Source organism: Spirosoma oryzicola (assembly GCF_021233055.1).
GTDB lineage: Bacteria > Bacteroidota > Bacteroidia > Cytophagales > Spirosomataceae > Spirosoma > Spirosoma oryzicola.
In genome coordinates, this window is the sequence record NZ_CP089538.1 from 4,129,545 (window position 1) to 4,244,887 (window position 115,343).

At 49.1% G+C, this 115,343-nt stretch carries 111 protein-coding genes, 1 tRNA gene and 1 pseudogene (2 of these 113 cut by a window edge); 71 read left to right on the forward strand and 42 right to left on the reverse strand.

What is annotated here, in order from left to right; all coding sequences use genetic code 11:
* Both LQ777_RS17460 and LQ777_RS17465 read right to left on the reverse strand, forming a co-directional pair.
* Window positions 1-456, reverse strand: the beginning of a protein-coding gene (locus LQ777_RS17460) for a M20/M25/M40 family metallo-hydrolase (RefSeq protein ID WP_232559220.1). It extends 1,137 nt beyond the left edge of the window; 456 of the gene's 1,593 nt are visible here — the first part of the coding sequence; the start codon lies at window positions 454-456; its stop codon lies beyond the left edge, outside the window.
* A 203-nt stretch (window positions 457-659) separates the two neighbouring features.
* The gene (locus LQ777_RS17465) at window positions 660-3,155 is read right to left on the reverse strand and encodes a ribonucleoside-diphosphate reductase subunit alpha (protein ID WP_232559221.1); all 2,496 of its coding nucleotides are present in this window, start codon (window positions 3,153-3,155) and stop codon (window positions 660-662) included.
* A gap of 599 nt (window positions 3,156-3,754) precedes the next feature.
* On the opposite strand from LQ777_RS17465, the gene LQ777_RS17470 reads away from it, so the two are divergent.
* Both LQ777_RS17470 and LQ777_RS17475 read left to right on the forward strand, forming a co-directional pair.
* Complete coding sequence (locus LQ777_RS17470; protein WP_232559222.1) at window positions 3,755-3,997, forward strand: type B 50S ribosomal protein L31; 243 nt, start codon at window positions 3,755-3,757, stop codon at window positions 3,995-3,997.
* Window positions 3,998-4,339: 342 nt separating this feature from the next.
* Window positions 4,340-4,612 (forward strand): hypothetical protein, encoded by a 273-nt coding sequence (locus LQ777_RS17475; RefSeq protein WP_232559223.1) that lies wholly within the window; start codon window positions 4,340-4,342, stop codon window positions 4,610-4,612.
* 22 nt (window positions 4,613-4,634) lie between these two features.
* Here the strand turns inward: LQ777_RS17475 and LQ777_RS17480 are convergent, their stop codons facing one another.
* The gene (locus tag LQ777_RS17480; protein ID WP_232559224.1) at window positions 4,635-4,877 is read right to left on the reverse strand and encodes a hypothetical protein; all 243 of its coding nucleotides are present in this window, start codon (window positions 4,875-4,877) and stop codon (window positions 4,635-4,637) included.
* A 174-nt stretch (window positions 4,878-5,051) separates the two neighbouring features.
* Window positions 5,052-5,300 carry a hypothetical protein gene (locus tag LQ777_RS17485; RefSeq protein WP_232559225.1) on the reverse strand — a complete coding sequence of 83 codons (249 nt, stop codon included), beginning with the start codon at window positions 5,298-5,300 and terminating at the stop codon, window positions 5,052-5,054.
* 503 nt (window positions 5,301-5,803) lie between these two features.
* On the opposite strand from LQ777_RS17485, the gene LQ777_RS17490 reads away from it, so the two are divergent.
* Window positions 5,804-6,046, forward strand: coding sequence for a hypothetical protein (locus LQ777_RS17490; RefSeq protein ID WP_232559226.1), 243 nt, complete (start codon window positions 5,804-5,806; stop codon window positions 6,044-6,046).
* Between the two features lie 77 nt (window positions 6,047-6,123).
* Here the strand turns inward: LQ777_RS17490 and LQ777_RS17495 are convergent, their stop codons facing one another.
* Window positions 6,124-7,131, reverse strand: a complete 1,008-nt coding sequence (locus LQ777_RS17495) for a glycosyltransferase family 9 protein (protein ID WP_232559227.1) — start codon at window positions 7,129-7,131, stop codon at window positions 6,124-6,126.
* 30 nt (window positions 7,132-7,161) lie between these two features.
* Between LQ777_RS17495 and LQ777_RS17500 the strand changes: the two genes are divergently transcribed.
* Together LQ777_RS17500 and LQ777_RS17505 are read left to right on the forward strand one after the other, a co-directional pair.
* A complete protein-coding gene (locus LQ777_RS17500; RefSeq protein WP_232559228.1) occupies window positions 7,162-8,397 on the forward strand; it encodes a M16 family metallopeptidase in 1,236 nt (411 codons plus the stop codon).
* 116 nt (window positions 8,398-8,513) lie between these two features.
* The gene (locus LQ777_RS17505; protein WP_232559229.1) at window positions 8,514-9,575 is read left to right on the forward strand and encodes a M28 family metallopeptidase; all 1,062 of its coding nucleotides are present in this window, start codon (window positions 8,514-8,516) and stop codon (window positions 9,573-9,575) included.
* A gap of 64 nt (window positions 9,576-9,639) precedes the next feature.
* Here LQ777_RS17505 and LQ777_RS17510 read toward each other — a convergent pair whose 3' ends face one another.
* From LQ777_RS17510 to LQ777_RS17545, 8 genes are all read right to left on the reverse strand, one after another.
* Window positions 9,640-11,694, reverse strand: a complete 2,055-nt coding sequence (locus LQ777_RS17510) for an alpha-1,4-glucan--maltose-1-phosphate maltosyltransferase (RefSeq protein ID WP_232562867.1) — start codon at window positions 11,692-11,694, stop codon at window positions 9,640-9,642.
* Between the two features lie 382 nt (window positions 11,695-12,076).
* On the reverse strand, window positions 12,077-13,561 hold the full coding sequence (locus LQ777_RS17515) for a phosphatase PAP2 family protein (protein WP_232559230.1): 1,485 nt from the start codon (window positions 13,559-13,561) through the stop codon (window positions 12,077-12,079).
* 54 nt (window positions 13,562-13,615) lie between these two features.
* Entirely contained in the window at window positions 13,616-14,536 is a 921-nt protein-coding gene (locus LQ777_RS17520) for a hypothetical protein (protein WP_232559231.1), read from the reverse strand.
* Between the two features lie 187 nt (window positions 14,537-14,723).
* Complete coding sequence (locus LQ777_RS17525) at window positions 14,724-16,271, reverse strand: vanadium-dependent haloperoxidase (protein WP_232559232.1); 1,548 nt, start codon at window positions 16,269-16,271, stop codon at window positions 14,724-14,726.
* A 16-nt stretch (window positions 16,272-16,287) separates the two neighbouring features.
* Entirely contained in the window at window positions 16,288-17,184 is an 897-nt protein-coding gene (locus LQ777_RS17530; RefSeq protein WP_232559233.1) for a hypothetical protein, read from the reverse strand.
* Window positions 17,185-17,275: 91 nt separating this feature from the next.
* The gene (locus tag LQ777_RS17535) at window positions 17,276-19,504 is read right to left on the reverse strand and encodes a TonB-dependent receptor family protein (RefSeq protein ID WP_232559234.1); all 2,229 of its coding nucleotides are present in this window, start codon (window positions 19,502-19,504) and stop codon (window positions 17,276-17,278) included.
* Window positions 19,505-19,714: 210 nt separating this feature from the next.
* The gene (locus LQ777_RS17540; protein ID WP_232559235.1) at window positions 19,715-20,836 is read right to left on the reverse strand and encodes a hypothetical protein; all 1,122 of its coding nucleotides are present in this window, start codon (window positions 20,834-20,836) and stop codon (window positions 19,715-19,717) included.
* A gap of 282 nt (window positions 20,837-21,118) precedes the next feature.
* Window positions 21,119-21,658, reverse strand: coding sequence for a hypothetical protein (locus LQ777_RS17545; RefSeq protein ID WP_232559236.1), 540 nt, complete (start codon window positions 21,656-21,658; stop codon window positions 21,119-21,121).
* A gap of 246 nt (window positions 21,659-21,904) precedes the next feature.
* Between LQ777_RS17545 and moaA the strand changes: the two genes are divergently transcribed.
* Window positions 21,905-22,885, forward strand: coding sequence for a GTP 3',8-cyclase MoaA (gene moaA / locus LQ777_RS17550; protein WP_232562868.1), 981 nt, complete (start codon window positions 21,905-21,907; stop codon window positions 22,883-22,885).
* Window positions 22,886-22,910: 25 nt separating this feature from the next.
* On the opposite strand, the gene LQ777_RS17555 is transcribed toward moaA, so the two are convergent.
* On the reverse strand, window positions 22,911-23,870 hold the full coding sequence (locus LQ777_RS17555) for an ABC transporter substrate-binding protein (protein WP_232559237.1): 960 nt from the start codon (window positions 23,868-23,870) through the stop codon (window positions 22,911-22,913).
* A gap of 101 nt (window positions 23,871-23,971) precedes the next feature.
* On the reverse strand, window positions 23,972-24,748 hold the full coding sequence (locus tag LQ777_RS17560) for an NrtR DNA-binding winged helix domain-containing protein (protein WP_232559238.1): 777 nt from the start codon (window positions 24,746-24,748) through the stop codon (window positions 23,972-23,974).
* Between the two features lie 82 nt (window positions 24,749-24,830).
* On the opposite strand from LQ777_RS17560, the gene LQ777_RS17565 reads away from it, so the two are divergent.
* From LQ777_RS17565 to LQ777_RS17575, 3 genes are read left to right on the forward strand one after another with little or no spacing between them, the layout of a single operon-like run.
* On the forward strand, window positions 24,831-27,608 hold the full coding sequence (locus tag LQ777_RS17565; protein WP_232559239.1) for a PQQ-dependent sugar dehydrogenase: 2,778 nt from the start codon (window positions 24,831-24,833) through the stop codon (window positions 27,606-27,608).
* Between the two features lie 19 nt (window positions 27,609-27,627).
* Window positions 27,628-28,653, forward strand: coding sequence for a sugar phosphate isomerase/epimerase family protein (locus tag LQ777_RS17570; protein ID WP_232559240.1), 1,026 nt, complete (start codon window positions 27,628-27,630; stop codon window positions 28,651-28,653).
* Between the two features lie 3 nt (window positions 28,654-28,656).
* A complete protein-coding gene (locus LQ777_RS17575; RefSeq protein ID WP_232559241.1) occupies window positions 28,657-29,496 on the forward strand; it encodes a ThuA domain-containing protein in 840 nt (279 codons plus the stop codon).
* An 83-nt stretch (window positions 29,497-29,579) separates the two neighbouring features.
* Here the strand turns inward: LQ777_RS17575 and LQ777_RS17580 are convergent, their stop codons facing one another.
* Window positions 29,580-30,515: a polysaccharide deacetylase family protein gene (locus LQ777_RS17580; protein ID WP_232559242.1), complete on the reverse strand. Its 936-nt coding sequence runs from the start codon at window positions 30,513-30,515 to the stop codon at window positions 29,580-29,582.
* 211 nt (window positions 30,516-30,726) lie between these two features.
* Complete coding sequence (locus tag LQ777_RS17585) at window positions 30,727-31,038, reverse strand: hypothetical protein (RefSeq protein ID WP_232559243.1); 312 nt, start codon at window positions 31,036-31,038, stop codon at window positions 30,727-30,729.
* A 235-nt stretch (window positions 31,039-31,273) separates the two neighbouring features.
* Between LQ777_RS17585 and LQ777_RS17590 the strand changes: the two genes are divergently transcribed.
* Window positions 31,274-33,706, forward strand: coding sequence for an endonuclease MutS2 (locus LQ777_RS17590; RefSeq protein ID WP_232559244.1), 2,433 nt, complete (start codon window positions 31,274-31,276; stop codon window positions 33,704-33,706).
* A gap of 52 nt (window positions 33,707-33,758) precedes the next feature.
* Here the strand turns inward: LQ777_RS17590 and LQ777_RS17595 are convergent, their stop codons facing one another.
* The 5 genes from LQ777_RS17595 to LQ777_RS17615 all read right to left on the reverse strand — a co-directional run bounded on the left by LQ777_RS17595 (window position 33,759) and on the right by LQ777_RS17615 (window position 38,614).
* Window positions 33,759-34,631: a YDG/SRA domain-containing protein gene (locus LQ777_RS17595; protein WP_232559245.1), complete on the reverse strand. Its 873-nt coding sequence runs from the start codon at window positions 34,629-34,631 to the stop codon at window positions 33,759-33,761.
* Between the two features lie 95 nt (window positions 34,632-34,726).
* The gene (locus LQ777_RS17600) at window positions 34,727-35,779 is read right to left on the reverse strand and encodes a sugar phosphate isomerase/epimerase family protein (RefSeq protein WP_232559246.1); all 1,053 of its coding nucleotides are present in this window, start codon (window positions 35,777-35,779) and stop codon (window positions 34,727-34,729) included.
* Between the two features lie 44 nt (window positions 35,780-35,823).
* Window positions 35,824-36,201 (reverse strand): four helix bundle protein, encoded by a 378-nt coding sequence (locus LQ777_RS17605; RefSeq protein WP_232559247.1) that lies wholly within the window; start codon window positions 36,199-36,201, stop codon window positions 35,824-35,826.
* 35 nt (window positions 36,202-36,236) lie between these two features.
* Complete coding sequence (locus LQ777_RS17610; protein ID WP_232559248.1) at window positions 36,237-37,385, reverse strand: Gfo/Idh/MocA family protein; 1,149 nt, start codon at window positions 37,383-37,385, stop codon at window positions 36,237-36,239.
* A 95-nt stretch (window positions 37,386-37,480) separates the two neighbouring features.
* Window positions 37,481-38,614 (reverse strand): Gfo/Idh/MocA family protein, encoded by a 1,134-nt coding sequence (locus tag LQ777_RS17615; RefSeq protein WP_232562869.1) that lies wholly within the window; start codon window positions 38,612-38,614, stop codon window positions 37,481-37,483.
* A 431-nt stretch (window positions 38,615-39,045) separates the two neighbouring features.
* Here LQ777_RS17615 and LQ777_RS17620 point away from each other — a divergent pair, with 431 nt between their 5' ends.
* The 3 genes from LQ777_RS17620 to LQ777_RS17630 all read left to right on the forward strand — a co-directional run bounded on the left by LQ777_RS17620 (window position 39,046) and on the right by LQ777_RS17630 (window position 43,747).
* A complete protein-coding gene (locus LQ777_RS17620; protein WP_232559249.1) occupies window positions 39,046-40,296 on the forward strand; it encodes an MFS transporter in 1,251 nt (416 codons plus the stop codon).
* Between the two features lie 262 nt (window positions 40,297-40,558).
* A complete protein-coding gene (locus tag LQ777_RS17625; RefSeq protein WP_232559250.1) occupies window positions 40,559-42,109 on the forward strand; it encodes a DUF1800 domain-containing protein in 1,551 nt (516 codons plus the stop codon).
* A 72-nt stretch (window positions 42,110-42,181) separates the two neighbouring features.
* On the forward strand, window positions 42,182-43,747 hold the full coding sequence (locus LQ777_RS17630) for a DUF1501 domain-containing protein (RefSeq protein ID WP_232559251.1): 1,566 nt from the start codon (window positions 42,182-42,184) through the stop codon (window positions 43,745-43,747).
* Window positions 43,748-43,814: 67 nt separating this feature from the next.
* On the opposite strand, the gene LQ777_RS17635 is transcribed toward LQ777_RS17630, so the two are convergent.
* Entirely contained in the window at window positions 43,815-44,726 is a 912-nt protein-coding gene (locus LQ777_RS17635; protein ID WP_232559252.1) for an LEA/WHy family protein, read from the reverse strand.
* A 189-nt stretch (window positions 44,727-44,915) separates the two neighbouring features.
* Between LQ777_RS17635 and LQ777_RS17640 the strand changes: the two genes are divergently transcribed.
* From LQ777_RS17640 to meaB, 5 genes are all read left to right on the forward strand, one after another.
* Window positions 44,916-45,554 (forward strand): 3-keto-disaccharide hydrolase, encoded by a 639-nt coding sequence (locus LQ777_RS17640; protein WP_425276911.1) that lies wholly within the window; start codon window positions 44,916-44,918, stop codon window positions 45,552-45,554.
* A gap of 331 nt (window positions 45,555-45,885) precedes the next feature.
* Entirely contained in the window at window positions 45,886-46,248 is a 363-nt protein-coding gene (locus tag LQ777_RS17645) for a hypothetical protein (RefSeq protein ID WP_232559253.1), read from the forward strand.
* Between the two features lie 116 nt (window positions 46,249-46,364).
* The gene (queA, locus tag LQ777_RS17650; RefSeq protein WP_232559254.1) at window positions 46,365-47,408 is read left to right on the forward strand and encodes a tRNA preQ1(34) S-adenosylmethionine ribosyltransferase-isomerase QueA; all 1,044 of its coding nucleotides are present in this window, start codon (window positions 46,365-46,367) and stop codon (window positions 47,406-47,408) included.
* A 67-nt stretch (window positions 47,409-47,475) separates the two neighbouring features.
* Window positions 47,476-48,147: a 2-C-methyl-D-erythritol 4-phosphate cytidylyltransferase gene (locus LQ777_RS17655; protein ID WP_232559255.1), complete on the forward strand. Its 672-nt coding sequence runs from the start codon at window positions 47,476-47,478 to the stop codon at window positions 48,145-48,147.
* A 30-nt stretch (window positions 48,148-48,177) separates the two neighbouring features.
* The gene (gene meaB / locus LQ777_RS17660; RefSeq protein WP_232559256.1) at window positions 48,178-49,164 is read left to right on the forward strand and encodes a methylmalonyl Co-A mutase-associated GTPase MeaB; all 987 of its coding nucleotides are present in this window, start codon (window positions 48,178-48,180) and stop codon (window positions 49,162-49,164) included.
* Here meaB and LQ777_RS17665 read toward each other — a convergent pair.
* The 11 genes from LQ777_RS17665 to LQ777_RS17715 form a co-directional block, all read right to left on the reverse strand.
* Entirely contained in the window at window positions 49,161-50,804 is a 1,644-nt protein-coding gene (locus LQ777_RS17665) for an ArnT family glycosyltransferase (RefSeq protein WP_232559257.1), read from the reverse strand. The genes meaB and LQ777_RS17665 overlap by 4 nt on opposite strands.
* Before the next feature lie 78 nt (window positions 50,805-50,882).
* A complete protein-coding gene (locus LQ777_RS17670) occupies window positions 50,883-51,341 on the reverse strand; it encodes a hypothetical protein (protein ID WP_232559258.1) in 459 nt (152 codons plus the stop codon).
* Between the two features lie 80 nt (window positions 51,342-51,421).
* The gene (locus tag LQ777_RS17675; RefSeq protein WP_232559259.1) at window positions 51,422-51,940 is read right to left on the reverse strand and encodes a hypothetical protein; all 519 of its coding nucleotides are present in this window, start codon (window positions 51,938-51,940) and stop codon (window positions 51,422-51,424) included.
* Window positions 51,941-52,451: 511 nt separating this feature from the next.
* Window positions 52,452-53,936, reverse strand: a complete 1,485-nt coding sequence (locus LQ777_RS17680; protein WP_232559260.1) for a SusD/RagB family nutrient-binding outer membrane lipoprotein — start codon at window positions 53,934-53,936, stop codon at window positions 52,452-52,454.
* A gap of 51 nt (window positions 53,937-53,987) precedes the next feature.
* Window positions 53,988-57,248 (reverse strand): SusC/RagA family TonB-linked outer membrane protein, encoded by a 3,261-nt coding sequence (locus LQ777_RS17685; protein ID WP_232559261.1) that lies wholly within the window; start codon window positions 57,246-57,248, stop codon window positions 53,988-53,990.
* Between the two features lie 498 nt (window positions 57,249-57,746).
* Entirely contained in the window at window positions 57,747-59,240 is a 1,494-nt protein-coding gene (locus LQ777_RS17690) for a glycoside hydrolase family 130 protein (protein WP_232559262.1), read from the reverse strand.
* Between the two features lie 93 nt (window positions 59,241-59,333).
* Entirely contained in the window at window positions 59,334-61,655 is a 2,322-nt protein-coding gene (locus LQ777_RS17695; protein ID WP_232559263.1) for a glycosyltransferase family 4 protein, read from the reverse strand.
* A gap of 347 nt (window positions 61,656-62,002) precedes the next feature.
* Window positions 62,003-62,338 (reverse strand): hypothetical protein, encoded by a 336-nt coding sequence (locus LQ777_RS17700; protein WP_232559264.1) that lies wholly within the window; start codon window positions 62,336-62,338, stop codon window positions 62,003-62,005.
* A 657-nt stretch (window positions 62,339-62,995) separates the two neighbouring features.
* Window positions 62,996-63,439, reverse strand: coding sequence for a response regulator (locus LQ777_RS17705; RefSeq protein ID WP_232559265.1), 444 nt, complete (start codon window positions 63,437-63,439; stop codon window positions 62,996-62,998).
* Between the two features lie 9 nt (window positions 63,440-63,448).
* A complete protein-coding gene (locus tag LQ777_RS17710; RefSeq protein ID WP_232559266.1) occupies window positions 63,449-64,555 on the reverse strand; it encodes a sensor histidine kinase in 1,107 nt (368 codons plus the stop codon).
* A gap of 1,318 nt (window positions 64,556-65,873) precedes the next feature.
* The gene (locus tag LQ777_RS17715; RefSeq protein ID WP_232559267.1) at window positions 65,874-66,236 is read right to left on the reverse strand and encodes a hypothetical protein; all 363 of its coding nucleotides are present in this window, start codon (window positions 66,234-66,236) and stop codon (window positions 65,874-65,876) included.
* 1,055 nt (window positions 66,237-67,291) lie between these two features.
* On the opposite strand from LQ777_RS17715, the gene LQ777_RS17720 reads away from it, so the two are divergent.
* Window positions 67,292-67,681, forward strand: a complete 390-nt coding sequence (locus LQ777_RS17720) for a LytR/AlgR family response regulator transcription factor (protein ID WP_232559268.1) — start codon at window positions 67,292-67,294, stop codon at window positions 67,679-67,681.
* A gap of 523 nt (window positions 67,682-68,204) precedes the next feature.
* Here LQ777_RS17720 and LQ777_RS17725 read toward each other — a convergent pair.
* The 3 genes from LQ777_RS17725 to LQ777_RS17735 form a co-directional block, all read right to left on the reverse strand.
* Complete coding sequence (locus tag LQ777_RS17725) at window positions 68,205-68,603, reverse strand: T9SS type A sorting domain-containing protein (RefSeq protein ID WP_232559269.1); 399 nt, start codon at window positions 68,601-68,603, stop codon at window positions 68,205-68,207.
* A 999-nt stretch (window positions 68,604-69,602) separates the two neighbouring features.
* Window positions 69,603-70,127, reverse strand: a complete 525-nt coding sequence (locus LQ777_RS17730) for a helix-turn-helix domain-containing protein (RefSeq protein ID WP_232559270.1) — start codon at window positions 70,125-70,127, stop codon at window positions 69,603-69,605.
* Entirely contained in the window at window positions 70,117-70,551 is a 435-nt protein-coding gene (locus LQ777_RS17735) for a hypothetical protein (protein ID WP_232559271.1), read from the reverse strand. The genes LQ777_RS17730 and LQ777_RS17735 overlap by 11 nt, the downstream gene beginning before the upstream one ends.
* Before the next feature lie 174 nt (window positions 70,552-70,725).
* On the opposite strand from LQ777_RS17735, the gene LQ777_RS17740 reads away from it, so the two are divergent.
* The 10 genes and pseudogenes from LQ777_RS17740 (at window position 70,726) to LQ777_RS17785 (ending at window position 74,840) form a co-directional block, all read left to right on the forward strand.
* Window positions 70,726-70,971, forward strand: coding sequence for a hypothetical protein (locus tag LQ777_RS17740; RefSeq protein WP_232559272.1), 246 nt, complete (start codon window positions 70,726-70,728; stop codon window positions 70,969-70,971).
* A 73-nt stretch (window positions 70,972-71,044) separates the two neighbouring features.
* The gene (locus LQ777_RS17745) at window positions 71,045-71,437 is read left to right on the forward strand and encodes a hypothetical protein (protein WP_232559273.1); all 393 of its coding nucleotides are present in this window, start codon (window positions 71,045-71,047) and stop codon (window positions 71,435-71,437) included.
* The gene (locus tag LQ777_RS17750) at window positions 71,434-71,775 is read left to right on the forward strand and encodes a hypothetical protein (protein ID WP_232559274.1); all 342 of its coding nucleotides are present in this window, start codon (window positions 71,434-71,436) and stop codon (window positions 71,773-71,775) included. The genes LQ777_RS17745 and LQ777_RS17750 overlap by 4 nt, the downstream gene beginning before the upstream one ends.
* Window positions 71,776-71,817: 42 nt before the next feature.
* Window positions 71,818-71,918 (forward strand): annotated as a pseudogene (locus LQ777_RS17755).
* 397 nt (window positions 71,919-72,315) lie between these two features.
* Window positions 72,316-73,116, forward strand: coding sequence for a hypothetical protein (locus tag LQ777_RS17760; RefSeq protein ID WP_232559275.1), 801 nt, complete (start codon window positions 72,316-72,318; stop codon window positions 73,114-73,116).
* Window positions 73,117-73,124: 8 nt separating this feature from the next.
* Entirely contained in the window at window positions 73,125-73,577 is a 453-nt protein-coding gene (locus LQ777_RS17765; RefSeq protein WP_232559276.1) for a hypothetical protein, read from the forward strand.
* Window positions 73,565-73,915, forward strand: coding sequence for a hypothetical protein (locus tag LQ777_RS17770; protein ID WP_232559277.1), 351 nt, complete (start codon window positions 73,565-73,567; stop codon window positions 73,913-73,915). The genes LQ777_RS17765 and LQ777_RS17770 overlap by 13 nt, the downstream gene beginning before the upstream one ends.
* Complete coding sequence (locus tag LQ777_RS17775) at window positions 73,908-74,066, forward strand: hypothetical protein (protein WP_232559278.1); 159 nt, start codon at window positions 73,908-73,910, stop codon at window positions 74,064-74,066. Before LQ777_RS17770 ends, LQ777_RS17775 begins: the two co-directional genes overlap by 8 nt.
* Window positions 74,047-74,535, forward strand: a complete 489-nt coding sequence (locus tag LQ777_RS17780; RefSeq protein ID WP_232559279.1) for a hypothetical protein — start codon at window positions 74,047-74,049, stop codon at window positions 74,533-74,535. Before LQ777_RS17775 ends, LQ777_RS17780 begins: the two co-directional genes overlap by 20 nt.
* A gap of 2 nt (window positions 74,536-74,537) precedes the next feature.
* Window positions 74,538-74,840: a hypothetical protein gene (locus LQ777_RS17785; RefSeq protein ID WP_232559280.1), complete on the forward strand. Its 303-nt coding sequence runs from the start codon at window positions 74,538-74,540 to the stop codon at window positions 74,838-74,840.
* A gap of 35 nt (window positions 74,841-74,875) precedes the next feature.
* Here the strand turns inward: LQ777_RS17785 and LQ777_RS17790 are convergent, their stop codons facing one another.
* Window positions 74,876-75,952, reverse strand: a complete 1,077-nt coding sequence (locus tag LQ777_RS17790) for an AlbA family DNA-binding domain-containing protein (RefSeq protein ID WP_232559281.1) — start codon at window positions 75,950-75,952, stop codon at window positions 74,876-74,878.
* A gap of 99 nt (window positions 75,953-76,051) precedes the next feature.
* Between LQ777_RS17790 and LQ777_RS17795 the strand changes: the two genes are divergently transcribed.
* The 42 genes from LQ777_RS17795 (at window position 76,052) to LQ777_RS18000 (ending at window position 111,670) form a co-directional block, all read left to right on the forward strand.
* Window positions 76,052-76,498, forward strand: coding sequence for a M15 family metallopeptidase (locus LQ777_RS17795; RefSeq protein WP_232559282.1), 447 nt, complete (start codon window positions 76,052-76,054; stop codon window positions 76,496-76,498).
* Between the two features lie 52 nt (window positions 76,499-76,550).
* Window positions 76,551-76,949 carry a hypothetical protein gene (locus tag LQ777_RS17800; RefSeq protein ID WP_232559283.1) on the forward strand — a complete coding sequence of 133 codons (399 nt, stop codon included), beginning with the start codon at window positions 76,551-76,553 and terminating at the stop codon, window positions 76,947-76,949.
* Window positions 76,840-77,256 carry a hypothetical protein gene (locus tag LQ777_RS17805; protein WP_232559284.1) on the forward strand — a complete coding sequence of 139 codons (417 nt, stop codon included), beginning with the start codon at window positions 76,840-76,842 and terminating at the stop codon, window positions 77,254-77,256. The genes LQ777_RS17800 and LQ777_RS17805 overlap by 110 nt, the downstream gene beginning before the upstream one ends.
* A gap of 129 nt (window positions 77,257-77,385) precedes the next feature.
* Window positions 77,386-77,688, forward strand: coding sequence for a hypothetical protein (locus LQ777_RS17810; RefSeq protein ID WP_232559285.1), 303 nt, complete (start codon window positions 77,386-77,388; stop codon window positions 77,686-77,688).
* On the forward strand, window positions 77,688-78,962 hold the full coding sequence (locus LQ777_RS17815) for a hypothetical protein (RefSeq protein ID WP_232559286.1): 1,275 nt from the start codon (window positions 77,688-77,690) through the stop codon (window positions 78,960-78,962). The genes LQ777_RS17810 and LQ777_RS17815 overlap by 1 nt, the downstream gene beginning before the upstream one ends.
* Before the next feature lie 2 nt (window positions 78,963-78,964).
* On the forward strand, window positions 78,965-79,927 hold the full coding sequence (locus LQ777_RS17820; RefSeq protein WP_232559287.1) for a DUF6712 family protein: 963 nt from the start codon (window positions 78,965-78,967) through the stop codon (window positions 79,925-79,927).
* 14 nt (window positions 79,928-79,941) lie between these two features.
* Complete coding sequence (locus LQ777_RS17825; RefSeq protein WP_232559288.1) at window positions 79,942-80,136, forward strand: hypothetical protein; 195 nt, start codon at window positions 79,942-79,944, stop codon at window positions 80,134-80,136.
* A gap of 3 nt (window positions 80,137-80,139) precedes the next feature.
* Complete coding sequence (locus LQ777_RS17830) at window positions 80,140-80,856, forward strand: hypothetical protein (RefSeq protein WP_232559289.1); 717 nt, start codon at window positions 80,140-80,142, stop codon at window positions 80,854-80,856.
* Between the two features lie 41 nt (window positions 80,857-80,897).
* Window positions 80,898-81,326, forward strand: a complete 429-nt coding sequence (locus LQ777_RS17835) for a C40 family peptidase (protein WP_232559290.1) — start codon at window positions 80,898-80,900, stop codon at window positions 81,324-81,326.
* 10 nt (window positions 81,327-81,336) lie between these two features.
* Window positions 81,337-81,771: a hypothetical protein gene (locus LQ777_RS17840; RefSeq protein WP_232559291.1), complete on the forward strand. Its 435-nt coding sequence runs from the start codon at window positions 81,337-81,339 to the stop codon at window positions 81,769-81,771.
* Window positions 81,772-81,833: 62 nt separating this feature from the next.
* Window positions 81,834-82,181, forward strand: coding sequence for a glucosaminidase domain-containing protein (locus LQ777_RS17845; protein ID WP_232559292.1), 348 nt, complete (start codon window positions 81,834-81,836; stop codon window positions 82,179-82,181).
* 81 nt (window positions 82,182-82,262) lie between these two features.
* Entirely contained in the window at window positions 82,263-82,532 is a 270-nt protein-coding gene (locus LQ777_RS17850) for a hypothetical protein (RefSeq protein ID WP_232559293.1), read from the forward strand.
* Window positions 82,532-83,401, forward strand: coding sequence for a hypothetical protein (locus LQ777_RS17855; RefSeq protein WP_232559294.1), 870 nt, complete (start codon window positions 82,532-82,534; stop codon window positions 83,399-83,401). The genes LQ777_RS17850 and LQ777_RS17855 overlap by 1 nt, the downstream gene beginning before the upstream one ends.
* Window positions 83,379-83,861, forward strand: coding sequence for a hypothetical protein (locus LQ777_RS17860; protein WP_232559295.1), 483 nt, complete (start codon window positions 83,379-83,381; stop codon window positions 83,859-83,861). Before LQ777_RS17855 ends, LQ777_RS17860 begins: the two co-directional genes overlap by 23 nt.
* 5 nt (window positions 83,862-83,866) lie before the next feature.
* Complete coding sequence (locus tag LQ777_RS17865) at window positions 83,867-84,082, forward strand: hypothetical protein (protein ID WP_232559296.1); 216 nt, start codon at window positions 83,867-83,869, stop codon at window positions 84,080-84,082.
* Between the two features lie 54 nt (window positions 84,083-84,136).
* Window positions 84,137-86,182 carry a DUF5977 domain-containing protein gene (locus tag LQ777_RS17870; protein WP_232559297.1) on the forward strand — a complete coding sequence of 682 codons (2,046 nt, stop codon included), beginning with the start codon at window positions 84,137-84,139 and terminating at the stop codon, window positions 86,180-86,182.
* Window positions 86,179-87,567, forward strand: coding sequence for a hypothetical protein (locus tag LQ777_RS17875; RefSeq protein ID WP_232559298.1), 1,389 nt, complete (start codon window positions 86,179-86,181; stop codon window positions 87,565-87,567). Before LQ777_RS17870 ends, LQ777_RS17875 begins: the two co-directional genes overlap by 4 nt.
* 82 nt (window positions 87,568-87,649) lie before the next feature.
* Window positions 87,650-88,264: a hypothetical protein gene (locus tag LQ777_RS17880; RefSeq protein ID WP_232559299.1), complete on the forward strand. Its 615-nt coding sequence runs from the start codon at window positions 87,650-87,652 to the stop codon at window positions 88,262-88,264.
* Window positions 88,265-88,352: 88 nt separating this feature from the next.
* Window positions 88,353-88,934: a hypothetical protein gene (locus LQ777_RS17885; RefSeq protein ID WP_232559300.1), complete on the forward strand. Its 582-nt coding sequence runs from the start codon at window positions 88,353-88,355 to the stop codon at window positions 88,932-88,934.
* Between the two features lies 1 nt (window position 88,935).
* Window positions 88,936-94,500 carry a hypothetical protein gene (locus LQ777_RS17890; protein ID WP_232559301.1) on the forward strand — a complete coding sequence of 1,855 codons (5,565 nt, stop codon included), beginning with the start codon at window positions 88,936-88,938 and terminating at the stop codon, window positions 94,498-94,500.
* A gap of 138 nt (window positions 94,501-94,638) precedes the next feature.
* Entirely contained in the window at window positions 94,639-95,121 is a 483-nt protein-coding gene (locus LQ777_RS17895) for a hypothetical protein (RefSeq protein WP_232559302.1), read from the forward strand.
* Window positions 95,122-95,270: 149 nt separating this feature from the next.
* The gene (locus tag LQ777_RS17900) at window positions 95,271-95,837 is read left to right on the forward strand and encodes a hypothetical protein (protein WP_232559303.1); all 567 of its coding nucleotides are present in this window, start codon (window positions 95,271-95,273) and stop codon (window positions 95,835-95,837) included.
* A 2-nt stretch (window positions 95,838-95,839) separates the two neighbouring features.
* Window positions 95,840-97,021 carry a hypothetical protein gene (locus LQ777_RS17905; RefSeq protein WP_232559304.1) on the forward strand — a complete coding sequence of 394 codons (1,182 nt, stop codon included), beginning with the start codon at window positions 95,840-95,842 and terminating at the stop codon, window positions 97,019-97,021.
* Between the two features lie 39 nt (window positions 97,022-97,060).
* Window positions 97,061-97,507 (forward strand): hypothetical protein, encoded by a 447-nt coding sequence (locus LQ777_RS17910; protein WP_232559305.1) that lies wholly within the window; start codon window positions 97,061-97,063, stop codon window positions 97,505-97,507.
* Window positions 97,504-97,887, forward strand: a complete 384-nt coding sequence (locus LQ777_RS17915; RefSeq protein ID WP_232559306.1) for a DUF1353 domain-containing protein — start codon at window positions 97,504-97,506, stop codon at window positions 97,885-97,887. The genes LQ777_RS17910 and LQ777_RS17915 overlap by 4 nt, the downstream gene beginning before the upstream one ends.
* Before the next feature lie 90 nt (window positions 97,888-97,977).
* Window positions 97,978-98,325: a hypothetical protein gene (locus tag LQ777_RS17920; protein ID WP_232559307.1), complete on the forward strand. Its 348-nt coding sequence runs from the start codon at window positions 97,978-97,980 to the stop codon at window positions 98,323-98,325.
* Window positions 98,322-98,537, forward strand: coding sequence for a hypothetical protein (locus LQ777_RS17925; RefSeq protein ID WP_232559308.1), 216 nt, complete (start codon window positions 98,322-98,324; stop codon window positions 98,535-98,537). Before LQ777_RS17920 ends, LQ777_RS17925 begins: the two co-directional genes overlap by 4 nt.
* 12 nt (window positions 98,538-98,549) lie before the next feature.
* Window positions 98,550-99,044 carry a hypothetical protein gene (locus tag LQ777_RS17930; RefSeq protein WP_232559309.1) on the forward strand — a complete coding sequence of 165 codons (495 nt, stop codon included), beginning with the start codon at window positions 98,550-98,552 and terminating at the stop codon, window positions 99,042-99,044.
* Window positions 99,044-99,820 (forward strand): discoidin domain-containing protein, encoded by a 777-nt coding sequence (locus LQ777_RS17935; RefSeq protein WP_232559310.1) that lies wholly within the window; start codon window positions 99,044-99,046, stop codon window positions 99,818-99,820. The genes LQ777_RS17930 and LQ777_RS17935 overlap by 1 nt, the downstream gene beginning before the upstream one ends.
* A gap of 100 nt (window positions 99,821-99,920) precedes the next feature.
* Window positions 99,921-100,787, forward strand: coding sequence for a S49 family peptidase (locus tag LQ777_RS17940; protein WP_232559311.1), 867 nt, complete (start codon window positions 99,921-99,923; stop codon window positions 100,785-100,787).
* A complete protein-coding gene (locus LQ777_RS17945) occupies window positions 100,780-101,343 on the forward strand; it encodes a hypothetical protein (protein WP_232559312.1) in 564 nt (187 codons plus the stop codon). Before LQ777_RS17940 ends, LQ777_RS17945 begins: the two co-directional genes overlap by 8 nt.
* A 78-nt stretch (window positions 101,344-101,421) precedes the next feature.
* Window positions 101,422-102,405, forward strand: a complete 984-nt coding sequence (locus LQ777_RS17950) for a hypothetical protein (RefSeq protein WP_232559313.1) — start codon at window positions 101,422-101,424, stop codon at window positions 102,403-102,405.
* An 89-nt stretch (window positions 102,406-102,494) separates the two neighbouring features.
* On the forward strand, window positions 102,495-103,196 hold the full coding sequence (locus LQ777_RS17955) for a hypothetical protein (RefSeq protein WP_232559314.1): 702 nt from the start codon (window positions 102,495-102,497) through the stop codon (window positions 103,194-103,196).
* Between the two features lie 83 nt (window positions 103,197-103,279).
* Window positions 103,280-103,465: a hypothetical protein gene (locus LQ777_RS17960; protein WP_232559315.1), complete on the forward strand. Its 186-nt coding sequence runs from the start codon at window positions 103,280-103,282 to the stop codon at window positions 103,463-103,465.
* A 9-nt stretch (window positions 103,466-103,474) separates the two neighbouring features.
* On the forward strand, window positions 103,475-104,017 hold the full coding sequence (locus LQ777_RS17965; RefSeq protein ID WP_232559316.1) for a hypothetical protein: 543 nt from the start codon (window positions 103,475-103,477) through the stop codon (window positions 104,015-104,017).
* A gap of 17 nt (window positions 104,018-104,034) precedes the next feature.
* Entirely contained in the window at window positions 104,035-104,469 is a 435-nt protein-coding gene (locus LQ777_RS17970; protein WP_232559317.1) for a hypothetical protein, read from the forward strand.
* Window positions 104,470-104,521: 52 nt separating this feature from the next.
* Window positions 104,522-105,055, forward strand: a complete 534-nt coding sequence (locus LQ777_RS17975) for a hypothetical protein (protein WP_232559318.1) — start codon at window positions 104,522-104,524, stop codon at window positions 105,053-105,055.
* The gene (locus tag LQ777_RS17980; protein WP_232559319.1) at window positions 105,039-106,538 is read left to right on the forward strand and encodes a hypothetical protein; all 1,500 of its coding nucleotides are present in this window, start codon (window positions 105,039-105,041) and stop codon (window positions 106,536-106,538) included. The genes LQ777_RS17975 and LQ777_RS17980 overlap by 17 nt, the downstream gene beginning before the upstream one ends.
* Window positions 106,539-107,061: 523 nt before the next feature.
* On the forward strand, window positions 107,062-108,291 hold the full coding sequence (locus tag LQ777_RS17985) for an AAA family ATPase (protein ID WP_232559320.1): 1,230 nt from the start codon (window positions 107,062-107,064) through the stop codon (window positions 108,289-108,291).
* Complete coding sequence (locus tag LQ777_RS17990) at window positions 108,288-109,028, forward strand: HNH endonuclease family protein (RefSeq protein ID WP_232559321.1); 741 nt, start codon at window positions 108,288-108,290, stop codon at window positions 109,026-109,028. The genes LQ777_RS17985 and LQ777_RS17990 overlap by 4 nt, the downstream gene beginning before the upstream one ends.
* A 217-nt stretch (window positions 109,029-109,245) precedes the next feature.
* The gene (locus tag LQ777_RS17995) at window positions 109,246-109,914 is read left to right on the forward strand and encodes a recombinase family protein (protein WP_232559322.1); all 669 of its coding nucleotides are present in this window, start codon (window positions 109,246-109,248) and stop codon (window positions 109,912-109,914) included.
* 58 nt (window positions 109,915-109,972) lie between these two features.
* Window positions 109,973-111,670 (forward strand): hypothetical protein, encoded by a 1,698-nt coding sequence (locus LQ777_RS18000; protein WP_232559323.1) that lies wholly within the window; start codon window positions 109,973-109,975, stop codon window positions 111,668-111,670.
* A gap of 159 nt (window positions 111,671-111,829) precedes the next feature.
* Here LQ777_RS18000 and LQ777_RS18005 read toward each other — a convergent pair whose 3' ends face one another.
* From LQ777_RS18005 to LQ777_RS18020, 4 genes are all read right to left on the reverse strand, one after another.
* Window positions 111,830-113,059: a phage integrase SAM-like domain-containing protein gene (locus LQ777_RS18005; protein ID WP_232559324.1), complete on the reverse strand. Its 1,230-nt coding sequence runs from the start codon at window positions 113,057-113,059 to the stop codon at window positions 111,830-111,832.
* 250 nt (window positions 113,060-113,309) lie between these two features.
* Window positions 113,310-113,396, reverse strand: a tRNA-Ser gene (locus tag LQ777_RS18010).
* Between the two features lie 763 nt (window positions 113,397-114,159).
* On the reverse strand, window positions 114,160-114,918 hold the full coding sequence (locus LQ777_RS18015) for a response regulator (RefSeq protein ID WP_232559325.1): 759 nt from the start codon (window positions 114,916-114,918) through the stop codon (window positions 114,160-114,162).
* A 33-nt stretch (window positions 114,919-114,951) separates the two neighbouring features.
* A protein-coding gene (locus LQ777_RS18020; RefSeq protein WP_232559326.1) for a sensor histidine kinase crosses the window boundary here: on the reverse strand, window positions 114,952-115,343 show its 3' portion. 1,276 nt of this gene lie beyond the right edge of the window; the window shows 392 of its 1,668 coding nt (coding positions 1,277-1,668); its start codon lies off the right edge, out of view — the gene reads right to left on this strand; it ends in the stop codon at window positions 114,952-114,954.

A 115,343-nucleotide genomic window follows, 5' to 3' on the forward strand; every position in this document is an offset into this window, starting at 1 on the left:
ACCGGCGCCCGTTTTCTCCTTCAGTACGGTCACAAACGGATCTTTCTGATTCCATTCATTAGCCCGTACCGGTTGACCGTCCAGGTGAAAGTAAAACAGAACCGTTTGGGTAGCTTTAGGAAATGTTTTCTCGGCCAGAACCAGCGGCAGATTAGCGGTTTTGAGTACGGTTGTCTGGAATCCTCGTTTCGCCAACGCTTTTTCGGTCCACGCAATGTTGTTGAGAATATCCGATGCATTGACCGCGTCATTGGGTAAGGCCACATACGCGCTAAGCTCATCGATGGCAGGCCATAGCTGCTTGTCAACCAACGCGTCTATCTGCTTAGAACTCGGACTCTGCGCTAAAACACTACCTGGATAACTAACGACAAGCCAAAAAGCAATCCAGACAAGGCACTGACAGCGGAGTTTGACAAAAGGATAGTAGTATTGATTCGTTTGCTGAAAAGTCATTTTGACATGCTATGATAAGACCTGTAGCGAATTAAAACACACAACCGTTCATAAAAAATAATCTACCGGATAAATGGCTAATTTCAATAGATAGTAGATAAATATCTTAAAATAAGCACAAGTCTGTTCTTTCTAATAGACAAAAAAAAATCCCGGCCAGATTTAGTCTGGCCGGGAGTCAACAGATAAGGAAAGCTTATTGCTTACGATCCGCACATTTCGCAACCTTCGGGATCGTCGAGCGAGCAGGTCATAGCAGCGTATTGCTGTTCGAGGTCGGTTACCATCGGCACCGGCGTTGGTACAGCGTTGGTAGCGTGCTCTTTTGCGTACTGCGCGTAATCGAGTGGCTTCTCGATGGGTGCGGTTTCGGCCATAGCGGGCTCCAGCTGTGGTTCGGCTTGTGGCTGAACAACGGTAAACTTAACGGCATCGGCAGCAGCTTTGGTACGCAGGTAGTACATACCCGTTTTCAGACCTGCCTTCCACGCGTAGAAGTGCATCGATGTTAGTTTACCAAAGTTCGAATCCTGAATGTGAATGTTCAACGACTGCGACTGACAGATGTACGCACCCCGGTCGGCGGCCATGTCGATGATATTTTTCTGCTTGATCTCCCAAACCGTTTTGTACAGCTCTTTGATATTCTGCGGAATACCGGGAATCGCCTGAATCGACCCGTTGGCCAGGATCAGGTTGTTCTTCATGGTATCGTTCCACAAGCCTAGTTTTACGAGATCTTTAAGCAGGTGCTTGTTAACCACGACAAACTCACCCGACAACACACGACGCGTGTAGATGTTGCTTGTATACGGCTCGAAGCATTCGTTGTTACCCAGAATTTGCGAGGTCGAAGCGGTTGGCATCGGTGCCAGCAATAGCGAGTTCCGAACGCCGTGTTCAACAACCTCTTTACGCAGGCTTTCCCAATCCCAACGGCCCGACTTTGGTTTCACCGGTTCGCCGTCACGGTCCCACATATCGAACTGGAAAATACCCTGCGAGATAGGTGAGCCTTTCCAGGTTTCGTAAGGGCCTTGTACTTTCGACAGTTCCATCGAAGCGGTCATGGCTCCGAAATAGATAGTTTCGAAAATATCTTCGTTCAGGCGACGCGCTTCATCCGACTCAAACGGCATCCGCAGCAGGATAAAGGCATCCGCCAAGCCCTGCACGCCCAAGCCAATTGGCCGGTGGCGCATGTTGCTCCGACGCGCTTCATCAACTGGGTAATAGTTGATGTCGATGATTTTGTTCAGGTTACGCGTAGCCGTTTTGGTAACCTCGTATAACTTATCGTGGTCGAACCGCAACATACCATCGTTACCGCGTGTGATGAACTTCGGCAATGCTATCGACGCCAGGTTACAAACCGCTACCTCGTCGGGAGCCGTATATTCAATGATCTCCGTGCACAGGTTCGACGACTTGATCGTACCCAGGTTTTTCTGGTTCGACTTTTTGTTGGCCGCATCTTTGTACAGCATGTACGGCGTACCCGTTTCGGTTTGCGATTCCAGAATCTTGAACCACAAATCCTGCGCTTTTACCGTCCGGCGGGCACGGCCTTCGCGTTCGTAGCGGGTGTACAGTGCTTCGAATTCTTCACCGTAGCAATCCGCCATACCGGGGCATTCGTGGGGGCAGAACAGCGACCAGACATCATTGTCCTCAACCCGCTTCATGAACAGATCGGGCGTCCAGAGCGCGTAGAACAAATCACGGGCACGGTTTTCTTCTTTTCCGGAGTTCTTTTTCAGATCCAGGAAGTCATAGATATCCGCGTGCCAGGGTTCCAGGTAAATAGCGAACGACCCTTTGCGCTTACCACCGCCCTGATCGACGTAGCGCGCCGTATCGTTAAACACGCGCAGCATCGGGATGATCCCGTTACTGGTTCCGTTGGTACCTTTGATGTAGGTTCCGGTTGCGCGAATGTTGTGAATGCTCAGACCGATACCACCCGCTGATTGCGAGATCTTGGCGGTTTGTTTCAGCGTATCGTAAATACCTTCGATGGAGTCGTCCTGCATCGTCAGCAGGAAGCAGCTCGACATCTGTGGCTTAGGTGTTCCGGCGTTGAACAGCGTTGGCGTTGCATGAGTGAACCACTTCTCACTGAGCAGGTTATAGGTTTCGATAGCCGCGTCGATGTCGTCCATGTGAATACCTACAGCCACGCGCATCAGCATATGCTGGGGCCGTTCGGCAATCCGTCCGTTGATCTTCAACAGATACGACTTTTCGAGGGTTTTGTAGCCGAAATAGTCGTACCCATAATCCCGATCGTAAATGATGGTAGAATCCAGCAAAGCCGCGTTCTGGCGAACTACCTCGTAGACCTCTTTCGAAATCAGTGCTGCGTTCTCCCCGGTCTTAGGATCTTCGTACGTATACAGCCGTTTGATGGTACCGGAAAACGATTTGTTCGTCTCTTTGTGCAGGTTCGAAATAGCAATCCGAGCGGCCAGGATGGCGTAATCGGGGTGCTTGGTGGTCATTGAAGCGGCTGTTTCAGCGGCCAGATTGTCGAGCTCAGTGGTTTTCACACCGTCATAGAGGCCGTTAACCACTTTCATGGCAACCTCCACGGGCTGAACATAAGCCGGATCTAGGCCGTAGCACAGTTTTTCGATCCTGGCGGTAATCTTGTCGAACTTAACCGACTCCCGGCGTCCGTCACGTTTGATTACGTACATGAGCGTTATGATTATATTTTAATATATGGAATAAATATTGAATTCAAGAAATTGAAGTTTCCAGGAGAAACGCCGACAGGCTTGCTCGCATCATTTCAGTTGGCAGTCATGTGTAAGTAACTAAAGAAACAAAGTTGGCCTAGTTAGCCGCTGCCAGACTAAAATCGAATTTTAAAGTTCTATTGAAATAGACGGAAAAGCAACCCCGAAGGTTCGGGTGTTCTTGCAATTCGTTAAAACGTTCAACTCTGCCGGAAGGTTAAGAAATTGTTAAGCCGTAATCCTTAGCGACTTATCAAATACCCAAGTGGAGAGCTATGCTAAGAAAAATAAAAATTGATTTTACTGACTGGTTACGGTGCACAAGCAGGTTTGACGGAGGGCACTCATGCCGTACTGAGGCTTCTAAAGATATAGAAAATAGCTAGTAGTAACACCTAATTCGCCGTCCAATGTTAGCAAACGGACATGAGTATTCGCTTGATAATCATCTACGCAAAGAACCCTAGAAACTGCTTGTCAATCCGCACAAAACCACGTACCTTTGCGTTCCTTTTCGGTCGGAAACCGAGAAGATGACAAGAAACTGAGATTAGATTATGAAAAAGGGCATTCACCCGGACTACCGCGCAGTGGTATTCCACGACCTGTCGAGCGATTACAAGTTCCTGACGCGTTCGACGGTTCAAACAAAAGACACGATCGAGTTTGAAGGCCAAACCTACCCGCTCGTTAAGATCGAAGTTAGCTCGCAGTCGCACCCATTCTACACCGGTAAAAACGTGTTGCTGGATACGGCGGGCCGTGTGGACAAGTTCCGCAAGCGTTACGGCACAAAATAAGCCTAAGAAGAGCTCAACTCTTTTTAGTATACCATCAAAAAAACCTGCTTGGTCTAGACCGGGCAGGTTTTTCTTTTTACAGTCGGTTTAGCTGGATGTATAAGCGTACCAATCAGGAGCAGAAACCTTATTTGATCGATTGCCAACAGAGCGTCATTTATGTTTACGATAGTCGGTTATCAATGACAGCTATTCTTATAAAACTTCTCAAATAATAGTATTTAACCGTAAATTTTCGTGTAACCAGTCACACTTTGGCCTGTAATTTGTCAAGTTAATCTATGGATCTATTCTATACCTCTTCTTGCTCAATCATTAATCAGGCTATGCCTGCCCTCTGCTATGACACTCACGTTTGGCCACTATACCCTTCTGATGGCTACCCGCCACGGGGTGACCTTACACCAGCTTGCAGAACAAACTAACTTCGACCCGAAACTCATCTTTTATCTCCTCGAAGAGTTGGTTAACCATGACCTATTGAGAACCAGCCAGCAGGCCAACGAAGAGCAGGACTACTACGAATTAACCGATATAAGTTTTTCCTATATCCAAGAGTACGAGCGGCAAAATCCTGATTTGATTATCAGTGGCTCCATTGATTCGAACCGATAAGCGAACGATTGTTTCGCTATGTTCAGGCTACGCGCTCAAGATGTTTCTTGGCCAGACGAGCAATCATCCTTTCCTCCATATTTAGTAGCGAATACTCTTCGCCTTTGTACGGAATAACGACGCCCATGACGGCATCATAAATGCCAAGCGGAGCTATGTCCTGATCGTTGTCAGCTTTACTTAAATAATCAGTTGCTTGCTGTAGCGACGGAAACCCTTTTGCTACCGGGAAAGCAAATAGTGTAAATACGGATATGTATTGCATAGGTTTCGGTTAGTCTACCTATATATACGAATGAAGCTTGCCTATAGTTTTACTTTGAACTACAAATTGTTAACATTTTTTTATAAAGGTAACAAAATTAGAATTAATAACGCAACAAACAACAAAAGCCAGATCCTAAGATCTGGCTTTTGTACGATGACTTATCTTGCTAAACTAGTTGTCGCTGGGCTCTATGACGCAGCCTAACTGTTGCTGTACGGCTTTGGCGAAAGCAACCTTGTCCGATTTCCGGTACTTCTCAATTTGTTGTGTTTTAGACGGTGGACAGAAATCCTGCTGTATGTGCTGGCAGGCACCCCACATGGCAGGATTCAGTTTAATTTTGTATTGCCGAATCGGCGTATCTTCGCTAAACCAAAGATTAATTATATTACTGACGGTTGGTTTAAGAACAACACTCATGATCTGTTTGACTAACAGGATTTAAAATTGCGGCCCAAAAATAAAGAATAAAACAATCGTAGCCCATAAAATATGAGTTAACGGCTGGAGAACTGAACCGAATGGTAACCGCATCTTACCAACTCTTCAAAACCCGGCTCTATCCTCCCAAAATTCCATACCAACAACAGTAAGGCCCCCTTTTCGGTATTACCACTCCAACGACAATTCCGGGTAAGTTATTAGCTGTAACTGCCAAATAAGCCTAAATTTCTTGCGACAGAGACGATTTGTGAAACGGCAACTCGTCACTAAGCTGGGGAAGGTAGTACGATGCTCTCTACTAACAAAAGCAGAATTATCCGGCATGTAGTTAAAAATCGAATTAGTAACGCCTACTCCGCCAGTGATGCATTTTGCACAAATAGTAACTAACTAAATCCAAGCTGTAGCGTTACTACGTTAATATACAACGAGTAAAGCCGCTGCTTCACACAAGTACCATCTTCTAATCCTATGCAGTTATGGACACCAATACCACCGTATCCTATACCCTGCGTCAGCGGACGGTACAAGATCACAAGCGACGTGAAAGAGAAATTTATCTGGAATTGTGGAATGCCTTGTCCGACCTGCTCGCTATTCCCGCTACCGAGCTGACTCACGAACAAACAATTCAAATGGATAAGATCGCTAACCTGCTGTATGAATACGAAAATAAATTATACCCACTCCCAAAAGATACTGTATCGTTCACAGCAGGTTAAATTATGAGTCGTCTACTTTGCAGCCACATTTGTGCTATCCGTCAACGGTCTGGATCGCAGTAGATTCAGCATCCCGTTTAAAACGTTGCCAGTTCATCCACGGAGATTCCCCAGGCACAGGCGTAATGACCCAGCGGGCACGCCGATTTACCGTGCAAGGTGCAGGGTTTACACTCCAGTTCTTCGCGCGTCTGTACCACTCTTGACTGATCCGCTAGTGGTCCAAAACCAAATTCCGGCACTGTCGAACAGAAGATGGCCGTAGTGGGCGCGTTCATCGCTGAACACAGGTGCATCGGGGCGGAATCGTTCACGTAATTCATTCTGGCCCCTTGCTGCAAAGCGGCAGACTGCAACAAGCTTAGTTTACCAGCCAGATTAATGACTGCTCCCGCTGGTCGACCGACTTGCGCAAGGATGGTATCGCAGACCGGCGCGTCGGTGGGTGCACCCAGTAAATAAATCGTCGAGTCGGAAGGTAGTTTCTGGATTAGCTCAACCCAACGCTCGGCGGGATACTGCTTGGTAAACCACACCGATGTTGGTGCCATGCAGATGTAGGGACGAGTCTGGTAAGGGCGGACGGTTTCGTAATCAGCGCCAGACGGATACAGCTTAGGCTGCGCAACAGGAGCCTGCAACCGAAGCGGTTTTAGAAACTGGGCGTTTCGCTGGACCTCGTGTACACCGGGTTCGATGTGGTGCTCGATACGGTACGTAAAGAACCGAGAAAAGGGATTATTCGCAAAGCCAATCGTTATCCCTGCTTTCGACAAAGCCGTCAGCAACCCCGTTGTACCAAACCGCTGAAGGTTTAGCATAACGTCATAGTTGCGGGAGCGGATAAGGCCAAGTAATCGCCAGAGGCTGCGATATTTACCGTCTTTTTTTTCCCAGATCAATACCTCATTAATAAACGGATGATTTGCCAGCAGACTCTCGTTACCTTTGCGAACCAGTACGTCCAGTACGGCATCGGGCCGGGCCAGACGAAGCTGTTCCAACAGAGCCGTAGCCAAAATCACATCGCCAATGAAGGCAGTTTGACAGATCAGGAACCGGGGCGAATTGGTTACGGTTATCATTAGCGCGCTTACAGCGTCAATTGCTTAAGAATGGAAGATTACGAAGTATATACCCTGCCCAATGGCATCCGAATTGCTCATAAACAGATTCCGCATACCCAGATCGCTCACTGCGGGATCATGCTCGATATCGGAAGCCGCGATGAACAACCCCACCAGCAGGGATTAGCCCATTTCTGGGAACATATGGCCTTCAAAGGTACAGAGAAACGAAAATCGTACCACATTATCACACGACTAGAAACGGTTGGTGGTGAATTAAACGCGTATACAACGAAAGAAAAAGTTTGTTTTCACGCGTCGGTGCTGGGTGTTCACTTCGAGAAGGCAGCCGAACTGCTGGCCGACATTACGTTTCACTCGATCTTCCCCGAAAAACAGATCGAGCGCGAACGGGGTGTTGTTCTGGAAGAAATGGCCATGTATTACGACTCGCCGGAAGATGCGATTCAGGACGATTTCGATGAGCTGGTGTTTCCAAATCATGCGTTAGGGGGCAATATTCTTGGTACCAATGAAACGGTTAGTTCATTCCGGCGCGAAGACCTGCAACGGTTCATCGCAGAAAACTATGATACGAGCCGGATTGTATTTGCTTCAGTGAGCAACCTGCCGTTCAAGCAAGTTATTAAAATAGCCGAAAAATACCTTCGCGATGTACCGACGCAGCATTCGTCCCGTCAGCGTAAGACGCCCACGGATTATATTCCCCGGCATACGCGGGTAGAGCGTCCCATCACACAGGCTCAGTGCGCGCTTGGCCGGCCCGCCTATGGCTTGACCGATCCGCGCCGACTACCGTTTTTCATGCTTGTCAACCTGCTGGGCGGACCGGGTATGAATTCTCGACTTAACCTCAACTTACGTGAGAAATACGGCTTGGTTTATTCCATCGACGCCAGCTACACGCCTTATCTCGACACAGGTTTTCTGGGTATTTATTTTGGCACCGACCCGAAGAAAGTAGACCGGGCGCATAGCTTGATCAACAAAGAGCTGAAACGTCTTCGTGAAGAACCGCTTACTACCTTGCAGCTTCACCAGACCAAGGAGCAGCTCATTGGACAGTTGGCGATGGCCGAAGAAAGCAACAATAGCTTTATGCTGATGATGGCCAAGAGCCTGCTCGACATCGACCGGGTAGAAGCGCTGAACGACATCTTCAATGACATCAAAGCTGTTACGGCGGATGAACTGCAAACGCTGGCCCAGGAAGTTTTCGAAGAAAGCCAGTTCAGTTCATTGACGTTCGTACCGGAGAAATAAGTTACTTACAACACAACGCATGTTTTGGGGGAGTCGGTTTTCAGAAGCCGACTCCTTTGTATGTTTACGGGTATTGATACTGTTTTCACACCACATGGCCCTATTCCTCCCCGTTTATGCCTGGAATTGCTTTACGTTTCTTACTTTTTTTGATACTGATTACTCGTCAAACTCACGCGCAACCGGCTCTTTCCCGGCTTGTGGTGTCGGATTCGTTACTCAAAAACCATGTTTATGCCCTAGCCGATAAGCGTTTCGAAGGTCGTCAAACGGGTACAAAGGGGCAACAGGAAGCGTCTCTGTATTGTGTCCGCTCCTTTCGCCAAAGCCATTTGTCCGCCGTGTTTAGCCTCGATTCGCTTAGAGGTTCTTTACGCCAACCGTTTTTCTATTCACGGAGCCGTATCAAGCCATTCGGTGCCCGATCAGGGCTTGCCGCCAGTTCATACGAACAGTACGAGTTGATTTCTCCTCCGTTGACCACCGACGATAGCAGTCAAGTCATTATGGGACACAACGTAGCTGGTCTTCTTATCGGTACTGATTTGAAAAAAGAGATACTGGTGCTGTCTGCCCACTACGATCATCTGGGTCAGAATGGGGACGAGATTTACCACGGGGCCGATGATAATGCCTCGGGCACAGCGGCCCTGTTGAGTATCGCTTCTTTATTCGACAGCTTAGCGCAAAAGGGTATTCGAAGCCGCCGGAGCTTACTGTTTGTGCTCTTTTCGGGCGAAGAACAAGGATTGCTTGGGTCGAAACACTTTGTCAACAATAGCCCTATTCCCTTACAGCAATTTATTGCTGATCTGAATATAGACATGGTAGGACGAACGGACTTCAAACACCGGAAAAATCATAACTATTGCTATTTGATCGCGGGAAAAAACGACGACATGCTGCGTAAAACCGCCGATGCGGCCAACAAACAATCCGTCGCCATTGACCTGGATTATGCACACGATAGCGAGAATGATCCAAATCAATATTTCTACCGATCTGACCACTACAACTTTGCCCGGTTCGGTATACCCGTGATGTTCTTTTCGGACGGTGAACACCCCGATTACCACCGCCCCTGGGATACAGCGGACAAGATAAATTACGGTGTCTTGCAAAAACGGGCTACGTTGGTCTTTCAGACAGCCTGGCTATTAGCCAACCCACCTCAATAAACGGTGTGGATATGTGGTGTCGGGTTCTCAGACCGCACGGGCGGCCCCGCCGACACCACATACCTTACAGCTCGATTCTGAACAGGTGCATTGGCAGCGCGTAGGGGTCCAGCTCAACGTAGTTCCATTCGCCACGCCAGGTGTAATAGGCCTGCGTTAGCAGGTCGTGTACCGTGTATTCCTGATCGGGTGCAATACCCAGTTGCCAGATGGGTACTTGGATGGTAGCGGCCCGCCGGTTGTAGGCATCGGTATTGACAACGATCAGCAGTCGGTTATCACCCGACGTTTTCAGATACGCCATAATAGCATCGTCACTCGCGTTGCAGAACGTCAGGTTGTTTGTTTTTTGCAACGCTGTGTTCTCATGGCGAATCCGGTTGACAAGCGTGATCAGGTACGTAAGCTTGTTTGTTTTGTTCCAGTCCCACCGCCGAATTTCGTACTTCTCGGAATTCAGGTACTCTTCCTTATTTGGGAACGGCACGTGTTCCATCAGTTCGAAAGATGGACCATAGATGCCATAATTACTGGATAGCGTTGCCGCCATAAAATAGCGAATCAGGAATTGCGGCTCATGGCCTGATTGCAGACTATACGGGTTGATATCGTGCGTCGTCGGCCAGAAGTTGGGGCGAAAATAATGCTTCATTTCGCTCTGCGTCAACTCGGTCAGGTACTCCTGCAACTCCGCTTTTGTGTTGCGCCAGGTGTAGTAGGTGTACGAATGCGCAAACCCCCGTTTGGCTAACTCCTGCATCACTTTCGGTTTTGTGAACGCTTCCGAAAGAAAGATCATGTCCGGAAACTCGCGCTTCACCTCCGCGATAACCCACTCCCAGAAACTAAATGGTTTGGTATGTGGATTATCGACCCGCACGATGCGCACCCCCCACGAAGCCCATACCAACAGAACGCGCTTTAGCTCATTCCACAGGTTTTGCCAATCTTCGGTTTCGAAGTAAACCGGATAAATATCCTGGTATTTTTTGGGTGGGTTTTCGGCGTACTGGATCGTACCGTCGGGACGTTTTTTGAACCACTCTGGATGTTCTTTGGCCCAAGGGTGATCGGGTGAACACTGAATGGCAAGGTCCATAGCGACCTCCATCCCGTAGTTGGCCGAAATAGCAATGAGGTGCTTAAACTCATCAACAGTACCTAGATCAGGGTGGATCGCGTCGTGTCCACCCTCAGACGAACCAATCCCATACGGAACACCCGGTTCGCCCGGCTGACAAATAACCGAGTTGTTTTTCCCTTTCCGGTGAGCCATCCCAATCGGGTGAATGGGCGGCAGATACAACACATCAAAACCCATCTGTGAAATGCGGGGCAACAACGCTTCCACATCCCGGAATGTCCCATGGACAGGCTCGCCACCGGGTCCTTCTGCCTGCGATGCCGAGCGCGGAAACAAACAATACCAAGTGCTGAATCCGGCCCTTGCCCGGTCCACTTCGATTCCGAGTTCATGACTGTAGCGCGTAGGATGCTGACGTTCGGGGTAGCGATTCGCGAAGAACGTGAACTGATCGCTTTCAGCAACGGAAACAGCTTCGTCGTAGCGATTTTCGTCGCGAAACAAAGCGGCCATATCGCGGAGAGACTTAACATCGGCTGACTCCTCGACGGTCGAGACCGATGTTTTCTTTTTTTCTTTGCCCGGCAGTTTGCCACCCGCTCGCTGAATCATTCCATCCAGATACTGTGCGCCCGCCAATAGCTCACTGGTAATCCGCTGACCATCGGCTACTTTCAAGTGAATTTCGTGCTGCCACGAGGCCGGGTGATCGACCCACCCTTCAATGGTATATGCATAGCGTCCTTGCTTTTCCACGACGAATGACGCGCCCCAGCGGTCATTGACAAGCAAAGTCATCGCGGTTTCAGTCCAATCGGCATCGGTCGCGTGCTTATAAAGCAACTTGGCCGTTAGATAATCGTGTCCGTCCGCAAAAATGTCGGCTTCGACGGCAATTACATCGCCCGGTACTGCTTTTATGGGAAAACGCCCACCGTCAATTTCGGGGGACACATGCTCAATGACCACTCGCGACTGACCGGAACGAAACGAATCTGCGGCCGATAAAGAAGTGGATTCGGTTGCTGCTGGCATTGGCACAGCGACGATTGCACTGGCCGTACGTGAAGAAGAAACTTTCGCGCTTTTTTTGGATGATTCCATTCGTAGTCTATCTAGGTTAATACCTCCTCTATGAAATAATCCCGAACGGTAAAGAATGTTGCAAAAAAACGTGCATTCGTCGTCTATTGCTTCTTATACCGAAACATCATGTTCGTAAAACTACGCGTCGATAGAACTACAGCAAACGATCTATGCGTAAGATAGAATCCCGCTTATGAGCGGAATAGAGCCCGTTCTCCACTAAAAAGGCGCTCAGAGTCTTCGATTTATTACCTGCTTAGCAGTACGTCTACCAGGCTCATCAGGTTTTCAATGAGGAACCGGGTAGGCGGATTGCTGCCCTAGCGCTGTTTTACTTCGCGCCATCGCCTTTTGCCGACTCGACCGCAAGTTTACCAACAGCCGTACCGAGTCTAGATCCTTCTTCGTTGGCGAACCGATACGCAGTACCGCTATACAGCTCTGCCTGCGTCGCTTCGGTAACCTGGGCGTTCAGTTCAGTCGCTTCGTCGGGAAACAGATAAAGCAGAACGGCTGTAGCAGCGGATGCGAACGTGGCCTGTTCAGACGGGTAAGCGGGCGTGTTGGGAATGATCGTTGCGGTTCTGATCGTCGGGTCGATCTGCGAAGGACGCGGTACAAAGTAAGTATACTTGGCTGCCCAGCAAGCCGTACCGCCATCCTGCAAAGCGCGGTTCACCAGCGCGTAAGTTCGGGCGGCCCGCAGTTCGTTCTGCCGGTACTGCTGGATGTATTCTTCGGCGATCAGGTTCCAATGGCCGGGAATGGTGTACGTCCCAACACCGTCGTCCCATTTTCCCGCAATACGCGACTGTTCGCGGGTGCGCACGCTGGCAATTGTACGCACTTCGTTTAAATCATTCTGAAATGTGGCTGACGTGGTAGCTGGCGGTACAGATGTAAGACTCTTTCTAACAGCCGTTGAGTCAAGCCAGGTTTTTACGTTTCCGGCCAGCGGGGCTACCGGAGTCCGGGCAGGAATAAACAGGCTGCTCCATTTTACGTCATAAGGCGCTTTCGCCAGTACATTCGTCCACGTGTTGTTCGGGTCGTTGGCGACGCTGAACCGATCATTTTTGACCCGATCAATTACTTTTGCGGTTACGGCGGCTCCCAGATCCTCCCCTCCTTTTATGTCGCTCGGTACGTTGGCTCCGTTCCAAATTCGGCTTTGTTTGTGTTCGGTAGCTTTTGTTTTAAGCCAGGCGGTTTCGTTCGGAAAGAAATAGGCCAGCATCTGGCAGGACACTTCGGCGATGGCAGCATCTTCCGAGGGGTACGAAGGAACGTTGGCGATGGGCAAGCGCGTGGTTACCCCCTGATCCAGCAGCGATGGCCGGTTATACTGGTACTTAGCCCGCCAGGCGACAACCATCGCATCGTACTGTGCTACGCTGAGGGCGGCATAAAGTCGGGCGGCAAATGGCGCGCTAACAGGCGAATTCGTTGCCTCCTGCGGATTACCTGACTCTACACTGTACTTAGCCACCAGCAGCCGCGCAATCTGATTCCAGCGCTTGACACCCCCAACAGCCCAGTAATTGATGGCCGTGATTTTCTCTGGCTCCAGTCTGGCCACACCGTTCCTAACCTGGGCAAATTCACTTTTATACGCATCGGATGTAACGGCATCCGGTTGCGGAACATTGATAGCAGCCGCTGATGGCAGGACAATCGTACGCCAGTTACCACCGTCGGCATCTACGGTAGCGGGTTCACTGAACGGCAAAATGCCCTCGTCAATTATCGGTTCTTTACAACCCGATACCCACACAAGGACCGCACTCAGAAACATTATGGACAAAGACTTATTCATTCTCGAAAAGATTCGAACGCAAAAGCGGTGAACCGTTGCGTTCATAGATAGTAATTACCGGGCAATCCGTCCAATGACCAAGCCTCCGGTAACGCGGCTCGACTTACCAATATTACGTCCATCAATGGTTGCTCCGTAGCCAGCCGTCAGACCAAGTTGTCCTACCAGCTTCAGGTAGACCGTAGCGCCTACACGGCTAAAGCCGACCGCATTTGACGGAAACGGAATACCGGGCGCGATATTCGTTCCTTCGATGTACTTTTTGTACGGTGTCTGCTGCTGATACCACACGTCGATGTAGAGCGGTTTGGTTACAATGCCGGTTCTGACAATAAGCTCCGTCACGTCGGGTACGTTGATCTTGGCACTGGTGTTGGGATTGACCTGTCCGGGTTCGTAATAATTCACAACCCGATCAAGCGTGACCTGCCCCCGGCGAATATAACCGTACTGCCCAGTCAGGAAAAAGGTACCCGCTTTCAAATGAAGCATGGTACGTCCGTCGAGATTTCGAGAACCTCGACCAATCGCAATCAGATCGTCGTTGACGTAGTTCTGCAACGGCATCGAATACCCCAGAGCAAACAGCCAGGAAAGCCGCGCCTTACCGATTTTGTAATCGTAGGCTTCCCACCGCAACGCAGCCGACACATCCTGAAACCCTTCCTGCTTTTGTCGATACCCCGCGCTGGACTCCGACCGAATGTAAGGGGCCGACACGATCAGATCAAGATCGTAGCCCAACCCGAAACTACCGTACACGTTCAGCGCCTGCGTCGTCACTGTTCCCAAATTTGGGTCCCGCGTTTCGGTTTTGTTGATGTAATAAGAATCGTACGTTTCCTGCGAATAGGTCAGGGCTAGGTTTGCTTTTCGGTCTCCCCGCATAAAGCCGTCGATCAAGCCTTGAGCGTGGGTTGGCCGGGCAAAACACAGCCAGACAAGCGCAATAACAGGGACTGGTAAAAATCGCATAGTTCTGCTTTAGGCGGGTAAAGGTAGCCGTTCGCTAGCATCCTTCCCATTAAAGTTGGTGATTCTGTGTCTGCGGTCTTCGTTAGTAACGCCAGGAATAGACAAGTCGTGTACGGCCTAAAACAATAGTTCCCGGCCGCAACGCAACCGGGAACTACGATTAACCTATGATAAACTCTTTAAACTCTTACAATCCTGATCCGTCAGCTTTGCCACGAGCGATGGCATAAGCGCCAATCGCATTGCCGTGGTCTACCCCTTTTTCGGAATCGAACCGATAGTGAATCAAGCCATATATCCGCGACAAAGATGCCTCGTTGGCCTGTGCCTTAAATTCATCGGCCTTATCAGGAAAAATATAGGCTAACACCGTAGCGGCTGCGCCCGAGAAGGTCGAGTGACCGGATGGGTACGAAGGAAAGTTGGGCAGCCCGACCGATGTTTTCATACCGAATTGTTGCGGACGAGGATAATAGTAGTAGTACTTTGCTTCCCAGCAACCGATGGCAGCGTCCATTTCGGTCGTACCCAGCAACGCCAGCATACGCGCCATGCGGACTTCGCTGTATTTTGCATCATGGCCTGCGTTGGCCGCCGTACGGTGCCAGTGACCGGGAGGGGTGTAACTGCCCGGACCATCAGACCAGAAGTTCGCAACACGAGCCTGTTCGCGGGTTTGGCTTTTGTTGATCTTACTCAACTCCGAAAAATCAGTGTTGTATTCGGCACTGTTCAGCTCCGGTGGTGCGGGTGGGCGCATGCTGACCAAGGTTTTCTTGTCAAAATTCCAGGTCTGAACCGAGCCGTAATTGGGCAACATCGGTGGACGCGCCGGACTCTCCTGACTTACCCAGACATCTTTGAGTCCACGCTCTTTGGCCGCCTGAATCATCCCCGCCGTCACGGTCTGGTTGTTCGACGTGCTCATCCCATCGGCTTTGGCCCGACCCATTATTTTTGCCGCTACAGCCGTACCGAGTGCCTCACCGGCGGTCAGATCACTCTCGACGTTCACACCCGCCCACAGACGGCTGTTGCGATGCTCGGCCAGTTTAGCATCCAGATAGGCTACTTCGCCGGGAAACATAGCTTTCAGAATAACCACCGAAGCCGTAGCCACAACCGCATCTTCGGATGGGTACGATGGGAGAGCCGACGTAGCCAGCAACGGTTTGATGGAAGCATCCGCTTTATCGGGCGAAATCCGGTTGTACTTGTATTTGTAATACCAGGTCGATACCAGGGCGTCGTACTGCGCTACGCTCAAATAAGCCAGAGCACGAGCCGAATACGGTGGATTCGCAAACGGAAACCTTGGGTCCGCCAGCGGGTTGGCCGCGTCCGGTACGGGGTATTTTCCATCGGCTGTCGAAGCAGGTGGAATATTGTAACGAGCGCACAATTCACGCCCGATTTCGTTCCAGCGATACACGGCACCGGCTCCCCAGTAGGTTACGGCATCCTGCTGGCTGGCTGTCAGGTTGGTCGTTTTTTGTTTTAAACTGGCCAGTTCAGCCTGATATTCAGTAGACCCCACCGCTTTGGGTGCGTCCACAACTATATCAGCGGGTGATGCCAGTACGTATGTTTTCCAGTTACTTGCTTTTTCGTCAAGATTAGCGGGTGTGTAAGCCTGAACCTGTGGCTCATCGATGCCTTTGTCGCACGACAAAAATGCTGTCGACAAACCAGCGGCAACACTCGTAATTAGTAAAAATTGACTTAACTTTTTCATGGTTTGTACGGCTGAATTATTTCCTAAAATTGATTTGATACAGTAGCCCAACGGTATAGCTGGTGCTCTGTCCTACGTTCAGTCCATCGACGACGTAACCGACCCGGGCGTTAACCCCAACATTCCGGGGTTGAAACTTACCGTACCAGCCCACCGATGTAGCCTGCATGTTGTTTGTTGGGAAAGGCATATCGTTCCGACGAATGTTGTCGCCACTCAGGCAGGCGGTACGCTCCGCCCATACTTCGGTTTGCCACCCTTTCCGCAGGACACCCAGGCGAACCGCTGCATCGTAAACGTTAGGCATTTTCACCTGATTGGTGTTGTAAAGACGTTCGTCGGCGAGGTAGGAATCGCGGTCGAGCTTAATGTTACTCCGCCATCCGTAGCTGCCGTGCGCCGTCAGATACAGGCCCGTCGATGGGTGTTTGTAGTTGGCTAGTAAGCGCGCGGTAGCGGTACGGCATTGCAACCCAATCGACATGGGCATGAAATCAGGAACATAGCCACCCAGTGGAACGGATGCGCCGACAATACCATGCAGCGAAAACCCACCGGCAACAAACGCTTTTACTTTTAACCAGGCCGATATATCCTGAATACCCCGCTGCCCCATCAGATTACCCGCGCTGGCGCTCGTCCAGACGTAGGGTAAGCTCAAAATCACATTTACCCGCTTGCTAATTCCGATAGCGGGCATGATCATGGCACTTTGGGTTGTATGGGTGCCAATATTGAAGTTTTCGCGTTTGAGTGTATTCTCCCAGTAGTTATTCCAGGAGCTATGTCCGTACATGGCAGCCACACAAACCGAGTTCTTCCCCATGTAGATAGCGTCGTGTGGCATCTGCGCCCGAACGGCGAAAGGCATGAGCAGCAATGCCAGCGCCAGGTACTGTAGATTCTTTTTCATAGTCATCGGTTAACAAAGGAGCTGTTCAGGACTCATCGATTTGGTCGGTGGATACGTTGGAATAAGATCCTGAACAGCTGGTTTTAAAACATTAGATGGTAAGGCCAACCGTCAACACCGCACTCCGACCGTCGGAAGGCCATACGCCCGGTCCAGGGTAAAATGTAGGACGTTTGGTAAAGTATTGCTTGTTTAAGAGGTTGTTAACACTGCCACGCAGGGTGAGTTGACGACCGATGCGCCAGGTGCCGTTCAAATCGACCAGCGCATACGAGGGCACGGGTCCAACAGCTCCGTTCGCTGATGCGGTTGGCGTATTCAGCGCGTCGGAGAACGTTTCACTCACGTAACTGTATTGCAGGGTTAGACTGGCGGAACCGTAACGCGCTGTGACGCCATTGCGGCTGGTCCAACGCGGTGCCGACTCTACCTGATTCCCTTTAACCGTCCGGTTCTCTGTACCCGCCGACACCTGACCGTTCAGATAGCGGGCGTTGTTATAAGCCGTTGACGTGAAACCACTGATCAGTATCTTCTCCGTGCGGAGCAGCTGGGCTTCGATAAGCGCTTCGACACCTGTGCTGCGGCTGTCACCAATGTTTGTACGGAAAATATAGTTCGTACCGTCCGTGTTGGTCAGCAACAGCGTTCCTAGACGGTTGCGGTACAACAGATCAAAAACCGTCAGATTCAGGTGTAACCCTTGCCAACGGCCTTCGATACCGACTTCCGCATTGTAGCCATACGCGTCTTTCAGATTCTTGTCAATCCGTTCGTAAACCGATGTAGGAATAATGTCTTTGAAGATAACAGGACGGTAAGCCTGCGCCCAGCCACCGTACACTTTCACGGCATCGTTGATACGGTACTGAGCGTTGACGCCCAACAAAGCAAATTTGTGGCTGATGTCGGTCGGCAGATTTTCGGGCTGGTAGTACGTAATCGTACCGCGCATTTCGGTCTGGCCGTTTTCGATCCGAATACCCGGTGAAACCGTTAACCGATTCGTCAGGTGAAACTGGCTTTCGGCAAATGCCGCCAGGTTTTTGGTCCGGAAATGCAGGTCACGACGAAACGGACTGGTCAGCGTCAAATCGAAATCACTGGCTGTCGTTCCTGCGCCCTGCTGACGTCGATGTAAATCCGTGCTAATCAGCTGAACGCCCGCAGCCGCGGTTGCATTGACGTTACCAAGTTGGTACTGATGCATCAGGCGTACTTCGGTTGTGTAGCTGTGAAAATTGTCGATATCAACCTGACGGGCTCTGTATTGTCCCGTAGCGCGGTTAATGGTGTCGGGTACGGTCGCAAATGCATCCAGTTGTACGCTGTTACGAGCGCCCAGCACCGCCGAAGTCGTCCAGAGCAACCGGGTCCGATCCGATAGCTGCCAGTCTACTTTGATCGACGGTACGTAAATATCCGGGTTAAAATAATTCCGGCTTCGGGTCGACTGGCGCGGGTCCTGCGCAAACATGGCATCGGTTAGCGGCCCCGGAATCTGGTAGGTGTAGGTAGAGCGTCCCACCTCCGCCGTTATTCCCAACCGCTCATTAGCCTGGTAATGCAACCGCCCTAATTGCGCTTCGGCATCCGACCGGCTATTTTGCCGGTATCCATCCGAATGACGACGGTAGTAGTACGCGTAGTAAGTCCATTTCCCGACCCGACCACCGATGGCGTTATACGTGCTCAACAAGCCATACGACCCAACAGAGTTAACCGTTTCAAAACCAAAACGCCGTGTACTATCGGCTCGTTTGGTTACGTAGTTTAGCATCCCTCCAAATTGGGCTCCGTACTGTAGCGAAGCGGTTCCACGCACGAATTCAACCCGTTCGATGCTTTCCATCGGGGCGGAGTAATGACTGGCTGGGTAACCGTACATATCCGAATTGGTGATTACTCCATTCTGCCGAATGTTATTCTCCCAGGAACGGTGTGGGTCCAGTCCACGAGTCGCTATATTGATTTGATTTCCTGTTCCATCCATATCGTACACAAACACACCCGGAATCCGGGCAAATACCTGCCGGGGCGTCTTCTCAGCTACGTTTGCGTCCACATCAGCCAGCTTGATCACTTCGCTCCGCTTACCACCCATCAGATACGTGCCGTAGACTTCGGGCAGTGATTCTACGACAACTGGCTTTACTCCCTTAACCGTCACCTGACTCAGGGTACGGGTGGGCAACGAATCAGAAACGGGCTTGTTGCCAGCTTCCCCTTTGTTAGTCATTTTCTGCGCGTATAGCTGCCCTGCCAGAGCGACCATCGCTATTATCAATGCGTAATCAATTCTTATTTGTGATTTCTTCATTTTAGGCTGTACTGTTAAAAGAAGCTATTCAATCATCCGATCACTGAGATCCTACGGGGCAATATGCCAAAGGATGCCAAAGATGAAGTCACGTCATGTCGCTCAATAAAGCAATCATGGATGTAAGAGTGGAAGATCGAACACAGCGGTGTCCGATCTTCGTCCTCCCGAACAGCGTGAATAGAAAAAGTAAACTCTTGTATATTGTACTTAAAACCAACGTGATACGTTGATCGATACCAGGTAATCAGCGAAGGCGGCATCGCCGTGCTTCTGTCCCAGTGGATCTAACCGATCAGCATAACTCTTGATCCGGTTCCGGTAAATAGCGATAGGCACTGTAGCCGCTACCGATGTTTTGTGACGCATATAAGCCAGTCCTGGCTCAACGGAAACGATATAACCGGGCCGCCGGAAACCAGAACTTCCACCGATGGCGTCCATTGCCGGAACGCCTTCTACCCGACCGCCCAGCATGACGGACAATCCGGGAACAAAACCCAGCGATTGACTCAAGCCAAGACGAGCGGCAAACTGGTCGGCCACCGAGAATGTTCCAACCACCGGATCAACGGGTGTTACTTCGGGACTACGGATAACGCCATTGGTTTCGCGCGGGTTAAACAGGTAAAAACCGTTTGCGTAAGCGGTCAGCGTTTTTGTTAGCTGCGCATACCCCTGAAGCTCAACACTCGCTCCAACTCCCCCATCGCCAAGCTGAATCGATTGGTCAACTGGTTTATTGATGGTGTAGTCGGTGCCTTCTTTCGTCAGCTTGTGAAAATCATCGGTCGCCTGATAATTTCCCGTTGGCAGCTTAATGCCAAGGCCCACAGCAAGATTCGCTTTGGGTAACTTGGCCGGATTAATCACCCAGTAGCTTCCGGAAATCCGCAGGTCGCCGATCCCCTGGGAACCCGTATGAAACCGCTTTTGCTCAGGATTCTGGGCTACTGCGTTCCCATAATGTTCATAAAGCGACGAACGATCGTTGTACTGAATCGGCAGATTCGCCGAAAAGGACAGCCGATGGTTGACCAGATACGTTATGCCCAGGTCAAGGGCATGCGACACGTTGATTACCTGTGTCCCTTGCTCGACACGATGTTTCTGCTCGACATCACCGACGAAGTGTTTGTACGAGCGGAAGAAACGGTAACCGGCTGATACTTGCCAGTGTCCATTACGTTGTTTGAAAAAGTCGGCTGAGTTCATTCCTGCCGGAGCCGCGCAACTCATATGCCGCACGGCGACGCAACCCTGCGCCCGGCTGGATTCAGTCGAAAATAGTGTATAGGCTACCGCTAGAACGATAGTAGAAATCGTTTTCATTGAGAAAGATCTAGGTTGATCCTGTGTGAATAAGTTGATTGACAATTGCCGACAAGCAATGCATCAACTGGACGCACAAAAGCGCGTACACCTGTGACACAAGGCATTACCAGCAATGACAAAAATGGATAGATTACAGTGTGCGAGGATTCGTACCAGCGATTTAGAGGCCAACAAACCGACGGGCAGAACCTACGACCGCTGTTCAGATGCCACAGATGTAGGCATAGCCAACGGATCAGTAGAATGTACTGAAAACACACTGTAAAATCATTCAGGAACCTAGATTTCTGGCGGGGGTGAGTGAACGGGCAGCGCACGAGCCGCAAACACAAATAATGTGTCGGGAATGCGAACAGCCTCGCGCCATATAGGAGAAAGGAAACTAAAAATGGCTCGCGGATTGGGCGAGTATTCTTTCAACAAGAATTTGAGCAGCTGATTAGCTTTATGATTAGAATCTGTCGTACCCGAAATATGGTCGTTCAGAAACGAAAGCAAGTCGCTTTGCCAGAAGGAGCGCCCTTCCGCTTCCAGACCAGCAATGTGCAGGGTGTCGCCCCGGATTTCCAGACTCACCACACTATAATAATGCCCCCGGTACGTAAATCCATCCGATGTGGTATTCGCCAGCGTGCTTTCGTCGGGTTTGTCTTTGAGCGGAATCTGGAATTCAACGATACTATCAACCGATCGATAAACCAGTAGTCGTTCGGATAAGTCGTGCTCAGCCTGCCACCACGTACCGATGCACACAAGCACATAAGCCAGTGTGTGGTACAGTAGTAAAACGAAGAGACCGATTGAGACGACTTTCTTCACCTGCTAGAAAGTAAATTTATCTCAAAAATAATACTAAATTTTAAATAACAAATATGTTCCGCCTGCCAACGTATTTTTACTTACTATTTTAGTTACCCGTATACGAAGTCCATTTAGTAAATGGTGTTACCCATCGTCTAATCAGGGGAGCGACTTACTGCACAAAATAACTTTTACTGGTGCAGAAGCTATATATACGCTTCCGTGCAATCAAAATCCGTATTTTCGTGTTGGGTCAATACGCTCATGATCTACGACAATCACAATCGCCCTATCTCTTACCTTCGGCTAGCCGTAACCGACCGTTGCAATTTGCGGTGCTTTTACTGCATGCCCGAAGAAGGGATCAAGTACCTGCCCAAGCACCAGCTGCTTTCATACGAAGAAATGGAGCGAGTTGTGCGTGTACTAGCTCGGCTTGAGGTGTCGAAAGTACGAATAACGGGTGGAGAGCCGTTTGTCCGAACGGGACTAATGGACTTCCTGCATCGGCTGGCCGAAGTTGATGGGCTCAAGGATATTTCACTAACAACCAACGGTGTTTTGACGGCACCTCACGTTGCTGATCTGGCGGCACTCGGCGTTCGGGCGGTCAACCTGAGTCTGGACACACTTGATCGGGAACGATTTCATAAAATCACCCGACGCGACGAATTACCCGCCGTTCTGAAAACCCTCGATGCTCTGCTGGAAGCGGGTATTCAGACGAAAATCAACGCGGTTGTGATGGACGGACAAAATACGCAGGACTTGATTCCACTTACGGAGATGACCCGCCTATTACCCGTCGATGTCCGGTTTATTGAAGAAATGCCGTTCAACGGGGAAGGTAGTCATTACCCCGTATTGCACTGGACTCACCGACGCATCATCGAAGAGATAAGAGCCCAGTACCCGACCCTGCAAAAGCTGACCGACCCGCCGTTTTCTACGTCGGCCAACTACCAGATTCCAGGTCATCAGGGAACAATTGGTGTGATTGCCGCTTTCAGTCGCACGTTCTGCGGTACCTGCAATCGGATTCGTCTGACGGCGCAGGGAACCCTTAAGACCTGCCTTTATGACAACGGTGTACTTGACATCCGCGCGCTGATCCGGGCGGGCGCATCCGACGACGAATTGATTACAGCTTTCCTGAAAGCCTTTGCTCACCGCCCGGCCAACGGCTTTGAAGCCGAACAGGGCCGGGATGTTGTTACGGAGTCGATGTCGACAATTGGTGGTTAATTTCTTATAGCACGAAAGTCTCGGCTTACAACCGAATCGGGACGGGCGTATTCTCCAGAAATTCGTTCGTGAAGAGACGGTCGATGTCGAGTTGCTGAATGAGTTCACCGTCACGATCTGTCAGCATCCGGTTGCGAATCATCCAGTTAACGAACGATGTCCAGACGCTTCGGTGCATAAAGCCCCAGTTGCCTTCACCATCCAGGTAATAGCAGGAAACCATTTGCTGGCTCTGGTCTACAAAATTCCGGTCGGCCAATGCCGGATGCTTTACTGTTTTTCTTAAGATACGAGCAGCTTCATCGGAATTCTTAGCTGCATACCGAAACCCGGCAGCCGTTGCTTCCAGAAATTGCCGTAATGCCTCCGGATTCTGTTCAACCCAGCTTCGCTGTGCGGTTAGTAAGGGATTGTATCCGTAGGGAATCGCGTAATCGTCGAATAGAAATTGATTCAACTCGACCCCATCAATATCGGCCCGAACGCCCTCCCAGGTCAGCCAGAACCAGGCAGCATCGACCTCTCTGGTTAACAAAGATTTCCAGATTTCCGACCACCCTAGTTTGTGCGAGAGGACCTGACCGCGTCCTTCGTCGTTCTGGATAAGCTGTCGAATAATATCCTCTTCGTAGCGGGCGCCATACGACGCGTAGACTTTACCATCTAGTTTCTGCGGTCGATCAATACCGCTTTCACCAAGCGTTACAATAGCGCTTATGTCGCGGGCGAGCACGGTAGCGACAGCCACCAGATCAGTACCGTTGGTTTGGTAGCTGATCACACTTTCGGAAGGCGTAATGGCCAGTTCACACTTACCCTGCGCTAAGCGCCGGGCGGGCATCATCTGGTAGTCATCCTGATCGGGAGAAATAAATTCAACATCAAGACCGGCCTCCTGATAAGATCCTTTTGCCAGAGCGACGTAAAATCCGGTGTGGTTAGTGTTTGGCGTCCGGTCGAGCGCTACACGAATTTTTGTAGTCATGGTAGTCCGTACTATTACGGCTTGTTTAACCATCCAAAAGTAGGAAGGTTTTTTGCAAACGCACGCAAAACGTGTCTAGTATACGTGCTGCCGAAAAACGCTTAGCCGACAAAAAGGGTTTCATCAGCCAATGCCTGCTGGTATTTTTCCTTATCGAACCGGTATAAATACGGTGCTTTATGAGCGCCCCCCGTCTTACGTTCTTCCAGCCGCTCCAAAATGCCGTACCCCAGCATACGTTTCTGAAAGTTCCGGCGATCCAGCGACTGCCCAAGAATCGTTTCGTAGAGTTGCTGTAGGTCGGGCATGGTAAATTTATCGGGCAGCAACTTATAGCCAATGGGCTGGTAACTGAGTTGCCGGCGTAACGTCTTCAAGGCTAATGCAACCATGCTGTTGTGGTCGAAAAGCAAGGGCGGAATCTGGTCAATGTCCCACCAGCGACATTCTTCCGTGAAGAAATCGGGGGTTGGAATCACATTCGCGAATTCGACCAGCGCGTAATAACCGACCGACACATCACGACCCATCACTTCACTAGCCAGATCTTCGGGCAAACCTAACTTGGCTAATGTCTCCTGCTGGCTAAAATTGATGTAACGTACCACATCACCGAATGTATGAAATTGCTGAAGGAAAATTTCGCTTAAGCCAGTCCGCTCGTTTAGGCTTCGATAAGCCGCAGCCTGAAGATCTTCTTCGTGACGAATCCGTCCACCCGGTAAGCTCCACTCGTCCGTTCCTTTCCAGCGTAACAACAGCACTTTTAACTGTCCGTCGTGAAAGCCGAAAATGACGAAGTCGATTGAGACAGAGGGAATGTAATTAGTCTTTAGATCTAAAATAAGCTGCTGAAACTGGTTTTTGTACTCGGCCATGTAAATTTTAAAATATTTATAGTGTGTTTTTCATACACAATGGCAAATAAAGCTATTATTGTGTTGAAAATACGCATTGTTAATGAAACAACATTCTTTTACGCTACAACCTTTCCGGACCCTGGCTACCTTGTGTGTAGGCGCTATCGGTCTGTGGGCTTACTCGGTCAGGCCCTTCGTCGATCCCGGCGATTTACCCGATGAGAACCGCTTCACAAAAGTAGTCTTGGCCGAAAAGCTTAATGAGCCGCTCGAAATGGCCGTTCTACCCGATGAACGTGTATTGTTTATCGAACGGCATGGCGAGGTCAGACTTTATTCGCCGGCGACCAAGCAACTCAAAACGATCGCTACCATTCCGGTTAGCACCAAATACAAAGACAAAGAAGGCCACGAAACCGAAGCGGAAGATGGTCTGCTCGGTGTTAACATCGACCCTGATTTTACTAAAAACCACTGGGTATACCTCTACTACTCACCCGCTGGCGACGAGCCCAAGAATATTCTGACCCGCTACGAATTACAGGGCGATGAGTTGGTTCTTTCGTCAAAAAAGGTGTTGCTGGAAGTTCCGGTGCAACGCGAGCAATGCTGTCATACCGGCGGCTCAATCGACTGGGACCGCGACGGCAACCTGTACCTATCGACCGGTGATAACACCAGCCCCCGCGCGACGCTCTACGCGCCCATCGATGAGCGGCCCGACCGCAGTCCGTGGGATGCTCAGAAATCGTCGGCTAACACCAACGATCTGCGGGGAAAAATTCTTCGTATTCACCCCGAAGCGGACGGAACATACACGATTCCGGAAGGCAACCTGTTCGCAAAAGGAACGCCCAAAACACGGCCTGAGATTTACACGATGGGTCATCGCAATCCGTACCGCATTTCGGTCGATAAACGAACAAACTACGTATACTGGGGAGACGTTGGTCCCGACGCAGGAACCGATTCCGTTGGTGTTGGCCCGACCGCTGAAGATGAGTACAATCAGGCAAAAAAGCCCGGTAATTTTGGCTGGCCTTATTTTGTGGGCGACAACAAAGCCTACAACGACCTCGATTTTGTGACCAACAAATCAGGCGCTAAATTCGATCCGGCACACCCGTTCAACGATTCGCCGAACAGTACCGGTCTTCGCGATCTCCCGCCCGCTCAGCCCGCTTTGATTTCGTACCCAGCGGCTGAAAGCAAGAAGTTTCCGCTCATGGGCAGTGGTGGCCGCAGCGCGATGGCTGGTCCTGCTTACTACAAAGACGATTTCAAAGGCGCTAAGCGTCCTTTTCCAGAGTACTACAACGGAAAACTCTTTCTGTACGAATGGATGCGCGATATGATTCTGGCGGTCAGCTTCGATGGCAAGGGCGACATGACCAAGATGGAGCGGTTCCTGCCTAATATGCCGTTGAGCCACCCGATTGACATGGCGTTTGGGCCAAATGGTGATCTGTACGTACTCGAATATGGTACGGGCTGGTTCCTCAAAAATGATGACTCGCGGTTGGTACGCATTGAATTTAACGGAGGCAACCGTAAACCCAACGTACAGCTAGCGGCCAGTCAGAAAGCGGGTGCGGTACCCCTGAAAGTAAATCTATCATCGGCAGGTACTACCGATTTCGACGGCGATGCGTTAACCTACCAATGGAAAATTGTAAGCCGGACGGGCGGACAGCCAACGGTTTTGACCGAGCCGAATCCAACCTTCACGTTTCAGAAACCCGGTCAATACAAAGCTATTCTGACCGTAACCGACGCCCACGGACTCGCCAGTACCCGCGAGGTAGACATTACAGCGGGAAACCAGCCACCCCAGGTGACGCTGGACATCACGAATGGAAACAAAAGCTTTTATTTTCCCGGTCAGCCGATTGCGTATCAGGTAAGCGTAACCGACAAGGAAGACGGAAGTCTGGCGAGTGGTCGCATTCCAGCGAAACAGGTTTTAGTGCGGGCGAACTACATAAACGAAGCAAATGCGAAGGAAACAGGTAGCAGCGAAGGGCATAAGTTTTCGGAAGCGGCTTATCTGGGTACTGGCAAAACGCTTATGGACAAAAGCGATTGTAAAGCCTGTCATTTTACGGATAAAAAATCGGTCGGTCCCTCGTTTATCGACGTTGCGAAACGCTACAAAGGCGACGCAAATGCCGTAGCCAGCCTGTCGAACAAGATCATCAAAGGCGGTGGTGGCGTGTGGGGCGACGCCATTATGACGGCTCACCCTCAGTTGAATCAAGCTGACGCGGGCGAGATTGTCAGATACATTCTTACGCTGTCGGATCAGAAAGTTGCTAACCCCCTGTTGCCTGCCAAAGGAACGTACACACCGGCTCAGAACGAAAAAGGGAATCTGGTGTTTCAGGCATCTTACAAAGACAAAGGCGCGAACAATTTGCCCGCGCAGACCGCCGAACAAACGCTTATTCTGCGCAATCCGGTGATGGCGATGGGATCAAGCGACCGCCAGTCGAAAGGGATAAACCTCTTCAAAATGGGTACACAACCGTACCCGCTAGTGATCGTCATGGGGGCGGATACGTACGTTCAATTCAATCAGCTCGATCTGACGGGAATCAAGGCAATGGAATTTGCGGTAGCTGTTCCCAAAGCGCAGTTGAGCGCCGTGGGCGGTCGCATTGAAGTGCGGATCGATTCGCCAACCGGCAAACTACTGGGTCAGACTGAAGACATTTTGCCCAGCGAAAGCAAAGACCCCGCCGAGATGTTTAAGCCAAGCATGGCGAAGGTAAGCGTTACGCCTACTATGGGTACGCACGATTTATATTTTGTCTTTAAAAACGAGAAAGCGGGTAAAGCTCCGCTCTTCGTCCCCGCTACCGTTCAATTTTCCAACTAATCCCTTTTTCTGCTGAACCATGAGCCAATCTCGTCGTGAATTCCTTAACCAACTTGGCCTGACAGCCGCCGGAATCGGCCTATCGTCCATTTTGCCAACCCAATCCTTTGCCCATATGCCCGCTAAAAAATTCAATTTCGACATCTCACTCGCTGAGTTTTCGTTCGCGGGCGATCTGTTCTCCGGCAAAATGACCAACATGGATTTTCCGGCGCGTGCCAAAAACGATTTCGGTATCAACGTACTGGAGTATGTTTCCATGTTTTTCAACGACAAACATACCGATCAGGCTTATTTGAAAGAGCTTAAGCAGCGCTGCGACGACCTGGGCATGAAAAACAACCTCATCATGGTTGATGGCGCTAACATTGCCGATCTGGATGCGACGAAACGCCAGCAAGCCGTTGAAGCGCATCGTCCCTGGGTCGAAGCCGCCAAATTTCTGGGATGTAGTGCTATTCGGGTCAACCTGGGCGATTCGTCAAAAGCGTTATCGGGAACGCCCGATGATCCCGCTGACGAAGCGGCCAAAGCCGCTGCCGATGGCTACCATAAACTGCTGGAATACGCTGCCAAATCGAACATCAACGTAATTGTCGAAAATCACTTTGGTAATTCGACCAATATCGACTGGTTGGTGGGTATCCTGAAGCAGGTCAACATGCCCAACGCGGGTCTCCTCCCCGATTTCGGCAACTTCTGTATGCAGCGCAGCAAGCCGGAAACCAACGATATAAAGGGGGTCATGGGCACCAAATGCATCAAAGAATATGATCGGTACGAAGGGGTCAAAAAAATGATGCCTTACGCCAAAGGAATCAGTGCCAAAACGCATAAGTTCGACGCCAAGGGCAACGAGACCGAGACCGATTTCCGGCGGATGTTCCAGATCATCAAGGATGCAGGTTTCAGCGGTTATGTGGGCGTTGAGTACGAAGGTGGCATCATGAGCATGTACAATCCGACGGGTGGTTATCTATCTACCGCCGACGGCATCAAAGCCACGAAAAGTCTGCTCGAACGAGTACGAACTGAACTGGCCTAAGCCATGCGCAAACCCCTAAAAATCGTACTGGGTCTAGTTCTGTTCCTAGCGCTACTGGTGGGTGGCGCCGTCCTGTTCGGCATGTACGTAACCAGACAACTTCCCGGACAAGAACCGGTCTTTGACACCGTTCGTCCGGCAGATCCGGGTCAGGTTGGCGAGAAAGGCGTTTTGATCTTCTCAAAGACGAACGGTTTCCGGCATGAGTCAATTGAACCCGGTATTGATGCGCTGCAAAAGGCCGGGAAGGAAAGAGGCTGGGATGTTCGTACGACCGAGAACGGTGCGTTCTTTAACGATGATTACCTACGTCGCTTTAAGGTCGTTGTGTTTCTGTCAACAACCGGCGATATTCTGACCGCAGATCAGGAAAAAGCCTTCGAACGATTTGTCGAAAATGGTGGCGGTTACATGGGTATTCACGCGGCCTCGGATACGGAATACAGCTGGGACTGGTACGATCATTTGCTGGGTACGCACTTCCGCGATCATCCGCTTTTTCCCGAACACACGCCCGAAGCCGAGATCATTACGGACACGCGTACGCATCCAACGACGAAGCATCTGCCTGCCAAATGGCGAAAGGTCGATGAATGGTACAACTTTAAACAAAGCGTACGGGGTAAAGACAGCATTCAGGTGTTGTTGACTCTCAACGAAGCGTCGTACAAAGCCACCTTACCCAAAGCGATGGGCGGAGATCATCCGATTTCGTGGACAAATACTGTTCGCAAAGGCCGCGTTTTTTACACCGGCATGGGGCACACAAATGAAACATTTACCGATCCAAACGCAATGCCTCATATTGTAGCGGGAATCGACTGGGCCGGACGGTTTGAGTAGCGCTTGGCAACCACTTCGCTTAGGTCAGTAGAAAACAGAAAAAGCGGCTCCGGAGCCGCTTTTTCTGTTGGGTTTAACCTCAATTATTTGTTATCGAAGCTTTGAATCATGTTCCGATACATGGTCTTTGCTTTCCACTGCCCACCCGCAATAATCCGCCGGACGGTATAGAGCGGCATCTGATCATCGCGTTTGTCAGCCAGCGTGAACGCAGCTGCATAACCCCGTTTCTGTAGTTCAGGCAGAGCAGGCTTATTCCACAGACCGAATGGATAAGCAAAATACCGAACGGGTTTACCGGTAATCGCTTCCAGCTTGGCTTTAGGCTCTTCCAGTTGTATTTTCCAATCTTCGCCCTGGTATTTCTTCACGTTGTGGTGATCCCAGGTATGCGCGCCAATGGTATGCCCCCGATCAGACAAATCCTTGATCTGGGCCTTATCCATGTACGGCTGCTTACCCCGACGACCGATGGCGACGGTCATGATAAAAAATGACCCTTTGAAGCCATGCTTTTCGAGTTCAGGCGCTGCCACTTCGTACTGGTCCAGATCGCCATCATCGAACGTGAGCATGAATGGCTTAGGCGGCAGAGGTGCGCCAGTCGTCAGATACGCGTAAAGCTGATCGGGCAAAATAGTGTGGTAACCACTATCGGCCAGCATCTGCATCTGTTCTTTGAAAGCGGCCACCGGAATGATGTAATCTTTCGCCGATTTGGAGTCACTCGCTCGCCAATCCCGAATCTGGTGATAACACAGAATGGGTACCTGAGGACGAGACAAAATAGTAGCCGCATCCGCTATCTTGCTGGCAGGAATACTTGTCGGATCAACGGAGGGTGCTGTTTCGGCGTTAGCTTTAGCGGGTTTATCCGCGTTGGATGCTTCGGTCGCCGTAGTCGTTTTTGTCGATTCGGCAGTGTCGGAGCCTTTTGATTGGCAACCAGTTAATGTAGCACTAAGGGAAGCAGATAAACAAACAGCCGTTAGAAAGGGAACGATTGTACGGGTAAGCATAGTAAATAAGTATGTCCCCAAACATACTGAAAAGACTTCGGCTCAGCGTATAGTTTTTAGTCAGGAAGCTAAAATTTAATGCTACGGTACTTAACGACAGCTGACATTTCATAAACAATCCTGTATTTCGCGAGCCAATTTTCAGCCCCAGCACCGAAATAAAGAACCTTAAAATCAGCAAGATAACTTTCTAGCTACCGTTCAACCCGGACTAATTACTTGGCTTTGCCAACCGCATACCAAGTCCCATCCAGTTCATAAGTAAGCGAACCCAGGAATAAGCAGCAAGCTTGTTTTTTATGGTTGGGCGGGTCTTAGCCTTTAGTTTATTGACTATGTTTTCCCCCTGACTATAAAAAACGATTTTATCAGTAGACACCTCAATAATTGACAACGTATCCTCTTTGTCGTTTTTTTGACTAGTCGTTATTGATACGGCATACGAAAGAGCAGCTTCGACGGTTTCGGTGTAGGCAAAGGTGGGCTCATTGCCTTTATAGTACACCACAAGATAATTATCCATGTATGATATGTAGTTTCGATAAACCAGTGATTGATAACATTACCTTGTTTCTTTACGCTTATTAATTTCTAAGTAAACGTAAGTATAATACAAAGTATTTTCAAAAACTTTAACCGGATTTATGACGCGCTCTATTACCAGCTGGTCACATATATAAAGGAATTTCTGTAGCGAACCTCCCCAGGCCAATAAACGTTATCTAAGTGGCTATTTATAACGCCTTTTCACCCATTAAATGCTTTACCCAAATACACTAGAACAAAAACTCGGGTTTGACACCATTCGTCAACATCTCAAAGACGCCTGCGTCAGTCAGTTAGGCCAGGATTACGTTGAGAAAATTCGATTTACGGACAACGCTCAACTGATTGATAAACTGCTACGACAAACCGATGAGTTTAAGCAGATTGTCCAGTACGAACCTGAATTTCCAAGCAGTAATTATATTGACGTTCGGCCCCACCTGAACCGCGCCCGCGTTGAAGGTCTCGCCTTGACGGAAGCCGAATTTTTCGATCTAAAACTGGCGCTGCGGACCATTCAGGACTGTCTGAAATTTCTCGCCAAACGCGAAGAAAACAACGCCCATGCTGACCGTAGCTTTCCGTTCCTGCGTGAATTGGCCGGTCCGATAGGTGTCGATAAAAATTTAACGAACGCCCTGGAACGGGTCATCGATGATCGGGGTCTTGTCCGCGACTCGGCTTCGCCCGAACTGGCCAGCATCCGTCGCCGTATTATTAGTGAGCAGGCCAACCTGCGCAAACGGCTCGACAGCATTTTGCGGCAAGCCCGCCAGAACGGCTGGATCCCGGACGATCTAAGCTTAACCATTCGGGGTGGACGGTTGGTGATTCCGATTGCCGCTGAACACAAGCGCAAGATCAAGGGATTTGTGCACGATGAGTCGCAAACGGGACAAACCGTGTTTCTCGAACCGGCTGAAGTTTTCGACGCGAACAACGAAATCCGGGAACTTGAGTACGAAGAACGGCGCGAAATCCACCGGATTCTGCTCGCATTAACGGATCAGATTCGTCCGCATCTGGACGAACTCAGGAAAGCCGTAAACTTTCTGGCCCAGATTGACTTCATCCGGGCGAAGGCAAAGCTGGCGGTTCAACTGGATGCTATCATGCCAAAGCTTATCGAGCGACCATTCGTGAACTGGATTGACGCCCGGCATCCGCTGTTGCACTTATCCTTCCAGAAGCAGGGAAAAACGGTCATACCGTTAAGCGTTCGCCTTGAGGAAAAAACACGAATTCTGATCATTTCCGGTCCCAACGCGGGTGGTAAGTCGGTAGCGCTGAAAACCATTGGCCTGGTACAGTACATGCTCCAGTGCGGATTGCTGGTTCCGATGGCGGACTACTCCGAGATGGGCGTTTTTCAGAACCTATTCATTGACATTGGCGACGAACAATCGCTCGAAAATGACCTGAGTACCTATTCGTCGCACCTGACGGCGATGAAGCAGTTTGTGATTGGGTCCAACAAACGGACTTTGTTTCTGATTGACGAGTTTGGGACGGGTACGGAGCCGGGTTTGGGCGGAGCAATTGCGGAGTCGATCCTGGAAGAATTAAATAAGTCGGGGGCTTACGGAGTCATCAATACGCACTACACCAACCTGAAAGTCTTTGCCGACAAAACGTCGGGATTGATCAACGGAGCGATGCGCTTCGATGGCGAAAATCTGGAACCGCTCTACCAGCTGGAAATTGGTCGTCCGGGTAGTTCGTTTGCCTTCGAAATTGCGCAGAAGATCGGCTTACCCAAAGGCGTAATCGACCGGGCAAAAGAGAAGCTGGGCAATCAGCAGGTAAACTTCGAGAAGCTGTTAAAAGAGCTGGATATTGAAAAGCGTGTGTTCTCGGAGAAAAACCTGGAGATCAGCATCAATCAGCGGAAACTGGCTCAACAACTGGCTGAATATACGGCGCTGAAAACCCGGCTCGACAACGAACAGAAACTCTTGATTAATAACGCCAAACTGAAAGCAAAAGCGTTGGTTCAGGAAGCGAATCAACGGATCGAGAGCACAATTCGTGAGATCAAGGAAAATAAGGCTGAACGCGAAGCAACCCGACAGGTTCGGCAGGATTTGGAGCAGTTTGAGCAGAAAGAGCTAAAGCCCGAAACGCTTGTTGCGGATAAACCCAAACCGGCAGAAGAAGAATTTGAAGCCGACAATGGGGCAATTACGGTCGGTAGCTACGTACGCATTGCCGGACAGAATGCGGTGGGTCAAGTCCTATCGTTGCGCGGTAAAGATGCCGAAATTCGCATCGGTGATCTGAAGTCGAACGTGAAAGTGAATCGGCTGGAAAAGGTAAGCAAGAAAGCCTTCAAAGACGCGACTGAAACGAAAGATGACCGCCCGCGTAGTCAGGGGCTGGATATGAACGAGAAGATGCAGAACTTTAGCTTCAACCTCGACATCCGGGGCAAGCGGGGCGAAGAAGCCCTCGGCGAAGTAGACCGTTTTGTCGATGATGCGCTGATGCTCGGTTATCCCGAATTGCGCATTGTTCACGGCAAAGGCGACGGTATTCTTCGGACGCTCGTACGGAATCACCTGCGTGGTTACAAGCAAGTTGGTAAGATGGAAGACGAACACGCCGACCGCGGTGGCGCGGGCGTAACCATCGTCCGAATGAAATAGAAGCTTAAATGTAGATTTTCTTATCTGAGGCTGCTTAAAGTGAAGTCGGGTTTTAAAGCCCGACTTCACGAGAAAAGAAATGCTGCCGATGGTATTGAAGATACTCAATGCCAACAACATGGCTCTTGTGATTATAAAGTTTACCCTTCACCCCCAGTAGGCTCAAATCATCAGCTATGCTAAACCCGCCAAAGTCAAACATGACATGATGGTTTGGACACAGGCAGAGCAAATTAGTTAACACATCGGGGCCATTATGGGGCCGCCCTAATGGTCGGATGTGAGCCGCTTCGGCGTAGGGACCGATGTTTGTTTCGATTGTACGCTGACAAACCTGACAATGATAGCCATACAGTTCTTTAATAAACCGGCTTAGTTGGCTGTCGCGCACGATTCTAGACACACTTGTATCGACCCGCTGCGTTTGGCCGTAAGTCGGTTGCTCTTCCGAAACCTGATTCGAATCCGTTGAAGGCTTAATCTTGATCAGCCGAAACCGCCAGACGAAAAAACCGGACAATCCTTTCTCTCGCCAGTAACTGTCTACCCGATACAAGCCATCATACCGGTACCCCACCGAAGGAGAATACGGCGAATTATGGTTGTAGCCTCGAATGACTCTGACCGGTAGCCCTCGCTGACAGTTAAGCGCTAAGGCTAGATTCTGTCGGCTGAGGGTCTGATCGCTCACCTGTAAGCCCGTCACCTGGCTTCTTCCGCCGTGCCCCGTGTATATAATTTCGTCGCCATTGTCTTCGTCGTCCTCGTAACCGCCAGACAATACAATCGAGTCCGCGCCTTCAGTCTGCGAGCCGCTTATTCCCGCTTGCAGAGGGCGATGTATGCCGTACTGGGAAAGGTAAAAGCGATTTTCAAATTCACTTCCTTCGGGTATCCCCGTGATTTCACCGAAAATGCGATCCATAGCGTGAGTATATGACAAATGCCGAAGTAATCACCCCGGCATTTGACACGTGGAGTCGGCGGCCCCGCCGACTCCACATCTACGAAAAATCAAACCTACAACCCGAGCACTTTCTTGTTAAAGTTCTCGTCGGCACCCGTTCCAGCGAAATCGTCGAAAGCCCGTTCGGTTACGCGGATGATGTGACTCTCGATGAACGGTGCACCTTCGGCAGCGCCCTGTTCAGGATGTTTTATGGCACACTCCCACTCCAGTACCGCCCACCGGTCGTAGTCGTACTGCGCTAGTTTGGAGAAGATACCGGAGAAATCAACCTGTCCATCGCCCAGCGAACGGAACCGTCCGGCCCGCTCAACCCAGCCTTGATAACCGCCGTACACACCCTGCTTACCCGTTGGATTGAACTCAGCATCCTTAACGTGATATGCAAAAATACGCTCGTGGTAGAAATCAATGAACTGAAGGTAATCCAGTTGTTGTAACACGAAGTGGCTTGGGTCGTAGTTGATACCCGCCCGTGGATGGTTGTTGACGTGTTCCAGAAACATCTCAAACGTAATTCCATCGTGCAGATCTTCACCCGGATGCAACTCGTAAGCGACATCGATACCCGCTTCGTCGTAGGCGTTCAGGATGGGTGTCCAGCGCTCGGCTAACTCTTTGAAACCCGTTTCTACCAGACCAGCCGGACGCTGCGGCCACGGATAAATAAACGGCCAAAGCAAGGCTCCCGAGAAGGTGGGGCTTACTTTCAGACCCAGGTTTTTACTAGCCTTGGCAGTCATCAGCAACTGATCAACCGCCCAGGCTTGTTGCTCTTTCGGTCTGCCGGCCAGCTCGGCGGGGCCAAAGCCATCGAACATAGGTCCGTAAGCCGGATGAACCGCTACCAATTGTCCTTGCAGGTGCGTAGCCAGTTCGGTTACTTCTACACCAATTTCTCTGAGTTTACCCGCGTAATCGTCGCAGTAGGTTTTGCTCTCCGACGCCTGTTTCAGGTCGATCATTCGAGGGTCCCAGGTCGGAATCTGTACACCTTTATAGCCGAGATCGGCCATGTATTTGGCAATTGACTCTAACGAGTTGAAGGGTTCGGCATCGCCCAGAAACTGAGCCAGAAAGATGCCAGGGCCTTTCATTGTTTTCATGTCTTATTGAGTGAATTAGTGATTGAGTAATTGAGTGACCCTTTTTAGCTAGTACCCGTGTTATTCCGCGCTTTCGCCACTATTTTTAACAACTGGTATCCCTCATCGATTAAACTACTCAACCGTGTTTCTGACAAAATTTCAGTAAAAATGAGCATTTCAAGCCAAAACAGCGATTCATCTAATTCTTCGACAACTATGCTAAGTTTAGCAAAGAATTCATTTTTACTACGAGCACGTCTTACGGCTCGGTAGTTAGCTGCGGATGACGACGAACTACGGACTAATTGCTTCCCAAAGTGTTGCGCTTCGTATGATCGAGGCAATGCTCTAAAAACTTGAACACAGCGAAACGTATACATTTTCAGGCGGTTTTCTATGCCATCGGCAAACTCACCTTTATCGAATCGCTGTGTATCCATATTGCTCAGAGCTTAACGATCACTCATTCACACAATCACTCAATAGTGACCCACGCCTGTTTGCGGTTGCTTTCCAGGATTTTCTCGCAGATAAGCAGTTCGCGGTAGCCGTCGGCAAAGGTCGGGAAGGTTGGGTTTTCGGGTTGTTTACCGGCAGCAATGGCATCGTAAACTTCTTTGAACAACTGCTTCGAGGTATCGGGGAAACCTTCGTTGTGACCACCGGGGAAACTGATTACCGACCGAGCTTCGGCGTGCATCAGCGATGGATCGCGCATGAGCGACTGGTTCGCTCCGTCGCGGTTACCGATCCACATCTCGTTGGGCGCTTCCGAATTCCAGGCAAACGTTTGCTTCGATCCGGCAATCTCCAGCTTCATCTGATTCTTACGACCCGCCGACACCTGCGATACCGTGATGACGCCCCGGTTACCGTTGTCAAACTTCAGCAACACGTTGGCGTGGTCTTCCGTATTGATGGGGACATCCGCGTAGTCTTCGGGTTGCAGCATCTTGCCCGAATAGGTTTCCACCGGCTTCAATGGCTTCTTACGAACTTTGTGGACCGTATTGAAGTCGGCCATTACCGCTACTGTTTTCAGCCCTGTGATGTACTCCAGACTATCCATCAGGTGTGAACCAATATCGGCAATCGCCCGCGAATCGCCCGACTTGTCGGGTTCGAGCCGCCAGTTGTAGTCGGTATCGTAGAAAAGCCAGTCCTGCAAATACGAACCGATCACGGAATAGACGTCTCCCAGATCGTTTTTCTCCCGCATTGCCTTCATCTGACGAACCAGCGGATAGTAGCGAAGATTGAAATGAACCGCATTGACCAGCCCGGTTTCTTTCGCCAGTTTTACCAGTTCTTCGGCTTCGTGTAAATCTTTCGCCAGGGGTTTTTCACACACCACGTGCTTACCCGCTTCCAGAGCCGCTTTCGACTGCTGGTAATGCAGAAAGTTTGGCGTACAGATATGGACTACCTGAATATCATCCATGGCCAGCAGTTCTTCAAACGTGCACGAACGTTCGATACCTAATTGATCCGCTTTCTGACGAGCGAGTTCAGCAGTTACCTCACAAAGAGCAAGGACATTCGTGTTTGGTAAGCGACGGAGGGCTTCGATGTGTGCGGGTCCGATGAATCCAGTGCCAACAACACCAACATTAATTTTTTGCATGATCAGGGGTTTGTCGCCCGGACGGCCACGTCCGGGCAATGTAGCGTATCTAAAATCCAGACGTGGCCGTCCAGACTGGCTGCCGAGCAGCTATTTTACTGCACAAACTTCGTCCATTTTTCGTCCGACTTCGACGAGGCAATAACGGTATCGATAAAAGCCAGACCCCGAACACCGTCTGCCACGCTTGGAAAGTCATAAACCGGATCGGCCGGGCGACCTTCCATGTGCGCTTTCACGGCATAAGCAAAGTTGCGGTAGATATTCGCGAATGCTTCAAAGAATCCTTCGGGGTGGCCCGCTGGCAACCGCCAGTGCGCTTTCGCGGATGCTGATAGATCGCCTACGTTCGTGCGGATGATGCGCTGCCCTTCCTGCGTCTTGTACTTGAGCGTGTTGGGATCCATCTGATGCCACTCCAGGCCACCCAGTTCACCGTACACAAATAGCTTCAGTGAGTTTTCTTCACCATTCGCAATCTGGCTGGCATGCAGAACACCTTTCGCTCCATTGTCGAAACGCAGCAATACGTTGCCGTCGTCGTCGAGCTGGCGACCCGGTACAAAGGCACTCAGGTCGGCACAAAGCTCGCTTATTTTCAGGCCGGTAACGTATTCGGCCAGGTTTTCCGCGTGCGTCCCGATATCACCCATACAGCCAGCGGCTCCCGACTTGGTAGGGTCTGTCCGCCAGATTGCCTGTTTGTAGTTATTGTCTTCTTCTTTCTTCGACAGCCATCCCTGCGGATATTCAACCACCACTTTCCGAATCTGGCCTAATTTTCCGTTACGGACCATGTCGCGGGCTTCTTTCACCATCGGATAGCCCGTATAGTTGTGCGTCAATCCAAAAACCAAGCCTGACTTTTCAACGATTTCTTTCAGTTCTTTCGCTTCCTCCAGATTCAGCGTCATCGGCTTATCGCAGATAACGTGAAAGCCATTTTCGAGCGCCATCTTAGCGGGCGGGAAGTGCAGGTGATTTGGCGTTACGATAGACACAAAATCCATCCGCTCGCCTTCGGGCAACGTTTTTTCGCGTTCGATCATTTCTTCAAACGAGGTATAAACGCGGTCTTCGGGTAAGTAGAGCGCATGGCCGGTCGCTTTCGATTTTTCGGCTGATGCGCTGAAAACGCCACACACCAGTTCAATTTCGTTATCAAAACCTGCCGCCCGGCGGTGAACGGCGCCAATGAAGGCATCAAGCCCTCCGCCAACCATACCCATTCGCAATTTTCTGTGCATCAGTGTTCGAGTTGAGTGTTCGTTAAGGATAATTTACGATTGATCATGAGCGTTTTGGTTACAGAGTATTTGCACGAGCCTGCCGCCAACAGACTCGGCCACAACAGAATGTAAAAAAGAATGGTGAGCTTGGTACTATGTCAAGCCTGACAATGGAGGAACCTACTCGCTTTTTCACGACCGGAAATTAGCGGTTTTCTATTATTTTTCGGAAATTTTGCATAAATACGACTATCCAGCGGGGAGTTTATGCCGCCGAATGTCTTTAGAAAACTATTGAATAAAGAGAATTCAGGCTCCGAAAAGTCATGCAATAGACATGTTTCCAAAGCCCCTTCTTTGTTCTTCTCAACTGCATTAACCCGTTTAACTCTTTAACGAATTACTAATTTTTAATCCCCTTCTTTCAAAAAATGGACCTGACCATTAATCGTTCGCGACTGTTCAACGCCAGTTGCTTCTCGCTTATCACGACCGCTATGGCGTTTGCTATTCGAGCCGGTGTGCTGACCCAGCTCGGGCAGGAGTTCAACCTGACCGCCGAACAGCTGGGCTTCGTTAACGCAATGGCTTTCCTGGGCTTTCCAATTGCTATGATTTTTGGGGGTCCTTTATACAACGTGATTGGCCCTAAACGCATCGTTTGGGTTGCTTTTGTAACGCACGTCATCGGTCTGGTGATGACGATTACAGCTGATGGTTACTGGACGCTACTTCTTTCCACGTTCTTCGTTGGCTTTGGTAACGGAACAGTTGAAGCGGCCTGTAACCCGATGATTGCCGATATGTACGAAGGCAACGTGAAAATCAAAATGCTCAGCCGTTTCCACATGTGGTTTCCGGGCGGTATCGTGATCGGAACCTTGGTGTCGAAGTTTATGACCGATGCGGGCCTAGGCTGGCAGTATCAAATTGGCTCGATCCTGATTCCTGCTGTGATCTACGCGCTTATGTTCCTGGGTCAGCAGTTTCCGGCCAACAAAGTGGAAGGAGCCGCATCGACTGGTGCTAACCTGAAAGCAATGTTCTCTCCACTCTATCTGTTTATGCTGGCTTGCATGGCCCTAACGGCTATTTCGGAGTTCGGTCCAGAGCAGTGGGTTGGCCCGATTTTGGGTAAAGCAGGGGCTAGCCCGATGCTTATTCTGGCGTTGGTAACGGGTTTAATGGCCGTAGGGCGGTATTTCGCTGGTCCGGTTGTGCACAACCTGAACCCGATGGGCGTACTACTTGGCTCGTCTATTTTTGCCGCGCTTGGTGTTTACCTGATGAGTACGGCAACGGGTCCAATGGTGTATGTTTCGGCTGTCATTTTCGCGATTGGCGTTTGTTATTTCTGGCCAACCATGATTGGTTTTGTTGCTGAATACATCCCACGCGCTGGTGCATTTGGTATGTCGATCATGGGTGGTATGGGCATGTTTGCTTCATCTATTTTCCAACCGGTTATTGGTAAGTGGCTGGATGCGGAAACCGCAGAAGCAAAAGGTCGTGGTCTTTCGGGTGATGCAATGGAACTAGCGGCTGGTCAGGCGACCTTATCGCACATGGTTATTTTCCCCGTTATCCTCATTGTTGCGTTCAGCGGTCTTTACTTCTTCATGCGGAACCGCAAGCCGGGTCATGTTGACGAAACGTTGGTAGCTGAGCAGCCTCAACTGTAAGTTTATACCGTAAGTTATCCCTTATTGAAAGCTCCGTCGCTAATTCAGCGCGGAGCTTTTTGTTTACAAACTTATCTCTTAAGTATGATTTTTCATTAATATGTTACTGCAAATTAGAATTATCCGATCAAGTATGGAATTATGTTTCCTATCCGCCTAACTACCTCATTAAAAGTCAATTAAGCGGTAAAATCCGTTAGAGCACTAAGTATATTTACGCGGTATTACGCATGCTAGCCAGAAGAATTTGACCGTTCATACCGTGGCCTTACTCGACGCTTACACCCAACCCCTGACTGCCGCCCAGGTTGCTCATCTGATCCGGCGAACAACGTTTGGTCCTACTCCCGAACAGATTAAAACCAACACGGGCAAAACAGCAAGTCAGCTCTTACCCGCGCTTTTAGCCGACCAGCCGACTCCACCTCCACCGCTCGATGCAGTTACCGCAACAACCTTTCACGATCAGCCATTCGACATGACAAATGCCGGAAAACGCACCGGTTACGTCAAATCCTGGTGGGCCAATCTGATGCTTGGTCAACCGCTGTCGTTGTTGGAAAAAATGACGTTGTTCTGGTCAAACCATTTCGTGACCAACACCGCCACGGTTGATGACTACCGCTACTCGTACCGGTATAATACGCTGTTACGCCAGCACGCTCTGGGCAACTTTAAAGCATTCGCCATAGCGATTACGCAGGACCCGGCGATGCTTCGTTTCCTGAACGGCAATCAGAATGTAGTTGGGAAAGCAAACGAAAACTACGCCCGCGAGCTACAGGAGCTGTTTACCATCGGTCGTAACGGTGGCTATACCGAAGATGACGTTCGCGCAGCGGCCAAGGTGCTGACGGGTTGGGTCGATACCGGCTACCGCGATGCCACGAATGCCACATTCAGCAGTACGTTTCAGCCAAACCGGCACGACACAACCGCCAAATCCTTTTCGACTACTTACCGGAATACCGTTATCAAAGGAAGATCAGGCGCAAACGCAGGGCTGGATGAGCTGAACGATCTGCTTGACATGATTCTGCTCAATGCCGAAACACCCCGGTACATCTGCCGTCGGCTTTATCGCTGGTTTGTCAACTCGGACATTACACCGACCATCGAAACCAATGTTATTCAACCGTTGGGCGATCTGTTCAGGAAAAATAATTTCGAGATCAAACCCGTATTGCGGACCCTGTTTCAAAGCCAGCATTTCTTTGACGAAAGCATCCGGGGGGCTATTATCAAATCGCCGACCGACCTGGTTGTGGGAACGCTGCGTTTTTGGGGTGTGCCAGTTCCTGACCCAAAACAGGCGATAACGACCTTTTATCAGGTAGGTAATTATGCATACGCTCGGCTTAAAGAGCAGCAACAGGACCTTCTCGATCCACCGAACGTTTTCGGCTGGACAGCTTACTATCAGACCGGCTACTACCAGCAATGGATCAACTCGACAACGCTGGGCTTGCGGGGTAGTTTCAGCGATACATTGACAACAGGTAATTTGAAACTAGCGGGCAAGCCCGTCATTGATGTGCTCGCTTATGCCAAATCGCTGTCGGACCCAACCATTGCGGGTAAACTGGTCGATGACATGACCACGCATTTACTGGCGGTTTCGCTTTCTCAGGCTCAGAAAGATTTTCTGACGGACACAGTTCTGCTCAGTTCGATTCCTCGCTACGAATGGACGGGCGAATGGAACGATTACGTCCGAAACCCGAACGATACGGCTAAGAAACAGGCCGTTCAACTGAAGCTAACGAATCTGCTCCAGTACATTTTTCGCATGGCCGAGTATCAGATTGCCTGATAGCCTATCGAACTCAGAACTCTCTACCGGCTTTTTGCCGCATCTACGCTAACTCATCCTACTCTGAATCGAATGAAACGTCGTCATTTTTTGCAGCATGCCGCTTCGTCGCTGCTCCTGCCGGTTTTGATCGATGGCTATGGAGCAAAAGCATTTGCCAAGCCGTCCTCGTTTATACGGTCAATGATCAGTCTGGCTAGTCAGACCGACCGGGTACTGGTGATCATTCAGCTTCAGGGTGGTAACGATGGGTTGAACACCGTTATTCCGCTCGATCAGATGAGTGTGTATTCGTCATCGTCGTTTCGCGGCAACATTGCCATTCCCGAAGGGAAGGCGCTAAAGCTAAAAAACTATGCAGGCACGGGGCTGCATCCGGCCATGAGCGGTATGCAGCAGCTCTTCAACGATGGCAGACTGAGCATCATTCAGGGCGTGTCGTACCCTACCCCTAACTTTTCGCATTTTCGGGCGAGCGATATCTGGATGACCGCCGTCGATTCCAATCAGACAGCTACGTCGGGCTGGACGGGCCGTTACCTCAATAGTCGGTACCCGAATTTTCCGGAGGCCTATCCATCCAAAGCCATGCCCGACCCACCGGCTATCCAGATCGGCTACGTCACAGCAACAACCTTACTTGGTCCAAGCAATTCGATGGCGCTGGTACTCCAAGACCCTGATACGTTTGCCCGGCTGGTGGGCGAGCGCCCGAACAGCCCATCCGGTAGCGAGTCAGGCTACGCTGGTCAACAGCTTGATTATATCCGCCAACAGCAGGCAAGTTCGGTTAGCTACGCCAGCCAAATCAAGAATGCCGCTGGAAAAGGAAAGAATCTAGCGACTTACCCGACCGGCAATTCATTAAGCGATCAGCTGAAGATCGTGGCGCGGTTAATCAGCGGAGGATTACAAACCAAAGTTTATTACGTTACCCTGGGCGGCTTCGATACGCACGCCAGTCAGGTCGATGCCAACGACACCACCACAGGCACGCACGCCAAATTGCTAAAAACCCTGTCCGATGCAATCCTGGCGTTTCAGACGGATCTGGAAAAGCTGAACGTTGAAGACCGAGTCGTTGGCATAACGTTTTCGGAGTTTGGTCGCCGGGCTATGTCAAACGGCAGTCGCGGTACCGATCACGGAACGTCGGCTCCTATGTTTGTGTTCGGTACCGCCATTCGAACGCCAATGATCGGTAAAAACCCGAACCTGAGCGATTTGGACAACAACAACTTGAAAATGCAAACGGATTTTCGGCAAGTCTACGCGGCTATTCTGACGGACTGGTTTGGCACTGACAATGCTACGGAAACGGCCACGCTATTCCGGGACTTTTCGGTTTCTCCGATCTTCCGATCCTCCAGTACCGCCGTCGATACAAGTCCGCAAACCGTAAACCTGTATCCAAACCCGGCATCAGCAGATGTGACCCTGGAAGCCGATAATATCAGTAAAGGCTTACAAACAATCGCATTGACAGACGTTCAGGGCCGTTTGCAATTACTCAACCCAACCCTGGTGATGCCGAACAGTGTCCACTTCGATGTGAGTACGCTAGCCGCCGGAAGCTACGTAGTCCAGGTTGCCACCGAACGGGGTACGTTGACCAAACGACTGATCATCGCTCGCTAAGCCGTTGGAAGCACCGAATTTGAAGCCTGTTCCCTGCTTCTGGTAATGGCACGGAACAGGCTGACGATTATTTGAGTTTCTTTAGATCATCCAGCGTTCCTCGGACGGTGGCCATCATCTTGCTGTTTTTAAACATCGGATTATCGCTTTTGTCGGCAATCTTACAACTGAAGTTAACCAGATAGGGCGTGTCCTTTTTGTCAAAAAGCATCTTCGGCAGCACGCTTAGCGTCTTACCCGGCTTGGAGGTTACGGGAAACACGACGGGCGTGGTAGCCTGGGCTTTAATGACAACAGGCTCCGGCTGATAGCCATCGGCAATCTGTTTCCCATCAATCATGACGGTATAACGCGTATCCGTGAAATTGATCGGAAACTTATTTTTATTGGTTATGCTCACTTTAGCGGCTACGTCCATCCGCTTCAACCCAAACTTTCCGAGGTCAATATCGTCGATTTTGATTTTTGGAATGTATACCGTCGGTAATCGCCGTTCCATCGTTGCAGCAAAAGTTTTCTCGCCGACGATGGGTACATCAAGCACAAAGCTGGACCGGACTTTATACGTTGTACTATCGATTCCTTTTTCCTCCAGCGTTTTCAGCACTCCCACCAATTTCTTGTTCAGCATTTTAACCGGCATCATAACCACGGTACTATCCCCGGACTTAACCTCAATTGGTTTTTTGTAGGAGTCGGCAATCACGGGCGTATTGGCAATGTAAACCGTGTAATCAAGCTGGTGCGCCTTAAAGCCTACGGGCAATGGATTGTCGATCAGCATGTACATGTTCATGGTGATGGCATCGTCGCTGATGTCCGTTATATCAAATCGGCTAAGCTCTATGCGAGGTTTAAGGGTGTTGTCATAAGGGCCGTTTTCAGCGGCAGCATTGCTTTTAAGTCTACTGTACCAGATATAGGCACCGGCTGCACCGATCAGCAACAGGGCCAGGGCAATAATCCATCCTTTTTTCATAACGTGTCGCGCGTATTGTAAGAAGACGTAACGACGTGCTTATAAGGACTGTTTGAATTAAATAGCCTAGTTCACGACTTGCCCCTCATGACTGCTTTGTCATACAAGCTACTCATCTTTTTTGCCCGGCAAAGAGTATAGATTGATCTTTTTATTCTTAACCAGATACCAAACTCTACTCGCTGTCACATGAGAAAATTTTCGATCATTCTGGCTCTTGCACTAGCTGGGCTGTTCATGAATCTAACGGTTCGACCAAGCGCCGACGGCTGGGTCAGCATTTTTGATGGGAAGACCCTTAACGGCTGGAAGGTTACCGAGGAAAGCCCCAGTACGTTCAGTGTTCAGGACGGCGCCATTGTGGTTGCGGGTCCCCGCGCTCACTTATTCTACGAAGGTCCCGTCGGCAACCACAATTTCAAGAATTTTGAGTGGAAAGCTCAGGTTAAAACAATGCCCGGTTCTAACTCAGGCATGTTTATTCACACAGCTTACCAACCATCAGGCTGGCCTTCACAAGGCTACGAAATTCAGGTGAATCAGACGCATACCGACTGGCGCAAAACGGGTAGCGTTTATGGCCTTCAAGATGTGAAACAGGTTTTTGTGAAAGACGATGAATGGTATACCGAGCACATCATCGTACAAGGCAAAAAAGTAACCATCAAACTCAACGACAAAACGATCAATGAGTACATGGAACCTGACAGCGTTAGCCAGGGTAAGTCTATGAAAAAACTAAGCAGTGGTACGGTTGCGCTGCAAGGACACGACCCAAAAAGCAAAGTGTACTTCAAAGACATCCAGCTGAAAGTTTTGCCAGATTAGTTTGTATTGACGTCGGAATACGCAAACGGGCCAGTAGGGAAGCTTCCTTATTGGCCCGTTTGCTTGTTGTACCTCTTTCCTATTCTCTACTCTTGGTTTGACCAGCGGAGTATACGCTACAGGTTGTCATCGCGCACATGGATTCTAAGCACATAATAAGCAGCGTATTCGTTAACCATTTCTTTCTATTTAGTGCGTGGGCAAATTGTTTTCCTCGCTGCTTACACGGCTTATTTTTTTCAAAAGGGCAAACAGGAAATTAGTAATCATTCGCTGGCAAAACTATCGCTGCCTTTTTGAGTTGTAATTGCATACAATTCATTACAACATTATGAAGCATTTTGAAACCCTGACTGAAGCAATGGAGGACCTGCGTAGCCGTGGTTATACGCACGAATTCGCTCCTAAAAAAGACTTTCTGGTCGAACAGAGCACCGAGACAAAATTACGTGGTGAAGAATTCGACGTTGATGAATTTCACCGCTTCGAAGGCACATCAGATCCCGGCGACGAAATGACGCTGTACGCTATCACCACGAATGGTGGCCTGAAAGGCGTGTTTGTCTCGGCACAGGGAACCTACTCAAATGAGGTATCATCCGAATTGATGGCGAAATTCAACATAACCGACCGCCGGGAAGTAAATACAGCCGGTTCGGTGGAGCCGCTGCCTCATTTGCCAGCCAGCGAATAATATTTTTCATTCATATTTGCAAGAAAACAACCCGGAACGTGTTAAATTTTCCGGGTTTTGCACTATATTTGCGGCCTTTACACAAAACGCGCTGTTCTTTTCCGTACTGATACGCCATGAAGTTATCCGAATTCAAATTTGATTTGCCCGACAGTTTAATTGCTAAATACCCAGTTGAACGGGGTGAGTCACGGTTAATGGTTGTTGACCGTAAAACCAAAACAATTGAGCACAAGCAGTTTTCGGATATGTTAAGCTATTTCGGCGACGGCGACGTGATGGTTATCAACAACACGAAAGTATTTCCGGCAAGATTATACGGTAATAAAGAAAAAACCGGGGCTAAAATCGAGGTTTTTCTGCTGCGCGAACTCAACCGCGAAATGAAGCTTTGGGACGTACTGGTCGATCCAGCCCGAAAAATTCGCGTTGGCAACAAACTTTATTTTGGCGACAGTGACCTCGTGGCCGAAGTAATCGACAATACAACCTCTCGTGGGCGGACCATCCGGTTCCTGTTTGACGGTAGCCACGAAGAGTTCATGAAAGCGGTGGATGAACTGGGCGAAACGCCCCTGCCGCGCGAAATCAAACGCGAAGCGGAACTTACTGACCGTGACCTTTACCAGACAGTTTTTGCTCAGCATGTGGGCGCTGTAGCCGCTCCAACGGCGGGTCTGCACTTTACCCGTGCCATGATGAAGCGTATGGAGATTAAAGGCATTCATTTTGCGCCTATCACGCTTCACGTTGGGTTGGGAACATTCCGTCAGGTAGACGTTGAGGACCTGACCAAGCACAAAACCGATTCCGAAAATTACCGCATTCCAGAGGATGCCGCTCAGATCGTCAATACCGCTCTCGACGGGGGCAAACGTGTGTGCGCTATCGGGACAACGTCGTTGAAAGCAATTGAATCATCCGTATCTGCCAACAGCCGGCTGAAACCGGTGGAAGGCTGGACTGACAAGTTTATTTTCCCCCCGTACGATTTCAAAATAGCCAATTCGCTGCTGACCAGTCTGCACCTGCCTGAGTCGATCCTGATCATGATGACGAGCGCTTTTGGTGGGCATGAGCTAATCCGTCACGCGTACGAAGTAGCTATCAAAGAAAAGTATCGTTTCTTTAGCTACGGCGACGCCATGCTGATTCTGTAAGCCGATTGTTTATTGAGTCGTTCATTGATATGTATTTCTGAGGGGCTTTACGGCCCCTCTTTTCGTTATGGTTCAATCGTTTAGTGAGTCTCGCTTTGCCATCATCGTTGCGGGCGGTAGTGGCAGTCGGATGAAATCGGACGTTCCGAAGCAGTTTCTGTTGTTAGGTGGTAAATCCATTCTTCAACGCACGGTCGAGCAATTTCTCGCTGTGTTGCCCGCTTCACATATCAGGCTGGTGCTGCCCGCCCGCGATCAGCTTATATGGACCAGCCTGTGCGATCAACACAATTTTCACTGCGACGTTCAGCTCGTTACGGGCGGAGCGACGCGGTTTCAATCCGTACGAAATGGCCTGAATGCGGTTTCAGCCGCCGAAGGGCTGGTGGCGGTTCATGATGGGGTCCGCCCGTTTATTACACCTGACATTATCAACCATAGCTTTGAAACAGCCGCCCGAACGGGATCTGCTGTCACCTGCGTACCCGTGAAGGATTCGGTACGCCTTGTCTCTTCGGATGGTAGTAGCCAGGCCGTTGACCGCAGCCAGTACCGATTGGTACAAACACCCCAGACATTCAGACTAGATTTGTTTCGACAAGCGTTTACGGTTGATGAACAGCCATTTTTTACAGACTGCGCCAGCGTCATGGAATACGCCGGATTTCCGATTACGCTCATTGAAGGTTCTTACGAGAACATCAAAATTACGACGCCGGACGATCTGAAAGGGTTTTGACTTGGACTCAACCAGAACCACTGAAAAATTATGCGTAACCGACTTACTCCCGATCAGTACGCAAACGGTATTCTGGCTGGAAATCGGTTCCTGCTGAGTCGAGCGATCACGCTAATCGAAAGCCGACGGTCCGACGACCAGCAGTTGGCTCAGCAAGTCCTGACGGCTGTTCTAACGCAGACAAACAACTCCCCGGCTAAACCATCCCTTCGCATTGGTATTACAGGCGTACCGGGTGTTGGTAAAAGCACGTTCATCGAAACGCTGGGCAAGTACCTGACCAGTCAGGGACACCAATTGGCTGTACTAGCCGTTGACCCAACCAGCCAACGGTCGGGTGGCAGTTTATTAGGCGATAAAACGCGTATGGAAACGCTTTCGCTAGACCCTAAGGCTTACATTCGTCCGTCGCCAGCGGGCGCATCGCTGGGCGGTGTGGCGCATCGTACGCGGGAAACAATGCTTCTCTGCGAAGCAGCTGGTTTTGATATTGTTCTGATCGAGACAGTCGGCGTGGGTCAATCGGAAACGGTTGTTCACGGTATGGTCGATTTTTTTCTGCTGCTGATGCTGGCCGGAGCGGGCGACGAACTTCAGGGTATGAAACGAGGCATCATGGAGTTAGCCGATATGCTGGCTATTACGAAGGCGGACGGCGTTAATACTGCGGCTGCTCAGCAGGCACAGGTCGATTATCAGAATGCGCTACACCTTTTCCCTCCTACCGGCACCGGTTGGTTTCCACCCGTATTGACCTGCTCAGCCGTAACGGGCGCGGGGATTGATGACCTATGGCGGGCTATTCTCGGCCATCAGCGGCTAACCACAGCGAGCGGGCATCACAAACAACGCAGACAGGAGCAGCAACTAGCCTGGTTTCGCGCTTTACTGCAACAAACGTTGGATCACCGTTTTTACGCTCAGTCGGGTATGCGCGAACGACTCACGACTATCGAAGCACAGGTAAGAGCAGGTACACTACTCCCTGGTTCGGCAGTACGGGAACTGCTTGGCTAATCAGCACTCAGGAAACGGACTAGCTTAGCCGGATGCTTGTTGAACAAGCAAATGGTATCAATTGTCTCGTACCGTTCTCCTTGCAAGCTGGCAGAATCGGCAATGTAATAGGCATTCGGTAGTTTACGGTTTGTTTTTCGCAAAATCTCACCCCTCAGAGCAGTGATATGAAACGAATTTACGTCGGCGGCTCCGCTGCTGTTGTAAATTGTTTCGCGGTAGCTATAGAGGGGGCTACCCATCGTTTTACGGGCAATACGCTCCGATTCATTCTTGTAAAACTGCCGCGAGGCTAATCTGCCTGGTAACGTAATCCAGTTAATCCCAATGCGAACAACAACCATTACCAGCAACATACGGGCAAGTCGATTAGTTGTGTCCTGCCAGAGCCACCACGTACTAATGGCTAATAACATAAAAATCAGTGTAACCTTCCAAGTGATACCCTCGACAATGCTGGTTTTCGGATGAAACAACGCTACCCAGCACCCAGCGGTAACGATCATTGCCGATCCCAGCCAAATGCGCTCGACCCATTTACGATCCATTTGAGTGGGTTCGCTCTGTTCGTAGTAGCAGTACGCGAGTACTGTGAATAAAAGTGGCAGTAAACCGATCAGGTAACGAGCGTACACTTGGGGTGACGACCAATACACAACTACGTTTGCCAGAAACACAACTGTATTAAACGCAATAAAAGGCTCCTGTCGTAGACGCTTGATGTTTCCTCGCCGAAACAGCAGAATGAGTAATAACAAGTATGGAACAAAATGATAAATCATTTCGAACGGAAATGTCAACAAGTGCAATAGCGTCTCTCCCACGCCAAATGTTACAACGGTCCGTTTAGCGCTTTCATCGAACAAAACACTGGCTACGCTGGTCAGCGGAATGTGATTTCGGCTAAAATATGCAGCATAATAGCAACCCGTTATCAATAGGAATAAGCCTATACCGACAAAGTGAGCAGGGTGAAACAGCCGTCGAAACTGTCGGGTATAGATGAACCAGCTCAACAGCGTTAAACCTTGAAATACCACGGCTGGTAGCCCTTTTGTCAGAAAGCCAAGCGCAGTTAAAGCGTAGGTACTCAAAAAAAGAGCCCAGTACTTTTGCCGACGATCAAAATGGTAAACGAGCATCATGGCTAGATAGGTGAGCCACGCAAAAGGAAAATCAATGGAGCTCCAGAGCGAGTCGTAAATCAACACCCGACCATTGGTTAAAACCATCATGGCCACGACAAAGGCTACCATCGTCGCCTTGTCGGCACGGACCGGTATGTATCGACGGACGAAGCTAAACACCGTTACGCCGAGCAGCAGTATAGAAACAACCATCGGCAATCGCAGCGTAAACGACGAGTAATTATCGAAAAACCGGTAAAACAATACGATAAACCAGTTGTAAAGTGGTGGTTTATTAAAGTACAGTTCTCCGTTGAGCGTCGGTGTGATGTAATCACCCGAAAGCATCATTTCAATAGCAACTAATGCCCGGCGTGGTTCATCTGAACTGGTATCAAGCGGTAAATAACCCAAATGCGACACCAACGCGACTAACAAAAGACCCAGTGTTAGAGCGGGCCAGCCAATCAGATAGCTCAGCCAGGATCGATTGGTTACCGAAAATTGATTCAAAATAACATGTTGTCTATAGTTTAGACACAAAAAAAGGCGAACCGATGGTTCGCCCTACATTTTCTCGAAAATTAATTCCTACGAATTACCAAGCGTCCGGTCTGGTTCATCTTTTTGGGTGACGGGAATTTGACCTTCCAGCGTACTCCGATTCCAATCAGCGTCAGCTACTTTTTCAGATTCTGACAAACCAGCCTGATTTATTGGTTGCTGATAGGCCGTCATTGGGTTATTCTCGTCTGTAGATGCATCATCGGCATCCGGCGACAGTGGAGGCTGCCCCCATGAAGCGCGCTTTGATTCTTCGATATCAGCATCCGACGGACCATCACCCTCAGTGGACGCCCGTGCTTCGGCTTCCTGAATATCACCGGGTACATCAGTATCACGGCTCGATGCTACCCGAGATGGCAGATCGTTTTCCAGGTTTTTATCGTTTAATTGAGCCAACTCTGGAGCAATGCCCATTGTGCTGTGCATTTGTTGGGCAGCATATGACTCTGTACTTTCTTTCCGACTATTGCTACTTACGCTCATAACGTTGTTGTTTATAAAGTTGATTGTGAATGCTCACATGATGTACGAAAGCATTGTATATTAAGCATTTATCGATCTACTCAGTATTCGGGCTGATTGTTCAGGTCCGTACCCGTCTGAGCAATATCATCCTCAGAGTTCTCTTCGGAGTTGTCCTCAGTTTCTTCCTGCTCATTGTCGTTCTGCTCTTTGGCCTGCTCCTGCGCTTTGGGAACGCCTACCTGATCAGCAGATGCATAATCGTCTGGTCCATGCGTTGTAACGTCAACCATAGCCGTATTCGTCAAGGCTTTATCATTTGCGGCATTACTGGCTCCTTCGTCCGTTACTTCCATAGTGCTATTATCCATATCACCCATGCGAAGCACACCGTTTTTACCATCCATATCAGTACTGGCAACACCACGGTTGTTGCGGCCATCCTGGCCACCTCTGATTTGTACGCTATCAAGCCCGTTGGCAGAATCTTCTATTTCATCTCGGTTCCTGTTATCCTGTACACGCATGTCAACGTCAGCATCGTCAGTACCGAGTGGTCCTTCGGTTCGACCATTAATTTGCGCGTCGTCTCGCTTTACTTCTTTTGAGTCATCTTCCATGGCGTTGAGTGCTTATTATAGATAGAATAACTGGCGTTTTTACAAAAAGTTTAAGTCTATTTTGACCAGACATTTCTTTATTCATCCCGATAATCTTCTCAGCCTATCTCAGTACGAATTGAATTATATCAATAGCAAATAGGGCTTCAGCCGGAGCCATAGTCACCGTCGCCGATTAATAAATACGTAAATTCTAGATCTCTAATAGGCTTATTAAATCATATGATATATTGGTATAATTATATCGTATCGAGTCATTCTGCCCATCGCACGACAAGCCACCTTTTTATTTATTGGACGGTATGCAAACCTATTCTTCCTAGGGATTTCCTTTGTATATGGTTTCTAGTCCTTTATGGAAAAGAAAGCGTACAGAGTCTTTGATGAGAAATAATTTAATAGTTGGATAAAGCGTAATGCAGAAAATGGGTCGACATTGTTGACCCATTTTTTTTGTACAAAAAGAAAAGGGGCCATAGCCCCCTTCCTAAATTAACGATTCTGAGTACGATTATTTATCCCACCAAACACGCGAACTCGTTTTATCGCCATTGGTCAATTTACCAATAGCCGCGTTATAAGCTGCCGTGTTGAGCGTAGGCTCCGTGTTTGGATAGCCATACCGACGTGGTATCTGCTTGCTCTCATTTACTGCGTAGGGTGTAGGTTTCAGATCTGGGTAACCTGTACGACGCCATTCTATCCACGCTTCTGTACCATTTGGGTAAAGAGCAATCCAACGCTGATCCCCAATCTTAGCCAAGAAATCGGTTGTAGTTGGGGCTACTTTTGCACTGGTCGTGTAAGCAGCAAACTTAGTAGCATCATATACACCATATTGTTGCCAAGAAGCCTGAATAGCGGCATTGTACGCCGTCGTTGCATCATCTGTAATCCATCCACGCACGGCCGCTTCAGCTTTGGCAAACAACATCTGCGATGCTGTGATAATGTAGCCAGGCTGCGTCTTAGCCAGGATTTTTGTACCAGGTGACGAAAACTCATTAGCGCCTGTATACTGAATCAACAGGTTACGATTCAGACCATAAGGCAATCCAGCGTAGCTGCCCGATGGCGTTGGTGCAGCGTAAACCGGCAGACGCGGATCACTCAGATCTTTCAGCTTATTAACCAGTACATCACTAACTGCGTAGTCATTCCGACCATCAAACAGTGCGTTGTCTGGGTTGCGGAACTGGTTTGCATCCGTAAACTGCACTAATGCGTTATCGGTGTTGGTGCTAATGTACCCAGCAGCATCCGTATAGGCTGCCGTAAACTCGGTTTTGGCCGTAGTTGGGTCTACCTTAACAATACGAAGCGCCATCAGCATCCGCATGGAGTTGGCAAACTTTTTCCATTTGGCGGCACTACCACTGAAGATAATATCACCACTCGCAGTTGTACCGCTGTCAAACTGAGCAGATGCTTCTTTTAACTCCTTGAAAAGATCCGCGTATATTGATTGCTGCGAATCATAGGTCACCTGTGTTTCCTGCTTCAGCGCATTGAAGTATGGAATATCACCCCAACGGTCCGTTGTTACCCAGAACATGTATGCTTTCAGGATACGAGCGATAGCCAGCTGGTTGTTATTCGAGCCGAACTGGGCAACGTATGCTTTTGTAGCCGGGTCAGAATTGTAATTAATGATCGTTTGCAGATCCTGCAACGTAACGGCATAATAGCGGCTCCAGTCGGAAAACGTTGTTGAATAGAGCGAGTTTTCCGGATACTGCGTCTGCGACCAATACTGCGCGAACAACCGTGGTTCAGGCGCCAAACTTGTTAAACGTCCAGCAACACCGTCAAGCAAAGCACCCGTTGCGGTTGTAGGTGGAACCCCCGTAATAGCTTCCGTCAGCAGAGCCGACGTAACCGGTGTAGAAGCAGCGTTCGGTGTCACGTTCTCGCTACCAAAATCACTGCAACTGGTCATGAAACCCAGGCATGTAAGTAAACTGAGTGCCAGAACTTTATTTTTTATCGTTGTCATTTGAAAGCTAATGGCTAGTCTGCGCTGACCCGTAGGCCAGCGCAGTTTGTTTTAGAGACCTAAACGGATATTGAAACCAAGCGAACGGGTACCAGGCTGCTGACCGTTCTCACCAAACCGTTGCGACAATTCAGACGGATCGATGTTACGGTTCGTTGCGTAAATCAACCAAGGGTTACGAGCTACAACTGCCAGGTTAATGCTTTGCACGAACTTGTTGGCTTTGATGGGCAGACGGTAACCAATGCTTACTTCACGCAGTTTAACGTAAGAAGCGTCAAATACTGACTGGTCGATAATCGAGTTGTTACCAAACTGGTGGTAGTAATCGTAAGCGGCAACATACGTATCAACGGCTTCTCCGTTTGCATTTACCCCTTTTACATGCACACCACCACCCTGAGCTACGTCGTCACGAACATTCTTTCCTTTGTCGTTGGTAGCCGCTGTTTCAGCGTACAGACCCGAGTAAGTTCCCCAGAAGTTCGACAACGAGAAATATTTACCACCTTTCTGGTAATCGATGCTGAAGGCAAGGGTTAGATCCTTGTAGCGCAGGTTGTTCACGAAACCACCCGTAAACGAAGGCAGAACAGAGCCGAAATACTGGTTCGTAGCAAACTGATACGTACCATCTGCATTCACCACAGGCTGACCATCTTTGTAAACGATACCATTACCACGCAACTGCCCCCAACGGTTATTACCACCATTATCAACACCTGTCGAGTGAATGATATACGCAAAGTTAAACGCATCGTTTGTGTTATACGATTGAGCCGTCTGGCCAAACGGCGTAGCCGACGTTGCCTGGATGGAATTTACACCCGGCGCCAGGCTGATGATACGTGATGTATTCACGGCAAAGTTCAGCGTCATGTCCCAGTTGAAATCCTTACCAACAACGGGTTTTCCGTCCAGCTGAAGTTCAATACCATCCCGCTCAATTCGACCAGCGTTAATTACCTTTTGCGTAAAACCACTGACCGACGTTACATCAACGTTCAAGATTTCGTTGATCTTGTTCTCGTGATAGTACGTGAACGCTAAGCCAACGCGGCTTTTCAGGAACCGTAAATCAACACCTGCTTCGTAGGCTGACGATAACGATGGAATAATTCCAGCGTTCGGCAACAAGTTAGGCGTTGTCATCAAGCTGTTGGTACCGTTGTACTTGGCCTGATCGACAGCGTAGTTCAACGAAAGCTGGTACGGGTTCAAATCGGAACCAACCTGCGCCCAGCTACCCCGCAATTTACCAAACGATAGAAAGGGCAGAGACTCACGAGTAAGTTCAGAGAATACAAAGCTACCGCCCACCGATGGGTAGAAATAGGAGTTGTTGTTAGCGGGTAACGCGGAACTCCAGTCATTACGGCCCGTTACTTCCAGATACACCAAACTACGCCATCCCAACGAAGCCCGTCCATATACACTACGGACCGTTTTGCGATACCGGTTATTGGTTTGCGTAAATGCCTGCAACGAGTTACCAATCGTGAATAGATCAGGTACGAACAATCCGCCGTTTGTTGACAGCGTAACCGTCGTAAACGTATTGTCCCGAATATTTCCCCCTACGTTAGCGCTTAAATCAAAATCGCCAAAGCGGTTGTCATAAGTAGTCAAGAACTCGTAGTTATCTTCCCGGTCAAGCGTCTGACCTGTTTGATAGGTAGCCTTCTGACCCGTTTGAGCACCACTGGTTTCAATAATTGTCGGCGTTTTGTTCTCATTATTCGAGTTACGCTGATTTCGGCGTAACCAGCCCTGAGCCCGGAAATGGTCGTTGAACTTATAGGTCAAGTTCACATCTCCAAACAAACGATCTCGGTTAGCTACGTTGTTGATGTTGTCCTGATAAGAGTACCAGTTGTACCAATAGTTGCCCTTATTGAACGTAGTCGAGTTAAAATTGGTCGTAGACGTTGGATTTGTATGGTTCCAGCTAGCCAGCGCTCCAATAGGCGTTCTGAGGTCACGTAGCTCCTTGATGATGCCCATGTCCAGATCACGATGGAACCACTGGTTGAAGGAACCAGCTCCTGAATAGTTACCGTATCCGTCGTTGAAGTCACCCTGTAGACGCTCCGTTGTAAAGTTCAGGTTGACACCTGCTGTCAAGTGTTGCCCTAAATCGAACGTGCTTGATGCGGTGATGTAGTTACGTCTCAACGCAGTGTTTGGTATCACCCCCGTCTGATCAAGATTCGTATACGACAAGCGCAGGTTATAGCCTGTGCCACCACCTCTCAGGCTAATGCTGTTATTAAACGTTCTACCCGTATTGTAGTACTGACGAACGTTGTTGGGCTGAGCCGTATAGTTCGCTGTCTTGAACGAGTATGGGCTATTAGGATACCACGCGTACCAGGGGATATATTCGCCACCATCAATGCGTGGCCCCCAGGATGCATCATCTGAATAATCATGGTACCGCTTTCCGTCAAGTGCCTTCCACTCTACTGGGTTACCCGAAGCCCAGGTGTAGGTACGCCATTCGGGCTCGCCACCGCCACCGTATTCATTTTGGTATTTCGGGATGATGTTAACCTGCTCAAACGTCGTTGTACTGTTGATGTCAACCCCGATTCCCTTACGATTCAGCCCTTTCTTGGTTGTAATGACAATAACCCCTGCGTCGCCACGCTGGCCGTACAGTGCCGTTGCGTTCGGTCCTTTAAGAACGGATACATTCTCAATATCATCCGAGTTGATGTCCAACGATCCAGGTGTACCACTATCGCTTGATAATGGTGTACCATCGATTACATACAATGGGTTTTTATCGACCAATGAAGCCGCTCCGCGAATACGCACGACCGCTCCTGATCCAAGCTTTGCACCTGCCTGGCTAAGCACCTGTAAACCTGCCACTTTACCAGCTAACGCATTACCCGCGTCGGGCTGACGAGTAACAGTCAGGTTTTCGGCATTGACCTGCTGGGTGGCAAACGAAATCGACTTAGCATCCCGCTTAATGCCCAGCGCTGTTACCACCACTTCCTGGAGTTGGGCGGCATCAGATACCATACTTACGTTGATAGTAGACTGATTGCCTACTTTAACCTCTTGTGTGATGAAGCCGATGAAGCTGAAAACCAGCGTCGACCCCGCTGGTGCATTGAGTTGATAATCACCGCTTGCGTTTGTGCTGGTTCCGCGCGATGTTCCTTTGATGGCAACGTTTACACCAGGTAGCTGAGAGCCATCTTCTGTTGACGTAACCTTACCGGTGACAGCTATGTCCTGAGCCAGCAACGGTAAACTGAGAAAGCACAGCATGAGCTGTGCAATTAGAAGTTTTCTCATAAAGTGAAATAGTCTAGGTTAATATTGGGTTTACACAGAAACCCGTATCAAAATTGTACAAAAATTATCACACAACAAAATTTTGCGCTGCATTTATTCCACAGAATAAAATCTATGGCATAACTGATTCTTTACTACATTTCTTCATTGATTTGCTAATATTCTGATAATCAATTCTTAATATTTACATTAAAAAGAGATTAAAAATAAGGATCTCAGTAACCATTTGTAGTACAATAAATAATTCTGATATTTAAATGCTATTAATTCTTTCGCCTTTTGTTTATCCTGATTCCTGACGGAAATTGGATTAGTTATATTTACCTAGTAAACTATAGGAAGTATGTACTAGCTACTATTGACAGCAATAGTCGACTACTTTATTAATCGGCGACGAAGTGTTTTCTATAAGCGTATGATAAAGAAAAAGTGCCCTGGCAACAACCAATTTTAGTTATTGCCAGGGCACTTCTTGTGAATGCGTACTTTACAGTCGTTCTAGGAAACAGCTTCCTGCGAATTTGCTAGTTGCGGGGTAGCCGACCCAACCAATTCAGCCAATAATTCGTCGACGTTGACCGTAGCAAAGCTACTTGCATAATCAGACATGGCGTATGGAATGATTAATTCACGTCCGTTGATAAGCCCTCCGCAGCTATAGACTACGTTTGGCACATACCCTTCTCGTTCGTTTTCGTCGGGACTTAATATAGGCTCGCTGGTCCGACCAATGACTTTGCTAGGATCGTTAAGGTCAAGCAGAAAAGCGCCTACGGCATACTTTCGCATTGGCCCAACGCCGTGACTAAGTACCAACCATCCGGCTTCGGTTTCAATTGGCGATCCGCAGTTACCCAACTGAACGTACTCCCAATTGTATGTCGGTTTTAAGATCAGCTCTTTTGTCTGCCAAAAATACAGGTCGTCGGAATACATCAGATAGATGTTCTCGCCATCCTGCCGGGAAATCATGGCGTACTTCCCTCCTATCTTACGAGGGAATAAAGCCATCCCCTTGTTTGACACCTCCGCTCCGTTTAACGTGCTGATGCTAAAATGGGTGAAGTCTTTGGTTTCCAGCAATTGAGGGAAAGTCACTCGTCCATTGTAAGCGGTATAAGTAGCGTAGTACGTTACTTCACCATCATCGTCTGTAAACCGGACGAAACGAGCATCTTCAATCCCATTGGTTTCGTTGGGTGAAGTAGGGAAGATACAGCGCTCATCCAAACTCTGATCTTCCTCAAAATGAATTTCGTAGTTCGATTTCGCCAGAGCCAGCAAACCACTGGCAATGGTTTCATACTCGGCGTTGTAGCGATACTGGGCCGTAACCCGCTTCACCTGGCTTTCGAGTTCAGAAAGACTAAACTCGTCACCAAGCCCTGCCATCATTTTTTCCTGAATACTATTTTCGAGTCGTAACTCATATAGCTTTCGTTCGAACTGGGCGCGGTTGAACCGGTGGTTGGATACAATTTCGGGCGACGTAACATACCGGGAAGGTTTGCGTAACACAATTTTACCTTCCTCGTCAATGTAACCCATTCGAAAGGATATTGACGAGACATGCCCTTCCCCGGTTGCCCGAAGACTTAGTATAAATCGCTTATAACCAGGTGGTACATTACTTTGATCCGGGTGCCAGATCATGGATGGGTTAAACAAAGCCGCTGATTCCAGCGAATACTCCATCGTGAAGTAAGCGCCCAACAGTAGTTTGCGCTCAAGAGTCAATGGCTCATCGGTCAGCAACTGGGGCTTGATCTGTTCGAACCGCTGCAATAAAAAACGTTCCAGTTTGTAATGCCGTCCGCCAAATTCCCGGATTACTTCGTCCAGTTTTTGGGCGGCTTCGTCATCGGTCATACTGCCTACGCGGGCGATAATTTTTAAGGTGCGGGTCGTGCTGCCCAAATCGAACGCGCGAAACAAAACACGGGTAGGATCGGGACGAAGCACAATGCCGGTACGGGTGGCTTTTATACTCATGTATTTTAAGTTACTGAATAGCAAAATCGTTGAACAACTGAATTTAGGCTATTTTGCTTAAATCCAATTATTCAACGATCTAATTAATCAATATTATCCGTTGACCAGTGATGAAATAGTTACGTCAACTGATTTTGTGGCTGTACGTCTTTTCTGAGTGTTGTATAAGTCCGCCAAAGCCAAGAGATACGATAGCGTCGATTCCGCACCCTGGTTCTGATTCACGCGGTCGATGTGCAATCCATCACGGCAACCGCCGGTCTGCTGATCATAAATCGACAGTCCCAAATCGTTCAAACCGGTGAACCACTTGAAGATCCGGATGGCAGTCCGATGCCATTGGTCGTCGCCGGTTAGTTCAAAAGCTGCCAGACAGGCGGCAACAGTACTCTGCGCTTCCAGTGGCTGCTGGTCAAAATAAGCACGGGTCTGGCCTTTTGTATAAAATCCGTTGGAGCCAATTGGCTGAAAATGTCCCCGTTCTGAAGTTTGTAGGTTGGTCAGCCAGCGCAACGAACGCAAGCCTATCTCTACTAACCGTTCTTCGCCGGAGCGGATCATCACATGAGCAAGTACCGCGTTATCATACGATAAGGTATTTTCAAACCAAGGCCAGTCTGGTGTTGCCGTTTCGGTATACCGGAATGCCAGTTTATCAAGCAATTGCCGCTGAATTTTCTTGGCCAAACGGTCATCATTAAAACATTTCTGATACTCGTAGATACCCAGTAAGGCAAAGGCCCAGGCTCTCGGCGAAGTCATCTCAGCGATACTGGGAAGCACTTTTTCCATCAGACTCATTGCCCAGGTGATCGTGTTTCGGTCCGTTGACCGGCCAATACACACGCCCAGCGCCCATATGGTCCGCCCTGTACTATCGTCAGAGCCTACATCCTCCAGCCAGCGACGGTCGTAGCTCATGAAGTTGCGGAACCGCCGGTGATCTTCCGTGTAGGCGTGATTCAAGAACGCGCAGTAATTGTCAGCCGCCTGACTTAATGTACGGTCGCCTAAGCCCGCTTCCTGAACCATGATGGACAAGATAAGTGCCCGCGCGTTGTCGTCGGTGCAATAACCTTCTTCGTAGTATGGCAAATGATAACGGGCGTGCTGAACAATACCAGTCGAGTCGGTCAAGCGGAATAAGTGATCAAGCCGAAGTGTCGGAAGTTTGAAGGCAGCACTACCGTTCCCACCCATATCATACGGCGTTTGGTTATTGATAGTGCTCATACGCTCCTGACGAGCTTGGGCAAACGATCTGGCATACTCCTGAATAGCCCGCTCCCAGATCATGTCACGACCCATCATGTAAGCCTTTTTCCGCATGGCATGACGCGCTGGTTCGTCGGCGAGCAAATTAATGATCTGGTCGGCAATTGCTTCCGAATCGCCGAAAGGCACAAGCGTACCCCGCCCCTCCGCCAGCAACTCCTCTGCATGCCAGTAGGGAGTCGATACAACCGCTTTGCCACAGCCAAAGGCGTACGATAGCGTTCCAGACGTTATCTGAGCCGGATTCAGATAGGGTGTAATGTAAATATCGGCTGCGCCAAGGTATTCTAGAAGATCGTCCAGTTCGACAAATTCATTGTAGAAACGCACGTTCTCGCTAACGCCACAGTCTTCTGCCAATTTTACCAGACTATCTCGATACGCTTCCCCTTCGTGGCGGATCAGGTGCGGATGCGTCGCACCGAGTACCATATACACTACGTTCGGGAACCGCTCTACAATCCGTGGCAGAGCGCGGATTACATTTTCGAGACCCTTATTTGGCGACAATAAGCCAAAAGTAAGTAACGTCTGTTTTCCTTCCATACCGAAACGATCCTTGTAGAAATGAGGATCGACAAACGGCATATCGGGAATACCATGTGGCACCAGATCTATTTTTTCTTCCGGTACTTCGTAAATATTGATCAGAAAATCGCGGCCTTTCTCTGACATGCAGATTACTCGCGACGAGAGGTCCGCAATACTCTTAAGAACTAGTAACTGTTCTTCATTCGGATTTTTAAGAATGGTATGGAATGTTGTCACAACGGGCATTGTGAGGTTCCGGAGCAATGTCAATATGTAACTACCAGCTGGACCGCCAAAAATTCCGTACTCATGTTGCAAGCAAACCACTTCTGTATCCTTCGAATTCAAGAATTCGGCGGCTTTACGATACGCTTCCTGATCATGCTGATAGAAATCGTAGCGAACCTCGCTTGGGTAATCATACCCATCAAGCGTATCATTCACGGAAACAACCATTGCCCGCGAATCGGGAATGAATGTATTGTACGATTTGTATAAATCAGATGTAAACGTAGCAATACCACACTGACGAGGAAGATAATCGCCAATGAATGCTACATTTTTAGGATTGTGCGCCCATATCGTTGAGTCGTTTCTATGCGTTGTCATAGCCGTTAGGAATGTCATTAAGACCGGATTGTAAACTTAGAAAGTCTACTCAGCTTACAGTCTGTGTTTTTAGTAAAATAGACTTATGTAGGCTTTTGTTTAACTCTTCCAGACTTTTTTGACTTTACAGAACGCAGATGCTGCTTGCAAAGAAATATTACACTATAAAATATAATTTTTACAACACCGACTTACTAATTAATATGAATTCATGAAGAGGGTTTATTACTTAAATTGTTCACTACCTCTACTGCTAATTACTCTGCCATTTTCTGTAGCAACGCTCATCAGTTAGACTTTTACTTTCGGCTCAAAGCCTAGTTGATGAGCGTTGCTTTATGGCGGGGTTATGAACGGGGTGCTAACTTTATATAGGCAGGTTGTATTGACTCGTATTTACCCGTGTAGCCAAGATGAGGCTGGAACTCATAGTACGTCAATTCAATATCTTCAATTTCGGTAAAGCGAAAGATCTGCCAACGCTCGTCATTCTCCTTATACAATGTTGGAATGACATCCCGGCAAAAACCGTATAAGCTTGGCACCTGCGTTTCTTTATGCAGGCCCGCCATATAAGGTTCAATCGTTCGCCATATGCTATTGTGCTTGATTTGAATAACCCGTTGGTCTGTTATAGCGATACCGATAAGTTTGAGAAAATCGTTTTGTATCTGTGGATTCATGGTTTGGGTGGTTAGTAGTTTCAAAGAATACACGTTGAAATACTGACTATTGTAATTCAACCCTATACCATATAATATGCCAAACCTGCTGATACCCAACGATTTTTTCCTTTTTTATTTCACCATATTACCAAATTAAACATATGATTAATTCATTCAATCAACCAATTAAAATCGCCGTATCAACTGGTAACATGTGCTCTTTGATCATTCTATTTTAGCAACTTTATTAATGTAACTGAATTTACATATTTTGTATAATAATTTTTTAGTTGTTAAAGACCTACATTAAATATAGATCAAAATTTTGCGAAGTGTCCTCTTAGCTAATTTCGTGCTAAACCTGTCTACAATCCCTTGAAAACAATTATATGTGCAACTATTTTTATCAAAATCCATCTATTGGTAACACTCGATAAGCATTATAACCTGTTACCTTATACGCCTGATGAATAACTTGATTCATCAGGCGTATATGTATAGATCCTCCCCAAAGCTCACTTTCTGGGAAGTCGGCGCTTAAGGTTCAATCTTTCCAGACACCAAAATTCGTCTTTAGGAAAGTGGTTGTATTGGCAATGTAATTGTCAAATTCAACAATAGCCGCATAGCAATAGCACTTGGTCGCTTACTGAGAAATTTTACCTGGGCCCCGGCCTAGCCTTCGACTTCTTCGGCTTCAAAATAGCGCTCTGCCAGCTTAACAACCATATCCGGCCGCAACGGCTTGTGCAAAAAATCGACGATAGCATTATCAGACAAAGCGCGTTGGTGGTCATCCGGATTCAGCGAAGTAGTTAGCATAACCACAATAACCTTGGCTTTGTAGGCCTTGTCCAGCTTGTGATACAATTCCATGAAATCCCAGCCTGTCAGACCAGGCATATTGATATCCAGGAAAATGATGCCTGGTCTGGGTATGTGATGGGTTCCTTCGTAATCACCGGAGACCGTCAAAAACGCCAGGGCTTCTTCAACGTTGGTTATTGCTTTAACATTTACTCCTATATCCGCCCTTTCTACCGCCTTCGACTGAGCCAGGTTAATGAACCGGTCATCGTCAACGAGGAGCACACAATCAAGATTCTTAAACTTTTTCATGCTAGCTAATTAGTGTGACTGAAGATCGACGTTCGGAATGGTAAAAAAGAACGTACTTCCCTCGCCAGGTTTCGACTCAACCGTTATTTCTCCGCCGTGCATTTCTACAATTTTTTTGCAGTGAGCCAGTCCGATACCATTGCCATCGTAGGTATCCCGACCATGCAGACGACGGAAGATTAAAAATATTTTATCCTTGAAGGCGGGATTGATCCCGATACCGTTGTCACGTACGGCAAACTTCCAGAAGCGATCAGCTCTTTCGGCTGAAATACTGATTTGAGGAGCGGTGTCTAGTTTTCTAAACTTAATGGCATTACCAATCAAGTTTTGAAATAACTGCCGTAACTCAACAGGATAGGCGGCAAGGGTAGGTAAATCAGCACATTGAATTTCAGCGCCGGACAAGGCGATGTTAGTCGCCAGATCTTTCACGAGTGTACCAACCAGTTGGTGACAGTCAACTGTTGACAGGTATTTCTCTTTACCTAACCGCGCGTAATCCAACAAGCCCTTTATCAGATCGCGCATACGCTCAGTGCTCTGATTGATCACATCGAGGTACATCGCTGCCGTTTCGTCAAGTTGCGGGGCGTATTCATGCTGCAACAACTCGACGAAATTATTAACGTTAAGAAGCGGCTCCTGCAAATCGTGCGAAGCGATATAGACAAACTGTTCCAGCTCCTTATTGCGCGTCTCCAGTTCCTGTAGATGCTTTTTGATCGTTCTTTCGGACTGCGTACGCTCGGTTAGATCACGTGTGATTTTAGCAAATCCAGTAACCTCTCCGCTTTCGTCGTGAACCGCCGTTATGGTAATATCTCCCCAAAATCTACTTCCGTCTTTGCGAATTCTCCACCCTTCATGACAAGCGCTACCAGTAGTCGACGCTTCATTCAGTAGACGGGTAGGCAGATCTAACTGGCGGTCTGTGTCGGAGTAAAATGTTCTAAAATTCTTACCTATGATTTCCCCAGCAAGATATCCTTTGATTTTCTCAGCTCCTTTATTCCATGTTTCAACGTTTCCCTCCTTGTCCAGCAGAATAATAGCGTGATCTTCTATTTCTTCCACCATTCTTAATAATCGGAGCTGGGGCACGCTAATAGTCATATATGTTAGTTTTTAGCTAAGAGTACATTTACTTATCTGTCATCTACTTCTATACCGTTGAGAAACAAATGTAAATCAAATGTACCCACTAATGAATAATTTCTCATATCTGAAAATACTTATTTACCCACGGGTACATTGACTAACATATAGGTAAGCTCTACTATGTATAGCTTTTTTATCGAGTAGGCCACAGGCTCAGCCTGCTATATAGGCTGATGTAAGCACAAACCATCCATTTGTGATTGAAACTGGTAATACGACTCTACTGGGTTACTGATTGACTGTCAGTTCGAAATAGCTTCGAATTGTATTTCAGCAATTAGCGTTAAGTCAGTGAAGAAGTGATGTGATATTTACAGACAATGCTATCTAAAGAGCACTATTAAGGGCTACCTACAAAAAAGGATACGATGAATGCTAAAACGCCCGGTCAAGATATCTTGGCCGGGCATTCTTGATTCATTCAATCGCAGACAATCAGTAGACGCCGTTGCTGTCCGAGACGACTTTCTTAATTAGAAATTGGATAAAGCGCACTTTCCTTGCAGGCTACCATATAAAACTTTATCAATAACATATTGTTTAACCTATCTCAAATCATGTAAACTTATTTACTAAGAGGTATAAAATTGACATGTGAATGAGAACAGAACGTACTCATACCGATTAGTAAATGATTCTTCAAAAACCACAAATACAGTGTTACTTTTAACGTAATAATAATTGGATAAAGCGTATTGCACTTAGGCAAGCTCTACTTTGCGGGGCTTGCTTACTTATTACAGCCTGTCACAACGAACTTTACATATATACGTTCGGTTAAGATTCTTAGATCTTGACTACACAAAAAAAGCCTGACTCGAACTAAGTCAGGCTTTTTTTATTGTACATCTGATAGTAGATAACAAGCGATTGCATAAACAGACATACCCATTTGAACCGTTGTCAGTTACGTAAGATAATCTACTAGCTTGGCTTGTTCAGTGCTTCTTTCCATTCCTGCTGTAGTTCGCTTAAACAAGATCCTGACACTTGTTCAGCTAAGTCATGATTCAATTGGACTAACCCATTATTCACAGGACACATGGTGTCCAATTGACTAATCAACCGGATAAGCTGTAACTGCTCATCTGGATCGATTAGATGAATGAATTTTGCCGCATAACTGAATGCATAGCGTTCTAATGCGTTACTTAATGAGAGCATAATATCTCTTACAACTTATCAGAGTAAACAATCTGACTACATAACGAAATAGAGAATCATTAAGTTACTTAATAATACCTAATATTAACAAATTTCATTCTCAATAACTCTAAAGATTAAGCCGCTTTTTAATGTCGAGGCACCATTGAAGTACGGTTTGTGTATCCTCAATTATCATCAGTGCTTGCTGGGCAATGCTTGTTTCTTCTTCGGTAGTCACCAAATCCTTTCTTAACTCGTCTAATCCGGAAACGATTTTATTTTTAAGTTGAACAAGCTCGATCAGTTGAACCCTATTCTCATCATCTACTAAATCGCTACGAGAATGAAAATCTGTCTGCTCGTCAATAGCTTTTTGTAGTAATGTGTTCCAATGACGAAGTTGATTGATGGCTTCCATCCAATCGCCAAGTACCCCTGAAAGGGGCTGACTGGTAGAGTAATCAGTAGCTTTGTTAATGCGCTTAGTCATGAAGTTTTTCCGGGTAGATAGTCTCTCTTCAACAAAAGATGTATTAATACTCACTCAATAGCAAATAACAACATCCATTACGGCAATTCATACAAGCTCACCTTGTAGTAAGGTACTTACGCTGATACCCGGATCAGGGATCTTTAGCTTAGTAATAATCTGTATAATTTTTCATATCTATCTGCTTACTGACTGCTAGTTAGCTCAGCTTTTATAGTATTTCATCGATTAAATATGCGCTCACTGGGCTCACTATTGGCGATCTCCTATTTGCTCGAGCAAATACATAAACTTTATCGGGTAGCCCTTGGCCAATTTGATGAAGAGTCCAAGAATAGCCCTAGTTGAGAACCAGTCTGCCAAGTACCTCTGTTCATTGGGCAGAAGGGTGTAGAGACAAGTAAGCCCGAATGTATAGTGCTTGGACTTATTGACGATGAACAAACCTCTTTATAGACTGCGGTAACTAGTCTCTAATACAGCCATTTAACGGATAAAGCGCAACCATGATACACTTACGGGTATCATGGTTGCGCTTTATCCTATTTAATTTCCGATTTGATCGTTATTCATCAACAGCCTGTCAGTGTTGCTCTATCATGTTCTTGTATGCGGGCCTATTTTAGAAGATCACTACGACCAGCGACCCGTCATCTGGATGAGAAACAAAATGTATTAACAGATAAGGCTATTGCTTTCTAGAAGTATCCATTAGGGCTTACACGTAAATAGGGGGTTTTCCCCGGAACGAAACGGGCGTATACCCGTAATGTTCGGCAAAAGTAGCTTGTACCTTTGCCTACGATGAATAACCCCCTGCCCTCCAATAATGATGCCAACCTTCATCTGTTTAGAGAACAGTTGGCAGCTTATATACGCAGCGTTCAGGCGCGTAACCGACGCAGTAAATCAGTTATGCAGGCAACACAGCGGCTTGTCAAGCAACTACAGCTTCCACCGATACTATCTTGTTAAAGAGAACTAGTAAAGCGCCGGATTAGCATAGTCCGGAGTTTTCTCTTGAAAATACTATTAGCCCTGCTTTTCATCACGTAATGTCTGTAGCCTTCAAAAGTTCCGACGACTTGCCTAACCCTTCACTGCTTCGCATCTATACGAAAGCAAAAGGGTCTCATTGGGTAACTACCGACAATTTGGTCTATCTAGAGGCTATTGCTAACTATACTTGGTTGCGTTGGGCGGACAGTGCCCCAACCCTTTCTCCCCATACCCTTAAGGTATTTGTCAACCAGTTACCACTTGCTGATTTTGTTCGCATCCATCGGCGCTATCTGGTTAATCGGCAATTTATATTTCAAATAGAAGTAGGATTAGACGGAGCTGTTGCTCACTTAAAGTCAGGATTAAGTCTGCCTGTTTCGCGTCGTAAGCTCGTGTCTTTGCGTCGGCAATTAATAGGCATTCCACTCATTAAAAAAGAGTGACCGATAGCGCACAACTTAGTACTATTTTATACTACGTACAGCTACTGCGATAAACCGAGCTTATGCCTATTATGAGCTAACATACCTACATCTGGCTCCTCAGAATTATTGAATCAGTAAAGTGCGTTCTTCCCTCCGATCGTGGCCGATTTATATAATCGTGATGGTATTATAAGCAAAATGACACTACTTTCATTTTCAGCTAGTTGGAAACGAAACGCCCCCCGTCTTTAAGGGTATGGTTCATTCATACCATGTGCGGTGAAATACGTTTTGCTAAGAAGTTTGGGACTCAATGTCTTTGTAACTAAAAGTTTGACTACAATCTAGGTTTCAAACTTAGTCGTAAGCTAATTCCTAAAACGCATAAAAGCTCGTCTTGCCAATAGTTACCGTTTTGAAGAAGGTTTTGGTCAGAAGGCCGTCTAAAAATCGTCTAGCTGCTGTACCGTTTTTTACACAAAAAAAGCCCGTCAGCGGTAAGGCTGACCGGGCTTATCAGTAAAATAAACTTTTGACTACGCTATGGCCGCACGAGCTTGATCTGCTGGCGCTGGGTTGCTGTACGCACATCCAGTAAGAGGATGCCTTGCGCGTTACCTAGCGGTAGGCTTACCCGGTCTGTAGAAGCTGCCTCCTTAATGCTCTGGCCATGCAGGGTCTGGCCCTGTAAGTCAACTAATTTCAGTTGCACCGTCTGACCGCTTACCACGCTAATCTCTACCTCCGCCGATTGGCCGACGACCGGGTTGCCCAGCACCTTCACCATTAGCAACGAGCCTGCTTCCGGCACTGCTTCACGGGCATTACCGCTACCCGTAGGTTCAGTGCCGTAGAAGATCACTCCGTTCTGATAAGCCGTAACTCGGGCGTTGAGCGTGAAGCTGCTATTGTTGATATACGAGTAGTCGTCGCTCTGCACAAACCGGCTGTAGTCCTGCTTGGTAGCAGTAGCAGGCTGAAGCGGGAAAAAGAACGTAAAGAACGCGTCATAAAGTGAACCGTAAATTAGTTGGATAATACGAAAAGGAAATCCGCATCGTAGATTGTGGACGGGGCGGACAACTACCGGCCCGGGGCCACTTGAGTGTGTCAGTCGCGGGGGCAAATTTAGCCTAATCCCTTCAGATAGAGGTTCCCCATTTCACCCAACATGTAAAAAAATGAACATTTGTGTGGACTACTAAGAACTTTGTCTCTCTAAATGCGCTGGCAGCAGCCTACCTAAAGTTTTACTTTAAGCAGGCTGCTGCCAGAACATAGTTTGGCGAGACTATTTCAACAAAAAAATTACCCGACTTCAAGCGGAGCCGGGCGGTTTTTTATCACACGTATTGAGTCAAGATTCGGTAATGAATGTGCTATCACGACAAGTTTACCGACGCACTTGGTCAACCCTTAACCTGTTGACTAAGTGCGATGGTAATCACCGCTTTCTGACGTTATCGGGTGAGACCATTTTCACGCCTTCCCTAGCATCATCCGAGCGAACCGTGATCCGCCCGCCGTCGGTCCAGCGAATCACAGTCGCGTAGTAAGTATTACGGTTGTAGCCCCAACCATGCGAATTACGACAACCCCGTCACCGGGCCAAAGCATAGAATCTTTTATTGTACCGCAACAAACACCGTGTTTAGAACTAACGCATTGTTACGGATACATACCGTCTATTGAATCAGTCAAGGCGATGTCACGATTGAATTCAGCGAGTGATGGCCTTAGGGGGTTTCGTTTGCTAAATAGCCAGTGAGTGCGCGTGAAGTGAAGCATTTTATCAGGACTCAAAACAGTATTGCAACGCCTGATAATAAAGAAGCGTAACGATCAAATAAAAAGACCGTTACGCTTATAATCAGCAGAGAGGAAGGGATTGTAAACCCCTCAACAAGTACACTCATAATGAACCAGTTAACCTCGTAGGTTAACGGGATGCCACCGACTTTGCTACCTGCTGGATAGAAGGAAAAAGAAATTCTGACTGCATATTCCATTTGACGGATTTAGCGTATGTCCGAATATCTTTCTCAAAATCACCAGTGATAGTGAAAAGCGGTTCTGCAGTGGCATCCTCAGACTTTCCCACTAATAGTGCATCGATAGTTCGTTGATAACCTTCTATCTGACGGTCTTTAGCTTCAAGCAATCTAATGAACCTTTCTTCGAGCTTTTCCAGATATTGTTTTATATATCCATCTGACTCGACCGACTGTTCTTTATCCCTAAAAATATTACCTTCTCCATTCATAAGCCAATTTGGGTTGACGTTTGGGTATACTCTTAAAATAGTTTCCAAGACGTCAAAACCCGGTTTATTTTTTTCATCTACTATATAGTTTATAGTAGTTGACGATTTGCCAATAGATTTGGCAAAAGAATTATTAGACATCTTCAACTCACTTATGAGAGCGGCAAAGCGTTGCCCGACTGTTTGCTGCTTATTTTCCATGTGCTTCCATAGTTTGTAAAAATTGGTAAATGTCTTTTGTCATAACTACATCACTCGGAGACCCGTCTGTAAACCCTCTTATCATTTCGTCTTTCCATTCAACTCCTTCATCATATACATAAGCATACATAGCAGCACGAAAGCAACCAAAGCGATAATTATTATCGTCAATGCTCACTACAATTTTCTTCTTTAAAGAAACTATGGTTGACATCAACTCATAAAGTTGAACACTATTTAGTGGCCGAGATACTTGGCATTCTTTCTTACTGACTAGAGAAAAAGTGTCATCCTCTTTTGAAAGAAATTCGAGAACACTTGACGATTTTGGTGTACTACCGATGCTAAATGTGACCAGCAAAGGCGGCAAACGATCAAGAATTCTCTTTAATTCAACTGATCTTTCCTTACCAAATCCTACCATTATACATTTGATTATTAGTCATTTATATAAAATCTTCAAAATATTAAAAAATATCTTAGAGAATTTGTGTTAATAATTAAAAGATATATTCTAATATTGAGCACGATTTCAATACGAACCTAGCAATTCTACATCAATTCTCACAACAAGTGGTTAACAACTTTGTAAACGGTCATGCGCTTTCTAGCTGAAAAAACAATCAAACAATGGGAAGACGGCTCAATACCAAGACGAGCCAAAGGAGAACTCATAAAGAAGTTTCACGAGGGTTTTGGCTACACCCCTACCTCTAACACGTTTGCTGAACTGATTGCTAAGAAACAACAACCTACTCCAGATCAGGACAAATACTTAACTGATACTATTCTGGAGTACTGGAATTTTTACAATGACGTTGCAGAGCCCACTGACACCCAGTAATCTCAAAACTGCTCTATATTATGTTCACTACACTACTCAATTCATCCGGTTCACGCTCTAATCGTTCAGCCCTATGATACGCGAAACGATTAGAATGAGACTCGCCAAAGCCGTCCTACCAGGAGTATGCAGAATGCGCCATTTTCGCAATCGGCTCAAGCCCGCTGATGGCTTCGAGCAACTCCTATCACGGTACTATATGAATGTTTCTGAATTCCATTTCTTAACTGATGGCGAACTGCAGCAGCTGCCAGTCAAGATCAGGTTTAAAATTATTGAAGCGGCTGACCTGAGCATCCAAGAAAACGAACAACTGCTCACTACACTCAAGCAGACCAACGTTCAGGACCACAGCCTTGCTAGCGAAACCGTTCGGCTGAAGGCGTTAAAATTGAGAGTATGGTTAACCCTGTTCCGTAAGTTTCGGGGCTTGATCAAGCTGGCTTCTAACACATCACTAGCATGAGCCAGTCAACGCTTGAGACCCTGCAAGACACGCTCTTTCGCGGCCTGGAGGGCAACCACCATCTGCAACGCATGGCCCTGGCCTCGATAGCCAGCAAAGCAGCCATGACCAACGTAGGACCGCTCGACTTTCTTAAAGAGCAGTTTTACCAACTCTTTCGGGCTGAATTAGCAGCCACTCCAGCACCAGAGCCAGCGGTGATCGAACCAGCCGTCATCAGCTGCCCTAAATGTGAGCGGGTGTTCAAATCGCAGACGGCTCTCAATGGGCATGGTGTTGCCCGATGCACCGGCAAACAGCCTCAAAATTCCAGTCCTGTGAGCACTGGGCTCAGCTGAGCACCTTTGCAACCCTACAATGGTAGGCTGATAGCATAGTTTTTTGGAGTAGCTCAATGATAGAGCCTCTGGTGTTGATAGCCCACCGTCGTACTTAGCCGCTATACATCAGAGAGATGCAGGTTCGAGTCCTGCCGCCAAAGCAAACCAGGTGGGAAGAACTGGTTTTTTAAGGGTAAGGTAGTGCAGGTTTGCCGACTAGCGATGGCTAGTCGGCAACTTAAACCCCCTATGCCCTAACATTCCCACCAGGCAAGTGGCTGATGTGCACATCACCACTACTGATCTAGGCGTATAGACATATACGTTAGCAGATCGGGCCAAGTTTTCGCTGTCAGATTGGCAGTGAAGCCGGTTTTTTCGAAAACAGCCCAAAAAGGCTGACTGGTAGAGTATTGCCCAAAACTTATTTTTTTTCCCCGCAGCTTTCTATAGATATTTTTATAGAGTTGAGACTATAAATCGGTAAATCGGTAGATCGATGGAAGGTCGTATATACTCTAAAAACCTATAGAAAGCGCGAAAAATGAAAATTTCGTCATGCAACGCGCAAATTCCCCGACCCCTGGCTCAGCCTGCAAAAGTGACCCGCAGCAATCCCTGTTTAAGTTCTTTCTCTATTTCCATGAGACAACCGACGAATACCGCAGCAAAGGCGGTAAACCCTGGGTCTGGTATTCGTTCGACAAGCCCGAAGAGCGGGCCATGTTTCCCGATGGCTTACCGCGCGATCTACGCACCATCTTTGGTGACCTGCTTTACAAATCCTACCGCTGGCCTGATCTGTATGCATTCCTGAGAGATTGTCACCCCGTCTGGCAGACCGGCACCGATGGCTCATCACTGCTTAATTTGTATATGTCCGAAAAGGCAGGCGCACAGCTGCAAGAGATTGCGGCCAAGTACGAGGAAACCATCACCTATCTAATGCAGCAGGTTAACGTTCCTTTATGGCGAATCAATTACAAGGCAAACACCCGCACCGTACCTGGCTTTTCACCGATGCGCAAACGGACTACCGACTATTATGGCATTAAATGCTTCAAGAAAAATGCAGCCGTTAGTGCCTGGTTCAGCACCCGCAAACTCAAAATGGTGAAGGTCTTCGACAATCGCTGCTACCACGTCGACAACCACTTCACCGACATTGGCCCTGAAGAATACCCGATGCCACTGACGGGCACCATTCCCCCGATCACGCCAACCCTAGCGGCACCGGCTCTGAGCAATTTGCCCCCTCAACCGACCTGGCCACAAATCCCACCAGTCACTACCAGCACCGCTGGCCGCATCAACAAACCTGTTTCAGTCGGCTCAATTCTGTCTCATTTTCCTAAATAATAGACGGTATGCAGATCGAACTCTTTGCGCTACCTGATCCCGCACCAGTCGAAAAGCCAAAACGTAAACGGGCTAAACGGGCTATTATCGAACCTGTCAGCCTGGGCAAGTACAGCTTTGACACCTGGGTGAGTTACCCGGCTCGTGCCGTCAACGCTGAAGATGGTTTGCGCATTGAGTTTTCGGTCCCTGTGCACAGTGATCTGCTGGAAGCCGTCAACAACCCCGAAAAGACCGAGATCGTCTGCAAATATCGGGTGCGGGCGGGCTTCAAATGGGGTGGTTTAGGCCGACGTGCCGACGTACGTATTGAGGCTCATCTGACGCAAGGGCCAAAAGGCGGGCTTTACCTGCACTGTAAAAACGTGGAGATTCTGAACCCGGTACCAATCAAGGGCGAACCCCTACCCAGTTTCCTCAAGAAGATGCAAAAAAGTATGCAGGAGCCATGCAAAAGCTAAAGTTGAAACTAACGGCCAATGAGATGAAAGTGATTTTCACATTCTGCACCGACGCTCAGGTGCGCATAGGCGTACCCCAATATCGACAGCAAGGCAGTTTGACCAGCATCATTCTGGCTGAGCACTATGAGCGCAGCCGAAGCCACTGGCTCAGATGGTCTGGTCGACCAGTCAACAAAGAGTTTTCCTACTCGATGCCTATTTCACTGGCCTTTGCCCTGCACACTGAGCTGCATCTAAACGCCTGGTTATCAGACATTCAGAGGCTACTTGACAAACTCAATCAAGCCTTAGTCAATGCCCATGTTCAACCCCAAACCTTAGAGTACCATGATTAATTTTTTACTGATGCCCTTCTATCTACTGGCCGCACTCGCAGCTGCTGCCATTCTGGTGCTAGGCATCGTTTTCTCGGCCATGATGGCCCCCATTTTTGAAATCTGTATTAAAACAAATCCCCCTAAATTCTATGAGTACAACAAACAATAAACGCACTGAGACGGCCATCGAAACCGCTGAAGAAATGGCTGAGAAACAACTGGTGGCTAATATTCTGCACCACATCGGTTTTATGCTGATTGCCAAATCACCGTTCCGAACGAAGGTGCAGCAGGATGCTGAAGGGTACAAAACAGCCTTCTTATCAAGTCGAAGCAAGGAAGACCGCAAGCCATTTGTGCAGACCCGAGACATCATTTTTAAAATGGTTGAACTGCTGGTCAAAAGTCCCGACCGCACCACGCTCGGCAAGATGACTGCCTACTTGAAAACCCTGCAGGAAGATCGGGTTGTATTCGTGGCTGATCCTGAGATTGACGTTCGCCAGAAGCTGGCTGATTATCTCAAGCAAGAGTTTGACGTTACTGTGCAGGCCGAGCAGCTTGATAACCTGATCAATATTGCCTACGGCCTGACCACCGAAGATGACCAGAATTTAGACGAAACATCTGACGAATAGCTATGACCGACAAAGACGAAATCCGAGTAGCGTTCGTAGAAATGAGGCTATTTCGACAGCACCTAAAAGAAGGGTATGGTGAAGAAGGCTATAAAGAACAGCTGCAAATGTTTACCAATGAATTGCGGAAACTTGAGCGGCCACCAGGTGTCAACTATATCGAAGCGGCCACTATTGTGCAGCAACGCATCGAGCAGAATCCAGAGCTACGACAAGAAGCCAAAGAGATTGGCTGCGCCATGTACTATTTAGCTGCCGTCGAGCTCATGGGCGAAGACAAGTTCATTGAATGGATGCTAAATTAACATTTAAATATGCACAAGCAATTTTGTGCTTAACCTCACCTAGCTTGTGCATATTTAAGTATTGAATTAAACCTCTCTTGTTCAGAGCCCTCCCATTCTTCATGGTAAAATTGATTTAAGCTTACTGGCATTAAATCCATTACTCTTTTAATATTCACATCTTCTCTTAGAAGAAGGTCTTTGTTGTTAAAAGCATTTACGAGCTCTATCTCGTAAGTACTTTTTTTAGGTGGGGATATTTTCCCACCACCAGTTATTGACAGTGTAATTGAATTATCCTTGTCACACCAATTGTAATAATCTTCTATTGGGATGTGAATGACTTCTCTTCTAACTAATGGCAAATTATAAGTTAAGGCAGTAATCGAAGGTATATTATATATATGTAGCTGATTATCTATTCTAGCTTTCCCCTTGTTTATGAACCCTCCTCTATTGATTGTTAACATGTAATAAGGTTCATATTCATGTAAAAACTTTGACGAATTAATCAAAAAGCATGTAATCGCTATGTTAACTGACCTAATATTTAGCTCTTTTTCTAAGTTTATAAATCCGTCTAAACGTAAGAAGACGTTCAAATCTGGGTATTTTATTTGCTTGAATAAAGCTTCAATAATATAGTGTGGAGCAACTTTTGTTTGACCATCTAGACGAATATAGTATATATCATCGAACTGGTGCGGTTTTGTTTCGCTTTCAGGAACTTCTATAAGATATACGTACCTACCTGGATCAACTTCGACTTTACAAACCTGAATCGGTGCAGCAAAGGGCTTAATACGATTAGAAATCTTATTGATAAAGTCATCTTTTGAGTAGAGTTTCTCTACTGGTGAAAGATCGCCTATAAATACTTTTTGTCCAGTAGCATTTTTAATGCCTTTTGGAGCTCCCCATATCAATAGCCCTCCGTTTGAATTTAAAAAACTACAAATCGTTCTTAATACTCCGTTCTCTTTATGTTTTATGTCGCCTTCATGCTGGAAGAACGACTTATACTCAAGTGATAATGATTCATCACGTTCTCGAGAGAAATATGACCTAATATCATCAGCGTCAATACTATCCATTGGCTTTCCAAACTGATCCTGAGTAAAAGAATGAGTCATTAGAGATAAGGTTTAAGATTATCAAATATAGGAATCCTTGTCCTTTAATGTAGGCCATTACTCATTGACTTTTGGTCTGTCAATCAAAATAACAGGCCAATGGCATCGCGTTCAATCGAAGATTTGCACCCCGCTCTTGCTTATGCATTCGGTAAAGCAGAAGCACAGTACACCCTTCTTTATCCAGAAGCACCTAAACCAATTCTGACCAGCACCTACCGCTCGAATGAAGAGCAGCTCAAGCTCTACAATCAGCCCACCGACCGCAAAGACAACGACGGTGATGGCAAGATTGATGAGGCTGATGAGAAGGTGACCAATGCAAAGCCCGGCCAGTCGGCTCACAACTTCAGCCCATCGCTGGCGTTTGATGTCGCTTTCCAGGATAAGGCAGGAAAACTTGATTGGAGCACCCTGCACTTCCAACGCTTCGCCAAACTGGTTCTGCAGACCGTTGGCATCACCTGGGGTGGTAATTTCAAATCACTCATCGATCTGCCTCACTTCGAGCTCACCGACTGGGCAAAACGCGCAGCCAAAAAGTAGCTGACTAACTAATCTCTTAGTTCAACGTAGCCGGCTAAATCAATTCCAGTCTATGAAGTATCTCAACATCATTGCGCATTTTCTCCAGGGCACCTATGCCAAGTTTGGCACCAGTGCCAATCTGTTCAGAGAACTAACCGTCAGTGTGCTCACAGCGGTAGCGGTGGCCGTCCTGGTCGAACTGCTGACACCCGACACAGATTCAACTGCAGCAGAAGTGCGCGACCTGCTCAATGCGGCCATCGCCAACCAGCGTCAGGCTGATGAGATCAGAGCCAAACAGCAGGAATGGAAACTACAAGGCAAAATCGATTCACTCACTCTTGTACTAAAAAAACGCGATGAACAAGACTCTTTACGGGCTAATGGTGGGTTTTCTACTTTGGATGCCATGCGCCAGATCAACAGCGCAATCAATAAAACCGGGCGCGGCCCGGCGAGGGGTAGATAGTGCAGCCGTTGCGGCTCAGTTTGTGGCCAACGCCAGACCCCTACTCGACAGCCTGACGGCTCTGCACTTTGCCAGGCTAAAGATTAGCTTTTTACAAGGCCAGGTCAAAGAACGCGAAAGCCAGCGCGATGACCTGGCGGGCCAGCTGAGTGAGTGCCATCAAAACACCGGCCAGCAGATCGGCCACCAGGTTGATGACAAACAGCAGATCGGCCAGCTGACGCAGCAGAAAAACAGTGGCCAGCTAAAGACCTGGCTACTAGGTGCGGCCCTGGCGTTGTCAATCTATCTGCACGTTGTCCGATGAGCGTCACCGGCTCCTTACTCCAGGCACTCGCAGCCATTGGCATCGGCTTGCTGGTCGGGGCTGCAGTCGACTGGCTCAGGCTTCGAAGATGTCCTTTCAGTCGGTGCCTGAAGAGCGCAATTTTGGACTATGGGAAAAGTAAAGAGGACCATCAACCGCAGGACCATGTTTGCCGAGATTCACCAGGACACCCGCGAGAACGGCAAACCACACGTCTTCAGTCTGAAGTATTGCAAGGTTGATGCCACCGTTGGCGAAAAAGACCAGGTCTGCAAAAGCGTTCGCAACGCACCAGGTGCGGCCAAGTTTCGCCAGAACGTCAATCTCAACCACATTCTGCTGCTCCAGAACCTGGAGAATAACACCGTTTTTGAACTACACATTGACCTGCTGCTCGAATACAACGGCATGCGGATAAATCACCAGTACTGATGGAGTGGATTACTGAACAAGTGGCTTTAGTCACTGGCCGAAACAAGACCGCAGCCATTCTGCAGCTGACCGAATCAGCTGGCCGTGACCATGCCTATGGAACGGCCAGCATTTTTGGCGGCAATGGCCTGAGCCACGTACCCTGGGGCAATGCCGACAATCAGCCCAACACGATGGGGGTGCTGATTCAAAAAAACAACCAGGTGCGCCCGCTGCTGGAGTCGAACCGCGACATGATCTACGGCACCGGCATCAGCTTTTTTAAGCGCAAATACGAGCAGAGCAAAGTGCAGCTGGAGCCCTATAGTGACAGCAAACTCGATGAATGGAAGCTAAAGACCCGGCTGGCCAACTACGCCATCGGGGCCATCAACGAGCGGCTCACCAACGGCAACCACTTCACCCGCTTTCAGCTGGACTTGGACGGCTTGCCCCTGCTGGACATCATGGACTGCTACAGTTCGCGCATCGACCAGAAAAGCACCAAGTTTAACAAGCAGTATCTGTTTAATCCGTATTTCGGTGATCTGAGCTACTACCGGCCCAAAGACTCCGAGCCTTTACCCGGCTTCAATTTTGCCAATCCTGAAGCCAACATTGTCAGCGTCTTTCACTCTAGAGAGCATATGTCGGGCAACCCCCACTATGCCTATCCAAGCTGGTGGGGTGCAGCCGACTGGATTGAACTAGCCAACCTGATCCCCATTTTTCACAAGAGCGGGATCACCAACGGCTATAACATCAAGTACCTGGTGCGCGTCCCCAAAGATTACTTCGATACCGAGGGCGGCAAGTCGGTACCCGTCGACAAGATTCGCCAGCGGTGGTCTGAGTTTTCCGACAACCTATCGAACTGGATGGCAGGCACCAAGAACGTCAACAAGTCGCTCATCTTAAAATACATGCGCGGTGAAGACGGCAAAGCACAGGATGCCATCGACGTGGTCCCGCTCAAAAATGAGATGTCGGACGATGCCTACTCGAAGGTTTGGGAGATGGCCAACGTTTCTATTGCCAATGCCGCTGGCATCCTGCCCACCCTGGGCGGGGTCAATCCAGGCAAGGGCAATGACTCGGGCTCACAGATTAGAGTCATGGCCGAGTTTCAGCAGCATTTCAGAACGCCCGTTCACCATCAGATACTGCTGGAGCCGGTTCAGTACGGGCTCAAGATCATGGGTTACAAAGACATTGTGCCCTCTTTCTCGGGCGTTCAGATTACTACGCTTGACGTTAACCCGACCGGCTCACAGGCGGTCATCAACCACAACTAGCCATGCTCAACCAGGAGATTTTAAAAGCGCAGCTGGGCTCGTTGCAGGCGTCGATGAAGTTTGAGCAGATTCAGGGTTTCTGTTTGCATGCCGAACGCTGGTTCAGAGACGAGATCGGGCCAGAGCTCTTCGCTTACCTTAAAACGCTTAATGCGGCAACGGTCGACAACCGGGAACTGCTCAGGCTGACGCATAGCTGCCTGGCCTGGTATGCCTACACGCTGGCCTTTCCGCACCAGAAATTTCGGGTGGGTGATCTGGGCATGATGAAAAACAGTGCGCAGAACACGGTGGCGGTCACCAAGTGGGAATACGTCGACACGCGCGATGCCAACCTGTCGATGCTGGATTTGTCGCTTGAATACTTCTGGCGTGAACTGGAGATTCAGAAGCCAGAAGCCTGGACAGCTTCAGCGGCCTTCAAACTGCGCAACAAGTACTTTCTGCGCTCAGCCGCTGAGCTCGGCCAGCTGCTACCGATTGCGGGCCGCAACTACCGTTTCTTTCAGAAGCTCATCACCCACATTGAAGACGTGGAGAATGAGCAGATTCGACCGGCCCTGACGCCAGCGGTCTTTGCTGATTTGAAAAGCAAATGGCAGAACCCGCAGGCAACTTTGAGCTTTGACGAAGAAATGCTCATCAGTCTGATTCGAAAAGCCCTGGCCTACCTGGCCGTTTACCAGGCGTGGCCCTATTTGCCGCTCGACATCAACGAAGATGGCATTTCCGAAAAACGCTCCAAGAGCGGTATCAACGAAGGGGTGGCCCCTGACGGCAACCTGCGCGAACGCATGCAACAGCAGCTAAATCTGGACGGTGAGAAGAAGCTGGCCAACGTGCGCAGTTATCTTGATGAGACGGCCACCCCGATTCTGTTTGCTTCATACTATCAGAAGTACCTGACACCAGGCACCGAGTATGAGCCGGACGATTTTACCGACAAACCTCATGTAATCCTTTAAACAATCCATAAATCATGTTACCAGCAAGCAACCCACAAGAAGACAAAGTAAGCACCGACGAAGCGGCTCAGGAAATTATGAACCACCTGAGCGAAAGCGGCTACGACCTGAGCGATAAAGTGGCCATCAGCCGGGCGTTTCGTAAGCTGCTGCGCACCGAGGGTGAAGAAGCGCAGAAGACATTGACCAACCTTTTAGACACGTTGTAATTAATGGATTTCAAACGCAAAAAAGCGGATGACCAGCGGGCTGCCAGTGAGCAGCCTGCTGGCAACGAGGGAAACGGATTGCCAACGGATGCTATGCTTAAACAGATGGCAGCAGCGGCCTGGTCAGCGACAGCAAACAATGATCCTGAAGCAGTCAACGAACCCGCACCAAAGTCGGTGATCACAGTAGTTGATCGAGCCACTGGCCAGGTAATCGGAGAAAGCGAACCCCTACCGATCTACGAACCAGAACCAGCACTAAAATCGGGATTCTTAGCCCGCGTACTGGCCAGCCTGGTTCGATGGCTGAACCAGTCCCGCTACCTGCTGAGCCTGTACGGTGGGCTGGCCGTTGCCTTTGTGGCTTTCTACGCCCTGGCTGATTATACCGCTTATACCACCGCTGAGCAGCGGCCTGGTCAGCTGATCTTTTCCAACACGATGACTCAGCTTTGGACGGCCTGTTTCCGGCTTGTCTTTATCCTGGGGGCCAGCCTGGCACTGCTGCGTTTGTTCTGGCCTGAGTTGTTCCGCTTTTTCAGACCCGACAACCAAAACGGGTCCAGCCTGGATGGGCCAGACATGATGACCACCATCAAACACGAGTTAACGTCCTACCAACGGTTATGCGTCTTCTTGTTAGCCTTCTTTGGGCTCTGTCTTTTGTTTATAGCCCTGCTGCTGGTCAATCTACCGCAGACAGTAAGCGTCGGTCGGTAGTCGACCAGCGCAAAGCCGTCACCCAGGCTGCAGTTCGCTACGTGGGTGTTAAGGAAGAGGGCCAGAACCGGGGGCCAGTCTACACCCTGTTTATGAAGCCTTATGGCTACGGACCCGGCACGATGTATTGCGGGCTGTTCTGCCATCACGTCTTTGTTACGGCCAGCGTCAAACACGGGGTCAAAGGGCCAGCCATTGCCGCCAACTGGTCACTACCCGCCAGCGTCATCGTCTGGCGCAACAACCGGCCCATAAACGGGCGGGTGCCGCTGGCGGGTGATCTGGCCTTGTTTCGCTTTAAAAGCAAGCGCATCAATCACGTCGAAGTAATTGTCAACTGGCCGAGCAATGAAAACTACTGCTGGGTGATCGGGGGCAACACCTCCAACCCCAACGGATCGGGTGAAGGCGTCTTTTTGAAGCAGCGACTAAAAAGCGAAATGATCGTTGTCAGCCGCATCACTTTTTAAACCGTAACGTATGAAACAACCCATTCACCTTTATGTGCTGGCGGGCCTGCTGGTGGGCCTGCTGGCTCTGGTGGCCGCTCGGCCCTGGGGCCAGCTTAATGATGCCGTTGGCATTGAGTCGGTAGCCGATTCGATTCGGGCCGACACGCTCTCACGGGCCGAAACCGATAGCCTGATTATCGATACGGAAGCGGTAACGATGACCTTACCCAACGCCATCAGCGACAGTCTGAGCTACAGCTTTGAAGCCCGTAAAAAGAAAAAAGCCTATCTGGAGGAACAGAACGCCCTGCTGCAAAAGGAAAACCAGCAGCTTGAAACCAAGCTCAACAAAAAGCGGCAATCACTGATGCAGAATCTGGTGTCACTCCAGGAGGTTGAGCAGCTGCTGGTCAAGCAGAACGGCTCAGCCAGTAAAATCGTGACCAGTCCCGAAAACCCCTGACGGCCCCAACGAAGAGCAGGCGGGCTGAGCGATTAGTCCGACGTTGGGGCGATCCTGTTCGAATGATCACCGAGACCGAGCTGCTTTACCCTGAAACAGCGGTCGCCATTGCAGTGCTGGAGACGGGAAACTTTAGCTCACGGCACATGATGAAAACCCACAACTGGTTTGGATTCCGACGCAACAGCCGGGGCTATCAAAAGTGCGTTCGCAAGGGCTACGGTGAGTATGCCAGCGCACAAATGATGATGGCCGATTACCAGGCTTGGGAATACGACATTTGCACCAAAAATGGCCTGACCGATGAGCGGGCGTTCCGTCGATGGATTGTCAAGCACTACGCTGAAGACCCGGCATATAGTACCAAGCTGAGCACCTCACTGGCCGAAGTAAATCGCACCTGGCGATAATAGAAAACCGTCCTTTAGGGGGCGGTTTTTTGGTTTGTACTTGCTCACCATTTCACAAACCAAACACAAACTCTATTTCTCATGTCAAACCTGCAAGACGAGCTCAGCCTGACCGAGCGGCTGACGGCTCCCACGCCCAAACTCTTTCAGAAGATTCGCAACGGTGGCATCATCCTGGCCACGTTCGCAGCGGCCATCCTGAGCCTGGAGGCCAAAGGGGTGATCGTACCAAGCGGCATCGAAATGGTAGCCAGTGGCATTGCTACCGTCGCGGGCATCATTGGTGCCCTGGTGGCACAGTTCACCGTCAATCTGCCTGAGTACGAAATTAAGAAAGCTCTCAATTCCTAATGCGCATCATCACCTTAGATGGCATTGATTACGAGCTACCCGAAGCCTGGGACGAGGTAAACCAAGAACGACTACCTAATCTGATCGAGCTGGTTTACCTCACCCCGGAGTCGGGTCAAATGCATCATGCTCTCATTCAGCTGGCTCTCAACATTCGCCCGCGCGTTTGGAAGAAGCTCCACAAAACCCATTTTTCACCCGATCTGCCCGACTCGGTACGCTATGCGAATGCCGAAGTACTCGGCCAGCTGGTGGCCTGGCTGTCGTGGATGTGGCTCAAGCCGATGAACAAGCCACCCTTTGCGCAGCTGCAGGTTGATGGCCATGCTTGGCTGCTGGCTGAGCCTGACTTTATGTCGATGTCATACGGTGAGCTCACTGATTTGTACATTCACCTGCAGGCGTTCGTTGAGCAGCTGGTGCCGGGTGAAGAGCGGCTCAATTACCTGGTGGCAACCGCTTGCCGACCCCGACCGAAACGGGGTTACACCCTGCAGCCTGGCTGGAACGGTGACCACCGCGAAGAGTACAACGAGTTTCTGGTGCGGGAGCGGGTGAAGCTGGCCGCTAAAATCGATTACCGTGACCGGCTGGCCGTCATGCTGTACGTGGCCGCTACCATCAAGAACCTGATGAACCGTTACGCGCTCTTTGAGAGCGAATCGACGAGCACCGCTTCAGATGCCCTGCCTGAAGCCTACTCAGGTCAGAGCTTTATCAAGAACGCGCACCTGCTGGCCGAAAAAGGTATTTTCGGCAACCTCAAACAAACGCAGCAGGCCAACGTGCACGAAGTACTGCTTTTCCTGGAAGAACACCGCAATGATTTACTCAAACAGCAAGCCGATGCAAACAAAGACAGCGACTAATATTTTTTGGCAGTACTTTAGAAGCGTATCAGAGAACACTGAGAATGTGCTCAGCGTCAGCCAGAGCAACGGGGAACGCATGGAGCGGCTGCTTGCGGCATCGGTCAACGAGCCGATTTACCCGGCTGTGTTTGCCATGCGGCCCAAATACAAACCCTTCGACAACGGGGCTGACCAGTACTCTATTTTCTTTGAGGCCGTCTTTTACGTCTTTTGCCAGAGCGAACAAGGCAACCAGGAAAGTGAAGACATGGCATTTGACCAGGCTGAAGCCATCTCGCTGGCCATCCTGCAGCAGTTCAAGCTCGACCATCAGACCACCGAGGGGGTTGACTTTGATTACAACACCGCACACTTGGAGCCCGTCACCATGATGACGCTCGATTCAACCGCGGGCTACGAAGTAAAACTCAAAATCGGACTGGTCGCTAATGACCTGTTTCGAAACGATAACCGATAACCTGTATGCTGCGCAAAAAACTACTCTTCTGGCTTACCTGGCTGCTACTGGGGCCGCTGGCCATGCTGTATTTCTGTTTCATGGCACTGTTCACGGGCCGCTTTCGCTCGATTGGCTTAAAAACAAGCCTGGTACGTCAACAGGTTTGGCAGAAGCATGTGCTGGAGAAACCCGTCAAGCGACTCACCGTCGACCGTTACGGCAAAAAGCGTTTCTCGTAGCTGTCCTTTTGGCCGTTGGTGCGCCAGGCAATCTTTGGTAAAATACTTTTTGCCATGATCGACGCGCTGGCCACCAATCTGGTCTTTCTACCCCTTCATTTTTCCCGCAACCGGCTCGATGTTGTCATTGACCCGGCTGACACCACGCTCACCGACCGCAGCAGCCTGCGCTATGCCCTGACGCTGCTGGTCCCCACTTTCCCCCAAAGCAGCGAGTTTACCAAGCTCACCACCCTGATCGGCAGGGAGCGGCCACCCCAAATCAGTGGCGGTCTGGAGCGGTTCGACGGGGCTCAATTCCGCATTGACGAAGTGCTCGACGGCTTTCTTGAAACACAGAAACCGGCTTTCAATCAGACGGCCATGAGCATCGTACCCACCATGACCATGCCCTACTGCCTGCGCGAAACCGTCACCGGAGGCAAACCAGCGGTAAGCACTGAACTAACCCGGCCTAAAGAATGGATTTTCAAAGGCGGGCTGACCAACGAAGATTTTGCCGGATGGGCTGACCGTTTCTTCAACACCTACCTGCGCGATACCCGCCAGTTCTTAACCTGGCAACCCCTGGCAAAATCGGTCTCGCTCTACCAGCCCGAATATTTGTATTTTCTGCTGAACTGCTCACCCGTTCCGGCCATCATCAAACGACGCATTCAGGTGACCTACCCCGATGGCCGCTCGGACGTGCGAACGCTCGACACGCTCAGCGGGGCATCGCTCAATCAGGTGGTTTGTGTTCCGGCTGGCATGTACCCCAACGGCCTGGGCTACGACGTGGCCAGCTATGACGTATGGCTCAGTGACGGCAATGATAACCGCATTTCCCAGGTGCGCACTTTTCGGGTCGACAGTCGGGAACAAGAGCAGGAACGGTTTATCCTTTTTGAGAACTCACTAGGGGGCTTCGACACGCTGCGCATTACTGGCCAGGCCACTGAGGCCACCAGCGTGCGACGGGTATCGGTGGAGATTGACGAGACGGCATCGACGGCCATCGACGTGGCGCAGGTGCGCATCATTCAGGCAGAAGGTGATCACAGCCTGAGCGTCTCGACGGGCTACTTTACCCGCCAGGCCAGTGCCTGGGCTCGGTACATGGACGAACTGCTGTTCAGTAAAGCCATCTACCTGGTCACCGACAAAGGCCAGGTGCCGCTGCTACTAACCACCAGCGAACTGCTCACCCACGAAGACAATGCCGACCTGATTGCCCGCACCCTTAGTTTCAAAAAAGCGAAGGTTGAGCAGAACTTCAGTTTGTTGCCCATTTCCAGTGCGCAGGCGGGTCGGCCAACGGCCTGGCGGGGTATTGGCTTTCGCCAGGTGCTGGATAGTTACGGCAAGCGCACCGGCCTGGGGGCTCCGATCCGGCTGCGCAAGTACTACACCGATGACGGCACCGACGTGAAGCCCATCACGGAGAAGCCCAACGCGGTGGGCAATGCCGACTTCATCACCCCTACCCCTGTACCGGGCGTTGTAGCGGGCTCGACGCCCTACGGCAATGCGGCCATCAGCCGAACCGGCAGATTCAACCGCAGCACCTGCCCATCGGGCCAGCAGGGCGGGCCAGCCACTATCAGCGTTGGGGCGGGCAAGTACGGGGGCGAAGACCAGGCCGATGCCAACGCCAGGGCTGAAGCCGAATTTGCCAGTCTGGACACGCAAGCCTATGCCGACGCCAATGGCAGCTGCGCGATGTCGGAAAATTACACCTGGAACGTGCCCGCGAATCAATTCCACATTCGCTTTAGTAACCCGGCAGCTGCAGCGATCTATCACAACGACGGGCTAAACGGACCCGCTGACATGGGCAACACCCAAAGTCTGCAAGGCCAGGCGGGTCAATTTGTCTACCTGGCTGGTAGTAATGATCTGAACTTTCCGGCTGCAGACGCCAACTGGCTGCTCTATAGCCTGGGTAGTCCGTATGCCAATAAGCGGCTGACGCTCTACAAAAACGGGGTGCTGCTCAGGACTCAGGACTTTACCCACAACAAAGACGGCTATGAACTTTTGAGCCTGGTGGGGGCAGACGGCACCGGACCGGCACCGGCATCGGGTGAGTTGTACTACGTAAAATTTGAAGATCGATGAGCTTAGACATTCGCATTGACGGCCAATCGGTCGAATTGACCGCGGGCAGCAGCCTGGATATGAATTTGGTCACCCCGCATTTTGACTATGCCAAGATTCCCGGATCGACGGCTAACCTGCCCGCGTTCCCGCTCAGCAGGCGCAACCAGCAAATCTTTGGATACTGGGAGCAGCCGCAAGTTGGGGGCATTTTGCAACGTCGACGCTTTGAGCAGTACTGGGGCGGGCATTTGATCCGAGAAGCCATGTATGTGCTGACCGAGGCAGGGCCAGCGGGTTATGTGGGCCAGATGGCCGAACCCCTGGGTGAATTTTTTGGTGACTGGCAAAACGAGCTGCTCACCGAGCTCGACTTTGGATCGTTACCGCTGGCGGGGCTGCTCAATGCCGAGATCAAATCGGACGGCATGACGGCGGCTGCATTTCCTCTGATTCGCAACCCCGACTTCTACGGCACCAACGGGCCAGCGGTTAATTACAACGGCAAGGTAAACGACCCGTCAGGCACCGGGCCGCAAACGCCCATGATTCTGCTAACCTGGCTATTGAAAAAAATCAGCCAGGCTACCGGCACCACCATCGACGGTGATTTTGTGAATCATCCGGTTTATTCCAAACTGCTGTTCTACAATACCAGGGCACTCGACGGGGCCACCAGCATCACCATCAACCGGCACTTACCCACCCTGACGGTCACGGAGCTCTTACTGGAGATCCGCAAGCTGTTCAACCTGCGCTTTGATTTCAACTTCGCTGACCGTCGGCTCACAATCGGTTTCTGGCAGGATTCCATCACCAAAGCAGCCGTTGTCGACTGGAGCGCGAAAGCGGTCGGTAGAGCGGTCAAAACACCAGAGGTCAACACCCGGCTGCAGCTGGGCTACGACTTGGATTCGAACGATGGATTGATGAAGGACAAGCCCGCTATTATGGCCGATTACCTGACGCCAGGCAACAGCCCCAATTTTTCGCCCCTCAAGAGCCGTTTTTCAACGCTGATGACCGATGACATCACCGGACGTACAAAAGTGTCTCAGATCGGAATTACGGCCCAATTCAGCCAACTGGGCAACACCTTCACCCCGCGACTCTTATTTTGGAACGGCATTGTAGCAGGTGAGCCGGATGCATCACCCGAAAAAGGCGACTTTTCCCTGTACTGGAATGAGGCAGACGGACTCTATCAAAACCACTGGCGCGAGCTCGAAGCCATGCGGCAAACCCAGTTTTACGCCAAACAATCGCTCAACCTGACTGAGACAGACCTAGCGGGGCTGAAGTGGCACCAGAAGGTGCACATCAATGGCGTCGACTATTTTGTGCTCAGCGTGAACGTAAGCCTACCTATTAGCAAGCCCGCTGAGTGCTTACTGGTAGCTGTATAAGGCGAAAGTTAGTAGACGGTAATCTTCAGCAATATTTTGATACATAGATTGTAGGCCTTTCTCACACAATTTATCCGCTAATATGACAAAAGGATTTTTTCTGGCCGTATCAGTGATCGCAACATTGGTTTTAGGACTTACTTTTTACTTGTATTACCAAAAATTTTACGCATGTGGTTTAGGTTTATCTAATAGCCGTGAAACTTGGGGACAATTTGGCGACTACGTTGGTGGAGTTTCCAACCCAATCTTATCCTTCATTACTTTACTTCTTACAGGTTATATAGCTTTCAAGGTTGCACAATCAGAGGAAGAAAAAGAAAATCGAGAAGTGAGACGTCACCTTTTCGATTTACAGTTTTCTGAGTTCAAAAATGTACTTGACATAATGGGGCGGATAAACGGGGTGCCTGATCTTGCACAAAGAGAAGCCGTTTCTGTTTTGTATGTAGCAGAAATGGGCTTAATATCGTTTGCCTCGAGTAATAATTTCCTATTTCCGTTTTTAAATACGGAAGGCAATGTCTATGAAATTCTTATAGAAAGAGTAAGGGCAATAAGAAAGATTTATATAGAGCAGGAAGGGCCAGATGTTGTATTAACCCCTGAGCTAGATCAAGCGATCAATGCTTATTGGGCCGCTTCTACTGCTGTTAGAATTCATATGCAGGATTTTCTTCAGAGTCATTTAAGATAAATCAATATCATTCACAAAAAAACCAATCTAGCTAGATTGGTTTTTTTGTGTCCTTCCAGCTTGCCAAATGCCTGTTCACTTTCGTAGCATGGCAGAATCAGGCAGCTATTCAGGCGGCATGCGCGGGGACGCGCGGGCCACCTGGCTCACCACCAACCGCGATGCAGCAAAGGTACTCGACGGCTATACCATCAAGGCGGTTGAGCTCTTCAAACAACGTATTCAGCAGGCGGGTCTCGTGCTCACCCAGGACATGCTCAACTCCTTTCGAGTCTTCGCGGCTGAAGAAGGAGAGGGTTTTGTGCAGGCCCGCATTCAGATGTCGGCACTGGTCCGCATTGCCGACATGCAAAACCTTAATTATCCCCGTACCCCACCACTGGCGGCATTAGAGCGATTTGTCGAGCTCACTGGCCTGGGCAAGTTTGCCAGAATACCCGGCTACCCGACTGCGCACCTGGTGCGGCCCGCATCCGACACGGCAGCCATCGAGCGCATTGCCTGGGGCATCAAGGTCAACCGCATGCATTACCCCAACGTTAAGCGGGGTTATCGGGGCGTCTATTCCGACCCCTTGCTGAAGGACGTTCTGCCCTACCTGTTCAAAGACCTTTTCGAAGCAGCCCAACTGACGGCCATGCGCGGTTTCAAACTCCTTTTTAACGACTAATATGGCTATCAATTTAAACGAAACAGCCACACTCACCCTGAAGGGCAACACCCGAGACTTCGACAACGAACTGCTCCAGCTGAACACCAAAGCCAAACAACTCAAAGACACCCTGAAGGAGATTGAGAAAAGTGGCGGCAAAGGGGGGGAAGAATGGAAGAAGTACAAAAACGAACTGGCCGCAGTCAACACCGAAACGGCCAAAGTCCGTAAAGAAGTTGATTTAACGCAGCTCAGCTACAGCCAGCTAAAAACGCTGGTCGGTCAGCTCAACAAAGACCTGTCTAAACTCAAGCCAGGCACCGACGAATTCAACGCAGCCGCCAAACGGCTGGCCGAGGCTGAAAAGCAGTTCAAAGCGGTGGGCAAACAAATCGACGACATCAAAAAGCAGTCGGACGATTTGGGCAAACCCACCATGTGGCAAAAGATCACCAGCGGGGTGGGTACGGTGCAAAAAGCCTTTCAGGCGTTCATTGCCCTGCAGATCATCGGCTACATCGTTGACATCGGCAAGGCCATTTTTGAGACAACGGCCAAGTTCGAAAAGTACGAAAAAACGCTCACCACGGCTCTGGGCTCCGAGAAGCAGGCTAAAGAATCGATGGCCGCTCTCAAAAAGCTCGGTGCCGAGACGGCCTTCACCGTCGATGAGCTCACCGAAGGGTACGTCAAAATGGTCAACCGGGGCATGCGACCGTCTCAGAAAGAGATGGTGGCCCTGACGGACCTGGCCGCATCGCAGGGCAAATCGTTTGATCAGCTGGTTGAAGCGGCCCTCGATGCCCAAACGGGCGAATTCGAGCGACTGAAAGAGTTCGGCATTCGGGCCAGCAAGGCGGGTGATACCATGTCGTTTTCCTTCAAAGGGGCGGGTCTGGAGGTCAAACGGTTTGGCGATGAATTTCAGGTTGTCGACAAAGCCAACGGCAAAGTGGTCGAATCCTTCAAAAGCCAGGACGATGCGATTCAAAACGTCATGGTCCGCTATGGCCAGATGAACGGGGTGGGCGGCCAGAACGCTAAAATGATGGAAACCCTGGGCGGTATGTCTTCCAATCTGGAAGACAATTTTGACTCGCTCAAAGTCGAACTGGGCGAAAAATTACGGCCTGTTTTCGTGTTAGTGCTGCAGTCGCTGTCGGGCGGCATTACCGTCATTAGGGGGCTGGTGAACGTTATTTCAACGGCCATCACCGGGGTCATTGCCTGGAACAAGACCCTGTTCGATTTCTTTATCAGTTCGGGCGGGGTATTTAAAAATATGGGCCTGGCCATCAAAGAGTTTTTGTCGGGCAACTTCGATGCGGCCTCCAAATACTGGGATCAGACCAAACTGGCGGGTCAGAAAGTCATCGATGGGGTCAAAGCCAATGCCAAGCAGGGAGCCGATAGCATCGTTGCCATTTGGACCGATAAGTCAGCAGGCCAGAAAGCGGAATTTGCCGGTAAGGACCAGGGCCAGAAATTTCAGGGCGGGCTATCCAAAGAACAGGAAAAAGCCATCAAAGATCGGGAGAAAGCCGCTGAAAAAGCCGCCAAGAAAGCCGAGGCCGACCACCAAAAGCACCTGCAGGAGGTACAGAAAGCCAATGAGAAAGCCCTGGAAGAACTGGCCAAGCTGGAAACCGAAGCCCACATTGCGGGCATCAAAGACGAGATGCAGCGCGAGTTTGCCAAGCTGCAGGCCAAGCGCGATCTGGCCGCTGAGGAAATCATGCGGGGCATTCAGGATGAGAAAATCAAGAACCAGCAGATTGCCAACCTGGACAAAAAACTGCAGGAAGACATCACCCGCGTGGCGGGCGAGTTTGCCGAGAAAAAGCGCAAGAAAGCCGAAGAAGAAGAAACCAAGCGGCTGGCGGTTGAAAAACTGATTATCGACCAGCAGCAGAAGGCCGAGAACGCCCTGTTCGACTGGCGCGAATTGAAGGCCAAAGGCAATGCCGCTGAACTAACCCGAATTCACAAAGAGCGGTCGGACGCGCAGCTACGACTCACCATCGACAAGCTCGATGCCGAAGAAGCGGCTGAGAAAGCCAAAGCCGCTAAAGAAGCCACCACCACTGAGCAGAAAGAGCAGGCCATCACCGCCATTGAAGGCCGCTTTCATAATGAGCGGCAGCTGGCCGAAAAGAAGCATGCCGATGAAATTGCCAAGATTGACAAAGAGCTCCAGGAAAAGAAAAAGGAGAACTGGGGCCATGCCTCCAGTGCGTTTACCTCGCTCTTAAAAGGTGATCTGAGCGGCTTTGTCGAGCATGCCGACAAACTGGTGCAGGGCAATAAATCAGCCTGGCAGAAGAAGCTGCAAGATGACATGGCGGGCTTTGAAGCCGCTGCACAGATGGCCACCGCAGCCGTTGGGTTTCTCAATCAGCTTGCACAAAAGAAAGCGGAAGCGGCCATTGCAGCCGCCAAAAAAGAGCGCGATGAAAAAGTTGCCCTGCTCAATGATCAGCTGGCGATTGAGAAAGCGGCTCAGGATGCTGCTGAGTTTGAAAAGCAGAAAGTCACCCAGGAGTCGAACGACAAGATTTCTGCGATCAAATCCGCAACGCAGGCGACCATTTCCAGTCTTGAACAGCAGTATCGGCAACTGTCGAGCAGTGAAGAAAAGAAAAAGCTCGATGAGCAGCTGTCAGGCTACAAAGAGAATGCCGATGGCAAGAAAGAAGCGGCTAAAGACACCGCTCAAGCCGCTATCGAAGCCGCTCAGGACGAAGCCAAGCAAAGCATCGATGCCGCTCAGCGAACCGAGAAAGAAGCCATCAAGTCGGCTACCAACGAGAAGAACGAAAAAATTGATGCCGCTGAGGCCACCCGCGATGCCGAGGTTGCGGCCATCAATAAGCGAAAGGACATCGACCAGGCCACCCGCCAGCAGCTGCTGAGCGAAGCCAAAGCCGCTTTCGAGACGGCCAAAAAGCAGGCCACCGACGAAGCAGAGCACAAGATCGATGCGGCCAAAGACACGGCCAAAGCGCAGACCGAACTGGCGAAGGACACGGCCAAGACCAAAATCGAACTGGCCAAAGATGAGCAGGATGCCGAGCTCAAGGCCATCGAAGCGGTGCAGAAAGGCGATGAAAAAGCAGCTAAAGAAATCCTGGCCAAAGCCAAAGAAGATCAGAAAGAAAAGATCAGGCTGGCCAAAGAAGAAGCTGACAAAAAAATCGAAGAAGCCGAGAAGGAAAAGCGGGAAAAGCTCAAGAAAGTCGAAGCCGAAAAGCAGACCCGGATTCAGAACCAGAAAGAGCTCAACCGAAGCATCGAGGCTGAAAACAAGAAAGCAGCGGCCACCGAAGCTGAGGCCAAGCGCAAAGCCTGGGAGGCTCAGAAAAAAGCCGACGTGGCATCGGCCCTGATTGCCGGAGCCCTGGCCACCATCAAAGCCCTGGCGTCGGGCTTTTTCCCGATCAACCTGGTGTTTGCCGCGACCACTGCGGTGATGACCGGCATTCAGGTGGCCATGATCAAGAGCCAGCCAGCCCCCCAGTTTCGGCATGGGGGCTTTATTCCAAGCGGGGGCCGACACGGTTCGGAATACGGGCGGGGCGGCATTGCGCTCATCGACCGGGCTACGGGTCGGGACGTGGGCGAAATGGAAGGCGACGAGGCCATCATCAGCCGGGAGCAGACAGCGGCCAACCTGCCGCTTATCAACGAGATGTTCCGCAATGCCCGCACCCCTGGCAAACGGGACCGGCCCGTTACGCTCAATGACCGCAATGCGATGGGCAAACCAGCGGGCTTCAAAGACGGGGGCTTGTTTACAACGCCCTACTGGAAGCAGGAAATGCACCTCTTTGGCTCCAAGAAAGCCAAAAAAGCCGCTGAAGAAGCCCAACGCGAAGCCGAAGAAGCGGCTGCACAAGCGGCTGCTGATGCCGAAGCAGCTGCTGCCAGTGCGGGTGATTACGGCTCGGACGATTATAGCAGTTTGGCAGGCTCAGCCGAGGCCAAAGCCGCTCAGGAGAAAGCCGAAAAGCAGGGTGAAGAGCAGCTCAAGCTGCTGGCCAAAATCGTGGACTCGGTCGACAAGATGAGCTCGGACCAGAAACTGCTCTTTGGCAATTTGGCTCTGGACATTCGCCAGGGCTTGAACTACCTGTCGAGCGATACCATCAAAGGGCTGGAAGCCCTGCGCACCGGCCAGAGCGCATCGTTCGATAAGCTCAACACCACCCTGCGCAATGTCTTGCTCAGCATGGTGCTGACCCAGAACGCCAGCACCGATGAGCTGGTTGATGCCATCGTCAAAGGCATGAGCAGCCTGGAGACGCGCAGCACCAGCGAAAGCACCCGCATCATTGCGGCCATCAAAGCGGCCAGCGAGAAAGCCAGTGGGGATATTACCAAAGCCATCGACACCAGCGGCAACAGCCAGCGGCTGCTGTTAGCGGGCATCTCGATCAAACTTGGTACCGGCTTTAGTGAGTCGACCGACGCAATGGTGAAGGCCATCGACACCAGCGGCAACAAGCTCCTACTCTCACTGATGGGACTCAACCAGACCACCAAAACCGGCCTGGAGAAAGTGCAGGACCAGGTCAAGCAGGATGCCATCAAACTGGCTAAAACCACCGAAGACGGCTTTGACAAGCTGCTCAAACGGGGTGATAATAACCTGAATGATCTGACCGAGAATCTAGAGTTTTTATTCAACTCCCTGGGCAACCGGACCGAGAAGGTCATCAACACCAACGGGCTGGCCGAACGCCAGTCGCTGGACAAGTTGACCACCACCACCAAAACCGGCCTGGAGACGCTCAATAAAGATCAGACGAAGGCCATCGACAGCCTGAGCAAGAACGTGACCAAGTCAGTGGACGATTCGGCTAAAAGCACCAAAGACGCCCTGGAGAAGCTAGGCGATGCGGTAACGGACTCAATCGATGAGTTAAACAACGATCAGCAGCAGGCACTGACCAAATTAGGCGATGAAGTAACCGACGCGCTCAAAGACCTGAACACGGATCAGACCGAGGCACTGGATAAATTAAGCGATGCGGTCACCAAGTCACTCGATGAGCTCAGCCAGGACACCGACGATGCGCTCGACAGTTTGAGCAAGAACGTGACCAAGTCGGTTGACGATTCGGCCAAGAGCACCAAAGAGGCACTGGAGAAACTAAGCGATGCGGTAACCGATTCACTCGATGAGCTGAACAAAGACCAGCAGCAGGCACTGGGTAAACTAAGCAACGAGGTGACCGACTCGCTGGAGGTGCTCAATAAAGACCAGAAGCAGGCACTGGGCCAGCTGAGCGATGAGGTGACCGACTCGGTAGAATTGCTCAATAAGGACCAGAAGCAGGCACTGGGTACTTTAGGCGATAAGACCGAAGCGGCTTTGAAAGACTCGGCCAACCGCACCACGAGCTCGGTCGACGGCTTATCGGTCGAGGTGCGCAGCCTGAAAGGTTCCATCAACTCAGTTGAGGGGGCCGTCTGGCAGGTACGGGGCGCGGTGAACGGGGTCGAGGGGGCGGTTTACGGAACCAACCAGGCGGGACGATTAGATGCACTCATTGCCGGAATCAGCACCTTTGGGGGCAAATAATCGGGCCAGTGAACGGAGAATGTTTAACACTAGCTTTATTGAGTATAAACATTTGGTGGAGAGTAATTATCTTTATGGTTGCCCTCCACCTGCGTTTATCATGTAGCTTTTACTGACCATTATTACCTTCAACATTAAATGCTCAAACGTCTAACGTTAACCGTACCAAAGTACTTAAAGAAGTTTTTAGAGGGTGAATTCGAAGCGCAGGCGGGCATCTTACACGTCGAAAAGTGGAGCGAGATCGGTTCATTGATGAATTTGGTGTCTCGCTCCTATCCTTTCCCGATGAGCGTCGAGAAACCCAGTGGCACCACCGTCATCATCAGCTACTATTGCCGGGAGAAAAGTTACGAGGTACCACCCGACAAAATCCCAGGGTTGACCAGGCAGCTGGACGAGATTTTTCGGCGGTCGCTGATCTGCGAAGTGCGCAAAGTACACGAGTTAGCGGGGGGCAATTACGGTCCCTACGTGCGCACATTCCTGGAGCGATACGGCATCGAAGCCGACGTTGACGTTGACTTCGAGACCATGCGCAAGGTGTATCGGGACTATTTAGCCCGCAATGGCCGAAAAAATGGAAAAAATTTATGCGTAAAAAGTCCGGTTTTGAACTAAAAAGTCCGGCTTTTACCTGAAATGTCCGGCTCGTGCGTAAAAAGTCCGGCAAAAAAAGGCTCTGGCGATGCGTCAGAGCCTTTTTTCATAAAAATCGGCTACGAAATTCAGTCCTTTTGGACGGGGTTTATGGGGTCTACTTTTGGGTTATGACCATTACCGAACAAGTCTTTGGCCTGCAACCAGGTGAACCCAATGCGGGCTACGTTCGTGCCCTTTGGCTGCTACGTGCAGCCGACGTGCTGAACGTGCTCAGCCCGCAGGAGTTGCCCGTTGCGGGCCAGCCGCTGACGGTCAGCAAGGCGGGGCTGCTGGTGCGGACGGGGGCCATGCTGAGCCGCATCAAACCCATGACCAAGACGGCCACCTTTGAAGAGCCTGGCGACACCGAAGCAGCGGGCTCTGTCTACGCACCCCAGCTGCAGATACCCATGCCCAAACCATCACCGGCCTTCGATCAGTACTTGAGCCGGTACGCAGCCACCCGATGGGTGGTGTTTTGGGTCGACTACAACGGCCAGGGCTGGCTTGCCGGAGAGCCCGACAACGGCCTGCGCTTAACCACCAGCCGACTGCAGGGAGCCACCAACGGGCTGTTGCTAACGTTTACGGGTCGGAGTTACCACCCGGCCTGGCGGCTGGAAAGCACCGAGCCTGAAGTACTGTTTGTTAATTCCGCTTTTGATTTTGGTTTCAACCTTTCTTTTGATTCATAAGTATGCCTTTAGATTCCGCTCCAATTGAAAGCCAGATTGACGCGGCTTTCCCCGACAATGCCTCGCGCGAGATCAAGCCGTCAGGTATTCGGGTTTTCTTGAAAACGCTGGTGCGCTGGGTGCGCGATGCCGTCAATAATAATTTAGGCACCTGGAACAAAGTCAGCGACGGCCAGCCAGGCGGGGCCAACGGGGATAGCGTCTACCGACTGGGCAAGACGATCTTTGGCCGCAACACCGAAGATGGCAGCGGGGCTACCCTGCAGGCCAACACGGCCAATTTTGGTTCACTCAATGGCCTGCCCGCAGGCCAGTACTTTGTTGTCACCAACCCGGCTGAGCCAAACGTACCGGCCACGCGGTTTTATGCGTTTGCCGAACTGCCAGCCGCAACGGGCGGCACCTACGACTTCATTGACCTGACGCTTTGGGCCAAGCCCTGGGACGGTAGCTCAGGCGGGCATTTCGAGCTCAATCTATACGCGGCCAACCGGGGCGGCTTTCGCTTTCGCTATACGACGGAAGGCGACATGGATAATGTCGGTATTGTGGCCTACCAGCAGGCCGATGGCCGCACCATTCTGTACGTGCAATCAGATAACGCATTTCGGGCCATTACCCTGCGCGTCAACAGCCACGTTATGGCCGTCTGTTATAGCGCATTTACCCTGACGGCTAATCTGACCGGCTCGCTGGTGCTCAATACGCTCAATCCGACCAGTTACCGACCCCTGCAAGCCCTACGATCTCGTTTTACGACGTTCCCCGTCAGTAACTCAGACGGTGCCCTGCCCCCTGTACTCATCAGCGAAGCGGGGGCGGGTCATCTGAGTTTGGGGGCAAACTACGTCTCGGGGGCCAGTGACATGGCCTTTATTAGCTCCAACGTGGCGGGGTCGGGGTTTTCCTTCTGGCAGCTGCTCATTGAAAACGGATCGACCGTAAAAAAGCTACTGGCCTATTTGAATAATCGGGGATGGCTGGCTTTGGGCCTGAGCAATGCCACCTCGATGCTGCACCTCAAAGCCGCCAACGGTTACCAGCAGTTACGTCTGGAAACCAAGTATACCCCCTATGGCCCTGGCGACCCCAACGGGGAAGTCGGCCAGGTGGCCTGGGATGACACCTGGTTCTATCTCAAAACAGCAGCGGGCTGGCGTCGACTGCAGCTGCAATCCTGGTAATTTTTATTTTATCTCTCAACCGTCTTTTTCTTTCTACCAATGGACACAATCAAAACCCCGATTTCAGTCGAACCCGTCACCAACTTCAGCCGCATTGCGCAGCACGAAAACTTTATTATCGGCCCTGATTTGAACATGGTGCAGCAGGTGCGCGTCATTACCGTCGACGCGAGTGGCCAGCCGCTCACCGAGCGCATTCAGGCTGATCCGACGCTGACCACCAACCAACAGCAGGCGGGCATGCAACGGTATGCCGACCAGATCATTACCCGCCAGACGATGGGGGCGTTTGTCGATGCAACCGGCCAGGTGGTAGCTGAAGGCACTGAGGGTGCCATGCCCCAACGCGACTACTTTCAGGGCATCACCCTGGGTGATCTCAAAAAGAAAGGGCTCACCGTCACCGACAGAACACCGTTTGCCTCGCTGCTATATGCCCTGCTGACGAGTGAAATTCTCAACATCGACGCCCGCAGCGGATTATGAGCCAGCAGCCGATTGTCGTTCGCTACAAAGAAGACGACCCGAAGGCAGATCGGTGGGTATTGGTCCAATCCGTTACGTTTATGACCAAAGCGGGCAAGGTGACGGTGCCTCGTGGCTATACGACCGACTTTGCCTCGGTGCCCATGCTGCTTTGGGGCTTTTTCCCGCCAATCGGGCGGCACAACCGGGCCACCCTGCTGCATGACTGGTGGTATGACAACCGGCTATTTGAAGAAGTCGTTGGCCAAAGACAAGCCAGGCGGCTGGCTGATGAGCAGCTGTACGAGCAGCTGAAGGCTGTTGAACCCCGCAAGCCCATTCGTAACTACTGCATGTACTTGGCTTGCCGCTGGTTCGGTCACCGCTGGTGGGTGAACTAAGCCCGCTAAAAGGCTCCTGGATAACCGGGAGCCTTTTTTGTGCGTCCTTTCGGGTGGCTGCAGGCTGAGCCAGTTTTGCGTACCAATTTAATGAATCAGCCTATGACTCAGCAGGATTTAACCGCACCCATCGACCGCGTCAAAGTCAGCAGGAGCGAACAGTTCGCCAGGGCGTACCAGGTCTTTTCCGATGAGACCACCGAGCAGGATTTGACCGACTACCGCTTCAGTGCCGAGCTCAGCAACAACCAGGGCATGCTGCTGGCCTTATCCGAAACGTCGGGCATCAGCCGACCGGCTCTCAACAGCGTCGTGGTGACGCTGAACACCATCCGCATGGGTGAACTGGCAACGGGGGCTTACACGCTGCTGCTGTACGGGGTACGCGATGACGAGCGGGAAATTTTCGTGCAACTCTTAATGCAGGTCGAACCGTGAACGTCATCAAAGTCATCCGACCAGCCCGCAACGAGCCCGTGAAGCTCATTCGCACCGGACCCGTCACGGTGCAGCTGGTGCGCTCAGCGGTGCCACCCGTTCAGCTGATCAACCAGAAAGGCGTTGTCATTTTCGGGGGCAGCACCCAGGCCAGTCAGATCACCACCAAGACCGACTTTGCCGCTTTATACAATCTCAAAAAACAATTTTAATTTTTATAAACCATGTTAGAACAGGAGTTAAAAGACTTAGTAGACCTACTCGCTGGCGATTACAAAGCCATCATTGGTATGATCGGCAATTTGAGTGCGTTACCTGCTGACATCACCAAAACCAGCCTGGTAGCTGCGCTGACCTCGCTCAATACCAAGATCGCCAATGCTGCGGGCATCAACGATGCAGTCAAAGCGGCAAACTCGACCTGGAGCTCGAACAAGATTCAGGGCAGCATCGATGCAGCTGTTGCGGCTCTGGTCAACGGGGCACCAGCGGCCCTGGACACCTTGAAAGAACTGGCTGATCAAATGGCCGCTGACGCCAGCGTACTTGACAGCATTGCGGTGGCCCTGGGCAAACGGGTGCGCGTCGATCAGGCGCAGACCTTTACGACGACCGAGCAGCAGCAGGCTAGAGACAACATCGGGGCGGCAAGCAAAGCCGACATCGGCAACCCGAGCTTTGATTTTGCGGCTTACTACACGCAGAAAAAATCAGCTTAATGGCTTGGTACGATCAACTCATTTCCGACCTAAAGGCGTTTGCCACTGCCGTGGTCACGGATGTCAACAGCCTGCGACCCCGGCTGTTACCCGCTGGTGGGACGGCTGGCCAGGTACTCGCTAAATCGAGCAGTACGGACTATGCTACCGGATGGGTAACGCCCGCCAGCGGTGGGGTGGCCTTCACGACGGTGTTTAATTACCCGGCTCTGGTGGCCCTGGGCACCCCGTCGACGCTCACCTTTGTGTTGGTCAGCCAGGACAATAAGACCAACACCTTTAACGCCAACTATCTGCTGTGGCCCAACGGGGTCAGACGGCTGCTGACCAGCACCTCGGACAATGCACCCATTGATTACAGCAGTATGGGCAGCGTTATTCACGATGGTGGCGGGGTGTTTTCGGGCGATACCACCCGAACCCCTGACAAGGTCTTCGACGGCAACGCGCAGACCTTCTACGATGCGGCCAATGGGGATGCGGGCAAGTACGTCGGGCGCAACCTGGTAGCCCCTAAAACGCTCAACAAGATTAGCTTTATCCCCCGGCCTGACAGCTACTACGGCACCAAGATCAATACGGGTCAATTCCAGTATTCGACCGATGGGGCAAGCTGGACAACGGTTTACACCGTATCGGGGGTTGACAGTAACAACTACACTCAAACCTTCAGCTTCACCTTCGCGCCCGTCACGGCTCAGTACTGGCGGCTCTACTGGCCCGGTACCGAATCCTTTGGCAACGTGGCCGAGATTCAGCTGCTGTATTCCTACTAACCAACCAAGAGCCCGCCAGCCGTCAGCAGCGGGCTTTTTTTGGTCCTTTCCTGACGGTAGTTGCCTGCTGACTTTCGTAGCGTAATAGACCATTACGGCAATGTCTGTCAATCTGAATGGCATTTGGGCCATCTCCCATCTTCACGTTTCAACCGTCATGGCGGCTTTAGAGGCTAATCAATTCCGGCCTTACCTGACGGGTTACCCCGACGTACCGGCCACGGTGCTCGAAGCCTGCTCATCGCAGACCGACTACACCATTGAGGGCTACTGGGCCGACCGGCTCAGCATCGGCCAGGATGCGCAGGTGCCCGTCATTCCCGTCACTGGCATTCTAACCCGCAGTGATCTGTATGGCAATGTGTTTTCTACTGATTTTATCATTTCGATGCTCTACAACATCGCAGCTAATGATAAAAAGAAAGGGGTCATTCTGGACTTCAATACGGGCGGGGGCCAGGTAGCGGGCATTGCGGAGTTTGTGCAGGCGGTGCGGGCGGTGAAGGAAAAAAAGCCCGTCGTTTCCTCGGTTCAGTTCTGCGCATCAGCGGGCTACTGGGTGGGTAGCCAGGGCAGTGAGGTGCACATGAAGCCAGGCACCGTGAGCTCGGTCGGTTCCATCGGCACCATGTACATGCACGTCAACCGGGCCAAAGCGATGGCACAAGCCGGTTTAGAGCCCGAAATTTTCCGCTCGACGGGCAGCATTCACAAGAACCGGCAAAACGACATTGAGCCGCTCGATGACGAAGCCAGAGCCGAAATTCAGAAAGGGCTCGATGCCTCCAACAAAGTCTTCAAAGCCGACGTGCGCATTGGACGGGGCACCAAGATCAAGTCAGACGATGTCTACACCGGCAAGCTCTACAATACGCAGGATTCCATCAAAGAAGGTCTGGCCGACAAGGTAGCCGACCTGCAAACTTCTTACCAACGAGTACTTCAATTATCTAAAAGCTATGCTTAAAAACCCCGTATCGGGCAGCTTTCTAGCTACCCTATTGCCCTCCTTTGCGTTGTCGTTCCTGGCCAATGCTACGCAGGACGAAGTCATCAAAGCCGAACAGGAAGCGGCTGTCATCCATCAGAAGCTGCAGTCAGCGACGGTCAACCCGCCAACGGGCGAAGTACAGGGCGCACCGGCTCAGCCGACTGCAGCAGTGCCACCCGTCGCACCGGCTACCCCGACTGTGACCACGCCCGTAGCACCCGTCGCGCAGGGCACCATGCCGCTGGAGATTCCGGCTCCGATGGGTGATCTGGCGGGCCAACTAACGGCCATGACCACCCGAGCCACGACGGCTGAAGCCAGTGTCAACACGCTGACGGCTCAACTGACCAACACCACCAACGAGCTCGGCCAGTACAAAGCCTGGTACCAGAAAATGACCGGCCAGGGTACGGCCTTACCCGTAGCTGACGCCAGCAACCGTGGCCAGCAGGTAGACACCGAGCAGCCAACGCTGTCAGCGGCTTCAGCCAGCGTACTGGCGGCTTACCAGAACCGCAACCGCACCAAGTAAACGGCCAACAATGGCCCTATTTTTTTCAATCAGACAGCCGGGATGCCGGACCACTAACGCTAAAAAAAAGAGAGTACAATGAATGAAGCAATTGATTTTTCAAATTTTGGCACCGACCTCATGCGGACGGTGCAGGACATGGGCGGCAACATTGTCCTGATCAACTCGACGTTGGACGGGGTGGCCTCGCTGCAAAATGACTTTTCGACCGAGATCATTCGGGACAAAGGCTTACTGGTAAGTGCCGAAATCAAAGATGCCTTCAAAGCGGCCAGCGATAAATTCGAAGGGCAGAATGCGCTGGAGATTCGTTCGCGCAAAGCCGATTTCACCGAAGGTGACATTGATCTTGAGATCACTTTGGATCAAATCAAAAAGGCGTACCGCTCCTATTACGGCTGGATGCTGGAACCCACCCGCACCGAGTCTGAAGTGCGTGACAATCCGTTTGAGCTCTTCTTTATCCGGCAAATCATTCGTCAGCACTTCCAGTTTGCGCGGACCAAAACGGTTTGGAAAGGCGTCTACAACACGACCGCGAAAGGAGCCGAAAACATTGCCGATGGCTTTCTCAAGAAGTTTACCGCAGCTCGCGCGTCAACCGATGCCGCAGCTAAGATCAGTGCCAATCACGTCTTCGACGGGGAAGACCTGACCGATGACAATGCTTACGAGCAGATCAACGGTCTGGCGCAGCTGGTGGCCAGCACCCGCGAAGACATGCTGGCCATTCCGCTCAACTTCTATTTGTCCCAAGTGAGCTACGACAAGTACCGTCGTAATCGTCGCGCCCTGTTCCCCGAGCACGTTGGACCGGCTGACAAGCCGACCACGCTCGACGATTACAGCCAGATCAGCTTTGTGATTGATCCGGGTCTTGCCGGTAAACAAACGATGGCCATTACGCCCAAAGACAACCTCAAGTTCATTGCCAACGAGGCACCGGGCGTGTATCACATCAACATCGTCAAGCAGGTCAAGTCGTGGCAGATCAGCATTCGGGTGTCGATTGGCTTCGACTTCGCATCACCCGATCTGCTGTTCATTAACGACGCGGTTTAATCCCTTTCCCCTGGCTGCTTCACGGTAGCCAGGGCATTGCTCCAGTCTATTTTTTTCAGTTCACAAGTTTTTATCAGATAGCTAAACAGATGAAGTTTTTCAAAGTGTTTTTGGGCTTAGCCCTTTTTGCAGTAGCGGCCCTGGTGGCCGAGCAGACCGGCAACGTGCTGGCAGGGATTGTCAGTATTCCGTTGCTGACGTATGGGTTTGAGGCATTGACCGGCCTTTCGCTCTTGAGTGGCCCGCTGGCCTTGTACGGGGCATTGTCTCCCATCAAACGGCCTGCGCAGGGTGAAGCCAACCCTGGCGGTGGTCGCAAATTGTGGCTCATCGGGGTTGATTCCATCGTTGGCGAATGGCCCAAAAAAGGCGACATCGTAGAGGGGGAAATTATCAACCCACCCGTACTGGTGGCAGGCCCACCGGCTGCAGTGTTCGTTGAAGTAGCCGTTTCGGATAACTCGCTCAAGATCGACCAGAACATGAAAGGCGCATCGGGCTATCAGTCCTGGGAGCAAATGATTGAAGTTAAGATTGCAGGCTTTGGTAAAGTGCAGGTGGCCGCTATCGAAAACCTGCTCAACCAGGAGGTAGTTGCCATCGAGCTCAGCAACGATGGTCAGCGCATTGTCATCGGTACGTCAATCAACGGCCAGCAGTTTGAGATCACCCACACATCGGGTGCCAAAGGCGGTGATCGTCGGGAATGGACGCTCAAATCAAAGCAGGACGGCTATATGCATGGCTACCTGCCGTTGAAAGACACAATTGTGATCCCTGGCGTTTCCTAGTCTTTATTTTTTAACCGCTCAACCGGCTCCTGCTCCCGACGCGTCGGACCGTCACCGGGCAGGAGCTTTTTTTCTGATTCGTTATGGCAAAGTCAACCAAAAAAATCAAGCTGCTGTGTGCTCCAGACGTATCGTTTTCGATAGGTGATGAGAGTTTTCGGGCTGACGCCCTAACCGTGGAGCAGGCCGAAGCGGTCGCGGCTCAATATCCTGGCCAGTACCTGGAAGTAGTCGAAGACAAAGTCAAAGGGACCGAGACCGAGTCCTAAACCCGGTTTATGGAAACCCTAGAACAGCTTAAAGCAAAAATTCGGACCATTTTAAACGATACCCCTTTTATCGTCATGCTAGACAAAAAACAACTCAAAGCGGCCTATCAGCTGGCCCAAATGAATCATAGCTCTCAACAGACAGAAGACTCTGCAGCGGCTCTGGCAGCAGCTAAAGCCGCTTATGAAGCGGCTTTAGCGCAGGGTGACGCCATCAGCCCTGCGCCCGCAGCACCCACACCGACAAAGCCAGTGACACCGGCTAAACAGACTATGCAAAAAGCGGCTCCTAGAGTGGCTCCAGCAGCGTCAAAGCCAGCGACGCCAGCGGCTCCAAAGCCAGTGGTGCCCACTGCTCCAGCACCAGCGGCACCCGTAGTGACGGCCACCGAAACGATGGCCAACAACGATGACCAGACGCAAGCGGGTGATCAGGATGAGCTACAAGATGACCAGGCGCAAGCGGATGGCCAGGGTGATCAGCAGCCGACCGAACAAACCAACCAGCCCACGGAGCCGGAAAAAAAAAGCGAACCGACGCCCGGCGAATAGTTAACAACCCGGTAGGCTTGGAAAAAGAGCAGCTGATGTTGAAGGCCGAAGACCTTCACCGTCGAGCTGCTCTTTTGTCTAATACGCTGGCTGACTTTGCCGATGATGACGTTGCTGGCCGCTTGCCGGTTGTCAAACAAATCATGCAGTTGCGCGAAGAGTGGAAAGACGTTCGCTTCGAGATCGAGACCGGCCAGCAGCGTCGCAAGCTGCCCGAGCCCAAACCCACGACCATACCCCTGGGCATGAGTGAAGCCGAGATCAAAGTTGAACTGGCCCGCACCCGCACCGGCATCTCCAAGAACAAACAAAAGCTCGAAGAGCAGCCCGACCACAAAAAAGCCGATGTCTGGCAAGCCGAGCTTGACCGGCTGATCGGTCTGCGCGAAGCTCTGGAAGCCGAGCTTGGTGAGCTAAAATACAAGCAAGAGCTAAAAAATGAAGGGCTCTAAAATTTGACGCTTTTTCTGGAATAGACCATTTTTTTCTCAATCGACAACCCCAATGAGACAACACAATAAATACCTGGTCAAAGTGCAGGAAGAGTTGAGCGTCTATCAAAAGTACCTGCTCGATGACAAGACCGAACTGACACCGACCCAGTTTGAGACCTACGAAAAGATTGACACCGTTCGGGCCTGGCTACGCGCAGGGCACTCGGATCAGGACGTTTTGAGCATGCTTAAAAATACCCGCTCGATTCAGGATCGTCGGGCGCGTGAAATCCTGACGCTGGCCTACGAGGTGTTTGCCGAGCTACGCCAGTCTAAGAACAAAGAAGGCGTCAAGTATATGTACGCTGAAATCTTTCGTAGTGCGGCTTTTGAAGCCAAGCAAATGGGCGACCTGGTGTCGTTTGGCATCCTGATGGATAAAGCAGCCAAAATCGACGGTGCCTATGACAATCAGAAGGTAGTCGACAACGAGTCGAAGAAAAAACCGACCAAAGTGGTCTTCAAAATCAAATCGGTCACCGTGGCCCCTGCGCCAGTGGCCCAAAATCAAATTCAGGACATCAGCCATGAAGAAATACGATGAACCTGCCGACCAAGACGAGATTGAACTGCTGGTCAATGAAAAACAAGGCACTTTTTTGGATGCTGTCACCTCACGACATTTCAAAATGGTCGGTATGGTGGGCGGTCGCGGCTCAGGTAAGTCGATTAGCCTTTCTGATCTACTCAAAATAGCGTCTGAAGAACTACCAAAGGCAAAATGCGGCTGGGGCGTTAAAACCGTCAAAAAAGCAAAGTCGAAATTAACGTCAGGGCTAAAGGCAGGCTGGAAACGCTGGAATTGCCACGAATACGAATGGGAAACCGGCGAAGGGGACTATGTGCTCTGGCGGGAACCACCACCCGGCTTCGACCGGCCTTACGAGGCACCCGATAACTGGGAAAACTGCATCACCTTCGCCAATGGATTCTGCATCGAGTTTGAATCCTTCAAGCTGGCGGCTGACGAAAACCGGGGGGCTAACTACGATATGTACGTTGTCGATGAAGGGCTGAATTTTAAAAAAACCTGGCTTAAAATCGTATTGCCCACCCTAAGAGCGAACGTCGGAAAATTTGACTCTTTTCTGCACCATAGCTTTTTTGTGTTTTCCTCCCCACCCTGGACACCCGATGGCCAATGGATGTATGAGATTGAAGAGCTATCGAAAAAAGAGCCCGACAAGTACTACTACATGGAAGTACGCACCAGGGACAATCAAGCCTTTCTGCCTGATGACTATATTGACGGCCTGCGCAAGATTCTGACCAAGATGGAATTCGAGGTTGAAGTGGATGGCAAGCGTATTTCGAAGCTGCCTAAAACCTTCTACCCTTCTTTCAGCAGAGAGACCCACGTTCTGGAAGAGCACGACGAAGACGAGCCTTTGAAAATGAACGGTGAGTTATTCTACTCGACCAACAAGTACCTGGTGGCATCCCTTGACTTCAATGCCCACTTCACCAGTGCCACCATGTGGCAGGAGGATGATGAGTATGCCAGGCTAGTCGATGTGGTGTTTGTGAAAGAGGCTCAGGATGGGGGCACGATGGCACAAGCCCTGGCCCATTCCATCAAGCAGGTTTATGGGGAGCACAAAAAAAAGCACATCATTCTGACGGGTGACCGCAACGGGGGCAGCAAGAGTGCAGGCTCGAATAAGACCATGTTCATGCAGGTAGAAGAGATACTAACAGAAGCAGGATGGGACGTGGTACTAGCCCCACTCAACTTCAACCCACTGCACAAGGATAAGCACAACAGCATCAACCGGGTGCTGGCCGAGAAGGAGCCCGAGCAGTTCAAGGTGCGCATCGACGGGGTGAAGGCAAAGGCGGCTGTCATCAGTATCGAGAACAGCCCGATACAGACCGACTACTCGAAGGACAAATCAAGCGAAGAAGGGGGCGGTGAGCAGGAGCTGGCAACCCACCTATCCGATACGGTCGACTACTACATCATGCGACGCATGCGGCTCGGACTGGCCAAAGCCAACGAAGACTTCGAGATTGAGTTTGGACGCTGATCAGGCTGGCCAACCTGATGGATCACCAGGCCGCTCAAGCTGGCCAGCCTGATCAGTCGACCGGCTCGACACTCAGTCAGCCCCAACTATAACCGGCAACACGTATCAATTCAAAACGGTCGAGCCGCTCCAGGATTTTGCAAGTACCTGCGAGCGGCTCGACCGTTTCAGCTATTCGGCATTTTCAATTTTGGAAATTTCCAAAATGCCAAAGGGCGGGGTCAACACACAAAGTTGCGCTCAAAAAACGGCATTGTAATTTTGTAAGTGACTATTTTACAATGAGTTAACCTTTGTCCTACAACAAAAACAGTGCAACTTTTTAATCAGCTAATAATCAGCACCTTACTCAGATTATCACAATAATTAGTCCGAATTTATAAAACAAGTCCTTCATCAATAATTTAAAGTTTTATTTCTATTTTAATCATTACATTAAGTATTCCTCTATTAGGATGTATAAGTTTAAGCTAAAATCGCATTAGTAACCGTTTCTAAAAGCTTCTAGCAAACACTAAGACATATGAGTACTATATCAAAGACTTGGTTCAAAAGTATCTCACTTGGCAAGATACGTTCCTTTGATTCTAAGCAAACAATCAGCTTCACAGACAAGAATGGTGCCCCTGCTCAGTGGAATATTATTTTAGGTGACAATGGGACTGGCAAAACGACAGTTTTGAAAGGACTTTGTTTTGCTACAGGTGCCTTTTGGAGCGACACTGAGGCAGTCATATTACGACGTACTTATGAAAGTATATCTATCAAATGCATTCTTGCCACAGGTAATGAGGAAAAAAGTATTTCACAAACAATAGAATTCAATGACATGAGGTATGGAACTTTCGTTAAATACGCCAACTATCATGCTAGAGAAGAAGCAGGAGAAAGCTTTGCTTTATTCGGATATGGAGCAGCAAGAGGAATTAATCAAGCTGTAGTTTCGGAACAAGTTAGCCCTGTACTAAGCATATTTAGAGAGGACGCGCCTTTATCGAATGCAGAGCAATGGCTTCTTGAAGCGGAACTTAGTTATAATAAAGACTCAAATCAAACAGGTTATTATTTACTAGTCCGAAACGCATTACAAAAACTTTTTCGAGAAGAGGTCCAAAGCATAAAAACGCAACAACGACGCTATGCAGTTAATGTGTATTTTCAGACTGCTTACGGAGAGGTACGTCTGAATGATTTAAGTCTTGGCTATAGAACTCTTATTGCATGGATGGTTGATTTTGCAAGAGGACTGTTTGATAGATACCCAGACAGTACAAACCCTCTAGCAGAACCTGCAGTTTGTTTAGTAGATGAAATAGACTTGCATCTACATCCTCGTTTTCAGAGATATATTATAGAATTCCTAACAGAAACTTTTCCTAATACTCAGTTCATTGTAACCGCTCACAGCCCCTTAATAGTACAGGCTGCTGAAGGGGCTAACATAATTTTGCTCAAGAGAGTAGGTAACGAAACAGTCGTAGAAAATGATAAAATAAATGTTCATGACTGGCGAATTGATCAAATACTAAGTAGTGATCTATTTGGCGGTATAGGTGGCCGTGCACCGCAAATAGAAGATAAAATGACTCGTAGACGAGAGCTTTTAAAAAAAGATGATTTAACAGCTGAAGAAATTCATGAATTAGACAATCTAGAGGAAGAGCTTAGTGAATTGCCAGCAAGTGAATCTAGAGAGGCTCTCAAGGCCTTGGATCTTATAATAAAAGCTACTTCTAACCTCCAAAAAAAGTGATACGTATTAATAAAGCTGAAGCTGCAATTCCTGCCATTCTTGACTCAGGCGGAGCAGGAGATACTGAAACTAACTATTTAAAGGCAAATTTTGACGCTGGTGATTTTGAGTTTGTATTTAAATCGCATATTTATGGCCATGAAGATGTGAAGAAAACGCTAGTTGAAATACAACATGGCAAGTGTTGCTTTTGTGAAGCGAGAGTTGATCATACATCACATGGAGATGTAGAGCATTTCCGTCCAAAAGGCGGTTATCAAGTATCTGAAGGTTTGCCATTAATAAAACCAGGATACTACTGGTTAGCATACGATTTTAATAACCTTTTTTTTGCCTGCGAAAAATGTAACCAAAGTTACAAAAAGAATTACTTTCCACTAGATGACGAATCTAAACGTGCCAAATCTCATCATGATGACTATACACAGGAGTATAGCTTAATCATACATCCAGAACTAGATGACCCTGAGCAACATATCACTTTTGCCTCTGAGGTGGTAAAGCCTTTAGATGGGTCAATGAAAGGAGAAGAGACTATAAGAAGGACGGGTTTAGATCGTAAAAAGTTAGAAGACGAAAGATTAGACTATATTAAGATACTGAAACCATTAGCTGTCTTAGCAAAAAGCGATTTGCCAGAGGCTGAAGAGGCAAAGTCTCTTTTTAAAGAACTAGGTTTGGCAAAAAGCATCTACTCTTCTATGGTGAGAGCAAATTTCAAAGATTTAGTAATTTAGAAGAGTATTACATTCAACCGATATATTTATAGAGTAAGCACAAAACCACAACCAAGTTTCATCATATTTTGCTGAAGCATAGTAAACAATTATCTGTCCTGAAAAAAGTCTTTGCGAATTCAAAGTAGTTTAGACAACTATGAGACTGCTTCTCCCTATATAAAACTGTCCTAGAAAAAACACAAGTTTTTCTCAGGACGCTTCTCTATATTGTAATATGGATCAAGAAACTGTTCCGGTGGCACTATTTGTAAGGGTATCCAAAAAGTCTCAAAGCTATGAGCGGCAAGTGTTAGAACTCACAAGGCATGCAGAGAGATTAGGATACAAGATTGCCCAAGTTGTTCATGAGAAAGGAAGTGCTACCAAACGTCGAAACGTTGAACGGCCTGAGTTGGAGGAATTGCTGCAGCTATGTAGAAAGCGTACTATCAAAAAAATATTGGTAACCGAATTTACTAGACTTGGGCGACGTCGTGGGGAAACACCACAATTAGTAGAAGAAATCACAGAGCTGGGTGTTTCAATCTATGCACATAATCTACATTTAGAAACATTGTTACCTAACTATAAACGTAATCCAGTAACGAATATGATCTTAGCCGTAATGGTAGAAATGGGAGCACAGGAAACTGAGCGTTTGTCTGAGCGCATTATTTCAGGTCAAGAAGAAGCTCGTAACAATGGGGTTCGCATCGGGCGGCCAATAGGAAGCGTTATTGGAAATAAAGAACTACTAGAAAAATACCCACGGATTGTTAAAGATCTTAAAGCAGGGCTCAGTATTCGGCAGATTTCTGCTATCCGAAGTAACTCAAAAGACACAGTTCAACGAGTAAAAAAAGCACTAAATAGTAATCAGTTTCCATCTAACCCTCTAAATTAATAAATCCTCAGTATGTACATAAACTTTTGATTGAACCCATAACATTTATCGAATTAATATGAGAGTAAGCATTGAAACAGCTGTTGAGCTATTTAGTAAGCATCTAAATAAAAACGATAATAAGCATATTCTATTTTCTGCACCATTTGGTTATGGTAAAAGCTTCTTTCTAGAAAACTACTTTAACTATAGCAATGTTTATAGACCATTTTGGTTGTCACCCGTTAAATACATTGTTGGTAACAATGAAGACATTTTTGAATATATTAAGCTAGATATAGCAATTCAAATTCTACTATCTTCCGATTTCAAAGTAGCTTCAACCCCAATATTCAGCGATGAATTGTATGCTTGGCAACTACTAGAAAGTAGTCCTGAAGAGGTTGCGAAACTTCTTCTTGAGACTATAAAAGACCTCGATATACCTATTGTAAAACAAGGTGTCGACGTAATTTTAAAATCCTTAAAATTAAGAGAAGAATTTCTTAAGAAGAAATCGAGCCTTATCGACTCCAATAAAAGTGAGTATGATAAGTTATTAGATTTCATATCATCGCAGAATAAAGTTAAAGGTTCAATTTACGAAGATGACATTATTACTAAAATCATCAGAACTTCATTACAAGCTATAAAATACAACAACCCTGATTACGCATCAACAAATAGTATAAAGGAAAACGTTTTAATAATTGATGACTTTGATAGATTAGACCCCGAACACATATTTAGAATATTAAATATATTTAGTGTTCATCAAAACTATTTTAACAACAAAGTCGAATATGATCAAAACAAATTTGGTTTTGATAAAATTATAATTGTTTGTAGCATCAATAACATTGAAAAAATATACAAACATAAATATGGAGAAGGCGTTGATTTTCAAGGATATATAGGAAAGTTCTATTCGACAGAAATTTTTCATTTTGATAATCAAGCTTCAATTGCTTACCATTGCCAACATAATTTTTCATCAGAATTAGACGATGAAGAATTAAAATTATTAGGATTGTTTCTAGCTTTTTTCACTAAGAACAATAAAATATCTATCAGGAATATTGTCAAACATGAGAGACTATCTCCAACAAATGAATTTATTTTAAATAAATATGAATTTCCGCAGATAATAAACGAAGCAGACAATACTTTAAAGTATAAAATGTCAGGAAATCTTCGCATTTTGAGCAAAGCAGTTTGGGCTGATAATTACCAATTTCCTGTTAAGAATAATATAAATTCCTTTTATATCTCTAGCAATGATTTCAAATTTTTCAAAATAATACAAATACTAACGACAATATTTGGCGACTATAATTATCTTAAAAATATATCAAATGAGTTTCGTAATGAAAAGCTGTTATTTGACGATACGTTGACACTTCCAATTATTAAAATTGTCATTCCACTAATGCACTTTTTAATGAATTTTGATGATGCAAAAAGTATTTTCGCTAATATCAATGATAAAAGGATGTCAGTTGAAATCTATAATAGCATTGAAACAAGTAAATTGATTGACCTACCTTTATCCGACTTCTTAGATAAACCAATTACTCTTCCTGTCGGGTGGAATATAACTAACCAGTATAGCGGCAATGTCAGTTACTATTCGAATGTAAGTAACAATTTTTCAAGTGATATAAATTATACAACGTACAAGTTCAAACTACAAGAACAATTATTAAATATTTTAGATTATACTTTGAAGTTTCTAGAAAATAAATCATTCTTACATAAACTCGGTATATCGAACTAGTTTTCTCAATGAAAGAGAAACCTTATCGATAAATTAAATATTGAAAACTTATTAATTTTGATCATGTTTAGTTCGTTAATAAAGTGGTTGTAATTGACTAAAATTGCAACTAACAATAGCCTGATCAATTGACCAAGCTATTATCAATTGGCAGACTGGTCAGGAAACCTTATTTCGTTGGCGGGCCTGCATCGCTTTACTGGCTTTCAGTTCGACCGAGACTCGACGCTCATCGGGCTTGCCGTAAACTTCCATACCCTTATCAGACTTTCGACCGAGCAGCACTTTGACCGCGTCGGTGGTTAGGCAGAGCGTATTGAAGCACCAATCGGTAAACGTTTTCCGACCAGCCTTGCTGCTGAGCTCAGGGTGCAGATTCATTTCAGCGGCCACCAGCTTGAGCCAGAAGTTGAACTTGACCAAACTGATGAGCGGCAACTGGTCCCAACCGCCATATTTAGCCACGATCTTTTTGACCTCATCAAATTGCGGAATCTTAGCCATCACGTCGTTTTTGATGCGGGCTTTCATCAGCCACACCTCGCCATCGATACCAGGCCGCAGGGCCGTTTTGTGCACTCTGATGAAGTCTTCGAGATCACCATAGTGAAAGCCAGTTCGACATAATATGATAAACAGATCGGCCACTTGCTGGAGCTTTGGACTCTTAAAGCGATGCTTTAATAAGGTTTCGAATTGATCATTGGTCAAAAAGACCGGGTCACCATAGGTTATGCCTTTCACTTTGTAGCCGTCTAAAGGGTTTTTATCGGTCAATTTGTTCAATTTGGCCCACGCAATGACGTTTTTGATGGTCTGCGTTTGCTTAGCTATGTAGCTATCAGCATGGCCGATTTTGCCATTGGCTTGCTTAAATTTTTTCATCCAACCCCGATAGGCTTTCACCCAAGTCAAGTCGAAGTCTTCAACGAGTAGATCGATGGCTTTGCGCGAGATCAGAAAGTCAGTGAGCTTTTTTCGGACGTTGTCATACACGCCAATAGTTTCTTCTACCAGGTTGCGCTCAGCATCGGCCTGGCAATCCTTCAAGTAAAGCTCGAAGGCTGATAGCAAACTAACAGCAGAGCTCTGGCCCTCAAACAAGCGTCTGATCTTGGCTGCTGTGATCTTTTCTTTCTTTCTGAATAAATCGCTGTAGTGAGCCCGCAGCTGATCACGCATGGTGTCTAAGTGGCCATTCATGAAGTAGGATTCAGGCTCGGCTTTTGTTACCCGCTCACCGTCCCAGTTTTCCCACCCGATAGTATGGCCAGTACTACCGATGTCAATTCGTTCGCCGCTTACCGTGATGCGGCAATAAATCACGGCTTTACCGTTTTGCTTGCTTCTGCGTCTCCAAAAGCTAATGTCCATTCTTGAAATGTTCATATGTGCTGCATTTAGTGCAGCGGGTGAAGCGAATTAGTAAAGGGGGGCCATTCGATTTTGTTGATTAAGCGGTATAATCCTTTTAATCGGTTTTTAATATTAGGCTGCGAGGGGGTGCTACCAGACTTTTCAGGGTGCTACCGGAGGTGTCATCAGCCAACAAAATCGGGGCGGAACGGCCAAAAAGGGCCAAAAAAAAAGCCTGATACGGTTTAGTATCAGGCATCGATTCATTATAAGCGTACTATTGCAGAGAGGAAGGGATTCGAACCCTCGATACGGTTGCCCGCATACACACTTTCCAGGCGTGCTCCTTCAACCACTCGGACACCTCTCTGTTTGTGTTTTGACAGCCGCTGATCTTATCCGTATTCTGGCTTGTATTAGATAAGCATTACAAGCTCGTAGCGTCAGCTGTTTCCTTATGGGAGTGCAAAATAAGCGAATGTGTAGGGGTTGTGCAAACAATGTAATGAAATAAAGACAACTACAGGGGAATGCTTTTCTTCTACAACCGAATCCCCCCTACGTAATAGGTCACCCCAAGCGCCAACAGGATCAGACCAATGACGACATAGAGATACATAGGTAATTTGTTTTTCATGGCAAAGTGTATAGTAGCGGTAAACCGATATAGCCACCGGAGATTATCAACAGATTTCATATTGATAACCTGCCCTTAACTTTTATAGCTTTAATTTCTACGAATAACGCTACGATCGCTGGTTGTGTTATCCGATTTACTGACTGCTAAGCAATTCTACATAATAGAATCGAAATAAAGTTTAAATCTGCTGCTTGTCCAGCTATACCATCATGTCCTCCTAACGCTATAGCATACGCCACAGCTTATGTAGTCATATTTCACTAACTATAAAGTAGCCTTATAGTAGTATTAGTACCAGTAAATATTTGATACTAAGTAACAAATGATAGCTTTGCGCTGAAAAACGAGCTTTGTTCTTCTGAACTGCTTGTTTTGGTGTGGATAGAAGTAGAAAGCCCGACTCAATTTGAAGCCGGGCTTTTTTCTTGTAGCCTATAAGCTGGTTACTTTTACCTAAACCGCAGCGCTGATTTGAGTGGGTAAAAAATGAATACTAACGTGTCCTGACAACTTGTAAGTAATTGATCAGGGGCTTTCGGGCTCCATCGGGAATGGCAATTTCGTGCGAACCGATATAGAGCTGATTCGACTCAATCCGGTCTATGTAAGCAAGATTGATAACCAGCGAACGCGACAATTGATAAAACCCGGCGGACAGGTAGGGTAAGAGTCTACCCAGGTTTAATGATATATTGATGGCATGGTACGTCCTGGTAGGATAAATTCGATGAAAGCCCGCTGGCGTTAAAAACAGTTCACTGTTGCCACGATCCGCTTTTACAAAGAGAATCTCGGTCTTAATAACCCGAATATAACCACTACCCGTAGGTAGAAACGTGTGATCGGGCAATTCAGGTGAACCCGCAATATTTCCTGCGTAAAAATTATGCATGGCTAAATCAATTTGAGCGGCTAATTCGCGGACACGAACCGGTTTATGTAAAAAAGCAGCCGGAAACGTTCCTTTTGCCCGCTTAAACGTCTCCGCTTCCGAATTTCCGGTTATGTAAATGACAGGCACCCACTTGATGCGCATTAGCTCTTTTACCGTTGTAATGCCATCAATCGGCCCGTTTAGCATGATATCCATCAGCACGATGTCGGGCTGGCTTTGTTCCATACTCCTGATCGCAGCCTCATAGCTGGTTGCCATCCCGCAGATGATGTAGCCTGACTTACCTAGGCTCTCTTCCATATCGGTGGCCATAAACAAGTCATCTTCAACAATTAGAATTCGTAAAGGCGTTTCCATTAGTAGTATATATCTGTAACAATAGAGAGCGGGCTATTGAAGAGTAACCAGCGTTGATAAGTCGAACGACAGTGTAAACGAACAACCGTTGTCCATGTTGAAATAGCTTTTCCCTTTTAGTTTCTGGGTAATCATATCCATCAGCTTCATGCCAAACGAATTTGCTTTCGGTTTGGGCGTAAACCCAGGCCCATTGTCTAAAAACAGAACGTTGAGCTTTCCATTTACTTCCTGACAGCTTATTTCTAAAGATGGGTTTGGGTGATCTGGAAATGCGTACTTACACGAGTTAGTCACTAGCTCATTTAGCAGTAAACCAACGCTAATGGCTCGGTCGGCATCCAGCCATATTGGACTCAGGGTATACTTGGGCTGAACATGATCAAAATTGAAGCTGCGCAACACGCCACTGACTAACTCAGGAA

Excerpts from the sequence above, each read along its gene's own strand:
- LQ777_RS17690 (WP_232559262.1), bottom strand. The coding sequence starts at position 59,240 with ATGAGTATAAAAGCCACCCGTACCGGCATTGTGCTTCGTCCCGATCCT.
- LQ777_RS17830 (WP_232559289.1), top strand. The coding sequence starts at position 80,140 with ATGGATTTCAAACGCAAAAAAGCGGATGACCAGCGGGCTGCCAGTGAG.
- LQ777_RS17955 (WP_232559314.1), top strand. The coding sequence starts at position 102,495 with ATGAAGTTTTTCAAAGTGTTTTTGGGCTTAGCCCTTTTTGCAGTAGCG.
- LQ777_RS17770 (WP_232559277.1), top strand. The coding sequence starts at position 73,565 with ATGCAAAAGCTAAAGTTGAAACTAACGGCCAATGAGATGAAAGTGATT.
- LQ777_RS17795 (WP_232559282.1), top strand. The coding sequence starts at position 76,052 with ATGGCATCGCGTTCAATCGAAGATTTGCACCCCGCTCTTGCTTATGCA.
- LQ777_RS17870 (WP_232559297.1), top strand. The coding sequence starts at position 84,137 with ATGATCGACGCGCTGGCCACCAATCTGGTCTTTCTACCCCTTCATTTT.
- LQ777_RS17530 (WP_232559233.1), bottom strand. The coding sequence starts at position 17,184 with ATGAAAAAGAATCTACAGTACCTGGCGCTGGCATTGCTGCTCATGCCT.
- LQ777_RS17915 (WP_232559306.1), top strand. The coding sequence starts at position 97,504 with ATGAGCCAGCAGCCGATTGTCGTTCGCTACAAAGAAGACGACCCGAAG.
- LQ777_RS17985 (WP_232559320.1), top strand. The coding sequence starts at position 107,062 with ATGAGTACTATATCAAAGACTTGGTTCAAAAGTATCTCACTTGGCAAG.
- LQ777_RS17945 (WP_232559312.1), top strand. The coding sequence starts at position 100,780 with ATGCTTAAAAACCCCGTATCGGGCAGCTTTCTAGCTACCCTATTGCCC.
- LQ777_RS17605 (WP_232559247.1), bottom strand. The coding sequence starts at position 36,201 with ATGGATACACAGCGATTCGATAAAGGTGAGTTTGCCGATGGCATAGAA.
- LQ777_RS17630 (WP_232559251.1), top strand. The coding sequence starts at position 42,182 with ATGAAACGTCGTCATTTTTTGCAGCATGCCGCTTCGTCGCTGCTCCTG.
- LQ777_RS17850 (WP_232559293.1), top strand. The coding sequence starts at position 82,263 with ATGTCAAACCTGCAAGACGAGCTCAGCCTGACCGAGCGGCTGACGGCT.
- LQ777_RS17505 (WP_232559229.1), top strand. The coding sequence starts at position 8,514 with ATGCCTGGAATTGCTTTACGTTTCTTACTTTTTTTGATACTGATTACT.
- LQ777_RS17930 (WP_232559309.1), top strand. The coding sequence starts at position 98,550 with ATGTTAGAACAGGAGTTAAAAGACTTAGTAGACCTACTCGCTGGCGAT.
- LQ777_RS17500 (WP_232559228.1), top strand. The coding sequence starts at position 7,162 with ATGGAAGATTACGAAGTATATACCCTGCCCAATGGCATCCGAATTGCT.
- LQ777_RS17485 (WP_232559225.1), bottom strand. The coding sequence starts at position 5,300 with ATGAGTGTTGTTCTTAAACCAACCGTCAGTAATATAATTAATCTTTGG.
- LQ777_RS17710 (WP_232559266.1), bottom strand. The coding sequence starts at position 64,555 with ATGACTATTAGCGTGCCCCAGCTCCGATTATTAAGAATGGTGGAAGAA.
- LQ777_RS17685 (WP_232559261.1), bottom strand. The coding sequence starts at position 57,248 with ATGAGAAAACTTCTAATTGCACAGCTCATGCTGTGCTTTCTCAGTTTA.
- LQ777_RS17670 (WP_232559258.1), bottom strand. The coding sequence starts at position 51,341 with ATGAGCGTAAGTAGCAATAGTCGGAAAGAAAGTACAGAGTCATATGCT.
- moaA (WP_232562868.1), top strand. The coding sequence starts at position 21,905 with ATGATCTACGACAATCACAATCGCCCTATCTCTTACCTTCGGCTAGCC.
- LQ777_RS17540 (WP_232559235.1), bottom strand. The coding sequence starts at position 20,836 with ATGAAAACGATTTCTACTATCGTTCTAGCGGTAGCCTATACACTATTT.
- LQ777_RS17900 (WP_232559303.1), top strand. The coding sequence starts at position 95,271 with ATGACCATTACCGAACAAGTCTTTGGCCTGCAACCAGGTGAACCCAAT.
- LQ777_RS17825 (WP_232559288.1), top strand. The coding sequence starts at position 79,942 with ATGTTACCAGCAAGCAACCCACAAGAAGACAAAGTAAGCACCGACGAA.
- LQ777_RS17765 (WP_232559276.1), top strand. The coding sequence starts at position 73,125 with ATGCAGATCGAACTCTTTGCGCTACCTGATCCCGCACCAGTCGAAAAG.
- LQ777_RS17815 (WP_232559286.1), top strand. The coding sequence starts at position 77,688 with ATGGAGTGGATTACTGAACAAGTGGCTTTAGTCACTGGCCGAAACAAG.
- LQ777_RS17790 (WP_232559281.1), bottom strand. The coding sequence starts at position 75,952 with ATGACTCATTCTTTTACTCAGGATCAGTTTGGAAAGCCAATGGATAGT.
- LQ777_RS17635 (WP_232559252.1), bottom strand. The coding sequence starts at position 44,726 with ATGAAAAAAGGATGGATTATTGCCCTGGCCCTGTTGCTGATCGGTGCA.
- LQ777_RS17490 (WP_232559226.1), top strand. The coding sequence starts at position 5,804 with ATGGACACCAATACCACCGTATCCTATACCCTGCGTCAGCGGACGGTA.
- LQ777_RS17840 (WP_232559291.1), top strand. The coding sequence starts at position 81,337 with ATGAAACAACCCATTCACCTTTATGTGCTGGCGGGCCTGCTGGTGGGC.
- LQ777_RS17730 (WP_232559270.1), bottom strand. The coding sequence starts at position 70,127 with ATGGAAAATAAGCAGCAAACAGTCGGGCAACGCTTTGCCGCTCTCATA.
- LQ777_RS17780 (WP_232559279.1), top strand. The coding sequence starts at position 74,047 with ATGAGTACAACAAACAATAAACGCACTGAGACGGCCATCGAAACCGCT.
- LQ777_RS17535 (WP_232559234.1), bottom strand. The coding sequence starts at position 19,504 with ATGAAGAAATCACAAATAAGAATTGATTACGCATTGATAATAGCGATG.
- LQ777_RS17745 (WP_232559273.1), top strand. The coding sequence starts at position 71,045 with ATGATACGCGAAACGATTAGAATGAGACTCGCCAAAGCCGTCCTACCA.
- LQ777_RS17785 (WP_232559280.1), top strand. The coding sequence starts at position 74,538 with ATGACCGACAAAGACGAAATCCGAGTAGCGTTCGTAGAAATGAGGCTA.
- LQ777_RS17560 (WP_232559238.1), bottom strand. The coding sequence starts at position 24,748 with ATGGCCGAGTACAAAAACCAGTTTCAGCAGCTTATTTTAGATCTAAAG.
- LQ777_RS17980 (WP_232559319.1), top strand. The coding sequence starts at position 105,039 with ATGAAGAAATACGATGAACCTGCCGACCAAGACGAGATTGAACTGCTG.
- LQ777_RS17855 (WP_232559294.1), top strand. The coding sequence starts at position 82,532 with ATGCGCATCATCACCTTAGATGGCATTGATTACGAGCTACCCGAAGCC.
- LQ777_RS17960 (WP_232559315.1), top strand. The coding sequence starts at position 103,280 with ATGGCAAAGTCAACCAAAAAAATCAAGCTGCTGTGTGCTCCAGACGTA.
- LQ777_RS17845 (WP_232559292.1), top strand. The coding sequence starts at position 81,834 with ATGATCACCGAGACCGAGCTGCTTTACCCTGAAACAGCGGTCGCCATT.
- LQ777_RS17580 (WP_232559242.1), bottom strand. The coding sequence starts at position 30,515 with ATGCTTACCCGTACAATCGTTCCCTTTCTAACGGCTGTTTGTTTATCT.
- LQ777_RS17555 (WP_232559237.1), bottom strand. The coding sequence starts at position 23,870 with ATGACTACAAAAATTCGTGTAGCGCTCGACCGGACGCCAAACACTAAC.
- LQ777_RS17570 (WP_232559240.1), top strand. The coding sequence starts at position 27,628 with ATGAGCCAATCTCGTCGTGAATTCCTTAACCAACTTGGCCTGACAGCC.
- LQ777_RS17480 (WP_232559224.1), bottom strand. The coding sequence starts at position 4,877 with ATGCAATACATATCCGTATTTACACTATTTGCTTTCCCGGTAGCAAAA.
- LQ777_RS17525 (WP_232559232.1), bottom strand. The coding sequence starts at position 16,271 with ATGAAAAAGTTAAGTCAATTTTTACTAATTACGAGTGTTGCCGCTGGT.
- LQ777_RS17975 (WP_232559318.1), top strand. The coding sequence starts at position 104,522 with ATGAGACAACACAATAAATACCTGGTCAAAGTGCAGGAAGAGTTGAGC.
- LQ777_RS17465 (WP_232559221.1), bottom strand. The coding sequence starts at position 3,155 with ATGTACGTAATCAAACGTGACGGACGCCGGGAGTCGGTTAAGTTCGAC.
- LQ777_RS17720 (WP_232559268.1), top strand. The coding sequence starts at position 67,292 with ATGTCTGTAGCCTTCAAAAGTTCCGACGACTTGCCTAACCCTTCACTG.
- LQ777_RS17475 (WP_232559223.1), top strand. The coding sequence starts at position 4,340 with ATGACACTCACGTTTGGCCACTATACCCTTCTGATGGCTACCCGCCAC.
- LQ777_RS17935 (WP_232559310.1), top strand. The coding sequence starts at position 99,044 with ATGGCTTGGTACGATCAACTCATTTCCGACCTAAAGGCGTTTGCCACT.
- LQ777_RS17995 (WP_232559322.1), top strand. The coding sequence starts at position 109,246 with ATGGATCAAGAAACTGTTCCGGTGGCACTATTTGTAAGGGTATCCAAA.
- LQ777_RS17775 (WP_232559278.1), top strand. The coding sequence starts at position 73,908 with ATGATTAATTTTTTACTGATGCCCTTCTATCTACTGGCCGCACTCGCA.
- LQ777_RS17640 (WP_425276911.1), top strand. The coding sequence starts at position 44,916 with ATGAGAAAATTTTCGATCATTCTGGCTCTTGCACTAGCTGGGCTGTTC.
- LQ777_RS17880 (WP_232559299.1), top strand. The coding sequence starts at position 87,650 with ATGACAAAAGGATTTTTTCTGGCCGTATCAGTGATCGCAACATTGGTT.
- LQ777_RS17800 (WP_232559283.1), top strand. The coding sequence starts at position 76,551 with ATGAAGTATCTCAACATCATTGCGCATTTTCTCCAGGGCACCTATGCC.
- LQ777_RS17610 (WP_232559248.1), bottom strand. The coding sequence starts at position 37,385 with ATGCAAAAAATTAATGTTGGTGTTGTTGGCACTGGATTCATCGGACCC.
- LQ777_RS17510 (WP_232562867.1), bottom strand. The coding sequence starts at position 11,694 with ATGCCAGCAGCAACCGAATCCACTTCTTTATCGGCCGCAGATTCGTTT.
- LQ777_RS17675 (WP_232559259.1), bottom strand. The coding sequence starts at position 51,940 with ATGGAAGATGACTCAAAAGAAGTAAAGCGAGACGACGCGCAAATTAAT.
- LQ777_RS17515 (WP_232559230.1), bottom strand. The coding sequence starts at position 13,561 with ATGAATAAGTCTTTGTCCATAATGTTTCTGAGTGCGGTCCTTGTGTGG.
- LQ777_RS17715 (WP_232559267.1), bottom strand. The coding sequence starts at position 66,236 with ATGACTAAGCGCATTAACAAAGCTACTGATTACTCTACCAGTCAGCCC.
- queA (WP_232559254.1), top strand. The coding sequence starts at position 46,365 with ATGAAGTTATCCGAATTCAAATTTGATTTGCCCGACAGTTTAATTGCT.
- LQ777_RS17885 (WP_232559300.1), top strand. The coding sequence starts at position 88,353 with ATGGCAGAATCAGGCAGCTATTCAGGCGGCATGCGCGGGGACGCGCGG.
- LQ777_RS17895 (WP_232559302.1), top strand. The coding sequence starts at position 94,639 with ATGCTCAAACGTCTAACGTTAACCGTACCAAAGTACTTAAAGAAGTTT.
- LQ777_RS17620 (WP_232559249.1), top strand. The coding sequence starts at position 39,046 with ATGGACCTGACCATTAATCGTTCGCGACTGTTCAACGCCAGTTGCTTC.
- LQ777_RS17645 (WP_232559253.1), top strand. The coding sequence starts at position 45,886 with ATGAAGCATTTTGAAACCCTGACTGAAGCAATGGAGGACCTGCGTAGC.
- LQ777_RS17865 (WP_232559296.1), top strand. The coding sequence starts at position 83,867 with ATGCTGCGCAAAAAACTACTCTTCTGGCTTACCTGGCTGCTACTGGGG.
- LQ777_RS17940 (WP_232559311.1), top strand. The coding sequence starts at position 99,921 with ATGTCTGTCAATCTGAATGGCATTTGGGCCATCTCCCATCTTCACGTT.
- LQ777_RS17905 (WP_232559304.1), top strand. The coding sequence starts at position 95,840 with ATGCCTTTAGATTCCGCTCCAATTGAAAGCCAGATTGACGCGGCTTTC.
- LQ777_RS17705 (WP_232559265.1), bottom strand. The coding sequence starts at position 63,439 with ATGAAAAAGTTTAAGAATCTTGATTGTGTGCTCCTCGTTGACGATGAC.
- LQ777_RS18005 (WP_232559324.1), bottom strand. The coding sequence starts at position 113,059 with ATGAACATTTCAAGAATGGACATTAGCTTTTGGAGACGCAGAAGCAAG.
- LQ777_RS17575 (WP_232559241.1), top strand. The coding sequence starts at position 28,657 with ATGCGCAAACCCCTAAAAATCGTACTGGGTCTAGTTCTGTTCCTAGCG.
- LQ777_RS17520 (WP_232559231.1), bottom strand. The coding sequence starts at position 14,536 with ATGCGATTTTTACCAGTCCCTGTTATTGCGCTTGTCTGGCTGTGTTTT.
- LQ777_RS17890 (WP_232559301.1), top strand. The coding sequence starts at position 88,936 with ATGGCTATCAATTTAAACGAAACAGCCACACTCACCCTGAAGGGCAAC.
- LQ777_RS17470 (WP_232559222.1), top strand. The coding sequence starts at position 3,755 with ATGAAAAAGGGCATTCACCCGGACTACCGCGCAGTGGTATTCCACGAC.
- LQ777_RS17860 (WP_232559295.1), top strand. The coding sequence starts at position 83,379 with ATGCAAACAAAGACAGCGACTAATATTTTTTGGCAGTACTTTAGAAGC.
- LQ777_RS17875 (WP_232559298.1), top strand. The coding sequence starts at position 86,179 with ATGAGCTTAGACATTCGCATTGACGGCCAATCGGTCGAATTGACCGCG.
- LQ777_RS17750 (WP_232559274.1), top strand. The coding sequence starts at position 71,434 with ATGAGCCAGTCAACGCTTGAGACCCTGCAAGACACGCTCTTTCGCGGC.
- LQ777_RS17820 (WP_232559287.1), top strand. The coding sequence starts at position 78,965 with ATGCTCAACCAGGAGATTTTAAAAGCGCAGCTGGGCTCGTTGCAGGCG.
- LQ777_RS17615 (WP_232562869.1), bottom strand. The coding sequence starts at position 38,614 with ATGGGTATGGTTGGCGGAGGGCTTGATGCCTTCATTGGCGCCGTTCAC.
- LQ777_RS17495 (WP_232559227.1), bottom strand. The coding sequence starts at position 7,131 with ATGATAACCGTAACCAATTCGCCCCGGTTCCTGATCTGTCAAACTGCC.
- LQ777_RS17600 (WP_232559246.1), bottom strand. The coding sequence starts at position 35,779 with ATGAAAACAATGAAAGGCCCTGGCATCTTTCTGGCTCAGTTTCTGGGC.
- LQ777_RS17965 (WP_232559316.1), top strand. The coding sequence starts at position 103,475 with ATGGAAACCCTAGAACAGCTTAAAGCAAAAATTCGGACCATTTTAAAC.
- LQ777_RS17760 (WP_232559275.1), top strand. The coding sequence starts at position 72,316 with ATGCAACGCGCAAATTCCCCGACCCCTGGCTCAGCCTGCAAAAGTGAC.
- LQ777_RS17655 (WP_232559255.1), top strand. The coding sequence starts at position 47,476 with ATGGTTCAATCGTTTAGTGAGTCTCGCTTTGCCATCATCGTTGCGGGC.
- LQ777_RS17680 (WP_232559260.1), bottom strand. The coding sequence starts at position 53,936 with ATGACAACGATAAAAAATAAAGTTCTGGCACTCAGTTTACTTACATGC.
- LQ777_RS17740 (WP_232559272.1), top strand. The coding sequence starts at position 70,726 with ATGCGCTTTCTAGCTGAAAAAACAATCAAACAATGGGAAGACGGCTCA.
- LQ777_RS17910 (WP_232559305.1), top strand. The coding sequence starts at position 97,061 with ATGGACACAATCAAAACCCCGATTTCAGTCGAACCCGTCACCAACTTC.
- LQ777_RS17595 (WP_232559245.1), bottom strand. The coding sequence starts at position 34,631 with ATGGATCGCATTTTCGGTGAAATCACGGGGATACCCGAAGGAAGTGAA.
- LQ777_RS17805 (WP_232559284.1), top strand. The coding sequence starts at position 76,840 with ATGAACAAGACTCTTTACGGGCTAATGGTGGGTTTTCTACTTTGGATG.
- meaB (WP_232559256.1), top strand. The coding sequence starts at position 48,178 with ATGCGTAACCGACTTACTCCCGATCAGTACGCAAACGGTATTCTGGCT.
- LQ777_RS17950 (WP_232559313.1), top strand. The coding sequence starts at position 101,422 with ATGAATGAAGCAATTGATTTTTCAAATTTTGGCACCGACCTCATGCGG.
- LQ777_RS17810 (WP_232559285.1), top strand. The coding sequence starts at position 77,386 with ATGGGAAAAGTAAAGAGGACCATCAACCGCAGGACCATGTTTGCCGAG.
- LQ777_RS17920 (WP_232559307.1), top strand. The coding sequence starts at position 97,978 with ATGAATCAGCCTATGACTCAGCAGGATTTAACCGCACCCATCGACCGC.
- LQ777_RS17700 (WP_232559264.1), bottom strand. The coding sequence starts at position 62,338 with ATGAATCCACAGATACAAAACGATTTTCTCAAACTTATCGGTATCGCT.
- LQ777_RS17590 (WP_232559244.1), top strand. The coding sequence starts at position 31,274 with ATGCTTTACCCAAATACACTAGAACAAAAACTCGGGTTTGACACCATT.
- LQ777_RS17735 (WP_232559271.1), bottom strand. The coding sequence starts at position 70,551 with ATGGTAGGATTTGGTAAGGAAAGATCAGTTGAATTAAAGAGAATTCTT.
- LQ777_RS18015 (WP_232559325.1), bottom strand. The coding sequence starts at position 114,918 with ATGGAAACGCCTTTACGAATTCTAATTGTTGAAGATGACTTGTTTATG.
- LQ777_RS18000 (WP_232559323.1), top strand. The coding sequence starts at position 109,973 with ATGAGAGTAAGCATTGAAACAGCTGTTGAGCTATTTAGTAAGCATCTA.
- LQ777_RS17695 (WP_232559263.1), bottom strand. The coding sequence starts at position 61,655 with ATGACAACGCATAGAAACGACTCAACGATATGGGCGCACAATCCTAAA.
- LQ777_RS17585 (WP_232559243.1), bottom strand. The coding sequence starts at position 31,038 with ATGGATAATTATCTTGTGGTGTACTATAAAGGCAATGAGCCCACCTTT.
- LQ777_RS17565 (WP_232559239.1), top strand. The coding sequence starts at position 24,831 with ATGAAACAACATTCTTTTACGCTACAACCTTTCCGGACCCTGGCTACC.